Source organism: Actinoplanes italicus (assembly GCF_003001815.1).
Lineage (GTDB): Bacteria > Actinomycetota > Actinomycetes > Mycobacteriales > Micromonosporaceae > Actinoplanes > Actinoplanes italicus.
On sequence record NZ_PVMZ01000007.1, the window covers coordinates 286065 to 399846 of the forward strand.

The window sequence follows — 113782 nt, forward strand, 5'->3', positions numbered from 1 at the left end:
GGTGACCGCGGCGGTCGAAGGGCTGGAGGCGGCCGACTTCGTCCTCAACGACGGCAGGGTGCGCGTGGTGTCGAGCGACGACGGCATCAACGGCGCCGGCGGCACGAGCACCGCCACCACCGACCAGGGCGGGACCCAGGACGCCACTCAAGGCGGCGCCCAGGGCGGGCCCGCTGCCGGTGGCGGCTTCCCGGACGGCGGCGGTGACACCGCCGGTGGCGGCTTCCCAGGCGGCGGTCCCGGTGGTGGCGGTGAGAACGTCGGTGACTTCTCGGTCGTGGTCAACGGCGGCACCCTGGTGATCGACTCGGAGGGTGACGGTCTCGACTCCAACGGCACCGCCTCGATCACCGGCGGCACGGTCGTGGTGAACGGGCCGGAGGGCAACGGCAACGGGGCGCTGGACGTCAACGGGACGTTCACGATCAGCGGTGGCACGCTGCTCGCCGCGGGCAGCGCCGGCATGGTGGTCACGCCGGGTGCCGACTCGGCGCAGGGCTGGATCTCGGCGACACTGGACAGCGCGGTCGCGGCCGGTACGACGGTGCAGATCGCCGACGGCGACGGCACGCTCGTCGGCACGTACGTGACCGGCAAGACGGTGCAGAACATCACGTACTCCTCGCCGAGGATCAAGACCGGTCAGTCGTACACGATCTCGACCGGAGGCACCGCGAGCGGCACGAGCACCGGCGGCCTGGCCGCGTCCGGCAGGCTCGGCTCCGCCGCGAAGATCGCCACCGTGACCGCCGGCCAGGCACCGTCCGGCGGCGGCCAGCGCCGGGGCCGCTGACCCCTCACCCCGGACCGGCTGTGCCGTACTGCTGCCTCAGCCCCGCCGAGACAGCAGTACGAGCCAGCCGCAAAGATCTGGCTGTGCCCTGCCGCTGTCCCTGCCCCGCCGAGACAGCGGCAGGGCACAGCTCGTGATTAGGTTGTGACTAAAGCGTCGCTCTTCGAGTTGACCTCGACGTCCGCCAAGCGCCTAGGCATGAGTATGCTGAGGCCGATCCCCAGCGGAGCATCCACACAGGACTGTCGAAGAGGTCCACGTGTCCGACGAAGTGACCGACAACGACGACAACGGCGTCAGCCATAACAGTGGTGCCACGGTCCGCCGGCTTCAGCTCGGCGGCCATTTGCGTGCCCTTCGCCGGGCCAAGGGGCTCACCCGCGACCAGGCCGGTTACACGATCCGGGCCAGCGAGTCGAAGATCAGCCGGATGGAGCTGGGCCGCGTCAGCTTCAAGGAACGCGACGTCACCGACCTGCTGAAACTCTACGGCGTCGAGGATCCGGCCGAGCACCGCCGGGTGCTGGCCATGATGCGCGAGGCCAACGCGCCGAGCTGCTGGCAGGCCTACGGCGACGTCCTCGACACGTGGTTCCAGAACTATCTCGACCTGGAGCAGGCGGCCGAGCTGATCCGCACCTACGAGATCCAGTTCGTGCCCGGCCTGCTGCAGACCGACGCGTATGCGCGCGCCGTGATCAAACTCGGCCACGACGACGACGGACCCGAGGAGATCAACCGGCGGGCGCAGCTGCGGATGGCGCGCAAGCAGGTGCTGGACCGGCCCGACGCGCCCCGGCTGTGGGCGGTCCTCGACGAGGCCGTGCTGCGCCGGCCGATCGGCGGGCGTGAGGTGCTGCGCGAGCAGATCAGCTATCTGCTCGAGGTCTGCGAGTCGCCGCGGGTCCGGCTGCAGGTGATGCCGTTCAGCAAGGGCGGCCACGCGGCTGCCGGGCAGGCGTTCAGCATTCTGCGGTTCCCGCACGCGAAACTGCCCGACGTCGTCTACATCGAGCACCTCACGAGCGGCCTCTACCTGGAGCGCCGTGAGGAGGTCGACAAGTACGCGGCGGCGATCGGCCGCCTGTTCATCGAGGCCGAGCTGCCGGGCCGGACCCCCGAGATCCTGCGCGGCTTCCTGGCCGAGCTCGACGCCGGCAAGTAAGCCGGGTCAAGCCGGTGATCAAGCCGGTCGCGACGCCGGCGAGTAAGCGGGCCTCGACGCCGGCGAGTAATCAGGGCCCTCTCGTAAGCGGACCACAGGGGACCCACAAGATCCGCCGGTTGACTGCGATGCGTGACGACGAACCCCTCACCTCACCAGCCCCGCCGGATCGGCCGCCGCGGATTCCTCGCCGGCGGATTGGGCCTGCTCGCCGCGGCCGGTGGCGGTAGCGCCTGGGCACTCGACCGCTACGTCCTCGACCACGTCGAGGTGAGCGGCGCCTCGCAGCTCGCTGCACAGAACGTGGTCGCGGCGGAGCCGGACGGCACCGGCACGGCGACCGCGGCCGGTTACTCCAGCGACACCGCGAAGATCTCCATCGAGACGGTGACGACCGGGTCCGGTGACGACCGGGTCACCTACTTCGTGGCGGACGTGCGGGTGACCGACGCGACGATCGTGAAGTCGGCGTTCGCCGAGGACCAGTTCGGCGAGAACATCATCGCCTACCCCTCGGAGATCGCGGCGTCGGCGAACGCGGTGCTCGCGATCAACGGCGACTACTACGGTTTCCGCGACACCGGCATCGTGATCCGCAACGGCGTGAAATTTCGTGACAAAGGGGCACGACAAGGTCTCGCGCTGTACGCCGACGGGTCGATGAAGCTCTACGACGAGACCGCCACCAGTGCCGACGAGCTGATCAGTGACGGGGTGTGGAACACGCTGTCGTTCGGGCCCGGACTCGTCGACGACGGCACGGTGATCAGCGGCATCGACCGGATCGAGGTCGACACCAACTTCGGCAACCACTCCGTCCAGGGACAGCAGCCGCGCACCGGCATCGGCCTGGTCGGCAACAACCACCTGCTGTTCGTCGTCGCCGACGGGCGCAGCAGCGGATACAGCCGCGGCGTCACGATGCCGGAGTTCGCGCGGATCTTCGCCGACCGGGGCGCGCGGACCGCCTACAACCTCGACGGAGGCGGCTCCTCGGCGATGATCTTCCGGGGCGGTCTGGTGAACAATCCTCTCGGCAAGGGAAGAGAACGAGGCACCAGCGACATCCTGTACGTGGCGGGCTAAGCCGTGATCGTGCTGATTCCCGCCTACCAGCCCGACCACCGTCTCGCGCACCTGGTCGAACGCCTGAACCGCCATCAGGTCCTCGTCGTCGACGACGGCAGCGGTCCCCCGTACGCCCAAGCCTTCGAAGAAGCCCGCCGCGCCGGCGCCGAAGTGATCACCCTGCCCACCAACCGCGGCAAGGGTTTCGCCCTGAAGACCGGTTTCGCCCATGTGGCCGCCCGTTATCCGGGCGAGGACGTGATCTGCGCCGACAGCGACGGCCAGCACCGGGCCGACGACATCGAGGCCGTCGCCGAGCGGTTGCGCACCACCCCGGCCGCCATGGTGCTCGGCGTGCGCCGGTTCACCGGACCGGTCCCGGCCCGCAGCCGGTACGGCAACGCCGCCACCCGCGTCCTGTTCCGGATGATCACCGGATTGGCGGTGACCGACACCCAGACCGGGCTGCGCGGCTACCCGGCACGGATGCTCGGCCGGCTCGGCGGCGTGCCCGGCGACCGTTTCGAGTACGAGCTGCGGCTGCTGCTGCGCGCCGCCCGGGAACGCCTGCCGGTCGAGGAGGTCGGGATCGCCACCGTCTACCTGGAGGGCAACCGGTCGTCGCACTTCCGGCCGGTCATCGACTCGGCCCGGATCTACGGCCCGCTGCTCGCCTTCGCCGGCTCGTCGCTGCTCGCGTTCGCCGTCGACGCCGCCCTGCTGGCCGGCATGGTGGCGCTCACCGGTCAGCTGGCCACCTCCGCGGTCGCCGCCCGGCTGGTCAGCGCCACCCTCAACTACTCGGTCAACCGGTCGGCCGTCTTCGGTGGCGGCGAGCGGGTGCCGCACCGGCGGGCGCTGCCCCGCTACGCCGCCCTCGCCGTCGTCTCGCTCACCGCGAACGTGCTGCTCCTGCGGTTCCTGACGTCGGCGACCGGCTCGCTCGCGATCGGCAAGGTGATCACCGAGGCGGCGCTCTTCCTGGCCGGGTTCGCCGTCCAGCGGATGTTCGTCTTCCACCGCCGGTCGTCCGCCACCGGCACCCCGATCGCAACCGCACGACAGCCGGCCGGCACCCGGCGGTGATCACGCTTGCGGAATGACCGACGACCTCGGCAAGTCCCCCCGTCGTGTCGCGGCCTGGCATCTGTGTCTCGCCGCGATCCCGATCGTCATCGGCGCGTACTTCGCGATGGTCCAGGCCGGCGTGTGGCCCGCCGGGCAGGTCGCGCTCTACGTCAGTGCGAACGTGACCTTCGCGGTCGCGGCCCTGGTCGTGTCGCGGCGGCTGCCGGCGATGCGGACGATCCTGATCTTCCTGGCCGGTTCCGCGGCGGCCGGCGCGACCGGTGACGTGCTGTTCTACGTGGACGCCCTGATCCACGGTGAACCGCCCTATCCCGGCGTCCCGGACCTGTTCTACCTGATCGCCTACCCTTTGATGGCGGTCGGCCTGATCCTGGTCGTCCGGCGGCGGACCCCCGGCTGGGACAGCGCCAGCGTGATCGACGCGGCGATCGTCGCGATCGGCGCCGGCTACCTGGTCTTCCTGTTCCTCGTGGTGCCGCTGGTCGACTTCGGGGACAAGGTCACCTCGCTCGTCTCGATCGCCTACCCGATCGGTGACCTGATGCTGATCGTGGTCGGCGCCCGCCTCATGCTCGGCGCCGGGCCGCGTACCACCGCGCTGCGTTTCATCGGCGCCTACCTGGGTCTCGTCCTGATCGCCGACGCGATCTACGGCTTCCAGACCCAGGCCGGGACGTACGTGGCCGGCAACTTCCTCGACGCGTTCTGGATGACGGCGAGCTTCTGCATGGCGGCCGGAGTGCTGCACCCGTCGGCGCCCAAGCTCGTCGCCGTGTCCAACACCGCCACCCCCGACGCCACCCCCGGCCGCCTGGCCATCCTGGCGATCGCCGCGATCACCGCGCCCACCTCGATGGTGATCCAGCACCTCCGCGACGAGGAGGAGCACCTGGTCGCCGCGGCGGTCATCTGCAACCTGCTGTTCCTGCTGGTCATGGTCCGGATGGCGCTGCTCGTCCAGGCGCAGCGGCACGCCGCGGTCACCGACGGGCTCACCGGTCTGCGCAGCCGCCGGTTCTTCGAGCAGGCGCTCGGCAACCAGGGTGAGCGGTCGGCCAAGTCCGGTGTGCCGGTCAGCGTCCTGCTGCTCGACATCGACCATTTCAAGAGCGTCAACGACACGTACGGCCACAACGGCGGCGACCGCGTCCTCGTCGAGGTGACGCACCGCCTGCGCGAACTGGTCCGCCCCGGCGACGTGGTCGCCCGCTACGGCGGTGAGGAGTTCGCGGTGCTGCTGCCCGACACGACCACCGCCCAGGCCGTCGAGGTCGCCGAGCGGATCCGGCGCGGGGTCAGCGCGGCACCGATCGCGGTCGGCGACTCCCGCCTGCTCACCGTGACCGTCTCGGGCGGCATCGCCGGCATGCCGGCCGCCGGTACGACCGAGGAGCTGGTGCTGGCCGCGGACCGGGCGCTGTACGCGGCCAAGCACGCGGGCCGCAACCGGGTAGCCTCCGCCGACGACCAGGCGATCGAGGAGCCCGTCGCCGTCTGACCCGGCCGGGCTCTCACCGGCTGGGCGGGACGCGGCAGAATCGTCGGCATGCGGTTCGGCATCCTGGGTCCCGTCCGGGCGGAGCGACCGGACGGGACACCGGTCCCGCTCGGTGGCCTCCGTCTGCGGGCGCTGCTCGCGATGCTGCTGCTCGACGCCGATCGGCCGATTCCGATCGACCGGCTGATCGACGGCCTCTACGGTGAGGATCCGCCGGCCGGCGCGGGCAACGCGCTGCAGTCCCAGGTGTCCCGGCTGCGGCAGTCGCTGCCGGTCGAGCTCGACTCCGCCGGTTACCGGCTGGCGATCCCCCGCGGCGAGGTCGACGCCCACCGGTTCGCCGCGCTCGCCGCCGACGGTCATCAGGCCCTCGCCTCCGGCGAGACGGAGCGTGCGGTCACCCTGCTGCGGCAGGCGACGGGTCTCTGGCGGGGAGAACCCCTCGTGGACGTACGCGACGCGCCGTTCGCGGCGACCCAGATCCCCCGGCTCACCGAGCAGCGGCTGACCGCTCTCGAGGACTGCTTCGCGGCCGAGATCGGCCTGGGGCCACTGGCGCCCGCGTCGATCACCGAACTCCGCGACCTGATCGCCGGCCACCCCCTCCGCGAGCGTCCCCGGGCCCTGCTGATGCGCGCCCTGACCGCGGCCGGCCGCCCGGCCGAGGCGCTGACCGCCTACGAGGACGCCCGCCGCACCCTCGCCGACGAACTCGGCGCCGATCCCTCGCCCGAACTGACCGCCCTCCATCGCGACCTGCTCCGCGGGCCGGCCAGCCCCTCCGCCGCGCCTGCCCCGGCCCTCCCCGGCGCGGCCTCACCGGCCCGCGCCCGGGTGCGGCACGGGGTGCCGGGGCAGCTCACCAGCTTCGTCGGCCGGGACGACGAGCTGTCGCGGGTGGCGGCCGTGTTGCGTACCCGCCGGCTGGTGACCCTGCACGGACCGGGAGGCGCGGGAAAGACCCGTCTCGCCGCGGAGGCCGCGAGCCGGTACGACGGTGATGTCTGGTTCGTCGAACTCGCCGACGCCGGGCCTGACGACGTCCCGCACGCCGTGCAGGCCGCGCTCGGCCTCCGCGACGTCCTGGTCAACTCGCCCACCGGTCACCCGCCGCCGTGGCCGGGACCCGCCGGCGACGATCCGGCGGCCCCGGGCGTGACGGACCGGCTCGTCGCCGCCCTCGCCGACCGTCACCTGCTGCTGGTCCTCGACAACTGCGAGCACGTCATCGCCGCGGCGGCCGGGCTCACCGCCCGGATGCTGGCCGGTGCTCCCGGTCTGCGCGTCCTCGCCACCAGCCGGGAACCGCTCAGGATCACCGGCGAGGCGCTGCTCCCGATCGGCGGTCTCGGTGTTCCGCCGGCCGCCGATCCGGTCGCCGAGCTCACCGCCTTCCCCGCGGTACGGCTCTTCGCCGACCGCGCCGCCGACGTGGTGCCCGGTTTCACCGTCACCGCGGCGAACGCCGACGCGGTCCGGCGGCTCTGCCGCACCCTCGACGGACTGCCACTGGCCGTCGAGATCGCGGCGGCCCGCCTGCACGCGCTGCCGGTCGCCGAGATCGCCGCCCGGATCGGCGACCGGTTCCGGCTGCTGTCCGGCGGCAGCCGCACCGCCGAGGTCCGGCACCGGACGTTGCAGGCGGTCGTGGCCTGGAGCTGGGATCTGCTGACCGAACCGGAACGCACCCTGGCCCGCCGATTCACGGTCTTCGCCGGCGGCGCCGACCTGAACGCCGTCGAACGCGTCTGCGGACCGGGGACGGGGATCGTCGACGTGCTGGCCGGGCTGGTCGGGAAGTCGCTGATCGAGCGGGACGGGGACCGCTACCGGATGCTGGAGACGATCCGGGCCTACTGCGCGGAGCGCCTCGACGAGTCCGGCGAGCGGGATCGGCTGCACCGGGCTCACGCCGAGCACTTCCTGGCGTTCGCGGCGCGCGCTGACCCGTACCTCCGTGGCTCTGATCAGATCGCCTGGCTGGACCGCCTCGACTCCGACCGGGACAACCTGCATGCAGCCTTGCGGCGCAGCATCGCGCACGGCGCGCCGGAGACCGCGCTGCGGCTGGTCTCGGCGTTGTCCTTCTACTGGTGGTTACGGGGGTTGCGGGCCGAGGCCGCGGCGCTGGCCGGGCTCGCCCTGCGCGCGGCGGGCCCGGAGCCGCCGCCCGGTCAGGACGAGGACTACGCGGTCAGCGTCTTCACCGCAGCGCTGCGCAGCGACGTGGCGGAACGGCCGGACGAACGCTGGTCCGCGTACATGCGTGCCCTGACGGCGCCGCCCGCGCAGCCGTTCCTGCTCTATCTGTCGGCGATGGCGGTCGGGCCGCCGGACGGCGACCCGGCCGGTGTCGTCGAGATGAACCGGCAACTGCGCGCCCAGATCGACGGCGACCCGTGGAGCCGGGCCCTCGGCGGTATCGGCGCCGGATGGATGGTCCTGTTCTCCGGCCTGGACCCGGCCCTGGCCGAACCGGAGTTCGCCGGTTCGCTCGCCGGATTCCGGCAGATCGGCGACCGGTGGGGCGCGATGCTGGCGCTGTCCGGGCTGGCCGAGCTGGCATCGTGGCGGGGCGATCCGGCGGCGGCCATCGCACCGACCGCCGAGGCGCTGGAACTGGCCGGGGAACTGGGGTCCACCGTGGATGTCGCCGACCTGCTGCGCGGCCGGGCGCAGGCCAGGATGGACACCGGCGACACGGCGGGTGCGGCCGCCGACTTCGCCCGGGTCGCCGAGCTCGCTCGCGAGTGCGGCGCCCCTGAACTGATCGCGGCGGCCCTGCTCGGGCTGGGTTCGATCGCGCTGTCACGGGCGTACGCCGGCACCCCAGACGCCTCCGGCTCCCCCGACGCCTCCGGCACCCCGGATCGGGAGGCGCTGGCCGAGTCGTTGCGGTACTGCTCGGAGGCGCTGGCCGCATGCCCGGCCGGCTGGTACAGCGCCGACGGCACCCGGATGACGATCCTGGTGGTGCTGGGCCGGATCGCCGAGGCCGCCGGCGACCCGGTGACCGCCGAGGCCCGCTACCGTGAGGTGTTCAGGATCCGCGGCGGCATGATCGGTTTCCAGGTCATGGCCGAGGCGTACGACCGGCTCGCCGCCCTGGCCGTGACCAGCGGCGATGCGGAGCGGGCGGCCCGGCTGCTGGGTGCGGTGCGCGCGCTCAACCTGCGCGCCGACGCTGAGGGCTCGGAACCTGCCGCGCTGGCGGCAGCTGCGGCACGTCGAGCCTTGGGGCCGGACCGTTTCACGGCTGCGGTTGCGGTCGGTGCCGCACTCACGGCGGAGGAGGCCATCGCCCTGCCGCTGGCCGGTGTGTGACCGTTCACTGCATCCGCGATGACGTTCAGTCACTGAGGTCGCCGATGCGGCGGACGACGACGGCGACGACGTTGGTGATCGGGATGAACCCGAGGTGCCGTGAGTCGAGGCTCTGTGCCGGGTTGTCGCCGAGCACGGCGATGTGGCCGGAGGGCACGGCCGGGCGGGCAAGGCCGTCCGGGGCGGGCTCGGCCGGGCCGGCGGCCACCCGTTTGATCAGCAGCGGGCCCTCCGACGAACCGGCTACGCCGTGCGGGCGCGGGTTGCGGAACACCACGACGTCGCCGCGCCGGGGTACGGCCCGGCGGCGCCGCGCGAGCAGCCGGTCGCCGTCGTCATAGGTGGGGCGCATGCTGGGTCCGCGTACCACGGCGATGAGCACGGTGGCCCGGATCCAGACGGCACCGGCCGCGATCAGGAGCAGCAGGGCGGTGATCAGCATCGTGGCCGGCTTTCTGGGCGGTCCTGCCGCCGGGCGGGCCCCCGGCGGCAGGACCTCGGTGTCAGGCGGAGCAGCTGTACGTCACCCGGTCGGCGCAGTTGTCGTAGATGTACGTGTAGCGGTAGCGAGGGATGCGGTCGCCCATCGAACCGCCGGCGCACCAGCCGACCTGGGTCGTCACCTTCCGGAGAAAGATGCAGGCGGCGTCGACCTCCGCGGCCGGGGCCATCTTCTCCAGCAGGCGATCGGCGAGCTTGCCGAACATGCTCATGGTTCCTCCCTGGTTGCGCCGGCCGGTGGGTGACCAGCCGGTTCTTCTCACCCGCCGGTCGACGGGTGAAGTTCATCCGCGTATCCGGCCGCCTGCAGCGTGAACAGGCCGGCGTAGGCGCCACCGGCGGCCAGCAGCGCGGTGTGGTCGCCGAGCTCGCTGACCACACCCTCGGACAGCACCGCGATGGTGTCGGCGTCGCGGACGGTGCTCAGCCGGTGCGAGATGAGGACGCTGGTGGAGCCGTGACGCAGGGTCCGCAGCCGGGTGTGGACCTCGTGCTCGGCGGCGGCGTCCAGGCCGGCGCTCGGCTCGTCGAGGATGAGCAGGTCACGATCGGCGCGCATGAAGGCGCGGGCGAGCGCGAGCCGCTGCCACTGCCCGCCGGACAACTGCACACCACCGGCGTCGTCGGGCTCGTCCGGTGCGAAGAACCTGGTCAGCAAGGTGTCGTAGCCGCTCGGCAGGTTCTCGACGGCGGTGTGGGCGCCGGCCCTTTCGGCGGCTGCCCGGATCGCCGTCCGGTCGTCGAGGCGCGCTACGTCACCGAGTCCGACGTTCTCGGCCGCGCTCAGGTCGTACGACATGAAGTCCTGGAAAACCGCCCCGAGCCGCCTGCGCAGATCGTGAACCGCGAATCGACGCACGTCGACGCCGTCCCAGAGAACCGTTCCGCGCGCCGGGTCGTAGAACCGGCACAGCAGTTTCACGATCGTGCTCTTGCCGGCGCCGTTGAGCCCGACGAGAGCGGTGGCCTGACCTGCGCGGATGGTCAGGTTGACGCCCTTGAGGATCCACGGCAGCGACGGGCCGTAGCGGAACCACACGTCCCGCAGCTCGATCGCGTCGCGCAGCGGCGGCACCGGCAGGACCGGCAGTCCGGCGGGCGGCACCAGGTCGGGCGGGGCGAGGACCACACGGCGGAAATGCCTGAAGATCAAGAGCGCTTGGTGGGTACGTCCGAAGTGGCCGATGATCGACGACAACAGATTCTGGACGCCCCCGGTCGCCGCGGCGAACACCACGATGTCACCGACGCCGAGCCGGCCCGCGCGCGCGGAGAGCGCCGCCCACACCAGTCCCCCGCCCGCGACCACCGCGCCGAGCCCGGTGAGCAGCGCCTGCATCCGCAGCTCCCGCACGTCCAGGTCGCGCATCCCGCGGTTGATCCTGCGGAGTTCGGTCGTCATCCGGGCGGCGAACAGGTTGCCGAGCCCGTAGAGGCGGACCTCCTTGGCGGCGGTGACCGACGAGATCAGGTCGGCGTAGAACAGTTCCCGCCGGTTGGCGTGCCCGAGCCGCAGCATCATGGCGGCGCGCGCCCTGGCCAGGGTGAGTTCGGCCCGGATCGTGGGGATCGCGGCGAGCGCCACCACCACCGTCATCCACGGGGCCATGCTCGCCAGCGCCACCGCGAAGCCCGCGATGGTGACCGTGGACTGAGCGATGGCCAGCCCGTTCGCGGTGACCTGCGCGGGGGTGGCCGGGCCGTCGGCGACGGCAAGCTGCAGCCGGTCCTGGAAGTCCGGGTCCTCGAAGCGGCCCAGGCCGCCGAACCCGCCGATCGCCCGGTAGAGCTCCACGCGCCCGGCGAGCTGGGTGCGCCGGATCAGTTCGGCGTCGGCGAAGTCGCCGAGCGCCGGCAGCAGCGCGGCGGCCAGCCCGGTGGCGGCCAGGCCGAGGACCACGGTCAGCACCTCGGACGCCGGAACGCCGGCGACGAGACGATCGAGCAGCAGTTTCGTCAGCCAGGCGAGCACGACTGGGACGAGTCCTCCGGCCAGCGCGATCGCGGCACGGATGACGAGCAGCCATCGTGACGCCCGCCAGGCCATGCCGAAAGCCGCTCGTAACAGCTCGATCATGGGGCGCAGGGCAGCACGATTCGGGCATAGCGATATGCCACTTGTTTCCCCTTAAATACGGCCATTTACCGGGATCACCGGCCGCTGCTGTACGTTACTGGATCGTCACCCGATTTGCCATCATCGATCTGCGTGGACCGTCAGCGCGCGGTGCGCGAGCCGTCAGCGCCCCCCGCGACCCTGGTGTCATGACATCGATGATCGTGGCCGAAGAGCTGCGCAAACGATATCGGGGCGGGCAAGGGACCATCGCACTCGACGGGTTCCGCCTCGACGTGCCGGGCGGCATCGTGCACGGACTCCTCGGGCCCAACGGCGCCGGCAAGACCACCGCCGTGCGGGTGCTGTCGACCCTGCTCGGCTTCGACTCCGGCCGTGCGGAGGTGGCCGGCGCCGACGTGGTGCGCCAGCCCGGCCTGGTCCGCGAACGGATCGCGCTGACCGGTCAGTACGCGGCCGTCGACGAGCTCCTCAGCGGACGGCAGAACCTCGTGCTGTTCGGCCGTCTGCACCACCTGCGGCCCCGCGACGCCCGGCGCCGGGCCGACGAGCTGCTCGAACGGTTCGGGCTGACCGACGCGGCCGGACGGTCGGCGAAGGACTACTCGGGCGGCATGCGCCGGCGCCTCGATCTCGCCGCCAGTCTGATCCGGCGACCGCAGGTGCTGTTCCTCGACGAACCCACCACCGGACTCGACCCGCGCAGCCGCAACCAGGTCTGGGACGCCGTCCGCGGGCTCGTCACCGAGGGCACCACGGTCCTGCTCACCACGCAGTATCTGGAGGAGGCCGACCAGCTCGCCGGGCGGATCTCGGTCGTGGACGCCGGCCGGATCGTCGCCGAGGGCACCCCCGACGAGCTCAAGTCGGCGCTCGGGGCGGACCGGCTCGAGGTCGTGATCCGCGAGAGCGACCGGCTCGGCGACGCGGCGGCCGTCGTCGCCCGGATCGCGGGCGGGCGGCCGGACACCGACCTTGATCGGCGCGCGGTGCGCGTACCGCTGATGGGAGATCGGGTGGAGACGCTGACCGTGACCCTGCAGGCATTGCGGGAGGCCGGGATCACCGTGGCCAACGTCGGCATCCACCAGCCCACCCTGGATGAGGCGTTCCTGCACCTCACCGGCCGCCGGGCGGCCATGCCGGCCGATCCCGCCCCGCCTCCCGCGGCCCCTCCGCCCTCCTCCCCCGCGGCCTCTTCCTCCGCGGCCCCCGCGCGGGCCTCGGCGTCCTCGGAGGTGACGGCATGAGTACGGCGATCGCGGACGGACGGGTGATGGCCGGGCGGTACCTGCGGCACGTCGTGCGGGCACCCGAGGAGATCGTCATCTATTTCTCGCTGCCGATCATGTTCGTGCTGGTGTTCGGGTACGTGTTCGGCAGCGGCATGTCGGTGCCGGGCGGTGGCGGCTACCGCGAGTTCCTGATCCCCGGCGTCTTCGTGATGACCATGTTGTACGGGATCGGCGCGACCGCCACCGGCATCGCGGTCGATGCCGGGCGCGGGGTGGTCGACCGGTTCCGGTCCATGCCGATGGCGCGGTCCGCGCTGATCAGCGGCCGGGTCATCGCCGACCTGGCTCGCGCCCTGCTGGAGACCGCCGTGCTGGTGGTGTGCGGGCTGCTCGTCGGCTGGCGCTGGCACCTCGGCCTCGGCAACGTGCTCGCGGCGATCGGGCTGCTCCTGCTGCTGCGGCTGGCGCTGAGCTGCGCCGGGGTGGCGCTCGGGCTTGCCGCGCCGAACCCGGACACGGTCGCGACCATCGTGTTCCCACTGGCCTTCCCACTGAGCGCGCTCTCCAACGTGTTCGTCGCGCCGGAGATGATGCCCGGGTGGCTGGGCACGATCTCGGAGTGGAACCCGATCTCGGCCACGACCACCGCGCTACGGGAGCTGTTCGGCAATCCGGGTCTCGGCTCGGACTCGTGGCCCGCCGAGCACGCGATGCTGCTGGCGGTCGCCTGGCCGGTGTTGTTGATCGCGATCTTCGGGCCGGTGTCGGTGCGTCTCTACCGGCGGCTCGGGCAGTAGATGTTCTGATCTTCACGGCGCTGCGGCCTGCTCTTCGACGGCGCTGCGGCTTGCTTTTCACGGCGCTGCGGCCTGTTCTTCGACGGCGCTGCGGCTTGCTTTTCACGGCGCTGCGGGCGGGCGGTCGCGGCAACGCACCGGCCGCCCGCAGCGCCGCACCGGGAAGCTCGGGTGGGAGCGTCCCGGGGACCGCGCTCCGGCCAGGCGGTCCGGTCGGCCATTCTCAGGGCGGTGAGAATGGCCACGCCTTTGCCTGCGAAGTCTGCAAGATGCTTGTTACGGTTGGCGACTCTTGGTTCACGCTGCGTGCCACACCAGACAAAACAACCAAAACTGCCTTTTAATAGCCTTTATGCTGAGAAGATCAACTCCGTTGAAGTGATCTACAGCGGGGGTGGGCAGTGCGCAATGAGGAGAGCCGGAGCACACCGGTCATCAACAGGCCGGTGCCAAGGCCCGTGACCCGGGGGCCGCAGCCGGCCACGCTGCCGATGGCCGAACCCGGAAACACCGCTCCCCTGCCCCTGGAGCTGGTCCGTCGTGACATCGCCGGCGACCGCCCCGGAGTACCGCTCATGCTGCGCATCCGGGTCCTCGACGCCGTGCACGGCACCGCGGTCAGCGCCGCAGTGGTCGACATCCGGCACCGCGACGCCACCACCGACGACGAAGTGCGCGGCGCTCAGGTCACCGACACCGACGGGTACGCCGAGTTCCGTACCGTCCATCCCGGCCGCGAACCCGGACAGCACGCCCACATCATCGCCTCCGTCCACGTCGGCGGTTACCTGGCCGGTGGCCGGACCGTCACCTACACCGGCCCGCTCTACATTCCCGAGCAGATCGCCGGCCAGGTGGTCGGGGGCCTGTCCCCCACCGACGACCCGCAACCCGGCATCGGCGGCATGCTGACCGTGGTCCCCCGGGACCGTTTCGACCTGACCGCGGGCCTGCTGGCCACCGTCATCACCACGGTTGGCCCCTGAGAGTCCCCGCCCCCGTCTGTGGCCTGCCGGTGCTCAGATAGTGCGGGGTACCGCCGATCACCTTCGCGTGCCTACCCGAACGCGCGGATCGGTCAGCGGCCCGCTTCTGGCCGCACTGATCGAGTGGCTCGCCCGGCAACCGTCCCGGCGGCTCACCCTGACCGGTCTGGTCCTGCTGGCCGTGATCGCCGTCGCCGACCGGGAGACCGGCGAGCACGTGTCGATCACGGTCGGCTACCTGCTCCCGGTCTTCCTGGCCGCCGCGAACGGACGCCGGTCCAGCATCGTCCTCGCCGGGATCTCCGCCGTCGCGTGGACGGTGCTCGAGGCGGAATCGATCGGCTACCACTACGAGAACCCGATCATCCCGGCGTGGAACGTACTGGCCCGCTTCACGGTCCTGTGGCTGTTCGGCGCCCTGGTCGGCCACCTGTCGTCCCGGCTGGCCGAGGAGACCGGCCTGTCCCGGACCGATGCGCTGACCGGCCTGCCGAACGCCCGCGCGTTCCGGGAGGCCACCGACGAGGAGATCGACCTCATGCGGGCGTCGGGCGGGTCGCTGACCGCCGCATACGTGGACGTGGACGGCTTCAAGGCCGTCAACGACACCCTCGGCCACGCGGCCGGCGACTCGGTGCTGGCCGCCGCCGGCCGGGTCCTCGGCGCCGCGCTCCCGCCCGGCAGCCGGGTTGCCCGCCTCGGTGGTGACGAGTTCGCCGTACTGCTGCCCCGAACCGGTCTGGACGAGGCCCTGACGCTTCTCGCCACCCTCCGGGACGAGCTGCTGCGCGCCACCGCCGCCTGGTCACCGCGGGTGGGCTTCAGCGTGGGCGCGGTGACCTTCGACAGCCCACCGGCTTCTGCCGCGGACCTCCTCGAACAGGCGGACCAGGTGATGTACGGCGCCAAGCGCCACGGCCGCAACACGGTCCGGGGCGTCAACGCCGACACCGACATCGACGCCGACCGCTCGGCGGCCTAGCGTCCCGGGCGTTCCGTCTCCGCCCGATTCCCGGCCGCAGTCCCTTCCGGCCGGCCTCTTCCGCTGCCCCTTCGACGGATCAGCGTCGGTGCTCGTCGAGCAGTGCGATGAGCGCCCGGGCGAACTGCGCCGGCCGCTCGACCGGTCCGAGGTGGCCGCCGGGCATCTCGGTCAGCGGCAGGCCGAGCCGTGCGGCGAGTGCTGCCGCGGCCCGATAGGGCAGCCGACCGCGGGAGTCGATGCCGGCGACCGGGACGAGACGCTCCGGCACGGTCAGGTCGATCTCCCTGGTCGTGAAGGGCACCAGCATGTGCTCGAGGAACAACGGCTGAAGCCCGGCGAGCCGGGTGAACAGGTCCAGAAGTTCCGGGGTCGGCGGTTCGGGCCGCGTATCGGCGTAACCGTCGATCCAGTCACCCGCGTGACGTACCGCCATCGACGCGGCTCCGTCCGCCGGTGTGGTCCCGCCTTCCGATCTGGCACCGCTATCCGGCCCGGCCCCACCATCCGGCCCGGCCCCACCTTCCGGCCCGGCCCCACCTTCCGGTGTGGTCATGGCGGCGGTCATGAGCTTCGCCGCGGCGGCCGGGTCCGTACGAGCGGTCACCCGGACCGCCTCGAGCGCACTCCGGTGTCGAGCGGCGTCCGGCAGGAGGGTGATCACCGGCGGCTCGTGGACGACCGCGAGTCGCACCCGCTCGGGGTGACGGGCCAGGAGTTCGAGCGCGGTGATGGCCCCGGCACTGAACCCGAACACGATCGGCGGCTCGTCGAAGAGCTTCTCGATCAGGGCGAGAGTGTCCTCGGCGTGCACCCGCGGGTCCTGTTCCACGTCGACGGTGTCGAGCCGCACCGCGGAGGCGACACGACTGGACATCGCGACGACACGATAGGACCCGGCCAGCTGTACGACGAGCCGGTCGAGGACTCCGGCGTGCCCCGATCCACCGGGCACGAGCAGCAACGGTGGCCCGGAACCGTGTTCGTGGCAGTTGATGCTGATGCCGTTGAGGTGGAGCGTCGAGGCAGACACAGCGTTGCTCCCGTCTAGATTTCGGACCAGTGCGTCAGGGTGTGGTGCAGCGCGTCGACCGCTCGCCACCACGAGGCGTCGAGGCTGCGATCAGCGGTGAATCCGCCGGTGGCCTCCAGGTCGCTGAAGCCGTGCAGGGTGCTGCGCAGCAGGCGGACGGCGTCGGTGGCCTCCGGCTCGGACAGCGCATAGCCACGCAGCAGCGCATAGCAGACGCCGATGATGCGGGCAGCGCTGTCCGATCCGGCGAGCCGCTCGGGTGAAACCGGAAACCGGGTCGCGGCGTACCGGCCGGGATGCCCGGTGGCCAGCGTCCGATAAGCGTCGGCGAAGGCCCGGAGCGCCTCCTGCCCCGATCGTCCGGCGATGGCCGCGCCGAGCGCGTCGGCCCACTCGCCGAGAGCCAGCATGGCCACGCGTTCCTGCAGGTCGGCGAGCCCTCGAATGTGCGTGTACAGGCTGGCGTCCCGCACACCGAACCGCTTGGCGACAGCCGCCAGCGTCAGATGCTCGAACCCGATCTCGTCGGCGAGATCAGCAGCCGCCGACACCAGGGCGTCGGGGGTGATTCTCTCCCGCGGCATATTTCCTAACCTTCCTAGGTAGAGCCCTATGGTACCTAGGAAAGTGCATCACAGAGCAACCACACCCAGCGGGAATCTCGATCGCACGCCCAGGGAAAATCTCAGATCTCCCACCCCGGCCGAAGCCATCAGAGGCCTGCAACCAACCACAATGGGTGAGCACCCGCCGTTTTAAGGACCGGCCATGCGACGGAGGCGGGCCGCCACGGATCAGGCAGGCCAGGCCGGCAAGGCGTCGCCGGTGCGGCATGGCCCGGCCGTTCGACCAGCCCGCCGTGGCCAGCCCGACATGGCCGACGACGCATGGCCTGCGACGACGCGTCAGCCTCGCAGGAAGGCCAGAACAGCGCGGACCCGGCGGTGGTCGTCGCAGTCCGGTGGCAGGTCGAGCTTGGCGAGCAGACTGTTGATGTGCTTGGCGACCATCGCCTCGGTGACCACCAGGTGCCGGGCGATCGCCACGTTCGACCGGCCCTCAGCCATCAGTGCCAGAACCTCGCGTTCCCGGACGGTCAGCCGGTGCAGCGGATCACGGCGGCGCCCGAGCAACTGGCGGACAACTTCCGGATCCACCACGGTGCTGCCGCCCGCCACCGCTTCGAGCGCGTCGACGAACTCGGTGACCTCGCCGATGCGGTCCTTGAGCAGATAGCCCACACCCGCGCCATGATCGGAGTCGATCAGCTCGGCGGCGTAGGTCTGCTCGACATACTGGCTCAGAACCAGGACGGGCAATTTCGGATCGACGGCCCGCATCTCGATCGCGGCCTGCAACCCCTCGTCGCTGAAGGTCGGTGGCATCCGGACATCGGTGACCACCACGTCGGGCCGGTGCTCCCGGACCGCCTCGCGCAACTCGACCGCGTCACCGACAGCGGCGACCACCTCGTGCCCGAAGCGGCGCAGCATGCCGGCCACGCCCTCGCGCACGATCACCCCGTCCTCGGCGATGACCACCCTCATGCGCTTTCCTCCCGCAACGGGATCTCCAACCGCAGCAGCGTAGGACCGCCTGCAGGGCTGGACACGGTCACCGTGCCGTCGAGCACGGCGACACGGTCGGCGAGCCCGATCAACCCGGATCCGTTCGCCGGATCGGCGCCGCCGCAGCCGTCGTCGCCAACTTCGACGACCAACCGGCCGCGGCTGAGCAGGGCCGTTACCGAGGCCCGCTCGGCCCCGGCGTGCTTGGCGACATTGGTGAGGCCCTCGGACACCACGAAGTAGGCGGTCACCTCGACCGCCGCCGGCAGGCGCCCCGGCAGCCGCAGGTCCAGATCGACCGGCAGCGGCGCGATCGACGCCGCCTCCCCCACCGCCGCGGCCAGGCCGCGGTCTGTCAGGACCTTCGGGTGTACGCCGCGAATCAGCTCCCGCAGGTCGGTGAGCGCCTGCTTGGCCAGCTCATGAGCGGCGGCGAGCGGCTCGGCGCCGGGCGAACCGGCCGGCACCTCGAGGCGGGCCAGGCCGAGCTGCATGCTGAGGGCGACGAGCCTCTGCTGGGCTCCGTCGTGCAGGTCACGCTCGATGCGGCGGCGCTCCACCTCGAAGGCGTCCACGAGCCGCGCGCGTGACCGGGTCACCTCGACCAGCCGCGCGTTGTCGCGTGGCGTGAGCATGGCCCGGGCCATGGCCGCCCTGGCACCCGCCCAGGCGATGACCGGGTAGCCGAGGATCGGACCCAGCAGCAACCCGGCGAAAGTCGCGGGCAGGGTCGACGACAGCGGTTCGTCAGCGATCGTCCACGGCGCGCCGATCGAGATGGCCAGCGTGTACGCGACACCGGCGAGCACCAGGAGATCCATCCAGCACAGCATCGCGGCGGACAGGGCCGCATAGAACAACTCCCGCCACGTCACCTCCTCCCGCAGCCGCAGCGAGACCCAGGCCCGCAGGCCGGCCCGTGGCGGCGGCAGATGGGGGTCGGGCAGCTCGTCGTCGTCGACGAGACGCAGTCGTCTGCGCTCCAGCCGGGCGACCACGATGCCGGACAGCAGGCAGGCCACATAGCCGGCGAAGCCGACGACCACCACCGCCAGGAGGGTCCCCACCGTCAGGAGAGCCGCCACCGCGCCGATCGTGGCGGCGCCCAGCAGCCCGCCGGTCAGCAGGTAGGCCAGCGAGCGCCACGGCCAGGACGATCGCAACAGGGCGACCGGCGGCAGCGTGAGCGCTTCGAGGGCGGTGCGGGGCTGCATGGAGGGCACGCTACCGGCCGGTCGCGGCGGTGTCGGTAGTGCTGGGGTTACCTTCGAATGTGGACCCCGCGTGACTGTGCCGGAGGCTTGCGCCCGGTTGGCTGAACGGCATGACGAACAACGCGACACCAGCGGTCGAGCTGCGGGCGGCGACCAGGACATATGGGACGGGCGAGCGCGCGGTCACGGCATTGGACCGGGTGGACGCCCGGTTCGAGCCGGGCACGTTCACCGCGGTCATGGGTCCGTCGGGTTCCGGCAAATCCACCCTGCTGCACTGCGGGGCGGGGCTGGACCGGCTCACCGGCGGAGAGGTGATCATCGACGGCGTTCCGGTCGGCGGCCTGAGCGAACGCGCTCTGACCCGGCTGCGCCGCAGCCGGGTGGGCTTCGTCTTTCAGGCCTTCAATCTGGTGCCGGCCCTGACCGCCGCTCAGAACGTGGCGTTGCCGCTGCGCCTGGCCGGTCGGCGGCCGCAGCCCGGTGCGGTGGCCGGGATGCTGGCCGAGGTGGGGCTGACCGGCCGTGAGGGGCACCGACCATCGGAGCTGTCCGGCGGCCAGCAGCAGCGGGTTGCCATAGCCCGGGCTCTGGTGTCCCGGCCCGCGGTGCTCTTCGCTGACGAGCCGACCGGTTCGCTGGACGCGGCCTCGGGCGCAGCGGTGCTGAGTCTGCTCAGGGCCGCGGTTGACCGTCACCGGCAGACGATCGTGATGGTGACCCACGACCCGGTCGCCGCCGCTACGGCGGACCGGGTGCTGTTCCTGGCCGACGGCCGCGTGGTCGGTGAGCTGCCGGGCAGTGTCGGAGCCGAGCGGATCGCTCTGCACACCGCCCGTCTCGAGGGCGCCACGGCGGTGGCCCGATGAGCGCGGCCTGGGCGATGGTCCGGCACCGGTTCGCGAGCTTCGCCGGCACGTTCGTCGCGGTCTTCCTGGGCGTTGCCGTCGTGTCCGGCTCCGCGACGCTCTATCTGAGTTCGCAGCCGCAGGCCCCCGCACGTTACGACCAGGCTCCGGTCCTGGTGACGCCCCCGAACGCGGAGACCGGAGACACCCGCGACCAGCAGGCCTGGACGGCCGCGGAGGCCTCCGCACTCGCCGCCCGGCTGGGCAGCCTGCCAGGAGTCATGGCGGCTGTCCCCGACCCGTGGTTCTACGTGCAGCGACTTGAGGCGGGTCGCGCGACCGGCGACGACCAGGCCGCTCTGATCGACGGCCACCCCTGGTCGGCGGCGACCCTCGGCGCTTATCGGCTGACCGACGGCCGCGCCCCCAAGGCAAAGGGCGAGGTCGTGATCGGTACGGACGTCTCAGCAACAGCGACGGCGAGGGGCGGCACCGCTCCGGCCGCGGCGGCTGCCGGCACAACAGCGAGCGTAGCGGCCGGCTCCGGCCCGCGTGGTTCCGCGGTGACTGCGGGGACCACGGTCGAGGTGCTCACGGCGACCGGGCCGGAAACCTGGCAGGTCACGGGCACCGTGGATGGTCCGGGGTTCTACGTGACGGACGGCGAGGCGGCGAGGCGGGCTTCCGGCGTGCGCGTGATCGGTCTCACTGTGACCGGGGACGTCCAGAAAGTGGTCGACGCGGCGGCCGCCGAGGTGGGGTCCTCGGGGGTCGTCCGGTCCGGCGCCGAGCGCGACGCCCTGGAGCCGGGCAGCATCACACGTGTCCGCTGGATCGGTGCACAGCTGCTGATCGCCCTGGTGTCGCTGGGAGCGTTCGCCACCGTGTTCGTGGTCTCGTCGACGTGTGCTCTGAGCGCCGCGCAGCGACGCCGGGAGCTGGGCCTGCTGCGCGCGGTGGGCGCGACGCCCGGCCAGGTGCGCCGCATGATGTATGCCGAGACCAGCCTGGTCGCGTTGCTCGCCGGGCTGATCGGTGCGCCCGCCGGTGCGGCCGCCGCCCCGCTGCTGGGCGACGCCATGGTCGGGATCGGGCTCGAACCGGCCGGGTTCACCGTCACCTGGCAGCCCACGGCCTTGATCGGATCGGTTCTGCTCGGGCTGTTCGTGGCACTGGCCGGGGTGACCGCGGCGACTCGCCGGGCGAGCCGGATCCCCCCGCTCGACGCACTCCGGGAGGCAGCCGCCGACCCGCGGGCGATGACCCCGGCACGCTGGGTCATGGGCCCGCTGTGCGCGATCGCCGGTGGAGCCCTGCTGGCCGGGATGCCGACGTTCCCGCTGGAGATGCGGAGCTCCGCCGGCCTCGGTGCGGCGATGTTCCTGCTGTGCGCGGCCGCGCTGCTGTCGCCGGTGCTGATCGTGCCGCTGGTGCGCACGGTGGCCAGACCGTGGCGTGGCACCGCCACCGGCATGCTGGTCCGCGAGGGCACGCTGACCGGGGTGCGCCGGGTCGCGTCGACCGCCGCGCCCGTGCTGGCGACCGTCGGGTTGACGGTCCTGCTCGCCGGCACGGTCGCGACGATCGAGGTGGCCGCCGGCATCGACGAGACCGCGAAGTACCCGGCGGCCGATGTACTGGTCCCGGACGGAACGCCAGGCCTGTCCGCCGCCGCGGTCGCCGCGCAGGGTGCCGAGCCGGCCCTGACGACACGGCTTCTGATCACCCACGGGGACACTACGACCGGCGGCTATGCCACCGGCCGGGGTGATGGGCTGGTTCTCGACCAGTTCACCGCCTCCGAGCTCGGCAGCAAGGCCGGCGACGTGGTGACGGTCCGGTTCGCCGACGGGGCGCGGGCGGAGCTACCGGTCGACGCCGTCGAGGAGGAGGCGAGCATTCCGCAGGACCTCGTCCGCAGGCACGATCCCGATGCACTGACCAGCATGATCGTCCTCAAGGACACGGCCGTGCCGACACCGGGGGCGCGTTCGGTCCCGATCCGGGACTTCGTCATGGAGGAGATCGAGGAAGAGGGACGGCTGGTCGATCTGTTCCTGCTGGCGCTGATCGGGCTCACCGCCGGGTACACCGCCATCGCGGTCGGGAACACGCTGCTGATGGCCACGACGGCACGGCGGGTTGAGTTCCAGGCGCTCCGGCTTGCCGGGGCCGGCACCGGACAGGTACTCAGGGTCGTCTCCGGTGAGGCACTGCTCGCGGTGTCGGTCGGCGCGGCCCTCGGCGGACTGGTGGCGGTCATCTCACTGGCCGGGGTACGTGCCGCGGTCGAGGACGAGATCGGCCGCGACATCGACCTGGTCATCCCCTGGGGCTCGACCGCCGCGGTGACGGCCCTCTGCGCCGCGCTCGCCCTCACCGCGGCCGCCTTCCCGGTACTCAGGGCCGCACGAGGCCGGTCATAACCCGCAATGGCCCTGACGAATCCGAAGCTACTTCCCGGTCCGGCCCTGGACCGCGGCGCGGGCCGGGAAGATCTGAGCTGACACTGATGGAAAAGCAGGAGGTCGGCGCGATGCGGGACGAACCTGGGCCGGCGGACGAGCGGGAGCGCGCGGGTCCTCGGTGGCGGGTTCTGCGGAGGCTCGTGGCGGTTCAGGCAGTCGTTCTGGGTCCGATGATCTATCTCTGGCTCGGGCCGGCCAGCGAGACGGCCGCCGCGAACCCGGGGCCGGATCTCGGTGCGGGGCTGGTCGGGCTTGTGCTGATGGTGCTCGGGCTGCCGTGGTCGGTCTTCGTCTGCCTGTTCGACAACCGGTATGGGATGTTCGACAGCGGGTGGCGTGACCTGTTCGTCATCGGGCCCGCCGTGGTCAATTTCGGCCTGGCAGCGCTGAGCCTGTGGTGGACCGCCCGCCATCCCGTCGACGACGCGGAGTGGCAGGTCGTCCAGGCCGACGACCTTGAGGAATCGGAGACTTAGCAGGCCGACCACCGCAACCGGATCGCGACGGCTGGGCGGCAGGGTTCAGTCCCGGCGGACCAGAACGGGACACCGGGGAGCGACCGAGTCCAGACCCGCGGACCAGAACAGGACACCGGGGAGCGACCGAGTCCAGACCCGCGGACCAGAACAGGACAGCGGGATCAGGCCGGACGGGCGGCCGGGCCCCGGCGGCGCTTCGCCGAGCCCGGGGAGAAGCGGTGGGCCGCGGTGAGCGTCCGGGTGGACCAGCGCATCGCGTCGAGGGAGAGGTCGGCCAGGTTGTCGGCGTTCCACTCGCCGTTCTCGTAGGCGCGTACCGCTTTCAGTACGTCGCCCAGCCGGCCGCTGCCGACGGTCAACGCGTCCGCCACCTCGGCGGTCAGGGGCAGCTGCTCGGCCATCGCGGCCGGGGTCATCGCCATCAGGCCGGCCATGCCGGTGACCAGGCCCGCCACGAAGGCGGCACCGGGGTCGGCGCCGAACCGCGGGGCCAGGTTCTCGCAGAGCCGGGCCTGGGTGAGAGCGGTCAGCAGCTGCTCCTCGGGAGCCTCGGCCACGTCGTCGACCACCATCAGGGTCGCCCAGCGGCGGATCCGGGTCAGGCCGACCATCATGACGGCCTGCCGGACCGAGGAGATGCGGCTGACCACGCCGGCGGCCACCGAGTTGCTGACCCTGAGCACGCGCAGGGCCAGCGCCGGGTCGCTGACGATGATCGAGGTGATCTTGTCGAGCGGCACGTCGGGGGACATCAGGGCGGCGACGAGTTCGAGGCGGCGCAGCCGGGACGGCGACAGGCTGGGGGTGCTGAGCACCTGGGGACGGCTCAGGGCGTACCCCTGCCGTAGTTCCATGCCGTAATGGTCGGCGATGGCCACCTGTGTCTCGGTCTCCAGCCGCTCGGCGACCAGTTCGAGGCCGGGGTACTCGCGGCAGGCGGCGACGATCTCGTCGAGCCTGCTCAGGTCACCGTCGAGGAGGTCGAGTTTCACGTACGACGCCAGGCCGAGCAGCTGCTCGTGCCCGGAGCCCCAGACGAAGTCGTCCAGGGCGATCTTGTAACCGGCCTCGGACAGCGCGGTCAGCCCGGCGATCACCTCGTCGTCGACGTGGACCGTCTCCAGCACCTCGAGCACCACCTGTTCGGGGCCGAACGGCAACGGGAGCCGCCCGGTCACGAACTCACGGGTGAGGTTGATGAAGCACGGCCGGTTGCCGGCCACCTCGGCAATGCCGAATTCGGTGAACGCGTTCACCATCACGGCGCTGGTGGCGTATGTGTCCTGCCGCCCCGAAGCGACGTCGTCCATACGGCCGCGGAAGAGCAGCTCGTAAGCCACGACGACGCCTGCAGCGTCGAAGATCGGCTGACGGCCGACGTGTACCGCGTCCAACACCGGGATTCCCACGCCGGAGCCATCGGCATCCCGAAGCCGGAGTTGATGAATCGGACGCCGAAACATTGGCTTCACAAACACTTCCACGGTGCCCGGCCGCCGTGTTGGTATGAGACGGCCGTCACAAATCGCGGATGCGATCACTACTTCACGGGCAAGAAGGGTTCCACCACATGCTCAACCTCTCCGTTCTCCTGGAGGACAGCGCCCGCCAATATCCGGAGCGCGCCGCTGTGGTGCTCGGCCCGCAGCGACTGACCTACGCGCAGGTGAACGCGGCCGCCAACCAGGTCGCCGGACTGCTCCGCTCGCGTGGCATCCAGCCCGGCGACAAGGTGGCACTCACCTGTCCCAACCTTCCGTACTTCCCGATCGTCTACTACGGCATCCTCAAGGCCGGCGCCGTCGTCGTACCGCTGAATGTGCTCCTCAAAGGCCGTGAGATCGCCTACCACCTGCGTGACTCCGGCGCCAAGGCGTACTTCTGCTTCCAGGGCACACCGGAGCTCCCGATGGGCGCGGAGGGCTTTGCCGGCTTCAACGAGGTCGACGCCGCCGAGCACTTCTTCCTGATCACCGCGGACCCGGCCGCGGCCTCGCCGATCGAGGGCGCCGAGACGATGGGCTCCGGCCTGGCGGGGCAGTCGCCGATCTTCGAGACGGTGCTGCGCGACGAGACCGACGCCGCGGTGATCCTCTACACCAGCGGCACGACCGGTCAGGCCAAGGGTGCCGAGCTGTCGCACTCGAACCTGGTGCTGAACGCGCTCACCTGCAACCGGCTGTTCGGCACCCAGCCCGCCACCGACACGCATCTGCTGGTGCTGCCGCTGTTCCACTCGTTCGGCTCGACGGTCAACATGAACGCCGGTTTCTCCACGGCGTCGACGCTCGTGCTGCTCCCGCGCTTCGACCCGGATGCGGCGGTGCAGCTGCTCCAGAGCGAGAACGTCACGTTCTTCGCCGGCGTACCCACCATGTATTGGGGTTTGTTGAATGCCCTGAAAGAGGGCGTGGACGTGGAGCGGATCGCCTCGAACATGCGGGTCGCCGTCTCCGGCGGCTCCAGCCTGCCGGTGGAGATCATCAAGGCGGTCAAGGAGCGGTTCGGCGTCACCATCCTCGAGGGGTACGGCCTGTCCGAGACCTCCCCGGTGGCGACGTTCAGCGCCCCGGGCAGCGAGCCCCGCCCCGGCTCGATCGGCATCCCGATCTGGGGTGTCGAGGTGAAGCTGATCGACTCCGACTGGAACAGCATCGACAATCCGGACGAGATCGGCGAGATCGCGATCCGGGGCCACAACATCTTCCGCGGCTACATCGGCCGGCCGGAGGCGACCGCCGAGGTGATGCGAAACGGCTGGTTCCGGACCGGTGACCTGGCGCGCCGGGACAAGGACGGCTGGTACTACATCGTCGACCGGGCCAAGGACATGATCATCCGTGGTGGCTTCAACGTCTACCCGCGGGAGATCGAGGAGGTCCTGCTCACCCATGAGGCGATCTCGCTGGCCGCGGTGATCGGCGTGCCGCACGAGAGCCACGGCGAGGAGATCAAGGCGTTCGTGATCCTCAAGCCGGGAGCGTCGGCAGGAGAGGAGGAGATCGTCGCCTGGAGCAAGGAGCAGATGGCCTCCTACAAGTACCCCCGGATCGTCAAGATCGTCGAGTCGCTGCCCATGACGGCGACCGGCAAGCTCCTCAAGCGTGAACTCAGCTGACCGTCGCTCGGAAGCAGGCGCCCGGCGGTTTCCGCCGGGCGCCTCGCGTTCGTAGGATCCTCTCGATCACTTGCGCCGATAACGCACAGTGGACGTGCGATCCCACAGCGAGAGGCCACCAGAGTGACAGCAGTTCAGACGGCACCACGGGCGGCGCTGACCCGCCTCTCCGGGATGCGGCACACCTCCCCCGGCCGTCTGCAGCTGCTGCTCGCCATCCTGCTCGTGCTCGCCGGTCTGACCGGCCTGACCGCCGGGCTGGCCGCCCGCTCCGCCACCGTCGGCACCTCCGACCTGCGCGACCGGGCCCAGCCGCTGCTCGCCGAGGCGGAGATCATCTACTCCTCCCTGGCCGACGCCGACACCACCGCCGCGCAGGCGTTCATCACCGGCGGCCTGGAGCCGCCCGAGCTGACCCGGCGTTACGACGAGAAGATCGCCGCGACCGCCACCGCTCTCACCTCCGCGGCCCGCCGGGTCCCCGCCGAGGGCCGGGCGGCCGAGGCGATCCGGTCCATCTCGACCGGCCTGGGGGACTACACGGCTCTGGTGGCGACGGCGCGGGCGATGAACCGGCAGGGCAGACCCGTCGGCTCCTCCTATCTGGCGACCGCCTCCGCGCTCAACCGCGACACCCTTCAGCCGCAGGCCGAGATCCTGTTCGACGAGGCCCGCAGCGAGGCGCAGAACACCTACGACGACGCCCGCAGCACCGGGTGGCTGATGTCGGTGCTGACACTGGTGGTGGTTCTCGGCGCCGTCCTGGTGTGGGCCCAGGCCTACCTCAGCCGCACCACTCGCCGCACCTTCAACGTGCCGCTGCTCATCGCGACCGGCCTGACCGTGCTCATGGCGCTGATCGGCACCGGGGTGTTCGCGCATCAGTGGACCCGGCTGGCCGACGCCGACCGGGAGGGGTCGGCGGCGCTGGAGGAGCTCGCCCAGCGACGGATCCTGGTGCTGCGCGAACGAGCCGACGAGGCGCTCACCCTGGCCGCCCGGTCGGGCCACGGCCCGCTCGAGGAGGACTTCAAGAAACTTCAGGAGCGGGTCAGCTTCTCCGGGAAGGACCTCGACGCGGTCGGCGCGCTGATGGGGACCGCGCGGCAGCGGCACGACGAATACCTCGACCTGCACCGGCGGATCCGGGAACTGGACGACGGCGGGAAGTACGAGGACGCCGTGAAACTCGCCGTCAGCGAGGAGTCGGCACGGACGTTCGACGGGCTCACCGCGGTTCTGGACGAGGCGATGGCCGACCGGCGTGCGGCGTTCGACGACCGGATCCGCTCGGCCGGGCGTGGACTGGGCCTGCTCACGGTGCTGGGTCCGCTGCTCGCTCTGGCGGTCGGGGTGTTCGCGGCGAGCGGGCTGCGCGCCCGGCTGGAGGAGTACCGCTGATGCGTACCAGAATCGGTCTCGTCATGTCCGTGCTGCTGGTGACCGGGCTGACCGCCTGCACCGACGCATCGCCCGAGACGCCCCGGGCGGCTCCCTCTAACGCCCCCGCGACCACCGCTCCGGCCTCTGCCGCACCGCAGACCTGTGACCCTCGGACCAGCTTCCGGCCCCAGGGCGCGCAGCCCGCCGCCGGGAAGATGCCGGCCGGGTCGCACATGAAGACGATCCTCGACCGGGGCCGGCTGATCCTCGGCACCAACCAGGGAACCCTGCTGTTCAGCTCGCGTGACCCGTTCACCGGGCGGATCGAGGGTTTCGACGTGGACATGGGTCGCGAGATCGCGCGGGCGATCTTCGGTGACCCGAACAGGCTGGAGATCCGGGTGATCCCGAACGCCCAGCGGATGGACAGGGTCGAGGACGGGACGGTCGACCTGGTCATCAGCACCATGACCACCAACTGCGCCCGCTGGGAGCGGGTCGACTTCTCCACCGTCTACTACGAGGCCGGGCAGCGCCTGCTCGTCGGCAAGGACTCCAAGGCCCAGCGGATCGAGGACATGGGCGGGCGGCCGGTCTGCTCGGTCAACGGGTCCACCTCCCTGGACAACCTGGCGAAGGTGGAGCCGAAGCCGGTGCTGGTGACCCGGGCCGACTACGGTCTGTGCCTGGTCGCGTTCCAGCTGGGCGAGGCCGAGGCCATCTCCACCGACGACACCATCCTGGCCGGGATGGCGGCGCAGGACCCGTACGCCAAGGTGGTCGGCCCGAAGTTCACCGAGGAGCCGTACGCGATCGCGATCGACAAGAGCCACCCGGAGTTCACCCGGTTCGTCAACGGGGTGCTGGAGCGGGTGCGCGCCGACGGCACCTGGAAGTCGATCCACGAACGCTGGCTGGGCGCGTCCGGCCCGGCTCCGCAGCCACCCCCGGCACGGTACCGATGACGGGCCCGATGCTCGCCGCCGACACCGAACTGGCCCGCCTAGAGAAGGCGGTCGCCGCGATCGCCGCCAACCTGGTGGAACTGGACCAGAACCCGGACCGTCAGGAGCTGGGCCGCATCAGGCTGACCGGCCGGACCGCGACGTTGTGGGCCGACGCCGGGGACGCCCTGGCCCGGCTCTGGCAGGGTCACCGCCAGCTGGGCGAGGTGATCGCGCGCGCGAGGGTGCTGCGCGGCCAGCGCCGGATGAACGACGCCGACCGGGCCGCCTTCCAGCACGAGGTGCTCGGTAGTTCGATCACCCTGTCCACGGCGACCGTGCCGCTGGCGCAGCGCGGGTTGCTCGGTTCCGGGCAGGTCGTCTCCACCTGCAGCCCGGCGGAGCTGCTGGCGGCCATGGAGTCGGCGTTCAACACGGCGGTCGCGGTGGTCACCGGGGCCGGCGAGGCCTGGCGCCGTGCCACGCCGGCCGCCGCCGAGGCTGCCGACGCGCTGCTGCGGGTACGTGACCTCACGCGGCAGGCGGGTGCGGGAGGGCTGGCCGCCGAGGCGAACCGGTTGCTCGACGAAGCCGACCGGCTGCTCGGCGACCTGACCGGAACGCTGCTGTCGGATCCGCTGGGCGCCGACCTCTCCGGGCTGGACCGGGTGCGGACGCTGATCTCCCGGGCGGACGCGGAGCGGACCTCGGCGGCCGAGCTGCGCGCCTCGCTGAGTCAGCGGCTGCGCGACGCCCGGTCGACGGTCGCCGAGATCGAGGCGGCCCAGCAGGCCGCCGACGCGGCACGTGACGCGGTCGCCGGGCGTTTTCCGGATCAAACCATCGTCACGGTACGGGGAAACGACCCCCGCCCCGAGCTGGCCGCGATCGAGGCCCTGGCCGCCGCCGGGCATTGGGCGCTGATCAGTCCCCGTCTGTCGGCGTGGAACCGGCAGGCCCGGGAGCGCCTGGAGACGCTGCGGTCGGCGCAGGCACGCAACGCCGGGCTGCTCGCCGAGCGCAACGAGCTGCGCGGCCGGTTCGACGCGTTCCGGGCCAAGGCGCTGAGCCGCGGCCTCGGCGAGGACACCCGGCTCGACCCGCTCGCACAGACCGCACGGGACGCCCTTCACCAGGCGCCCTGTGATCTCGCGGTGGCACGTGCCGCCGTCGACGCATACCAGGACGCGCTCTCCGCCACCATCGCCGCCCGGGAGGCCCGATGACCCGCTGCAAGCGCAGCAACTGTTCCGGCACGATCGAGGACGGCTACTGCGACACCTGCGGCCTGGCGCCCGTCGCCGCGCCCGCCCGGGTACCGGCGGTGCCGGCCGCCGCTTCCGGCAGGTGCGGCCGCAACGGCTGCGACGGGGCCATCGAGGACGGCTACTGCAACGAGTGCGGGCTGGCAGCGAGCCCGGTACCGGCGCCCCGATCGGGGACCGCCTCGTCGACGCGCGGCAGCAGCAGCGCGTTCTCCTCCCGTACCCGCGGAAGTGGCCGCACCTCCGGAAGCTCCCGGACCGGGTCGGCCCGCCGCTTCGGCGGCGGCCTGGTGGAGATCGCGCCGGTCCGGACCGCGGACCCGGCGACCGCGGTCATGGCGGTGGCCGAGGTGCCCGAGTCCAAGCGGTACTGCGCGAAGTGCGGCAACGCGGTCGGCCGGTCCCGTGGTGACCGGCCCGCACGGACCTCCGGCTTCTGCCCCAGCTGTGGTGAGGCGTTCGACTTCACCCCCAAGCTGACCAAGGGCGACCTGGTCGCCGGGCAGTACGAGATCGTCGGCGCGCTGGCGCACGGCGGCCTGGGCTGGGTCTACCTGGCCATCGACAAGAACGTGTCGGACCGGTGGGTGGTGCTCAAGGGCCTGCTCAACTCCGGTGACGAGGACGCGCTGGCCGCCGCGGTGGCCGAGCAGCGCTTCCTGGCCGAGGTCGAGCACCCGAACATCGTCAAGATCTACAACTTCGTCGAGTACGACGGCGCCGGCTACATCGTCATGGAGTACGTCGGCGGCAAATCGCTCAAGGATCTGCTCAAGGAGCGCCGCGGCGCCGGGGCGGTGGACCCGCTGCCGGTGGACCAGGCGCTCGCCTTCGTGCTGGAGATCATGCCGGCGTTCGGCTACCTGCACGACCGCGGCCTGATCTTCTGCGACTTCAAGCCGGACAACGTGATCCAGTCCGGTGACCAGATGAGGCTGATCGACCTGGGCGGCGTGGTGCACGTCGACGACCAGGAGGCGGCGATCTACGGCACGGTCGGCTACCAGGCGCCGGAGATGGCCACCGCCGGGCCGTCGCCGCAGTCCGACCTCTACACCATCGGCCGTACGCTGGCGGTGCTCACCACCGACTTCCGCGGCTACCAGTCGACCTTCGCGGCCAGCCTGCCGGACCGCAACGAGTTCGACGTCTACCGCGAGCACGAGTCGTTCTACCGGCTCCTGACCCGATCCACGCACACCGACCCGGACGAGCGGTTCGCCGACGCCGCCGAGATGTCCGAGCAGATGCTGGGCGTGCTGCGGCAGGTCCTCGCCACCGGCGGCACCCCGCACCCGGCGGTCTCCCGGCACTTCTCCGGCGAACTGCGCACCGACCTGCGCGACGACCGCGTCCGCTGGCAGGACCTTCCGACCCCCCTGGTCGATCTGAGCGACCCGGCCGCCGGCGTGATCGCCTCGATCACCGCGGCCGACCCGAAGACCGTTCTCGCCCAGCTGGCCTCGGCCCCGCAGGACTCGGTGGAGGTGCGGCTGCGGCAACTGCGTGCCGCCATCGAGATGGGCGACGAGCAGATGGCCGGGCGGCTGCGCGACGGCCTCGCCGACGAGGGCGGGGACTGGCGGACCGACTGGTACGACGGGATCCTGGCCCTGTCCACCGGTGATCACACCCGCGCCCGGCAGCGGTTCGACGCGGTCTGGTCGGCGCTGCCCGGCGAGCTGGCGCCGCAGCTGGCCCTCGGGTTCACCGCGGAGCTGGCCGGCGACGCGGCGACCGCGTGCGGCTACTACGACGTGGTGAGCCGCACCGACCCGTCGTACACCACGGCCGCGGCCGGGCTGGCGCGCTGCCGGCTCGAGACCGGCGACCGGGCGGGTGCGGTCGAGGCCTACAACCGGGTTCCGGGTACGTCCTCGGCGTACCCCATCTCGCAGATCGGCGCGATCCGGGCGCTGGTCCGCTCGCACCGGTCGGCGACGGTCGACATGGACTCGCTGAAGACCGCGGCCGGGCTCATCTCCCGCCTCGAGGTCGAGGCCGCCCAGCTGGCCACCCTGCGGGCGGAACTGCTCGAGCAGGTACTGCGTACTCTCGGCGGCGGCGCCTCGATGAGCGGGGACGTGCTGGCCTCGGTCATCGGCGCCGAGCCGGCCGAGAAACAGCCGGAACGGGATGTGCGGTTCGCGCTCGAGTCGGCGTACCGGGAGATGGCCCGGGCGTCGCAGGGTGTGGAGAAGATCCGCCTGGTGGACCTGGCGAACGCGGTACGCCCGCGGACGCGTACGTGAGAGGGGCGGAACCGCGCCGATGACCTTGACGACCGACTGCGAATCGTGTGAGGACGAGCTCGCCTCCGGCGCTACCTTCTGCGAGGTCTGCGGGCGTAGGCTCGCCGAACCGCCCGTACCCGACGCCGCCCCGGTGGAGCCCGCCGCGGCGGGACGCAAGGACTGCGCGCGGTGCGGAGCGGAGAGTTCCGTGGGCGACGACGGGTACTGCGAGGAGTGCGGCATGATGGCCGGCCGATCCCGCGATCATCTGGAGGCGGACGGCGGTGCGGCCGGAGCGGCGGTCAGCGACCGCGGCCGCCGTCACCACCGCAACGAGGACGCCATGTGGCTGGCCGTCGGCGCCGACGCCGCCGACGTGGTCGTCTCCGACGGCGTCTCGGCCTCGTTCGACCCGGACGCGGCCTCGGACATCGCCGTCCGCGCGGCCGGGGAGCTGCTCGCCGGCGCCCGCCACCCGGACCAGCCGGTCGACACCGCGAACCCGGACGAGACCGTCGACCTGGAGAACCTGGAACGCCCGGCCGGCGCGGTCGGGCTGGCGGGTGCGGTCGCGCACGCCATCACCGGCGCCGCCGCCGCGGTCGCCTCGCTGGCGCACACCGGCGACCCGCGCCGGGCCGCCGCCAACCCGGCCTGCACGATCGTGGCCGCCGCGGTCCGGGGCCCGCACGTCGGCTACGGCTGGGTCGGCGACAGCCGGGTCTACTGGCTCGGCCCGGACGGTCCGGCGGAGCAGCTCACCGAGGACGACTCGTGGGCCACCCACGTGATCGCGATGGGCGCCGACCCGGTGGCGGCGATGAACGATCCGAAGGCGCACGCCATCACGGCGTGGCTCGGCGCGGACGCGGGGCCGGTCCGGCCGCGGGTCCGGTCGTTCACCGCGACCGAACCCGGTCACCTGATCCTCTGCAGCGACGGACTGTGGAACTACCTGCTCGACCCGGCCGAGTTCGGCGACCTGGTGCGTGACTGCCTCGGCGCCGCGAACAACCTGCTGGGGGCGGTGCGGGCGCTGGCCGCCTACGCCAATGCCGCCGGAGGCGCCGACAACATCACCGTCGCCGTGATCCCGGTCCGGCCGGCAGCGGCCGCGACGGAGCCCGAGACCACCGACCTGTCCACCACCAAGGCGTAAGGAGTCCCGAGAGTGTCGTACACCGCCGAGGCCTTCCAGAACGAATACCTCGCCCTGGGTGCGAGCGAAGTCAACGCGATCGTGACCGTCACGTCCAGTGGGGGCGACGGCGGCCGCCGCACCGGAGGCGCCACCGAGATCATCATCGTGGACGCGTCCGGGTCCATGCAGGCCGAGGGCCGGATCGGCGCCGCCCGCCAGGCCGCCAAAGCCGCCGTGGAGTGCATCGACGACGGTGTCCACTTCGCCATCATCGCCGGTGTCAGCACCGCCCAGCAGCTCTTCCCCGAGCCGGGCCGGCTGGCCGTCGCGTCACCGCAGACCCGGGCCGCGGCCTCGCACGCCATCGACCGCCTGCAGGCCAACGGCGGCACCGCGATGGGCGCCTGGCTGCTGCTGGCCGCGCAGCTGTTCGGGCAGCGCCCGGGCGACATCAAGCACGCGATCCTGCTGACCGACGGTGACAACGGCGAGCGGCACGGCTACCTGGACAGCGTCCTGGAACAGATCAAGGAGCAGTTCATCTGCGACTGCCGGGGCGTCGGCGCGAACTGGAAGGTCGCCGAGCTGCGCAAGATCGCCGACAAGATGCTCGGCACCGTGGACATCGTGGCCAAGCCGATGGAGCTGACCGCGTCATTCCAGCAGATGATCACGGCGGCGATGGGCAAGACCGCCGCCGACGTGCAGCTCAAGGTCTGGACGCCGGTCAACGCCTCGGTCCGGTTCGTCAAGCAGGTCGAGCCGCAGGTCGCCGACCTGACCGGCAAGCGGGTCGAGGACGGGCCACGGGCCGGCCGGTACCCGCTCGGCTCGTGGGGTCAGGAGAGCCGTGACTACCACATCTGCGTCGACGTGCCGGCCGGCTCGTCCGGCGACGAGATGCTGGCCGCCCGGGTGCACATCATGGAGGGCGACAACGAGCACGCCCGCGCCCTGGTCCGGGCCGTGTGGACCGACGACACGGCGCTGTCGACCCGGATCAACCGGCAGGTGGCCCATTACACCGGGCAGGCTGAACTGGCCGACGTGATCCAGGCCGGTCTGGCGGCGCGGGAGGCCGGCGACGACCGGACCGCCACCATCAAGTTCGGCCGGGCCGCGCAGCTCGCGCACGCCAGCGGCAACACGGCGACCGAGGAGCTGCTGGCCAAGGTCGTGGAGATCGAGGACGCGGTGACCGGCACGGTCCGGCTGCGGCGCAAGGTCGCGGCCGAGGACGAGATGGCGCTGGACACCCGCTCGACGAAGACGGTCCGTGTGGGGCGCGGCCAGTGACGACGTCCCTCTGCCCGAAGGGCCACATCTCGGCGGAGAGCGACTTCTGCGACACGTGCGGGACCCGGATCGAGGGCGCCTCCCCGCCCACGTTGCCGCTGGTCACCGCGCCGGCCGACCAGCCGCCCGCCCCGGTCAAGGAGAAGTGCCCGAACTGCGGCTATCCGCGCAGCGGGCCGTTCCGGTTCTGCGAGGACTGCGGGTACGACCACAGCACCGGCCGGGTCCCGACGATCGACCCGCTGCCGGTTGCGGCCCCGTCCGGGCCGTGGACGGCCACGATCGACGCCGACGCGGCGTACTTCGCGCTCAACGACATCGAGGGCGTGACGTTCCCGGCAGGTGTCCTGCCGCAGACGATCGAGCTGACGCCGCCGCAGGTACGGATAGGGCGGCGCAGCGTGTCCAAGGGCACCATGCCCGAGATCGACCTGGCCGCCGAGCCCGCCGACCCGGGCGTCTCGCACAACCACGCGCTGCTGACGTTCAGCATCGACGGGGTCTGGCTCGTCTCGGATGTGGGCTCGTCGAACGGCACCTGGATCAACGACGAGGACCAGCCGCTCACCGCGGGTCAGTCCCGGGCCCTGAAGGACGGCGACCAGGTGCACGTCGGCGCCTGGACGACGATCACCATCCGCGCCCCCTACTAGCCTCTCAGAACGGCCAGGGCGGCGTCGCCCAGTCGCGCACTGCGGCTGTACAGCGACGCGCCCGGGCCGGGGTCGGTGCGCCCGTCGAGCCCACGGTAGTCGCCGCCGGCCTCGGTGACGATCAGCGAAGTCGCAGCGAAGTCCCAGATCTGGCCGCTGGTCTGCACCGCCACGTCGAGATCGCCGCGTGCCACCAGCAGGGCCGGCTGGAGAGCCCAGTCACGTTCGCCGGCGGCGTCGATCAGCGCCGTGACCTGCGGGCGGCCCCAGTCGGGGACGACACCGAGACGGCTCTCGGCGAGCTCCGGGGAGTCACCGGCGGCGACGTGGATGCGCCGCTCCCCGGCGATCCGGCCGTCGAGCACCTCGGCCTCCCAGGCGCCCGCGCCGCGTACCGCCCAAAAGATCTTGTTCTGGGCCGGAACGGCCGCGACGCCGACGGTGACCTCGCCGTGGTCCTCCAGCGCGATCAGCACGAGCCAGCGGTCGTCACCCTCGACGAACAGCAGGGTGCCGTCGATCGGGTCGATGATCCAGCGGCGCCCCTCGTTCCCCCGGGTCTCGCCGTGCTCCTCGCCGAGGATCGCGTCGCCGGGCCGGGAGCCGCTCAGGACCTCCCGGATCCGGTCCTCGACGGCCCGGTCGGCGGCGGTCACCACCGAGCCGTCCGCCTTGAGCTCGCGCGACAACCCGGCGAGCGCCGCGAAGTGCCGGAGGCCCTCGGCCGCGCCGGCGAGCGCGGCTTCCAGGGCGATCTTGAGGTCATCGGGGCGGGTGAAGTCGTCGGCCACGCCCCCATCCTGCCCGGACAGACCGGCCGAGGTCTGCGGTAGTCGTGAGAAGTTCACGACTGTTTCAGCGGTCGCTATTGGACAGATTTCCCGCCTAGGGTGTGATCATGCATCGCAGCCGCCTCTTCGGGCTCTTCATCGACACCCCGTCCGCCGAGACTCCCGCCGCGGCTACGTTCTGGGCGGGCGCGTTCGGCACCACCGCCACGCCTGTTCCCGGCGAGGAGGAGTTCATCGCGCTGCGCGACGCGTTCCCCGGTCTGGCCGTGGACGTGCAGTCGGTCGACGACGCGCCCCGCTACCACCTGGACATCGAGACCGACGACGTGCCGGCCGAGACGGACCGGCTGCTGGCGCTGGGCGCGACGATCGTGGCCGACCACGGGGGCCACAAGACGCTGCGCGCCCCGGGTGGTCACCTGCTCTGCGTGGTCCCGGTGCAGAGTGACCAGCGCCTCTTCGAATCGACAGCGCGCAGCTGGACATAGATCGACTAGGATCACCGCCGCTGAAGATCACCGGGGGATCCACATGAAGTCGTACCGTCCTGTTCTGGTCGTCGCCGCCGGTCTGCTCACCGCCGGCTGCACGACCCCGTCCGCACCCGTCCCAGCCGCCGGGACCGGGGCGCCACCGTCCGCCGCGGCCGCGCCGTCCGAGGCCGCGGCGTCGCCGAGCCCCGCCGGCCCGGACGCCCGCGAGCAGCTGATGGCCGCTCTGGAGAAGACGAAGGCCGGCACGTACAAGTTCGTCGTCAGCGGTGACGTGCCGGACTCCAAGAAGGTCGCGGGCTCCGGCGCCTACGACCCGAAGGGCAAGCGGATCTCGGTCAAGTACAAGATCACCGGCGGCGGTGAGAAGGCCACCGCGGCGCAGCGGATCGTGGTCGGCACCGACCTGTACTCACGTCAGAAGGACGGCGAGACCTGGGTCCACCTCGACCTCAAGAGGGTCAAGAAGGACTCGCTGCACTACTACGACATGACCGACCCGACCGGCATGGCACGGTTCGTCTCGTCGGTCGACACGGTCAGCAGCACCGGCCCCAACACGTTCACCGGCACGCTCGACCTCAAGGGCGACAGCTTCAACGAAGGCTTCCTGCCGGTCGGCACCCCGGCCATCTCGGTGCTGTTCGGCGGTGAGGCGACCTTCAGCGCCACCACCGACGCCGCCGGCTGGGTGACCACCATCGGCGTGCAGATGCGCGACAGCGACAGCTCACTGAAGATGATCACCAAGCTGAGCGGCCACGGGAAGTCGTCGGGCGTCAAGAAACCTTCGAACTTCGGTGAGGCATGGGACTTCTACTACGACAAGTGAGGGCCGTTCTGCCGGTCCTCGCCCTGATGCTCGGCGCCGGCTGCGTCAGCCTTCCCGACCGAGGTTCCACGGCGCCGCCGAGCTCGCGGCCGTCGTACCCGGTCGTCGTCGACGAGTTCCGGACGATCCTCGACCGGACCCGGGCGGCGTCGTTCTCGTACACCGTCGAGGCCGACCTGCCGGGCGAGTCGCCGCTGACCGCCTCCGGCGACTACGACCCGACGGGCACCGACCTGACCGGCCTCGACCGGTTCGCCGAGGCGATCAAGGACGTACGCCTCGCCGGGCCGAACCTCTACTGGGTGTACATCCAGACCGACAAACCGTCGGCGGGCGGGGAGTCCTTCATGCCGATCGGGGCGCCCGGCAAGGTGCACGTGTTCTCCCCGTACGGCGGCGCGGTCCGGGTCGACGTGACGACCGACGACGCCGGGTGGGTCACCTCGTTCGTGGTGGAGGCGACCACGGGCAGCTCGGGGATGCGGCTCGCCACGACGCTGACCGCGCACGGCAAGCCGGTCGCCACCGGCTGAGGGCCACCGGGTCTCACACGCCGTCGAACAGGTCGGCGGCCCGGGTGGCCCGCAGCAGCCAGCGCAGATGCGGCTGCGGGTCGTGCAGGTGACAGGTGGCCTGGCGGGACTCGGCCACCCGGCGGGCAGCGACCAGCATGCGCAGGCCGGCCGCGTCGCAGAAGTCCACCCCGGCCACGTCGATGTGGATCTGCCGGACCGGTGCGCTGATGCCGATCAGGTCGTGCACCCGGGTCAGGTCGAACAGCTGGCTCTGCAACGCGTCCACCGACATGGCGTCCAGGCTGCCGCGCAGCGTGATCAGCAGACGGTCACCGTCACGTGAGCCGTCGATCCGGGTACCGGTCACCAGGGCGCCTCCTCAGGCCGGGAACGGACGATGGCCCACACCAGCTTGCCGCCGTGGGCGGGCAACGCACCCCACGACGAGGCCGCCGCGCCCACGATCCGCAGGCCGAGCCCGCGGTCGGACAGCGACGGTCCGAGCGGCCCGGACACCGGGTCGCGCACGCGGGGCAGCGCCGCCTCGCCGTCGTAGACCGCCAGGTGCACGGCGGCCGCGGTTCCGGCGCCGCGCGAGGACACGAACACTTCGATATCGGTACCCGCGTGCTCGGCCGCGTTCACCACCAGCTCGGAGATGACCAGGCGTGCCCGTTCACGCAGATGGTCGAGACCCCACCCGGCGCACGCCTCGGTCACCAGGGTGCGGGCCTGCAGCGCCGCCGCCGGGTCCGGGGGCAGTGCCAGGTGCATCCGGTCCGGCAGCGGGCGGCGCCCGGTCAGCACGGCGCGCGCCTGCGGGACGGTCGCGTACAGCACCAGCCAGTCGCGGGCGCCGAGACGTCGCAGCCGGCGGGCCAGCGGCATCCGGGCCGACACGCAGACCGCGATCGCTATCGGCGGCTGCATCGCCGCACCCTGCGCGCAGACGGTCAGCCACAGCGGGGCGCTGACGGCGTGCGGGTCGCTCAGGTGGTGCAGGTCGACGATCACCCCCGCCGGGTGCTCGGCCAGGCACTTGTCCAGCACCGTCCGGGCCTGCGCGGAGAGGCGACGGTCCCAGCCGCCCCACACCGAGATCTCGATGACCGTGGTGTCGGCGTCGATGACCGCCAGAACCGAGTCCGCCACCTCGTCACCGGACCAGCCGATCAGATGCGGCGATCCCGCGCCCATGCCCCCTACTTCCGGACTTCCGGTGTCTCGCGGTGCCGTCCGGCCGCGATGAATGAATCTCCGCAATTCTTGATTTCTGCGAGCGAAACCGTCAACGGAGATTCACCATCCGCGATGATCAGAGCGCGCTTTGCAGGGCGAGCACCCCCCGATTGACCGCGGTGATGGCCTTCCGGGCGGTCTCCTTCACGCTCGGCGAGGTGGCCGACGCCTCCCTGACCTGGCCGAGAAGGTCGAGGACCTGCCGGGCCCAGCGGACGAAGTCACCGGCCGGCATGTCGTCGTTCTGCCCGCTGGACAGAACCCGGGCCAGCGGCTCGCCGCGGGCCCACCGATACATCGGCCAGACGAAACCGGGGTCGGGCTCACGGGTCAGTGACAGCCCGTGCTCGCTCTCGTCGGCGGCGATCTCGCCCCACAGCTTGGCGCAGGCGTCGACCGCCGCGCTGACCGGGCCCTTGGGCACGGACCCGCGGTCCTCGCCCTCACGACGCGACTCATACAGCACCATCGACACGGCGGCGGCCAGCTCCTCGGGAGCCAGCCCGTCCCAGACTCCCTGCCGCAGGCACTCGGCGACGAGCAGGTCGGCCTCGGACCAGATGCGGCCCAGCATGCGGCCCGCCTCGGTGACCTCGCCGTCGCCGGAGAGGTAGCCGCGGGTGGTCAGCACCGCGCACACCTGGTCGAACGTGCGGGCCAGCGAGCCGGTCCGCCCGGCGACCTTGTCGCGCAGCGCGTCGGTGTCACGCAGCAGCCGGTGCCGGCGCTCGGCCCAGCGGGCGTGATCCTCGCGTTCCGGGCAGGCGTGGCAGGGGTGCTGCCGCAGCTGAACCTTGAGCAGGGCGACCTCGGCGTCCTCGCCCGGGTTGGCCCGGCTGCGGCCACTGCGGCGGCGATCCGGGTGACGGTCCAGACCGGTGGCGCTGACCTGGGCGGCCAGGTCGCGGCGAGCGCCGGGCGAGCGGTGGTTGAAGTTGCGGGGCACCCGCACCCGGGCCAGCACCTCGACATCGCCGGCGAAGTCGCCCGGGCTGACCCGGCCGGACCACCGATCCTGGGTGAGCACCAGCGGACGCGGCTCGCCGAACCCGACAGCGGCCGGCTCCAGAACCACGGCCAGACCGGCCCGGCGGCCCTGCGGCACCCGGATCACGTCCCCGATACGCAGTTTCTCCAGCGAGGAGACGGCGGCCGACCGTCGCTGCTGCACGCCCTGGCGGGCCAGCGACTTCTCCCGGTCGGCGATGGCGACCCGCAGCCCGAAGTACTCGTCGAAGTCGCCGTGATGGCAGGTGGCATCGGCGTCGTACGACTGCATGGTCTCGACGTTGCGCTGCACCTGGCGGGCCAGGCCGACCACCGAGCGGTCCGCCTGGAACTGGGCGAAGGAGGACTCCAGCAGCTCACGCGACTTCTCCGCGCCGACGCTGCCGACCAGGTTGACCGCCATGTTGTAGGACGGCCGGAACGAGGAACGCAGCGGGTAGGTGCGGGTGGAGGCGAGCCCGGCCACGTGCCGCGGGTCGATGTCGGGGCTCCACAGCACCACGGCGTGGCCCTCGACGTCGATGCCGCGGCGGCCGGCCCGGCCGGTGAGCTGGGTGTACTCCCCCGGAGTCAGGTCGACGTGCGCCTCCCCGTTGAATTTGACCAGCCGCTCCAGCACCACGCAGCGGGCCGGCATGTTGATGCCCAGCGCCAGGGTCTCGGTGGCGAAGACCGCCTTGACCAGGCCCTTGACGAAACACTCCTCGACCGCCTCCTTGAAGGCGGGCAGCATGCCGGCGTGGTGGGCGGCGACGCCGCGCTCCAGCCCGTCGAGCCACTCCCAGTAGCCCAGGACGGACAGGTCGTCGGAGGGCAGGTGGGCCACCTTGGCCGAGACGATCCGCCGGATCTCGGCCCGCTCGTCGGGGTCGGTGAGGCGCAGCCCCGCGGCCAGGCACTGCTGGACGGCCGCGTCACAGCCGGCCCGGCTGAAGATGAACAGGATGGCCGGGAGCAGGCCGGCCCGCTCGAGGCGGTCGACGACCTCGGCGCGCGGCGGTGGCTGCCAGCGCTTGCCGCGCCCGCCTTTCCACCCGGTGGCCGCCCGGTCGGTGAAATCGAGCCGCCGGTCCATCTCGCGGGTGTAACGCAGCAGCTCGGGGTGGACGTCGTGTTTCCTGGCCGCGTCGGCGTCGTGGAACAGGTCGAACATGCGCCGCCCGACCAGCATGTGCTGCCAGAGCGGGACCGGCCGGTGCTCGCTGACCACCACCTCGGTCTCGCCGCGGACGGTGACCAGCCAGTCGGCGAACTCCTCGTAGTTGCTGACGGTCGCCGACAGCGAGACCAGCGTGACCGAGGCGGGCAGGTGGATGATCACCTCTTCCCAGACCGCGCCACGGAACCGGTCGGCGAGGTAGTGCACCTCGTCCATCACCACGTAGGCCAGGTTGCGCAGCTGGTCGGAGCCCGAATACAGCATGTTGCGCAGCACCTCGGTGGTCATCACCACCACCGGAGCGTCGCCGTTGATCGCGTTGTCACCGGTGAGGAGACCGACCTTGTCGGCGCCGTGGCGGGCCACCAGATCGTGGTACTTCTGGTTGGACAGCGCCTTGATGGGGGTGGTGTAGAAGCACTTGCGCTCGCCGGAGCGCAGCGCCAGGTGCACCGCGAACTCACCGACGACCGTCTTGCCGGCGCCGGTCGGGGCGCAGACCAGCACGCCGTTGCCCCGCTCCACGACCTCGCACGCCTCGCGCTGGAAGTCGTCGAGGTCGAAGCCCACGTCGAGCATGAAATCGTCGAGGGCCGGGTAGGTGGCGACCCGCGCCGCCCGCCGCTTGGATGCCGCATATTTCTCGGCGGGACTCGTCATGAGCACAAGGCTAGTTCGTGGGTATGACAAAACGCAGCACGGTTATGGGGCCGTCGGGAGCGGTGCGACGGGTCGGTAAGGTGCACCACGTGCCGCATGCCTCGAATCCCCCTCCCCATCCGGTGCGCCCCATCGAGGCCGTGCTGTTCGACTTCCACGGCACGCTGGCTCAGGTGGAGGATCCGCTGACCTGGGTGCAGGCTGCGGCGGCGGCCTGCGGCGCCGAGCTGGACCGGGGCAAGGCGACGATTCTGGCCGACCGGCTGATGACCGCGGGCCGGGCCGGTGGTCCGACGCCGCACCGGGTTCCACCGCATCTGGCCGAGCACTGGGCCGACCGCGACCTCTACGCGCACAGCCACCGGGCCGCCTACACCGGACTGGCCGCGACCGTGCCGACGGATGTTGCGGGTCTGGCCGACGCCCTCTACGAGCGCCTGCTGATCCCGGACGGCTGGCTCCCCTACCCGGACACCGAGCCGACGCTGCGCAAACTCCACGAGGCGGGAGTGAAGGTGGCGGTGGTCAGCAACATCGCCTTCGACATCAGGCCGCTGTTCGGCTCGTGGGGCCTGGACGGCCTGGTCGACGCGTTCGTGCTCAGCTACGAGATCGGGCGGATCAAACCCGACCCGGCGATCTTCTACCGGGCGTGCGGCCTGCTCGGGGTGGACCCGGAGCACGCGATCATGGTCGGTGACACCCCGGCCGACGCGGGCGCCGTCAAGGCCGGTTGTGCCGCCCTGGTGCTCCCGGCCGCCGATCCGGGCAAGCCCAACGGACTGGGGGCCGTGCTGTCACTGGCCCTGCCCCATCAGGCGTAACGGTCCAGGACGGTCCCGCGGCGGCCCTTGCGGGCGGCGGCCTCGGCGACCGCGGCCGGCGACTCGGCCGACGGGTTGACGGCGGCTTCGGCCATCGCCTTGAACGCCTGCTTGGCGCTGCCGAAAACCGAGTTCGCGAGGCCGGCGACGGACGAGACGTTGGTGCTGATCGAGTTCGTCATGCCTCTCCGTTCGGCCGCTCCGGCGGAATCTGACCGCCGGCTCACCGGAGCAACCGGACCGCACCCGGCGCACAGCTCACCTCGACCGGCAGCGGGCCGAGCCGCTCGCCGTCGGCGTACGAGACGATGCCCTCCGCTTGGATCCGCACCTCACGCCCCCGCAGCACGGTGACCCTCGGATCACGGACGTGCGTGCCCTGCCGCAGCCGCGGCTTGAGCCGGGCGATGCCGATCCGCCCCAGCGGCGCCGCGAGGATCACGTCGAGCAGGCCGTCGGCGGGATCGGCGTCGGGCAGGATCCGCATCCCGCCGCCATAGCTCGCACAGTTACCCACGGCGACGATCTCCGAGGTGAAGGAGTACTCCGTCCCGTCCACCGACACCGTGTAACCGCGCGCCCGGAGCCGGGCCAGCTCCAGCATGATCGCGAGGTCATAACGGCGTGGCCCGCGCGGCCGGCGCATCCGGTTGGCCCGCTCGTTGACGAGCGCGTCGAATCCCGCGGCAAGGACCGCACAGAACCACCGTCGCTCACCGTGAGCATCGAGAGTCCGGGCCAGATCAAACCGGTGGGCACGCCCATCCCGCAGCGCCGCGCTTATCCCCTCCGCCGCCTTCAACGGATCATGCGGTACGCCCACCGCGTTCGCGAAGTCGTTCCCGGTACCGGCCGGCACCACCCCGAAGCCGACCGGCTGCCCGGCGACCGACTGCAGGGCACGATGCACCGTGCCGTCCCCACCGACCGCGACGACGGCCACCGCCCCCTCAGCGACCGCGTCATGGCAGGCCCGCTCCGCTTCCAGGCCGCTGCCGGCCACCAGCGGCCGCACCGGATGCCCGGCCGCACCGAGGGCCTGCAGAACCCCCGGCAGCAGACCGCGGTGCCGGCCACGCCCCGCCGAGGGGTTGGCCAGCACCGCGATGAAGTCACTCGTCACAGCCGCAGACGGTACCGCGTGCCGGCCGTCGAACCCCCGGCTGTGGCTAGGACGCCAGCCGGGGCCGCAGATAACGTTCGGCCGGCCGCTCGACGGCGACGAACAGCAGATGTGCGGCGCACACCGAGCCGGCCAGCAGCCCGACCGCGAGCGCTGACCGGGCGGCATCGCCGAGGTCCCGGCCGGCCACACCAGCGTCGACGGCTTTGATCAACGGCACGTGGATCAGGTACAGCGCGAACGAGCGGTCACCCAGCGCGACCAGCGACGGCGCCCGCAACGGCGTCCGATCGCCCCTGAGGTCGGCGCTCGCCGCGGCCGCGATGACGGCGAGGAAGAAGGGCAGCAGCACCGAGTCGGTGAGGATTCTCGGGATCTCGCCCTCGCTGTCGTGCGGGGCGAACAGCACCAGTGCCAGGTAGGCGCCGACGCCGCCGGCGGCCGGGATCCAGGTCGGCCACGGCGCCCGCCAGCCTCGCCGGATCGCACACGCGAGCAGGATGCCGAGCCCGAACTCGCCGAGCCGGTACAGCGGATTGAGGTAGAGCAGGAAGCCCCAGGTGGTGTCGGGCGCGACCGCGACGACGGCGAGCGCGGCCACCACCATGAGCGTAACCGTGAAAGCGGCGAGAACGCGCAGGCGCTCCTGCCACCGGCGGGCCACCCGGATCAGGACGGGGAACACGGCGTAGAAGAAGGCCTCCGCCGCGAGCGACCAGGACGGCCCGTTGAAGGCGTAGTGCCACGCCGGGCTCGGAATCCAGACGTGTGTACAGGTCAGCACGAAGGTAAGGGCACCCCAGACCGGTTCGGCCCCGGCCAGGTAGATCACCGGAATGGTGAGGACGGTGACGACGGCGTGCGCGGGCCAGATCCGGGCGAACCGGCGGCCGTAGAAGCGGCGGGCGGTGTCGCCGGGCCGGGCCGTCCAGGCCAGCACGAAGCCGGACAGGGTGAAGAAGAAGGCGACGCCGGCGTATCCCAGGCCGACCGCCTCGTCGATCAGGTGCGGCAGATCGAGTTCGGCGCTGAGATGGACCAGCACGACGACCGCCGCGGCGAAGAACCGGAGACTGGTCAGCGAGTTCAGGCGAGCCGCCGGGACCCCGCTGTCGGGCGTTGGCATCGGGTCCTTCCTGCCGGACCGAGCCGCCGGACGTGGCATGGCCGCCATCTGATGCTAGGCAGCGACACCTCCGGTTTCTCCCGATTCGGTGGACCCGTCCGCGGGAAACAGCGCAGCCCTGGGAACCAAGGTCCCAGGGCTGCGGCCGTGCACGTTGAATCTCTCAGGTCATGTCGTCGTATCTACGCTCGATCGGCCTCGGCTCCTGCACCGGGGTCGGGGCGTCGATCGCGGTGGCCGGCTCGATCCGGTCGGACACACCCACCGGAACCTTCTCCTCCTCGAGCGGCGATGTCTCGTCGTCGTCGAGGTCGGAGTAGATCTCCTTGCCCCGGCCCTTGCGCCTGTCGTTGAGCACCGCGACACCGCACGCGATGAAGTAGAGCAGCGACATGCAGGCCGCGAGCAGCGTCATCCCGAACGGTCCGGGGTCGGGGGTGGCGATCGCGGCGAACGCGAACGACACGAAGATCATGGTCCGCCACCAGCTGAGCAGCCTGCGGCCGGTCACCACGCCGGTGAAGTTCAGCATCAGCAGCACGAGTGGGAACTCGAACGCCACACCGAACAGCAGGATCATCATGGTGACGAACTCGATGTAGGCCGTCACCTCGAGCTGCTGCGACTCCTGGAGCACGCCGTATTCCATGACGAACTCGAGGCTGTGCTGCACCACGAAGTAGGCAAGCACCGCACCGCCGGCGAACAGCGGGGCGGCGATCGCGACGAACACGTACGCCCATTTGCGCTCGTGCCGGTGCAGACCCGGGGCGATGAACGCCCACAGCTGATAGAGCCAGACCGGGCCACCGATGATCAGACCGAGCCACAGGGCGATCTTCAACCGGAGGATCACCGTGTCGACGGGGCCCAGGGTGATGAACTTGCACTCCGACAGGCCCGCGGCGTTCAGCACCCAGGACGTGTCCAGAGAGCAATACGGCCCCTTGAGCACGTCGAACGCCCACTTCGACAGGAGCAGGCCGACGATCAACCCGACCACGATGCCGATCGACGCGAAGAACAGCCGGTTCCGCAGCTCGCGGACGTGCTCGATCAGCGTCATGGAGCCGTCGGCGGCCTGCTGGAACTTCGTCGGTCCCTTTTTCTTACGCAGGCTCAGTGCCATCGGCCCGGGTCAGCGGTCGTTGGTGCGGTTCTGCACCGCGGGGTCGACATACGGCTGGGCCGGCGGCTGCTGGTAGCCCGGCTGGGGCTGCTGCTGGTAACCGGCGGGCGGCGGCTGCTGCTGGTAGCCCGGCTGCTGGTAGGGCTGCTGAACGTCACCCTGCAGAGGCTGGCGGCTGTACTGCGGCTCGGCCTTCTCCGCGACGTCGTTGTTGTCGTCGACGAGGCCCTTGGTCTCCGCTTTGATGATCCGCAGCGAGCGCCCGAGGGACCGCGCCGCGTCCGGCAGCCGCTTCGCGCCGAAGAGCAGCACGAGCACGATGACGAGGACGATGATGTGCCAGGTCTGAAAGGCACCCATGGGAGACTCCAGTCGGTCGGATCAGGTTGCGGGGTCCATCGTACGTGTGGATCCGGGTGATGTTGCCCTGCGGATGCCTCGGGTTTCTTATGATCTTGGTAAGGCTGGACAACAGGTCGGTAACCTCCCGGTCACCGGCCGCGGGCCGCCTGAATCTCGGCGATCTTGTCCTGGGCGCGCTCGGCCCGCTCCTGCACACCGAGCACCGTCTCCTGCAGCCGCTCGGCACCGGCCTGCAGCAGCATCGCCTCCTCCTGGCGCCGCTGCAGCCGCGTCGCGGCCCGGCGCAGACCGGAGAGACGCCCGGCAACCCTCGACGCGGCGAAGATCAGGACGAACAGCGCGACCACCACCACGGCGATCCAGACCCACATCAGCACGCGCTAAACCCTAGCGGCCCGCGCCGGAGTCCGCCCCGAGGGCGTGCGGCGCGGCGTACTGGTCGAGAGCCGTCGCCGCCTGCGCCCGGATCCGGTCCAGCAGCTCCGGCGGGCCGATCACGGTCACGTCGCGGCCCTGACCGGCCAGGAACCGCTGCGCCCAGCCGAGGTCGGTCACCCGCATGGTGACCAGCCACTCCGGGCTGTCCTTGAGCACCTGTTCGACCGGGTAGTACTCGGTGATCCACCGGCCGCCGCGGCCCACCCGCAGGGTGACCAGCGGCAGTTCCGGGCCGGGGTGGAAGACGCCGCCGCTCACGTCGTGCGGCACCGCCCCGACCGGCGGCGCGGACGGCTCGGTCAGCTCGGTGAAGCCGTCGATCCGGTCGATCCGGAACAACCGGGTCGCCTCGGCCCGGCGGCACCACGCCTCGAGGTAGTTGAAGCCGCCGACCATGAGCATCCGCATCGGGTCGACCACCCGGTCGGTCGTCTCGTCCCGGGCCGAGGTGTAGTAGGTGAGCCGCAGCGCGTGCCCCGAGTCCACCGCCGCGCGGATCGCGGCGAGTTTCTTCTGGTTGGCCGGCAGCCGGACCGCGACCGGGGCGTCGGCCAGGTCACCGGCCGCGTTCTCGATCTTGGCGAGCGCCCGCTCGATCCCGTCGCGGGTGCCGATGCCGGGCGTCTCGGCCAGCATCCGCAACGCCACCACCAGGGCGAGCGCCTCGTCCGGGTTCAGCCGCAGCGGCTTGTCCATCCCGGCGTCGTGGCTGATCGTCACGTGGTCGCCGTCGATCGCCATGTCGATCAGGTCACCGGGTCCGTAGCCGGGCAGGCCGCACACCCAGAGCAGCTCCAGGTCCTCGCGCAGCTGCTTGTCGGTGACCCCCAGGTCGGCGGCCGCCTCGGAGATCAGGATGCCGGGCCGGGCCAGGAGGTACGGAACCAGGTTGAGCAACCGGCCGAGCCGGTCCGCCGACGGCGTCCGCTGCGTGCTCATGCCGTCACCGCCGGGGTCTCGTGCCGGGCGATCAGCTCTTTCAGGTGCTGGATCACGGCCTCACGCAACTCCGGCGGGCCGTCGGCACGGACGTCCGGGCCGTACCCGGCGATCCGTGAGGCGAGCCAGTCCACATCGCCGAAGTTGATGGTGAGCCGGTCCCCGTCCGGTCCCGGCACCACCGAGGCGGCCAGCCGGCGCAGCCCGGCGGCCCGGCCCGGCCGGACGGTGACGACGGCCCGGCCGTTGCGCGCGATCGGACCCGACGACCTGGCCACATGACTGATCAGGTCGGCACCGACCGGCGGCTCGAACGCGTCCGGCCGTCCGGTGGCGCGCACGTCGCCGACGATCCGGGACAGCCGGAAGCAGCGGGTCGCGGCCCGGTCGCGGTCGTGGCCGACCACGTACCACCGGCCGCGCCAGCAGACCACGCCCCACGGCTCGAGCCTGCGGGTGCTCGGCTCGTCGACCTCGGGCACCCGGTACTTGAAGGTCACCGCCCGGCGGTCGCGGGCGGCCGAGGTGAGCGGGCCGAACGACGGGTCGACCGTCACCACCGGCTCCACCCCGAGGGTGGCCTGCGGATCCACCTCGACGCCGGCGGCGCGTAGTTTCGCCAGGCCGGACGACGCGGCGGCGGCCAGCCCGGCGTGTTGCCAGAGGCGGGCCGCGATGCCGACGGCGGCGGCCTCGTCCGGCTCCAGCAGGATGTCCGGCAGCGCGTACTCGCGCTGGGCGATCCGGTAGCCCGGCTCCTGGTCGAAGATGCTGGCCGTACCGGTCTCCAGCGGGACGCCCAGCTCACGCAACTCCGCCTTGTCGCGCTCGAACTTGCGCTGGAACGCCTCGTGATCGCGTGGGTCCGACGGGTCGTGCTCGTAACCGGGCACGGTCGCGGCGATCTGCGCGGCGGTGAGGAACCGTCGCGTGGACAGGAGGCAGATGACCAGGTTTACCAGGCGCTCGGTGCGAGTGCGCGACACGGCCGCAACGCTAGCAGGCGGCGCGGGGCGACGGTTATCCGTCACTGTGCCGGGGAAGACCGCATTCGTGACCTCCACTGGAACCTCGGTAACCGCGCCCGCGGAACCGCCCACGGAATCGGAGAGCGTCGGCACCGTCCTGGTCGCCGGCGCAGCCAATCTGGCCATCTCGGTGGCGAAACTGGTCGCCGGGCTGCTGTCCGGGTCGGCCGCGATGCTCTCCGAGGCGGCCCACTCGCTCGCCGACACCGTCACCGAGGTGTTCCTCTACGTCGCGTTGCGGCGCGGCACCAGACCGGCCGACGAACAACACCCGTTCGGGTACGGCAAGGAGAGCTGGGTCTGGGCGTTCATCGCGGCGATCTTCACCTTCGTCGCGGGCGCCGGATTCTCGATCTACCACGGCATCGTGACGATCGTCGAGGGTGAGCACACCGGGGACTACCTGGTGTCGTACATCGTCCTGGCCGTGGCGTTCGCGGCCGAAAGCGTCTCGTTCGCCAAGGCGCTCAAGCAGGTACGCGGCGCGGCCCGCAAGTGGGACACCACGCCGGGCCGGTACCTGCGGCACACGTCGGACACCACCGTGAAAGCGGTCTTCTTCGAGGATCTCGCGGCGCTCGCCGGTCTGGTGCTGGCCGCGGCGGGACTCGGCCTGGCCCAGGTCACCGGCTCGGAGACGTGGGACGGCATCGCCTCGATCCTGATCGGCCTGCTCCTGCTCGTGGTCGCGGCGGTTCTCGCGCACAGCAACGCGTCGCTGCTGGTCGGGCAGGCCGTACCGCAGCGGATTCACGACCGGATCGCCGCGGACCTGGCCGGTATCGCCGTGGTGACCGCGGTGCCGACGCTGTTCACCATGCGGATCGGGCCCGGCGAGATCCTGGTGGCGGCGAAGGTCGACTTCGCCGACGACGTCCCGGCGGGGGAGATCGAGATCGCCTGCGACGAGGCCGAACGCCGCCTGCGGGACACCTTCCCGGGGATCCGGTACGTGTTCCTGGACCCGACCAGGGGCCGCGACGCCCACAGCGGATAGGGTCGCGGCCATGGTGCGATGGCGGTCCGGGACGGTCCAGGCGGTACGACGCGGCTGGCACGGGGCCGTCGAACTGGACGTCACCACCGGCGACGGACCGGTGCGCGCCCTGGCCTATCCCGAGCTGGTCGGCTCGCCCGAACCCGGCGACCGGGTGCTGCTCAACGTCGGTGCGCTGGTGATGGGGCTGGGCACCGGCGGGTACGCGCTGGTCGTCGCCCTCCCCGACCGGCTGCCCGCAGACCCGGACGGCGACGGTGACACCCGCGACGGCGGTCACCTGGTCAAGGCCCGCTACACCCCGCTGCAGCCGATCCGGCTCGGCGTCGACGAGGAGGCGTCCCCGCACCGGGCCGTGATGGCGGCCGCCGAGTCGATCGACGGCATGCCGGTGATCACGGCCGACCTGCATTCGGCCCTGCCCGCGATCCTGGCCGGGATCCACGCCGACCGCCCCGGCGCGGCCGTCGCCTACGTGATGACCGACGGCGGGGCGCTGCCGGCCTGGTTCTCCCGCACCCTCGACGGGCTGCGCGGGCACCTGGCCGGGACGATCACCACAGGGCAGTCGTTCGGTGGCGACCTCGAGGCGAGCACCGTGCACACCGGGCTGCTGGCGGCGCGGCATGTGCTGCACGCCGACGTGACGATCGTCGCCCAGGGGCCGGGCAATCTCGGCACCGGCACCACGTGGGGGTTCTCCGGGGTGGCACTCGGCGAGGCGGTCAACGCGGTGGCGGTGCTCGGCGGACGGCCGGTCGGCTCACTCCGGATCTCCGACGGCGACGGCCGTGACCGGCACCGCGGCATTTCCCATCACAGCCTCACGGCGTACGGAAAGGTCGCCCTCACCCCCGCCGACCTGCCGGTGCCGGACCGCCTCGAGCCGGCCCTCGCCGCCCTGGTCGACGCCGCGCTCGCCCCGCTTAGCGGACGGCACCGCATCGTCCGCGTCGCCTCCGACGGGCTGGACGCCGCACTCCGCGCCTGTCCCGTGCCGCTGTCCACGATGGGCCGCAAACTGGACCAGGACCACGGCTACTTCCTGTCCGCCGCCGCGGCCGGCCGTCACGCCGCCGCCCTGCTGGACTGACCCGGCTCCCGCGACCGGCCGTCAGGCCGCCGCCCTGCTGGACCGGCCGGCGACCGCGATCCGGTTCCGGCCCGCCCCCTTGGCCGCGTAGAGCGCCGTGTCGGCCCGTCCGAGCAGCTCCTCGGACGTCTCCACGCCGTCCCAGACGGCCAGCCCGGCAGAGAACGTCTGTCCCAGCGGTGTCGCGGTCAGCGCCCGGACCATCGCCCGATGGCCCTCCTCGACGGCAGCGGCGGGCAGCAGCACCACGAACTCCTCGCCGCCGTAGCGGGCGATCACGTCGACGTCACGCAACGCCGAGTGCCACGCCGCGCTCGCCGCCTTGAGCAGCTGGTCGCCGGCCGGATGCCCGTAGGTGTCGTTGTACCGCTTGAAGTGGTCCAGATCCAGGATGGCCACCGAGACCGGCTCACCGTTACGCCGGGCCCGCTCCAGAGCTCGGGGCAGCTCGTCGTTCCAGGCACGGCGGTTCGGCAGCCCGGTGAGCTCGTCCGAGCGGGCCAGTTCGCGGACCTGGCGGGCCTGCCGTTCGACGTGCCGGATGAGCAGCGCCATCCGGGCGACCACCAGCAGGAACAGCACTGCCGAGCAGGCCGCGATGCTCCAGCCGTCGGCCACCCGCCCGGTGGCGGTCTCCGCGGCCAGCACGGCCGGGGCGATCAGCGAGGCCCCGGCCAGCAGCGCGAGCAGGCCCTTGCCGAGCCCGGCCTGGCGGGCGTCGGCGGGCGCCGCCACCTCACGGGCTCCGCCATGCAGACAAGCGACACCGAACAGCACGAACGCCACCAGGAACACCGACTCGAGGCCGCTGTAGAACCACGGGATGCCGATCAGCGCCTCGCCGGTCTCGCCCATGTTGTCCAGGACCACCCAGGCGCTGTCACCGATCAGGAACGCGGACAACGAGCCGGTGATCCACCAGAACGGGGCGCCGCGGCTGCCTCCACTACGCAGCAGGCGGGTGGTCATCGCGATAAGAAGAAGATCACCGATCGGGTACGCCACCTGCGTCGCGTGTGCAAGCCGGTCCATCGGATCGCCCAGATCCACCGGCGCGATCACGTACACCCAGGCCAACAGCCCGAACCCGGTGGTGATGGTGGCCGCGTCGATCAGCGCCGCCCAGTCGGACCGGCGGTCGCGGCGACGGATCAGGACGGTCAGAGCGGCCGCGCAGGCCGGGTAGAGGCCGAGGAAGAACGGGTCGGCCGGTGTCGGCAGGTCGACCAGGCCGTACCAGGACTCCGCGATGTTGCCGACCGCGATGCCGGTGGAGTTGCTGAACACCCCGAGCGCGAACAGCCACCACGGCAGCCGTTCCGGGCGGGGCAGCCGGTGGGCGCCGATCAGCAGCGCGGCGACACCGGCCCAGCCGATCCCGACCTGCCAGCCGGTACGCAACCACAGGTGGTCCGGAAGAAACTGGTATGCGGCGATGGCGAGAGCCGCCATCGCCGCGAAGACCGTCGCGGGCCGTCCGGCCCGCACGCGCTGTTCCGACACGCCCTCAGGAGACCGCACAGCGGGGACATCCCGGGTGACCGGACGGGAGCGGGCCGGTTGTCAGCTCCGCCGGCGGACCAGCGTCACACCGTCGCGGACCGGCAGCATCACCGAGTCCACCCGGTCGTCGGTCACGATGTGGTCGTTGAGGCCGGCCACCGCCCGGTCGGCGGCATCCCGCGGCTCCAGCACCCGGCCGCCGCGCAGCACGTTGTCCAGCACCAGCAGACCGCCGGGCCGCAGGCGGGGCACCAGCTCGGCGTAGTAGTCCGGGTAGCCGGTCTTGTCGGCGTCCACGAACGCGAAGTCGATCACCGGGTCCGGGGCGAGGGCCCGCAGCGTCTCGATCGCCGGCGCGATCCGCAGCTCGATCCGGTCGGTCAGCCCGGCCCGCCCCCAGTAGTCGCGGGCCACCCCTGTCCACTCCTCCGACACGTCGCAGGCCAGCAGGCGGCCGCCCGGGCGCAGGCCACGGGCGATACAGATCGACGAGTATCCGGTGAAGGTGCCCACCTCGACCGCGTACTCGGCGCCGGTCATCCGGACCAGCATGGTGAGCAGAGCGCCCTCGTCGTGCGAGATCTGCATGCCGGCGTTGCCGGGCAGCTTCGCCCAGGTCTCCGCGGCGAGGTCGCGCAGCACCTGGTCGGCGGGCGTGCAGTGGGTCAGCAGGTAGTCGCCGACGGCGGGATCGATGATGTCAGCCATACCGGACAGCTTTTCGCAAACCCGGCGGCGCCGTCAGCCCCGGATGGTGTGGCGTCAGCCCCAGATCAGACGCGGCGTCAGCCCCAGATCAAATATGCCCAGCCCGCCACGAACAGGACCAGGATCAGCGCCAGCACCCACGTGGGGACCTTGTGGTCGCCCTCCCGGTCGCGCTGGATCTCACGGCGGATCTTCTCGCGGCGGCGGTCGAACCGGTTCAGCCGTACCTCGCGCTCGGAGGTCTCGGGCGGTTCGGGAAGGTCAGGCTGGCCAGGTGTCGTCATAGCCCGGCCAGCCTAACCTGCTCTCACATACTGGCGATCAGGCGCTCCACCCGCTCGTCGTAGGCGCGGAACGGGTCCTTGCACAGGACCGTGCGCTGCGCCTGGTCGTTGAGCTTCAGGTGCACCCAGTCGACGGTGAAGTCGCGCCGCTTCTCCTGCGCGTGCTTGATGAACTCGCCGCGCAGCCGGGCCCGGGTGGTCTGCGGCGGCGTCTCCTTGGCCTCGAAGATCTGCAGGTCGTTGGCGATCCGGTCGACCGTCTTGCGCTTCTCCATGAGGGCGTAGAGACCGCGGCCCCGACGCACGTCGTGGTAGGCCAGGTCGAGCTGCGCGATCCGCGGATGCGACATCGGGATCTCGTGCTTGGCCTGGTAGCGCTCGATCAGCTTGTATTTCGACACCCAGTCGATCTCGCGTGCGACCGGGTCGAGGTTCTCGCTCTCGATCGCGTTGAGCACCCGCCCCCACAGCTCGACGACCCGCTTGGCGACCGGGTCGCCGCCGCGCCGCTCGACGAACTCGGTGGCCTTCGCGAGGTACTCCTGCTGGATCTCCAGCGCGGAGACCTCCTTGTTGTTCGCCAGGCGGATCTTGCGGCGCCCGGTGACGTCGTGGCTGACCTCGCGGATGGCCCGGATCGGGTTCTCCAGGGTCAGGTCACGCATCACCACACCGGCCTCGATCATGCGGAGCACGATGTCGGCGCTGCCCACCTTGAGCAGGGTGGTGACCTCGTTCATGTTGGAGTCGCCGACGATCACGTGAAGGCGGCGGTAGCGCTCGGCGTCGGCGTGCGGCTCGTCGCGGGTGTTGATGATCGGCCGCGACCGGGTGGTCGCGCTGGAGACGCCCTCCCAGATGTGCTCGGCACGCTGCGACAGGCAGAACACCGCGCCGCGCGGCGTCTGCAGCACCTTGCCGGCCCCACAGATCAGCTGGCGGGTGACCAGGAACGGGATGAGGACGTCGGCGAGACGGCCGAACTCGCCGTGCCTGCTCACGAGGTAGTTCTCGTGGCAGCCGTAGGAGTTGCCGGCCGAGTCGGTGTTGTTCTTGAAGAGGTAGATCTCCCCCGCGATGCCCTCGTCGTGCAGACGCTTCTCCGCGTCGACGAGAAGGCCCTCCAGGATCCGCTCGCCGGCCCGGTCGTGGGCGACCAGGTCGGTGACGGAGTCGCACTCGGGGGTCGCGTACTCAGGGTGGGAACCGACATCGAGGTAGAGGCGGGCGCCGTTGCGGAGGAAAACGTTGCTGCTGCGTCCCCAGGACACCACTCGGCGGAACAGGTAGCGGGCCACCTCGTCGGGCGACAGCCGCCGCTGTCCCCGATAGGTGCACGTGACTCCGTACTCGGTCTCGAGGCCGAAAATTCGCCGTTCCATGTCAGAACACTACCGGCAGAAACCGGTTCAGCGGCACCCACAACCGGCCCTTTCCATGATTGCGGGGCGTGGTCGCAGTGACCACGCCCCGCAATCATGCACACGGCTTACTTCTCGGTGCCCTCCGCGGTCTCCGACGCCGCCGACTCGGTCGGTTTGCCCTCGGACGGCGCGGGCGGTGCCGCGTCGACCTCGCCCAGATCCGCGTCCGACACCGACTCGTGCCCGAGCAGGGTGGTCAGCGCCGCCCCGGTCAGCCGCCGGAACGCCCGGCCCGGACGCCGCCGGTCCAGCACGGCCACCTCGAGCTGCTTGTCGGTGAGCTGGCGGGCCTGCCCGTTCTCACCGCCGACACTGCCCAGCGCCTCGGACGCCAGGGCCAGCGCCACCGTCAGCTCAGCCGTCGCGTCGTGCCGGTCACGCAGCACCGTCGCGATCGCCTCGGCCTGTCCGCCCATGGCCATGAAGCCCGGCTCGTCCATGACCGAACCGTCGTAGGTGATCCGGTACAGCTCGTCGGCCTCGGGGGTCGCGCCGACCTGCGCGACGCAGATCTCCACCTCGTACGGCTTCTGCGTCTCCGAGAAGATCGCACCGAGTGTCTGGGTGTAGGTGTTGGCCAGCGCCCGGGCCGTCACGTCACGCCGGTCGTAGCTGAGACCGACCATGTCGGCCATCCGCACGCCGCCGCGCCGCAGCGCCTCGAACTCGTTGTACCGCCCGACGGCCGCGAACGCGATCTTGTCGTAGATCTCGCTGATCTTGCGCAGGGTGGTGATGTTCTCGGCGACCAGCAGGATGCCGCCCTCGTAGGTGAGCACCACGGCCGACCGGCCACGGGCGATGCCCTTGCGGGCGTACTCCGAGCGGTCCCTCTGGACCTGCTCGGGTGATGCGTAGAACTGCATGGCCACAGGTGGCTACCTCTCTTCCTCGAAGTGCGGGTCAGCCGCCCGGGTTCTCGTGACGCCCCGCGACGACGCGTTCGGCCACCGTGGTGATCTCTTCGTCGCTGAGCCGGTGCGTGCCGTTCGCCGTAGCGGTCATCACCACCGGGTAGATCTTGCGGATGACGTCCGGCCCGCCGGTGGCGGTGTCGTCGTCGGCCGCGTCGTAGAGCGCCTCGACCGCCAGGTTGATCGCGTCCTCGGTGCTCACCCCGGCCCGGTAGCGCTTCTTCAGCGCCGACTTCGCGAACAGCGAACCCGAGCCGATCGCCTCGTAGCCGGTCTCCTCGTACAGGCCGCCGGCCACGTCGAAGCTCCAGATCCGGCCCGGGCCCACGCCCTCGGCCGGCGCCAGGTCGAAACCGGCGAACAGCGGCACCACGGCCAGGCCCTGCATGGCCGCGCCCAGGTTGCCACGCACCATCGCGGCCAGGCGGTTCGCCTTACCGTCGAGGGAGAGCATGGCGCCCTCGATCTTCTCGTAGTGCTCGAGCTCGACCTGGAACAGGCGGATCAGCTCGATGCCGATGCCCGCCGTGCCGGCGATGCCGATCAACGAGTACGCGTCGGCCGGGTGCACCTTCTTGATGTCCCGGCTGGCGATGAGGTTGCCCATGGTCGCCCGGCGGTCACCGGCCATCACCACACCGTCGGCCGTCGCGATGGCGACGATCGTGGTGCCGTGCGGTGCGATGTCCGCGGACAGGCCCGGTGGTAGCGGCCGCCGGCCCGGCAGCAGCTCCGGTGCGGCCTGGCTCAGGAACTGCGTGAAGGAGGACGTCCCCGTGCTGGTGAAGAAATCCGGTAGACGCCCGGATGGATCAAAGCCCGTCGCCACGTGGTTCCTTTCGAGTACGTGCAGTTGACGCACAATATCCCGCCAGAGCGTGCGGGTGCGATCAACATCATCGACATGTCTTGGAGGAAATGGCGGGCGCCGCCGAAACGGCGGCGCCCGATCACCTAGAAACGGACAAAACGCTCACTGACCGCCTTTTTGCACGTACCCACGCACAAATTCTTCGGCGTTCTCCTCCAGGACGGAGTCGATCTCGTCCAGGAGGTCGTCGACGTCCTCGGTGATCTCCGCGTGCCGTTCCGCTACCTCGGGATTGGCCTCGACGGTGACGTCCTCGATCTCCTGGTCGCTGCGGCCCTTGCCACTCTGCGACTGACCACCTGTGTCTCGGGTTGCCATGGATGTCCCCCTTCAGAAGCCACCCGAAGTCCTGCAACATCGGGATGGGAAAAACCTACCTCGCACCTGTGACGAAACGGCCCGCCGGAACGGGTGTTTTATTACCGGCTCGTGATCACCTCGAGCAGATCCTTGGCGGTGTCGCACTTGTCGAACAGCGCCCCGACATGCTTCTTGGTGCCACGCTCGGGCTCCATCATCGGCACCCGGACCAGCGACTCCCGGCCCACATCGAAGATCACCGAGTCCCAGCTGGCGGCGACCACCTCGGACGCGTACTGCGCCAGGCAGCGGCCACGGAAGTAGGCCCGGGTGTCCTCCGGCGGCTCGTACATCGCGCGCTGGGTGGCGTCCGGGTCGAGCAGGGTCTTCATCGATCCACGGGCCACCAGGCGGTGGTAGAGGCCCTTCTCCGGGCGTACGTCGGAGTACTGCAGATCGACGAGCTGGAGTTTCGGCGAGGACCAGCCCAGGTTCTCGCGCTCCCGGTAACCCTCCAGCAGCCGCAGCTTGGCTACCCAGTCGAGGCTGTCGGACAGCACCATCGGGTCGCCGCCGAGCTTCTCCAGGACGTCCTCCCAGCGGTCCAGCACGTCGGAGGTCTGCTCGTCGATGTCGGTGCCGTAGCGGTCGTCGCAGAACTGGCGGGCCCGCTCGTAGTAGGCCCACTGCAGGTCCAGGGCGGTGAGTCGGCGGCCGTCGCGCAGACGCATCAGGTGCGCCAGCGTCGGGTCGTGGCTGACCGCCTTGAGCTCCGAGACCGGGTCGGCGATGCCCAGCTCGCCGGTGAACACCTTCTCCTCGATCATGTTGAGGATCAGGGCGGTGGTGCCCACCTTGAGGTAGGTGGAGATCTCCGACAGGTTGGCGTCACCGATGATGACGTGCAGGCGGCGGTACTTGTCGGCGTCGGAGTGCGGCTCGTCGCGGGTGTTGATGATCGGCCGCTTGAGGGTCGTCTCCAACCCGACCTCGACCTCGAAGAAGTCGGCGCGCGAAGAGATCTGAAAACCGGCGCCGCTGCCGTCCTGGCCGATACCGACACGACCGGCCCCGCAGAAGATCTGCCGCGTCACGAAGAACGGCGTGAGGTGGGCGACGATGTCGGCGAACGCGGTCTGACGCCGCATCAGATAATTCTCGTGTGCGCCGTACGACGCACCCTTGTTGTCGGTGTTGTTCTTGTAGAGCTGGATGCGGTGCGTGCCGGGGATCGTGGCGGCCCGGCGCGACGCCTCGGCCATCACCCGCTCGCCGGCCTTGTCCCACTTGACGATGTCGAGGGGGTTGGTCACCTCGGGCGTGCTGTACTCCGGGTGGGCGTGGTCGACGTAGAGGCGGGCTCCGTTGGTCAGTATCACGTTGGCCAGGCCGAGGTCCTCGTCGGCGAGGGCTTCGGCCGGGTCGTAGGCGGCCCCGGAGTAGGTGAATCCGCGGGCGTCGCGCAGTGGCGACTCCTCCTCGTAGTCCCAGCGGGCGCGGCCTTTGCTGCTGAGCTCGGGGCGGGCGCCGTAGGCGTTGACCACCTGGGAGGACGTGACCATCGGATTGGCACCGGGCTGACCGGGAACCGAAATGCCGTACTCGACCTCGGTCCCCATAATCCGTCGAACGCTCATGCGACCACCCTGTCCGCCACGAAGCTGCGCCTGCTCATGCATCGAGCCTAGACGCTCTGCCCGGCCTTTCCGAAACTCCCCGTGCCCGCGTCGGAACCTTCAGTCGCAGCCGGTGCCCGCAGCGGCTCCCCGGGACCGAGAACGATCCCGGGCGGGCGTTGCAGAGCACGTCCCAGCGCCTGCCCCGGCTGCTCCACGAACCGGTGGACGAACCCGGCGGCGAGCAGCGTGCCACCGGCGAACAGGAGCCCGAACAGGATCGGCCCGGCCTTCTCGACCGGCACGACCTGCTTGAGCAGCCCCAGGACCACCACGTGCAGCAGATAGATCGAGAAGCTGACCGCGCCGAGCCAGGTGAGCACGGCCGGCATGCGGCGTTCACGCAACGCGAAACCGAGCACGAAGGTGATCGTGACGGCCGTCGTGACACTGACCCAACGGACGAGTTCTTCCGGCTGGCCGGTGTGCAGCCGGTTGGCGAACACACAGCCGAGGAACACCACGGTGAGTGCGGCGACGGCCGTACGCCGCGGGATCTCGCCGTGCTGGAGCCGGTGGACGACCGTTCCCGCGAACATCACGCCCAGCATCAGCAGTGCCTGCCAGGAGGCGGTCGCCACGACCCAGCGGGTGGCGTGGCCGTTCACGGCCGGCAGCAGCACGAACGCGATCCCGGCCGCGCCGGCCGCCAGCACCAGCGGGCGCCGGCCGCTCAGATAGGCGCCCAGGCACCCGGCGACCAGCAGGATCAGCAACGCGGCCAGCAGGAGCCGGCGGCCGGGGGTGCCGCCGAGCAGCGCGTCCGGCAACATCGGGCCGCCCGTGACGGCGGCCAGGGTGAGTCCGGCCGCCCACCAGGCGCTGAGGCGGTGCAGGTTCCACGCGAAGAGCCCGGCGACGATCAGGTAGAAGGCCATCTCGAAGGAGAGCGTCCAGAACGGGGTGATCATCCCGCTGACGCCCACGAAATCCTGCAGCATCGTGACCTGGCCCAGAGCTCCGGCGACGGTCTCCTCGCGCAGGCCCGGGTGGAGATCGCCGAGCCCGGCCGCGACGAGGAGCACGACGACGGCGACGGTGAACAGGTAGGCCGGGTAGATCCGGGACAGACGACCGATCCAGAACCTGCGCAGCGAGCCGTGCCGCTCCAGCGACATCGGGATCACATAGCCACTGACCAGGAAGAACAGAAGCACACCGTACTTGCCCAGGTCGAAGTACTCATAGATCAGCAGATGGTTGCGGGTGCCGATGACGTACGGGCTCAGGTGGAAGAGCGCCACGACGACGGCCGCGAATCCGCGCATCGCGTCGAGCCAGGCCATGCGCTGGATCTTGGTCACGGGCCGCGACCATAACCGCTGTGCGGGGTACTCCGGTTAACACCTGCTTGCCGGCGGGTGGCGGGCTCACGACACGCCGGGCGAGAGCCTGGGCGGGCCGTTCGACCCAGCGGTGCCCGGCCCAGGCCGCGGCGAGCGAGCCGGCCGCGAACGCCACGGCCGTGACGAGCGGGTCGTCGGTGAGCCGGCGGACGACGGCCAGCACCGGGATGTGCAGCAGATAGAGCGAGTAGCTGATCACGCCGAGCCGGGTGAGCACGGCCGGGACGCGCCTGGTCCGCATCGCCCACGCGAGCGCGAAGGTCGCCGCGACAGCCACCGCGACGGACGGCCTGATCTGCACGGCCACACCCGCGGTGACGAGGACGAGGGCCGCCACCGCGGCGGGCGGGCGGATCTGCCGGTGCTGGAGACGGAAGAGGACCGTGCCGGCGAACATCACCGCGAGCATCTGCGCGGCCTGGGCCGACGACCGGCTGGTCACCTCATCGGTGGCATGACCGTTGAGGAGCGGCAATGCGGCGGTGCAGATTCCGGCGGCACCGGCGGCGAGGACGAGGGGCCTCCGGCTGATGAGGTACGCGCAAAGCCCGCCGGCCACCAGCACGAAGGCCAGCACCGCGGTGATCCGGCGGCCGTCGGCCGTCGCGCCGAGCAGGGCGTCCGGCGGACCCGCCGCCGCCAGGACGGTCAGCCCCGCCGCCCACCAGACGGTGCCGCGCCGCCCGCTCCATACGAAGAGACCGGCCACCAGCAGGTAGAAGATCATCTCGAAGGAGAGCGTCCAGAACGGGCGCACCACGCCACGGGTGCCGAGCAGGTCCTGCAGCATGGTGACGTGCCCGAGGACCGCGGTGGTGGTCTCGGAAGTGAGCTGGGCGGGCATGCGCATCATCCCGGCAGCGCCGAGGACCAGCGCGACCGCCACGGCCAGCAGGTAGGCCGGGTAGATCCGCAGCAGCCGCCCGACCCAGAAGCGCCGCAGGTCGCCGTGCCGTTCCAGCGACATCGGGATGACGTAACCGCTGACCAGGAAGAACAGCAGCACACCGTACTTGCCCAGGTCGATGACGCCGAAGATCCGCAGGTGGAGTGTGGTGCCGAGGACGAGCGGGCTGACGTGGAACGCCGCCACGATGATCGCGGCCCAGCCGCGGAGGGCGTCGAGCCATGCCAGGCGGCCTTGGGTCATACGGGGTTGAACGAGGGCGGGGCCGGAGGGAAACCCTCCAGCCCCGCACCGTAACGCGTCTTACAGGTACTGACCGGTGTTGGTCGCGGTCTCGATGGACCGGCCGGCCTCCGCGCCCTTGCCACCGGAGACGAGCGTACGGATGTAGACGATCCGCTCGCCCTTCTTGCCGGAGATGCGGGCCCAGTCGTCGGGGTTGGTGGTGTTCGGGAGGTCCTCGTTCTCGCGGAACTCGTCGACACAACTGTCGAGCAGGTGCTGCAGGCGCAGCCCCTTCTTGCCGGAGGTGAGGAACTCCTTGATCGCCATCTTCTTGCCGCGGTCGACGATGTTCTGGATCATCGCGCCGGAGTTGAAGTCCTTGAAGTACAGGACCTCCTTGTCACCGTTGGCATAGGTGACCTCCAGGAAGCGGTTCTCCTCCGTCTCCGTGTACATCCGCAGGACGACCGCCTCGATCATCGCGGCGACCGTGGCGTCCCGGTTGCCACCGTGCTCCGTCAGGTCGTCCGAGCTCAGCGGCAGGTCCGCCAGGATGTACTTGGCGAAGATGTCCTTCGCCGCCTCGGCGTCCGGGCGCTCGATCTTGATCTTCACGTCGAGTCGTCCGGGGCGCAGGATGGCCGGGTCGATCATGTCTTCCCGGTTGGAGGCGCCGATGACGATCACGTTCTCCAGGCCCTCGACACCGTCGATCTCGCTGAGCAGCTGGGGAACGATGGTGTTCTCCACGTCACTGGAGACACCCGAACCACGGGTCCGGAAGATCGAGTCCATCTCGTCGAAGAACACGATCACCGGGGTGCCCTCGCCGGCCTTCTCACGGGCCCGCTGGAAGACCAGGCGGATGTGCCGCTCGGTCTCACCCACGTACTTGTTGAGCAGCTCCGGGCCCTTGATGTTGAGGAAGTAGCTGGTGTGCTTCTCCTCGCCACGTCGCTCGGCGATCTTCTTGGCCAGCGAGTTGGCCACCGCCTTGGCGATCAGGGTCTTGCCACAGCCGGGCGGGCCGTAGAGCAGGATGCCCTTCGGCGGGCGCAGCTGGTGCTCCCGGAACAGGTCCGCATGCAGGAACGGAAGCTCGACGGCGTCGCGGATCTGCTCGATCTGCGAGTGCAGGCCACCGATGTCGCCGTAGTCGACGTCGGGCACCTCCTCCAGGACGAGTTCCTCGACCTCGCTCTTCGGAATCCGCTCGTAGGCGTACGCCGAACGCGGCTCGATCATGAGCGAGTCGCCGGCGCGCAGCTTGTCGATGTCGAGCGAGTCGGCGAGGAACACGATGCGTTCCTCGTCGGCGTGCGACATGACCAGCGCCCGGTCGCGGGGGCCGCCGGACGGGTTGTCCAGGACCTCCTTGAGCGAGACGACCTCGCCGGTGCGCTCGAACCCGAACGCGTCGACGACGTTGAGAGCGTCGTTCAGCAGGACTTCCTGTCCGCGCTGGAGCTCGTCGGCGGCGAGCGACGGCGAGACCGCCACCCGCAGCTTGCGGCCGCCGGTGAACACGTCCACCGTGCCGTCCTCGTGTGCCGCCAGGAATACGCCGTAGCCGCTCGGCGGCTGGGCGAGCCGGTCAATCTCTTCCTTGAGAGTGACGATCTGGGCTCTGGCTTCCTTGAGGGTCGCCACGAGCCTCTCGTTGTTTTCCGTCACTCGGGAGAGCTGCGCCTGCGTTGCCGCGAGCCGTTCCTCGAGCTGCCGGACGTGCCGGGGGCTCTCAGTCAACTTTCTCCGGACCAGAGCTAGTTCCTCTTGCAGGAACGCGACCTGGCTCGAGAGATCGTTGGCCTCCTTCTCCCATCGTGCGGCGCGGGAGTTCTCATCGTCGCTACGTGCCACGTCCCACCTCCCCGGGGGGCTTGAACGTCTTGGGTTAACACTAGCCGTTGCGAAGCGGTTTTCGACCCATGCAACACCCTCGTCACCGACTCTTGATCGATTGGTCCGAAGGTGGCTGAGCCGGTCGGACATAGTTCGGGTACCGTCGGCCCCCACGGGTTGCAGGAGGTAGATGTGGCGTCGGACACTGGTGAGCTGCGGGTCTGGATCGATCAGGATCTCTGTACTGGTGACGGACTCTGTGTCCAGTACGCCCCGGAAGTGTTCGAACTCGACATCGACGGCCTCGCCTACGTGAAAAACGGCACGGGCGAGTTGCTCCAGGCACCCGGGATTCGCGCGGACGTACCGCGTCAGTTGTTGCTCGAGGTCATCGACTCCGCGAAGGAGTGCCCCGGCGACTGCATCCACGTGGTGCGGGCGGCCGACGACGTCGAGGTCGCCGGCCCGGACGCCGCCTGAGGCTCAGAGCGTGGGGCGCCCGACCAGGGACGCGACCACCCGGGAGAACTCCTCCAGGCGGGCGATCTGACCGGCGCCGCCGTCGTCGAGTGTCTTGCCGAACCGCAGCGCGTCGTGCCGCAGCGGCGCCCGGCCCTCGTCCTCGCCGACACCGGGCGGCGGCACCGCGTCATCCACCGAGCTGAGCAGCAGGTAGACGTCGATGCTGTCGACCCGGGCCTGCCCGTTCGGGGTGCGGGTGAGGCGCCGACGGCAGCCCACCTCGGTCACCGTCGACAGCGGCACCACGCGCAGCGACGACGTCATCGCGCCGACCGGGCCGTCGCCGGGCGCCACGTCCTCGCCGTGCCAGAGCACCAGGCGGCTGCCGTCACAGACGACCACCTCCTGCCACACCCCGTTCACCTCGTTGACGAAGCGCTCGAGTGTGAAACACAGCACCTGCGCGCCGCGCAGCACCCCGAAGAGTGCCTCCAAGGCCACCTCGGGGTCACGCAGATAGGCGCGCGCCGCCGAGTCCAGGTCCGGGTAGGGCGACCAGTCGGGGAAAACCGCCGGCATCTCGTTGCTGCCGCCGAATGGCGGAGAGCTCATGGCGCCAACTCCTGTCCTCCCGAGGCCGAACCCCCACGGAACCTACCGGACGAAAGCTACGACGGTCACTCCCCCGCGGCTTCCATGGCGGTCACCTGACCCGCGGCTTCCGCGGCGGTCACCCGCTGCGGCCTCCCGCGGCGGTCACTCCCCCGCGGCTTCCATGGCGGTCACCTGACCCGCGGCTTCCGCGGCGGTCACCCGCTGCGGCCTCCCGCGGTGGTCACTCCCCCGCGGCCTCGACGGCCTGCGCGGCCAGCGCCGCCTGGGTGGCCTTGCGAATCGCGTACGCCTCCGCGCCCTTGCTGGGCTTGCGCCGCCGCGGCGGCGCCGTCACGCCGGGCGCGAGCTTACGCGCCGACACCAGGAACGCGGTGTGCGCGATCATCCGGTGATCCGGCCGGACCGCGAGGCCGTCGGCGTGCCAGTCGCGCACCAGCGACTCCCAGGCCCGCGGCTCGGTCCAGCCGCCACGCTCGCGCAGCGCCTCGACCAGCTCGGAAAGCTGCGGGGTGGTCGCCACGTAGCCGATGAACACGCCGCCCGGGATGAGCGCCTTCTCGACCATGTCGAGAGCCTCCCACGGGGTCAGCATGTCCAGGATGATCCGGTCGAAACCGGTGATGTCGTTGCCGGCCACGTCACCGTTGTGCAGGTGCCACGCCGGGTGCGGGCCGCCGAAGAACGCCTCCACGTTCTTACGGGCGATCGCCGCGAAGTCGTCGCGCAGCTCGTAGCTGTGCACCTCGCCGGAACTGCCGACGGCCCGCAGCAGAGAGCAGGTCAGCGCACCCGAACCGGCACCCGCCTCGAGGACCTTGGCGCCCGGGAAGACGTCGCCCATCGCGACGATCTGCGCCGCGTCCTTCGGGTAGATCACCTGCGCGCCGCGCGGCATCGACAGCACGTAGTCCGACAGCAGCGGGCGTAGCGCCAGGTAGGCGGTGCCGCTGGTCGCGGTGATGACACTGCCGTCCGGCAGACCGATCAGCTCGTCGTGCTGCAGAGCGCCGCGGTGGGTGTGGAACGCCTTGCCGGGTTCCAGCACGATCGTGTGCATCCGCCCTTTCGGGTCGGTGAGCTGAACGCGGTCGCCCTCCCGGAACGGCCCGCGGTGCGCGGGAACGTCGTCGACGACGGTGGCTGAGGTTGTGGTCACTGCTCTTCTCTCAGGGATCGCTGATTCCCGCCCGGCGCTTTCTCACCTGGCGCTTTCTCACCTGGCGCGCCGTGGTTCCAGCACGGCCGCCACGTCGGCGACCCGCAGGACGCCCACGACATCCTCGCCTGCGGTCACCAGGTACTGCGCGCCAGGGTGGGCCTGCAGCGCGCGGACCACCTGCTCACCGGTGAGCCCGAGCGGCAGCGTGGTCAGCGCGTCACGGGACCGGGCCACGCTCTCCACGCTCACCCAGGGCCGCCGGTCGACCGGAACCCGCTCGGCGGCGACCGGATCGACCAGTGCGGTGAGGCTACCCGCCGAGTCGGCGACGGCCAGCACCACGTCCGGTCTCGGGTCCTCTGCCCGGCGCCGCTGCGCCTCACCCAGCGGTGTGCCGGCCGGCACCGCCAGCACCGGCCGTACCAGCGAACCAAGGTCGACCAGCGGGAACCGGCCGGTCATCCGGCCCAGCCGGATCGACTGCCCGGCCCCCTGCCACAGCGTCAGCACCACCAGCAGCACGAAGACCAGACCCAGCAGAGTGACCAGACCCACCCGGTAGAGCACGATCGACACCGACGCGGTCACCAGCGCCAGCGCCCGGCCCGACCAGCCGGCCACCACGGTCGCCCGGTTGCGGTCCTTCAGCATCGCCCACAGCAGCGCCCGCAACGCCCGGCCGCCGTCCAGCGGCAGGCCCGGCAGCACGTTGAAGAACGCCACCAGCACGTTGCTCAGCGCCAGCTGGAAGGCGATCTCCCCGGCCAGTGTCCGGTCCGGCAGCACCAGCGCGGCCGCCGTGGCCACCCCGCCCAGCAGCAGCGACACCGCCGGCCCGGCCAGCGAGACGAGCGCGTCCACCCGCGGGGCCGGCGCGTCCCGGTCCATCTCGGTCCAGCCGCTGAGGAGTTCCAGAGTGATCCGGCGCACGCCGATGCCGAACCGGCGAGCCGTCAGCGCGTGCCCGAGTTCGTGCAGGAGAACCGAGCCGAGCAGACACACCACGAAACCCAGGCCGACGAGGTACGCCCAAGGCTGCGCGAGTCCCAGCTCGGCGCGGGCATAGTTGCCGTACACCACCGTGACCAGCACCGCGAGCAGCACCATCGACGCGTTCGCATGCACCGGGATGCCCGCCACATGCCCGACCGGCCGCCCGGCACCCGGCGGCGGGCCCGGCTGCGGACCCGGCCGCCCATCCGGCCGCCGGTCCGGCGACGGGTCGCGCGGTCCCTGGCTCTGCTCCACGCGATCGATGCTACGGACACGCCCGCACGGGACCCACCCCGCTTTTTTCGTCGTACCTCTGGCCTAGCCTCTGTGACATGACGGCGCTCTCTCCCATGGCGGCCCAGCCGGTCTCCCCGCCCCCGCAGCCCGGCGAGACCCCGGTGGCACCCGCCGCACGGTCCCGACGGCCGGAGACCCCGGCCGGGCCGTCGCTGTCGCCCTCCCGGGCGGCCGACTTCAAGACCTGCCCGCTTCTGTTCCGCTTCCGCACCGTCGACAAACTGCCCGAGACACCGTCGGCCGACCAGGTCCGGGGCACCCTGGTGCACGCCGTCCTGGAGCGCCTGTTCGACCTGCCCGCCGCCGACCGCACCCCGGAGGCCGCGGCCGCGCTGGTCGCCCCCGAGTGGGACAAGCTGGTCGCCCAGGAGCCCGAGCTGGCGTCCATCTTCGCCGCCGAGCCACCAGCCCGGGGTCGTCCGGCCCCTTCCACGGCCGCTGCCGTCTCCGGCTCCGGCTCCGGCCCTGCCTCCGGCCCCGCCCCGGCTTCCGGCCCCGTCCCGGCTTCCGGCCCCGTCCCGGCTTCCGGCCCCGTCCCGGCTTCCGGCCCCGTCCCAGGCTCCGGCTCCGGCTCCGGTGACGTCGACGCGCCGGTCCTCCCGGTGTCGCCGGTGCGTGATCCCGCAGCGGTCGAGGCCGAGATCGATGCGACCGGCCAGGCCGCGCTGATCGACATCCCCGGCAGCTCGGCCGAGGCGGCCCGGATCGCCGCGTTCCTGTCCGGCGCCCGCGACCTGCTGGCCGGCTACTTCGCGGTCGAGGACCCCCGCCGCCTGCAGCCGGCCGAACGCGAGACCTTGATCTCCACGATGATCGGCGACGAGCTGCTACTCCGCGGTTACATCGACCGCCTCGACGTCTCGCCCGCGGGCGACCTGCGGGTCGTCGACTACAAGACCGGCGGGGCACCGCGCGAGGCCTTCGAGGGCCGCGCGCTGTTCCAGCTGAAGTTCTACGCCCTGGTCCTGTGGCGCGCCCGGGGCACGGTTCCCCGGGCGCTGCGCCTGCTCTACCTGAAGGATGCCGAGGCCCTCGACTACAGCCCCGACGCAGGCGAGCTGGAGCGGTTCGAGCGCACCCTGATCGCCCTGTCCCAGGCCATCGAACGCGCCAAGCGCAGCCAGGACTTCCGCCCCAAGCCGAGCCGCCTGTGCGGCTGGTGCAGCCACCAGAGTCTGTGCCCCGAGTTCGGCGGCACCCCGCCGCCCTACCCGGTCACCGCCCCGGCCGGCGGCCCCACCGCCGACCAGGAACCCGACCGGGTCGGCGCCCTGCTCAGGGACGACCCCCTTGGCTGACCCGCCCGGCCCTCCGGCCGTACCGGCCAACCACCGCGGCCCCCGCAGCGGGGCCGGCCCGGCCGTGCCTCGCCATGGCCGGGGCAGGCCCGGCCCGGCCATGGCCCGCCATTGCCGAAGCAGTTCTGACCCGGCTGTGCGGGGACACGGCCGGCCGCGGGCCCTCCCCGACCGTGCCGGGTCGGCCACGCCGTCTCCGGAGGCCGGTCCAGTCATCCCGCCGGGGGAAAGCTCGGATGGTCTGTGCCCCGCACCAGACCGACACTCCCTACGAAACCGACAGCAGATGCCGCTGGGCGGTGGCTTCCAGCATGGCCTGCACCCCGTACGAGGCCGGCACCTCTCGCAGTTCCGGCGACGGATGCCGGTGGGCGGCGGACCTGCCGGTGCCGGCTCGGGAGGGTGGGTGGCCGGGCTGTGACCGGACCGCTGCGCGTTCTCCTCGCGGACGCCGCTCCCCTGCACCGGGCGGGCCTGCGGACGGTCCTCACCGCGGCCAACGAACCGGGTCGAGGCTATTCCGCTGCCGGGATACCGCCCGGCGGCCACTCCTCAACCGGAACACCGCCCGGCAGCAACTCCTCTGCCAGCGCGCCGTCCAGCAGCAACTCCTTCGCCGGGTCATCGTCCGGCAGCAACTCCTTCGCCGGGTTACCGTCCGGCAGCAACTCCTCTGCCAGCGCGCCGTCCGGCAGCAACTCCTTCGCCGGGTCATCGTCCGGCAGCAACTCCTTCGCCGGGTCACCGTCCGGCAGCAACTCCCCTGCCAGCGCGCCGTCCGGCAGCAACTCCCCTGCCAGCGCGCCGTCCGGCAGCAACTCCTTCGCCGGGATACCGTCCGGCGGTGACGCCTCGGACGCGGAGCGGATCGTCGGGGAGCGGGAGATCGTCGTCGCCGGGGAGGCCGGTGACGGGGTGGAGGCGGTCGATCTGGCCCGGCGTCTGCTGCCCGACGTGCTGATCTGCGACGTCACGCTGCCGCGGCTGGACGGCCTCGGTGTGGCCCGGTCGGTCACTGAGGCGCGGCTCGCGGTGCGGGTGCTGCTGCTGACCGACCGGGACTCCGACGACGAGGTGGTCGCCGCGATCGGCGCCGGTGCCGCGGGTTATCTGTGCAAGGACACCCCACGCGATGAGCTGATCGCCGCCGTGCGGGCCGTCTCGGCCGGTGGCGCGGTGATCGCCCCGCTGGTGCTCGCGCGGGTTCTGACCCGGATCGCCGCGGCGCTGCCCGCTGAGCCCGCCAGCAGCACCGCTGCCCGGCTGGCACCACTGACCGGCAGGGAACGCGAGGTCCTGGTGCACGTCGCCCGCGGGCGCAGCAACAGTGAGATCGCCGGCATCCTCGGCGTCAGCGAGACCACCGTGAAGACCCACGTCGGCCACGTGCTGGCCAAGCTCCGCCTGCGCGACCGCACCCAGGCGGTCGCCCTCGCCTACGAGACCGGCCTGGTCCGCCCGGGAACCTGACCGGCAGATCAAGGAACACGAGGCCGAAGCGGCAGGTAGGTCTGCGCCAAGTTCACGATCGTGCCGATTCCCCGGACGCGATGCCCACGCCCAACCGACCCGACCTGATCACCCAGCAGCACCCCACGCACCCATCCCCGGTCGACCTGATCGCCCAGCGGTGTCCCGCGCACCCATCCGACCCGACCTGATCACCCAGCAGCACCCCACGCACCCCTCCCAGGCCGACCCGATCACCCAGCGGTGTCCCACGCACCCAACCGACCCGACCCGATCACCCAGCAGCACCCCACGCACCCCTCCCAGGCCGACCCGATCGCCCAGCGGTGTCCCACGCACCCTTCCTGGGCCGGGAAGCAGCCATATCACGGGGCCGGCCTCCGAAAACAGCCCACGATGATCGTCCAGCACCGGGAAAAGGCGGTCATCCCCCACGCAAGCCGACGACCACGGCCACCCGACACCTGACGGCCCGCGAGCTGGCGTAGCCGAGTCACCTCAAGGGAGGGGAACCCCGGCCCGAGATACGGCTGACAGCCTCACACCCCGACTCGGAAGCGCGCCTACGAAACATGGCCGAGAGAGGTAGCCGATGTCGACGCCGATACCGGAGCGGCGGATCAGGCGGGCAAGCCGGCCAAAAAAGGCGACGCCCGGAACCGGAACGGCAGGTCAGACGAGCAGCCCGGCCAAAAGGCGACGCCCGGAACCGGAGCGCCGGATCAGACGAGCAGGCCGGCCAGAAAGGCGATGTCGACGCCGGTCAGCGTGGTCCGCAGGTGTACCCCGTCGACGGGAGCCAGTTCCAGTTCGGCCGGCACCGCCAGCACCGCCGCGCCCGCGGCGGACGCGCTGGCCACGCCGCTGGGCGAGTCCTCGATCGCCACGCAGGAGCCGATCGGCACGCCGAGCAGGGCGGCCGCGGTCCGGTACGGCTCCGGGTCGGGTTTCGGCCGCCCGACCTCGTCGCCGCAGACGATGACGTCGAAGTTCTCCCGTCCGAGGGTCTTGAGTGCCACCTCGACCAGCCGCCGCCCGGTGGAGGTGACCAGCGCGGTCGGCACCCCGGCCGCCCGGACGGCGAGCAGCAGCTCCATGGCGCCGGGCCGCCAGACGAGGCCTTCGGAGAACAGCTCCTCGACCCGGTTGCTCAGCCAGGCGACGTCCGGCGCCTCGGGGCGGCCGGGCTGGCCCAGGTCGTCGCGGAAGATCTGCATGCTGAGGGACATGCTGGTGCCGACCATGGCGAGGCGGGCGGCATCGGAGAGGACGCCGCCGGCATGCACGGCGAGCTCGGACAGGGCGATGCCCCAGACCCGCTCGCTGTCGACCAGCGTCCCGTCCATGTCGAAGAGCACGGCGGCAGGATTCACCGCACCATTCTCCGTTCGCCCCGCCCCGCTGCCGATCGATTGTGACCACGCCCTCAGAGCCCGCAGGGCTCCAGCGAGTCCTCGTATCCCTCGGCGAACGACCCGAAGCGCTGTGCGGGTGACCCGTGCGCTCCGGGCGCGAACCACGGCTGGTCCGGATCGTCGCCGACGGCTTCGAGTCCGTCGGCGAGCTCCTGGGTGTCGTCGGATTCCATGCTGAGGCTCTTGTCGCGGACCTTGTCACCGATGAACGCCCCGGCCATGCAGTCGGCCTGGAGTTCCTGCTGGATGGTGAACTCCTTGCGGATGCCGAGGCGGGCCTGGATGGCGTGCGCGTACTCGTGGCCGAGCAGGTAGTACACGAACGCGTCGCCGAGCTGCTGGAACGCCGCGAACGCCCAGTTGACGTCGTAGGCGATGAAGTCGCCGGCCGAGCAGTAGACCGCGTTGTTGCGCGGCAGCGGCTGCCCGGCACAGTCCAGTTCGCCGTCACGTTCGTACGGGATGATCTGCCTCACCGGCTCGAAGCCGGATCCGAGCCGCTGACTCCAGTAGACCTCGGCGACGTGCTGCGCCACCCGCATGTCCTGCTGGAACTCCTCGGGTGTGTCGGTGCCCTCGGGGCCGAGGTCGCCGGTGCCCGTGGCGCCGGGTGTCGCGGCGGGCCGCCCGGCGGGCGGCGGTTCCTGCACGGGCAGGCATCCGACGGTCAGCAGGGCGGCCGCGAGAGCCGCGAGAAGGGCCAGGAGCGGTGCCGGTCGAGCGCGCATGCGGTCCTCCAGGACGGGGGTTTCCACGTTAATCGGCATCGACCAAGATCGACCGGCTCAGGGGCTTCCCTGAGAGTCCCCTGGGTGCCACCCCCAGGGAAATCTCCGCGTCGGCCTACGCCGCCGGACGGACGCCGCGGGGCCGGGACGCCGAAACACTGAGCCGGACGGAATTCTGGAGACCACAGGGGGAGACACGGTGGCTGCGACGAATGCCGGCGGGCCGGTGGCGGCGCGCGCGGAGGAGATCTGGAAGGTGTACGGCTCGGGTGAGGCCCAGGTCGTGGCGCTGCGGGGGGTCAGTGCCGAGTTCGGGAGGGGCCGGTTCACGGCGATCATGGGGCCGTCCGGCAGCGGCAAGTCGACGCTCATGCACTGCCTGGCCGGCCTGGACACGGTCGACAAGGGCACGGTCCACATCGGTGGCACCGAGATCAGCACGCTGGGCGACAAGGCGCTGACCCGTCTGCGCCGGGATCGGATCGGCTTCATCTTCCAGCAGTTCAACCTGCTGCCGACGCTGAGCGCGGCGGAGAACATCACGCTTCCGCTGGACATCGCCGGCCGCAAGGCCGACCCGCAGTGGTGGGACACGGTGATCGGAACGGTCGGTCTCAAGGACCGCCTCAGGCACCGGCCCAGCCAGCTCTCCGGCGGTCAGCAGCAGCGGGTGGCGTGCGCGCGGGCCCTGATGGGGCGGCCGGACGTGATCTTCGCGGACGAGCCGACCGGCAACCTGGACTCCCGGTCCGGCGGCGAGGTGCTGTCGTTCCTGCGCCAGAGCGTGCGGGAGCACGGCCAGACCATCGTGATGGTCACCCACGACCCGGTGGCGGCGAGTTACGCCGACCGGGTGGTGTTCCTGGCCGACGGTTCGATCGTCGACGAGCTGGCGAACCCGACTGCCGAGACGGTGCTGGACACCATGAAGCGGCTGGACACGCCGAGCGACTCGGTGATGCTCTGATGTTCCGCGCCACCCTCAAGAGCCTGCTGGCCAGGAAGCTGCGGCTGGTCCTGTCCGGTCTCGCGGTGATCCTGGGCGTGATGTTCGTGTCGGGCGCGCTGGTGCTGACCGACACGCTGAACCGTACGTTCGACTCGATCTTCTCCGACGTCTACGCGGCGACCGACGTCTCGGTCACCGCGAAACCCAAGGTCGAGGTCTCCGAGATGGACGGTGAGGAGGTCTCCGCGCCGCTTCCGGCGTCCGCCGTGGAGACGATCAAGACCCAGGCGGGCGTACGGTCGGCGACCGGCCGTGTCGACGCCGACGGGGCCAGGGTGATCGCCACCGACGGCAAGGTGCTCACCTCGTTCGGCCCTCCACGGATCGGCTCGAACTGGACCGGCACCGACGAGATGATGGAGATCCGCTCCGGCCGCGGTCCCGAGGCGCCGGACGAGATCGCCCTGAACGCGACGACCGCGAAACTGGCCGGCTACGCCGTCGGCGACCGGGTGCCGGTCCTCACCCAGCAGCCGAAACGTGAGTTCACGCTGGTCGGCATCTGGGGTTACACGGGCGGACGGGACAGCATCAGCGGCGTGCAGGAGGTCGCGTTCACCACGCCGGTGGCGCAGGAGCTGATGCTCGGCGAGAAGGACGTGTTCACCTCGGTGACGGTGGCCGCCGCCGACGGGGTCACCCCGGACCAGCTGCGCGATCGCCTCGCTCCGGTGCTCGGCGCCGGATACGAGGTGAAGACGGGGGCGCAGCTTTCCGCGGAGGACTCGGCGAGCCTGAAGGAGGGCATGGGCTTCTTCAACCAGATCCTGCTCGGCTTCGCCGGGGTCGCGCTGTTCGTCGGCATCTTCCTGATCCTCAACACGTTCTCGATCGTGGTCGCCCAGCGCACCCGTGAGCTGGCGCTGCTGCGGGCGATCGGCGCGTCGCGCCGCCAGGTGATCAACTCGGTGCTGGTGGAGGCCGTGGTGGTCGGCATGATCGCCTCGGTCCTGGGCCTGCTGGCCGGGATCGGCGCGGGCGCCGGGCTGGGCGCCCTGTTCAGCGGCATGAGCGGCGGGATGGACCTGGCCCCGATCGGGGTGCCGCTGTCCGCGGTGATCAGCTCGTTCACGGTGGGCATCCTGGTCACCGTGGTCGCCGCGGTGATGCCGGCGCTGCGCGCGTCGCGGATCGCCCCGGTCGCCGCGATGCAGGACGTGGCCACCCCGGACCGCCCGCTCACGAAGCTGACGGTCGCCGGGACCGTGGTGACCGCGGCCGGCGCGGCGGCGCTGGGCACGGGCCTGTTCGTGGCGAGCGGCGACTCCGCGCTCTATCTGATCCTCGGCGGCGTGCTGGTCACGTTCATCGGGGTCGCGCTGCTCACGCCGTTGATCAGCCGTCCCGTGGTGTCGCTGCTGGGCAGGCTGTTCGCGTGGTCGGTGCCGGGCCGCCTGGGCCGGCTCAACTCGGGCCGCAACCCGCGCCGGACGGCGATCACGGCGGCCGCGCTGATGGTCGGCATCGCCCTGGTCACGGGCGTGACCGTGGTGATGGACTCGGCGAAGAGCAGCCTCAAGGCCGAGGCGGCACGGATCCTCAAGGCCCAGATCATGATCAGTGGCGATCAGGGTGGGCCGCGTCCGCCGACCTACGATCCGGCCGTCGTCGACCGGGCCGAGGCGATCCCGGGGGTGCGGGCGGCCGCGGGGCTCTACAACGACCTGGTGGCGATCGGGGGCGAACGGTCCTACATCGCCGCCACCGAGGACCTGTCGAGGCTGGCCGAGGCGTATGGGACGACGGCCGCGAAGCTCGGCGCGGACCAGATCGCGGTGAGCGCCCCGGAGGCTGCGGAGCGGAACTGGCAGGCCGGCTCACAGGTCTCGATCCAGACCTCACGCGGCGAGGCCCACACGTACACCGTGTCCCAGGTCTTCACCGAGGATACGCTGCCGGGCAGCATCATCCTGCCGGCCGAGGCGATCAAGGGCTTCGGCATCACGCAGCCGGTGCTCGGCTTCATCCGGCTCGACGACGGTGTCGCGGTGTCGGCGGTGCTGCCGCAGGTCAAGGCTCTGGTGGCGGACAGTCCCGAGGTGTCGGCCACCGACCAGCAGACGTTCGTCGACAGTCAGGCCGCGATCTTCGACCAGATCATCACGATGATCCAGATCCTGCTGGGCCTGGCCATCCTGATCGCGGTGCTCGGCGTCATCAACACGCTGGCGTTGTCGGTGCTGGAGCGTACCCGCGAATTGGGTCTTCTCCGGGCCGTAGGCCTCGGCCGTGCCCAGACGATGCGGATGATCACCGTCGAGGCCGTGGTGATCGCGGTCTTCGGCGCTCTGCTCGGTGTCGCGGTCGGCGCCGGCATGGGCAGCGCGGTGGCCCGTGCCCTGAAGGACGACGGCATCACACAGATCGTCCTGCCGTGGGACCGGATGGGCACCTACCTGGCCCTGGCCGCGCTGGTCGGCGTCATCGCCGCCGTCCTGCCGGCGATCCGGGCGGCGCGCCTGAACGTGCTGAACGCCATCGCGCACGACTGACCGCCACGACGCCGCGCACGACACAGAGGTGGCCCCGGCTCCGGCCGGGGCCACCTCTGCCGTGTCAGGCCAGGATCTTGTCGAGCTTGGTGAAGCTGGAGCCCCAGCCCTCGCGGGCGCCATCGGCCATCGCCTCGGGGAACGGGCTCTGCGTCACGACCAGCCGGGTCCGGCCGCCCTCCTCCTCGAAGAACTCGATGCGCAGCCGCAGCTTGTCGGCGCCGAAGTCGGGGATGTGGCTCACGTCCTCCTCGCCGACGATCAGCTCGTTCTCCACCACCTCGACGAACGTCGCGTTCACCGGCGACGCCATCGACGGATCGTCGTCGTTGACCATGGTGAAGACCTGCTTGCCCCCGGGGCGGACGTCCATGTCGATGGTGTCGCGGGGCACCGACCAGCCGACCGGGCCGAACCACGCGGCGAGCTGGTCGGGGTCGGCGAAGGCCCGGTACACCAGGTGGCGCGGGGCGTCGAAGATGCGGGTGATGACGAGGTCGGTCACTGGTCGTCCTCCTGAATGCGTTTGAGGTGGGCGTCGAGGCGGTCGAGGTTGTCGTCCCAGTAGCGGCGGTAACGCTCCATCCACGCGGTCGCCTCACGCAGCGGCGCCGCCTCGAGACGGCTGGAACGCCACTGCGCGGAACGGCTGCGGGAGATCAGTCCCGCGTTCTCCAGCACCTTCAGGTGCCGGGAGATCGCCGGGAGGCTGATGTCGAACGGCTCGGCGAGCTCGTTCACGGTCGCCTCACTGTCGGCGAGGCGGGCAAGGATGGCGCGGCGCGTGGGGTCGGCAAGCGCCGAGAAGATCACGCTCAGCCGATCCGGCACCGCACTCGCCCTCCAGTATTTAACGCCTCGGTTAATTAACGGGCAGGTTAAGAACCTAACGACGCCCGCGGCGCTTGTCAAACCTTGCTGGGGATGCGCCGGTGCAGCTCGGCGAGAAGGACCTCCGGTCCGGGGGACATCAAACCCACATCGATGATGTACGCGAACTCGCCGCCCCTGCGGCGCACGCGGGGTGCCCCGCCACTCCCCGCGAGCTCGGTCGCGTAGTCCTCACCGACCGGGATCATCACCAGCTCGGTGAACGGGCCACGCCCGTGCAGTGCCACGGAGGCGATGCCGGACCAGGGCAGATGGACCGGCCGGCGGCCGGTGGCGGCGAAGTCCAGCCCGTGCACCGAGGTGTGCAGCCACCCCAGCCGGCGCCAGACCAGCAGCATCAGCAGGGCCGCCACCACGGCGGGGACGATCAGGACGGCCTCGGCGAAGACCACGATGTCGGCGGCGCGCGGACGGTACCCGGCGGCCATCCGCACCAGCACCGTGATCAGCAACATCGGCAGCCACGCGGCGGCCAGCACCCACAGCGCGGTCACATAGAACATGCCGCGGGCCTGAAAGAAGCTCACGGTGTCGTCCGTGGGCCCGAGCACCTGATCCACATGGTCGGCCATATGCAGCATTATGCCCGTATAAATGCGACTTGGTGTGCGGTATCGACAGTGAGCATGATCGATACCGCAGGGGGTCCGGCGCGGCCATCGGGTACGTTCCCACACCCGCACGTAGGCTGTGTGCCATGACTGAGTTCGACGGCCTTCCGCTGCTCCGCTCCCCCGTGGCCATCGCCGCCTTCGAGGGGTGGAACGATGCTGCGGACGCTTCGACCGCGGCCGTGGAACACCTCGAGCAGGTCTGGGAGGCCCGCGAGGTCACCAGCATCGACCCCGAGGACTTCTACGACTTCCAGGTCAGCCGGCCCACCATCACCATGGCCGAGGGAGAGACCCGTAAGATCGAGTGGCCGACCACCCGTTTCACCGTGGCCAGCCCGCCCGGCGCCGACCGTGACGTGGTCCTGATCCGCGGCATCGAGCCGAGCATGCGGTGGCGCACCTTCTGCGAGAACGTGCTGGAGATCTGCCACAGCCTCGAGGTCACCCGGATCGTGCTGCTGGGCGCCCTGCTGGCCGACGTGCCCTACACCCGGCCGCTCCCGATCAGCGGCACCGCCAGCGACCGGGAGACCGCCGAGAAGTACAAGGTCGTGCCCACCCGCTACGACGGCCCGACCGGCATCGTCGGGGTGCTGCAGGAGGCCGCCACCCGTGCCGAGCTGGACGCGCTCTCCTTCTGGGTGCACGTCCCGCACTACGCCAACAACCCGCCCTGCCCCAAGGCCACCCTGTCCCTGCTCAGCCGGATCGAGGACGTCCTCGACCTGCCCGTGCCGATGGCCGACCTGGCCGAGCAGGCCGACGAGTGGGAGAAGCGCGTCCGGGCCGCCGCCGAGCAGGACGCCGAGCTCGGCGAGTACGTCCGCGAGCTGGAGGAACGGGTCGGTGACGCCGGAATACAGCCTCTCACCGGTGACGAGATCGCCAGCGAGTTCGAGAAGTACCTGCGCCGCCGCGGCGGCTCCGCGGGCCCGACCGCCGGCTCCTGGTGAAACGAAACGGGCGTCCCGGCGGGACGCCCGTTCTGGCGATTACGGCGGCTTCAGGAAGACTTCCCGATAGCCAGTACCTCATGCTGGAATCCGGCCCACTGCTCATAGGTGAAGACCAGAGCGGGCTGGCCGGGGTTCTTGGCATCACGCAGATGAACGGTCCCGTCGATCTGCGCCACTTCGATACACGCTCCGTGGGAGCAAAAGCTGCTGCGCTGCCACGCCGTTGTGGTTGGTTTCATCTCGGACCTCTCATGCGGGAAAGTCAGGACTCCATGCCCTGATCTTGGCTCACTTGGCGCGCGGCGCGAGGCAGCTTCGCGCTCTCGGCGCGGGCCAGCTTCGCCCGCAGCTCATACACACGCGCCAGAATCGTGGCCCGGCTGGCGTCCTCGTCGAACGCGCGCAGCCAGAACCGCTCGAAGACGTCCCGGTGATAACGCACCTGCGCCGGGTCCTCGACAACCTCGTCCTCGAGGTAGATCTCCCGGTACAGCACGGCGTCGTCGGGATCAGCACCGAGATCGAGCACGCTGAAGTAGCCGAAGGTGCCCATCATCATGCCGTCGTCCAGCGGCAGCACCCGGACGTGCACGTTGGGCCAGCGGGACACCGCGGCGAGTTCCTCGAACTGGTCGGCTGTCACCGCGAGGCCACCCACGGTCCGCCACAGCGCCGCCTCGTCCAGCAGCAGGCAGAACTCCGGCGGGTCCTCACGCTTGAGCACCTGGTCGCGGCGTGACAGGCGCACGTCGCGGCGGACCCTGCGCTGCTCCTCGCTCAGCGTCTGCTCGAACCAGGCCAGGGTCGCCTCGGCCACCGCCGGAGTCTGCAGATAGGCCGGGATGAGAGTCGAGTGGTACTCCCGGATCGCGGTCGCCGCCTGCTCGAACTGCAGCAGCTGAACCAGGCCGGGAGTCAGATGGTCGCGATACTCCTGGGTGGTCAGGTATCGCTCGCGACGGGCGGTGCGGGCCTCGGCGAGGAGAGCGGCGATGCTCCGCTCGTCGGCGACCTGGTAGATGTCGAGCGCGGCCCGCAGGTCCGTGGGCGAGATGGTGACCTCGCCCAACTCGATGCGCTGCACCTTGGACAGTGACCAGCCGAGCTTCTTGGCCACCTCGTTCTGGCTCAGGCCGGAACGCTCCCGAGCCGCGCGTAGCGCCAGTCGGACCCGCCGTCTCGCGACAGCGGGCAACTCGCCACGCGCAGCCGACATCCAGCCCCTCACCAAAGTCTAAAAGCCGCTAATCGCCCTTGATTGCGACATCGCACGTTGCCCTGTCGCCGAATCCGCAAGAGCTTACCGCAGTACCTCGAACGGGTTGGCGATCAGGCCTCCCCGTACTCCAGGGCACGAACCAGACCACGGCAGAACTCGGCGAACTCCCTCTCGTCGCGCGACGAGAAGATCTCGATGACGTCGCCGCGGTAACCGGCTCGCAGCTGCCACCAGCGACCCGCCCGGGGCCGCAGGCAGAACACCGCGCCGACACCGAGCGCCGACGACAGCACCACGGTCAGGAGCAGCGAGGCGGGCCCCACCAGGGGAACCGCCATCACGGCCGCGACCAGTGCGGACACCCCCGCCACGTACCGGCCGGCGTCGTCCGGCGCGGGGTCGAACCGGACAATGTGCAGATCGGCCATCTCCGTCACCACGAAGAGCCTGCGATGCTCCCTCGACACCTCGACGACCTGGTGCGTGATGACGGCTTTGGGACCTCGGTAGAAGACCGGCAACTCTCACCCCTCCCCTCGGCTTGCACGACGGAGGAGGGGTGCACGAGGATAGCGATGGACAAGGCTCTCCCCCTCCATGAGCGAGAGGCCTCGGCGGCGGCCAGCGGCTACTGGCCGCCGCCTCTTCAATTGATCCTCATCGCCCTTAACGTGAATTCAGTATGGGGCTAACCGACCGTGTCCGCTAGATGCCTGTCAGCCTTGTAGCTGATAGCCGAATTCACTCACGGAGTTTCACGCGTGTCGAGTCGCTGAGCTCGCCGTCCGTACCGCATCCTAGGAACCTAGCTGGAAGGAGACGGGCATGAGCATCAATCCGGGAGCGGCTGAGTTCCCGCATCGGCAGATCGCGTCCCAGCTGCGGGAACGCATCCGGCGCGGTGAGTGGCAGCCGGGCGAGAGGCTGCCGTCCATCCCCGCCATGGCGGAGATGTTCGGCGTCGCGAAACAGACCGTTCAGCGCACCGTCGACCAGCTGCGGGTCGAGGGCATCCTGATCACCAAACCCGGTTCGGGTACGTACGTCCGCGGCACCCGCCGGCGTCTGAACCGACTCTCGCGCGGCCGCTACGGCGCGCACCGCGGCTACCACGCCGACCTGGCCGCCAGATACCGCCAGCAGCTCACCGGCGTCGGCCGGGAGGCGGCGCCACCCGAGGTGGCCGACGCCTTCGGGGTGCGCGACGGCACGGAGATGCTGGTCAGGCGGCATGTGGTGCGCACCGACGACGCCACCGTCGAGCTCGGCGCCTCCTGGTTCCGGGTCACCGACGCCACCGGCACCCCACTGGAACGCCTGGAGGCGTTCGGCCGGCCGCTGTACCAGGAGGCGGAGGAGGTGCTGGGCCGCCGCTACACCTCGGCCACCGACACGATCAGCGCCCGGCAGCCGAGCCGCGAGGAGGCCGAGATCCTGCAGATCCGGCCGGACACCCCGGTGCTGCACCTGCTACATGTCGCCTTCGACGAGACCCGCAAGCCGATCGAGGTGGCGCAGGCGACCTGGCCGGGACCGATGACCACGCTGACCGAGGAGTACCGGATCCCGGCACCCGCCCCGGAACCCGACCCGGACCCGGGGATGGCACTGGCCTGACCCGTCCACCACCTCACGCCTCACCCCCGCAGCAGCTCGGCCAGCGTGGCGACGAACCGGTCCGGGTCCTCGGCCATCGGCCGGTGACCCGCCTCCGGGAAGGTGACCAGGCGCTTGTCCGGCGACCGCAGCGCCGCGTACCAGGACGTGAACTCCACGGCCAGGCCCCGCATCTCCCGGCCGCCCTGCACGAAGTACGCCGGGATCGACAGGGCGGGCACGTCCCGGTGCAGGTCGACGTCCTGCATGCGGGGGTAGAGGGCGTCCCAGGTGTCCAGCATCGTGGTCATGAAGTGGGCCTTGCGCATCAGGTCGTACTCGGAGACGGCCAGATCGATCGGCGGCTCGGGTAGTCCGTACGCCTGTGTGCCGTACAGCTGAAAGGTCTCGTAGTCGTAGGCGCGCGGCCACGGTGGCGGACCCTGCCGCTCCAGTTGCGACACCACGCCGTCGCGTCCCTCGGCCCGTGCCCAGGCCAGGATGTCGGTGTAGAAGATCTGGTCGCTGGCCCGCAGGTCGACGGCCTGGCCGGTACCGACGTACGCCCGGAACCGCTCCGGGTGCCGGTACGCGGTCAGGACCGCCGGGATCGACCCGCCGGAGTGGCCGGCCAGGACGATCCGGTCCTGCCCGAAGCGTCGCCGCAGGTGGTCGGTGACCGCCAGGATGTCGGCGACCTCGGTGTCCACGGTGACCGGCGCGTCCCGGCCGAGCCCGCGGGCGGACGCTCCCCCGCCGCGCCGGTCCAGGGTCGCGACCACGAAATGTTCCTCCAGCCCCGACACCCGCTCGCGCATCGTGCCGGTCTCCGAACCGCCCGGCGGGCCCGGCACGTACAGCAGCACCGGCAGCTCCGGGGACCGGCCGCGGATCATCACGCCCAGGTCACCGACCCGAGCCAGTTCGGCGACACCGCCGGGGATCGCCGGGGTACGGGCCGGGACGGCCACCGCCACGGCGACGACGAGCGTCACGGCCGCGGCCAATCCGGCGGTGATCCGGCCGGCGATCCGCCGGAAGCGGGTGCCGGCCGGGCGGCGGTGCCCGTAAGCCGCACCGGCCGCCATCGGCAGCAGGGCCAGCAGACCGTGCAGGCCACGACCGGTGAGCAGGACGAGGATCCCGAGCGGGGTCGCCCGCGGCAGATCCACGGAGGGGCCGGACACACTCAACCTGGTCAGTTCGAACGCCAGGGCGTACCCGATGGGGGTCGTCAGAATCGCCCACCGGGACCGCGCCGTCCGGCCGGCCAGCACGCCGACGCCGGCGCTGATCACGATGGACGCGAGCGCCTCCGAGGTGGTGAGCGGGCCGCGTGGGGTCCAGAGGCCGGCGGTGACGCCCCAGGCGGCCGCGAGCAGGAGAGCGCCGATGAGTGAGGTCATGCCCGGAAGCATCACGGCCGGGCGCGCCCGTCCACAGCGGCCGATGGAATCGATCAGGAACATACTTTGGTAGCTCCCGGAAGACTTTCGTCAGCCCTAGGGTTGCGGCATGTTCTTCGCGCTCCTGGTGCCCGACCCCGGCTCCGGCCGGTCCACGGCCCGGGACCGTGTCGCCGACGTCACGGCGATCGTCCTCGCGCTCTTCTACGGCTCGGTGATGATGCTGCTCGGCGACGCCACCAGCCCCGGTGCGGCACTGCCCTGGCAGGCCGACCTGGCGCTGGGGCTGCTCTGCGCCGCCGCCCTGACCGCCCGCCGGCGGCATCCGCTCGCGGTGGCCGTCGCGTTGCTGCCGTTCGGGGCGGTCTCGGTGACCGCCACCGGCCCGATCATCGTGGCCCTGTTCACCGTGGCGATCCGGCGGCGGCCATCACTCCTGCTGCTGCTCGGCGCGGTCAACGTCGGCACCGGGGTCGTCTACTTCCTCCTGCACGACCGGCCCTCCTCCGGGATCTGGATGGATCTCCTGGTGCGATCGGTGATCACCGCGGCGGCCGTGGGCTGGGGGCTGTTCGTGCAGGCCTACCGGCGCCTGACAACTTCGCTGCGTGAGCACGCGGCTCGGCTGGAGGCCGAACAGCAGCTGCGCGAGGAACAGGCCCGGCTCACCGAGCGCGCCCGCATCGCCCGCGAGATGCACGACGTCCTCGCCCACCGGATGTCCCTGATCAGCCTGCATGCGGGTGCCCTTGAGGTCCGGGCCGGAGTCTCCCCCGAGGAGCTGTCGATCGCGGCCGGGGCGATCCGCGGCAGCGCCCACGAGGCCCTGGAGGAGTTACGCTCGGTGATCGGCGTGCCGAGCGGGCGGCCGGAGCCACCCCAGCCCGGGCTCGCCGACATGTCGGGGCTGATCAGCAGCGCCCGCGAGGCCGGCATGACGGTCGACTACGACAACGGCGTGCCGGCCGACGGCCTGCCCGCGCAGCTCGGCCGCACGGCGTACCGGATCGTGCAGGAAGGCCTCACCAACGCCCGGCGGCACGGATCAGCGCCGGCCGCCTCCGTGGTCCTGGCCGGCGGGGCGGGCCGGGCGTTGCAGATCACCGTCATCAACCCCTGCGCCGGTACGAACTCCGCGCCCTCCGCCCACGGCGGCCAGGGCCTGCTCGGCATCGGCGAACGGGTGGCCCTCGCGGGCGGTCGTGTCACCCACCGCGCCGAGCGGGGCGAGTTCCGGCTGGAGGCCGAGCTGCCATGGCCTGCTTGAACCGGTCGGCCGGAGCCATCCCAGCCGCGCTGGCCAGGCCCAAGCCGCCCGGGCCGCCCCGCACCGAGCCGTCTCAGCTTTCCTGGGCCGATTCAGACCAGGCCAAGCCAAGCCGACCGAGCCAATCCAATCGGGGCCAGGCCGGGCCGGGCCGAGCCAGGCCAGGCCGGGCCGGGCCGAGCCGGGCTACTGGGCTACGACCTGGCATTGGAGAAGATCCGCGGCGGCTGCCCAAGGGCGACTTTTGGTCGGCGGCAGCTCCCGAAGCGGCGAATTAGTCGGCGACGTACGTCGCCGGGGGCAGCGCCTTCCGCACGGATCGCTCAGGATGGCGAAGCGCCTTCCGGCCTGGATGAAGAGGATGGCGTGTCTCAGGCCGGGATGACAGGAGACGGTGCGTGACAGGAGACGGTGCGTGACTGGTGAGCGGCCGATCCGGCTGGCGATCGTGGATGACGATCCGCTGGTCAGGGCCGGGTTGCGAATTCTGGTGGGTGGGTCGCCGGACATCGAGGTGGTCGCCGAGGCCGGGGACGGCGCGGAAGCGGTCACCGCTGCCGACGCTCACTGGCCGGACATCATCCTGATGGACATCCGTATGCCGCGGGTCGACGGTCTCGTGGCGACCCGCCGGATCCGCAGCCGGGAGGGCGCGCCGCAGGTGATCGTGCTGACCACGTTCGACGCGGACGAGTATGTCCTGGAGGCGCTGCGCGGCGGGGCCAGCGGATTCCTGCTCAAGGACACGCCACCGCGGGAGATTCTCGCGGCGGTCCGTTCGGTCGCGTCCGGCGCGGCGACACTCTCTCCCACGGTGATCCGCCGGTTGATCGACCACGTGGCCGATCCGGAGGCGGGCACCAGACGTGCGCGCGCCCGGGCTCGCCTGGCCGACCTGACCGAACGGGAACGCGAGGTCGCGATCCTCGTCGGCCAGGGACACTCCAACGCCGAGATCGCCGGTGAGCTGGGGATGAGCCTTCCGACGGTCAAAGGCCATGTGTCGCGTCTGCTGAGCAAACTCGATCTGAACAATCGCGTGCAAATCGCTCTGCTCGTCCACGACGCCGAACTGCTCTGATCGCCGGCGCTATTGAGAAAACGATCTATTCAGGGAAAGAAACACCGTGTTATGCAGCGAAAATAGTCACGCGTGGTGGTTTGGCTCGGCCGGAACCGGGTACGCCTGCCCAGGCGAGAATGACCTCTGGATGAACAGGCCACCGGCCCGGACACCGAGTGGCACCAAGACGCGTCCTCAGCCAATGAAAGACGCCGCGGCAACGCGCTGAAGAAATCCTGCGGCGACACGCCGTTGGGGCCGAGGACCAGCGCCGCAGCGAACCGGAGGCGTAGCCGCGAACGACGGCCGAGCAGTAGAACGACGGTCGACCTGGAACCGCGGCGACACAAAGGGCACTCCGCGATGAACAGGACCGGCCGTGGGCCGCCGGGCACAGGCGCCACATCAGGAGCCGGAACCTGAGCGGGGACTACGGCGACGCAAGAACCACACGAGATCGGGCTGGCGGCACGCGGGCACCACGCCACGCTGGACCTCGGACAAAGGTCGCGTAACAGCAGAAAAACCTGTCCGAACTGGGACTTCCGCCAGGTAGAACCGCCAGAGTCGGCACCGGTCCACCGGAAACGTCCGCTCGGTGGGCGGGATGTCCAGTGAGGTGGGAGGTCGCCGTCGCCGAAGAGTGTCGCCACGGGCGGGGCCGCGACTCGCCGCGCGGCCGGGCAGCCCAGCAGGGGAAGGTCGCGGCACGCGAACATCGCGGCCGGGCAGCGCAGCAGGGAAGGTCGCGGCACGCGAACATCGCGGCACGGACGAGGTCGCGGCACCGCCGGGCAGCGCGGGAACTTCGCGGCACGTGGAGGGTCGACGTCGCGGCGCGGGTCGGAGGCGGATCCGAGACGGGCCGGAGAGCCGCGGTGAAACCATCCGAAGCCGAAAACGACTGAGGCCCGGGGCGCCAGAAGGCGCCTCGGGCATCAGTCGTTCATGGTGTCAGGCCGTTGTCAGGCCTGCCCGTACGACTCGTCTCAGAAGATGCCGATCGGGCTGTCGATCAGGCCGACGTTGACGAGACCGTTCTGGTTGACGGCCTTGTACGAGTTGACCTCGTAGCCACCACCGTAGCCACCGCCGTAGCCGTAGCCACCGACCGGAACGACCGCGACGGGGGCGGCGGCGTAGCCGTAACCGTAGTCGGCACCGTAGCCGTAGTAGTTACCGACGGCGTAGTCCTTCTTGCACTTGCCGTCGGCGGCCTGGGCGGGAGCCGCCATGGCCAGCGTGGCGCCGGTGGCCAGGAAGAGACCGCCGAGGTACAGAGCCGTGCGACGCATGTTTTTTCCTTTCAAGCGGTTGGTTGCTTGGGGAAAATTCTGGACCCCGCAACACCGTTTCGCGGGGATTTGCCCGAATAAAACGCCATCTTTCATCATTTCGTGGTTTGGCAACCGAAATCGAGATAATCGGGCTAAGGTCGCGCGGGGCGCTGCACCGCAAAAGCAGAATCCCCCACCCTTCAATAGCGGCGGGGGATCTTCAAATAACCCTATAAACGCACTCCCAGCAGGGCATTCACGGTACGAGCCATCAGTTCGGGTGCTTCGGTGTCGTCCCCGGCGCCGGACAGGGCCGCCTCGGACCATGCGTCAACGAGGGCCAGCGCGCCCGGCGTGTCGAGGTCGGTGCCCAGTGCCTCACGTACCGCGCCGAGCAGACCCACGCCGGACGGGCCCGACGTGGCGGCCGCGGCCTCGCGCCAGCGCGCCAGGCGCTCCTGGCCGGCTTTGAGCACGTCATCGGTCCAGTCACGGTCGGTGCGGTAGTGGCCGGAGAGCAGGCCCAGGCGTACCGCCATCGGGTCCACGCCGTCGCCACGCAGCCGCGACACGAAGACCAGGTTGCCGCGGGACTTGGACATCTTCTCGCCGTCCAGACCGATCATCCCGGCGTGTACGTAGTGCTCCGCGAACGGCTCCGCGCCGGTCAGGACCTCGGCGTGCGCGGCGGAGCACTCGTGATGCGGGTAGAGCAGGTCGCTGCCGCCGCCCTGGACGCTGATCGTGTCGCCGAGCAGGTTCAGGGCGATGGTGGCGCACTCGATGTGCCAGCCGGGCCTGCCGGGGCCCAGGTCGGCGCCGTCCCACACGGGCTCGCCCTCGCGGGCGCCGCGCCACAGCAGGGGATCGAGCGGGTCACGCTTGCCGGCCCGGCCGGGGTCGCCGCCGCGCTCGGCGGACAGGACGAGCATCTCCTCGCGGGACAGGTGCGACTCGTAGCCGAACCGGGGCGCCGCCTCCAGCGAGAAGTACACGTCGCCGGTGCCGTCCTCGAGACGGTAGGCGGCACCCTTGGCCACCAGGTCCCGCACGTGGGTGACGATCGACGGGATGGACTCGACCGCGCCGACGTAGTGGGCCGGCGGGATGATCCGCAGCGCCTCCATGTCCTCACGGAACAGGGCCGTCTCGCGCATCGCCAGGACGATCCAGTCCTCGCCGTCGCGCTCCGCGCGCTCCAGCAGCGGGTCGTCGATGTCGGTCACGTTCTGCACGTACCGCACGTCCAGTCCCTGGTCGCGCCACAACCGGTTGACCAGGTCGAAAGTGATCATCGTGGCGGCGTGGCCGAGGTGGGTGGCGTCGTACGGCGTGATGCCGCAGACATACATCGAGGCGCTGCCCGAGGGCGTGCTGGGCTGCACCGACGCCCGCGCCGTGTCGTAGAGCCGCAGCGGGCCACGCCCCGGTGTGTCCGGCAGGGTGGGAACGTCGTGAGCGGTCCAAGCATCCATGCTCGGAGCCTAACCAGCACCCCGACCACTGACGCCGGTGCGTGAGCTAAACCTCAAGCTTCCCGAAGGCGCGGCGAGGAGAGAGCCGGGGGAATCCATACCTGCGGTACGGCCGGCGCGGTCCCGCCTCCCACGCTAGATCGGGGGCCAGGGGATGGCGGGCCAGTCCTGTGGGGGCTGCGGGAAGCGAGCGGCCCGCAGGAGACGTTTGATGCGGAGGCTGACGTGCTGGACCTCGGAGACGGTGAGGTGCTCCTCGAGGGCGGCGCCGAGCCGGCCGGTCAGCTGCTCGTGCAGGTGGGTCAGGACCTCACACGCGTCGTCGGGCAGGGGCCTGCCGGTCCAGCCCCAGAGGACCGTGCGCAGCTTGTTCTCCACGTGGAAGCTCACACCGTGGTCGACACCGTGCACGCCGCCGGTGGCCGGGTAGAGCACGTGGCCGCCCTTGCGATCGGCGTTGTTGATGACCGCGTCGAAAATCGCGAGGCGGGCCAGGCGCGGGTCGTCGGCGTGCGCCAGCGCGTACGCGTCGCCGTCGTCGTCGCGGGCCGCGGCCACCGGGAACCAGCCGTCGGGCACGTCGTAGGCCGGGACGAAACCGATCAGCGCGCCGGTCTCGTCGGGCTCGTCGATCCAGAGTTGCAGCGCGCCGGGCCCGAGCGGGCCGTCGCGCAGGATGGTCGGCGGCACCAGGTCCCAGCCGGTGGCCCGGGACACCAGGTAGGCGGAGACCTCACGGCCGGCCAGGGTGCCGTCGGGGAAGTCCCACAGGGGACGCTCGCCGCGCACCGGTTTGTAGACGCAGCGGCGGGTCAGTCCGTCCAGGGTGATCTCGGCGCGGAGAGTGGTGTTGGAGGCGTCGACCAGGCGGCCCTCGATCTCTATCCGCCCCCGTTCGAGCAGCGCGAGCGCATCGGCTTCAGCCAGCACGGACGTGGGCTCCGCCGTCACCGGTGGTAACCGTTGTGCCGGGGGCAGAGGTGGCCGGCCGGGTCGAGCGGCTGGCCGCAGAGCGGGCACGGCGGGCGGCCGGCGGCCACCACGCGACGGGCCCGGTCGATGAACGCGCGAGTCGCGTCGGGGGTCAGCCTCACCCGCAGCCGGTCGAGGTCGTCGTCGGGCTCGTCGTCCTCGTCGTCGTCGTCGTGATCCTCGTCGTCGTCATCGTCCTCGAGCGGGTCGCCCATGAGGTCGGGCTCCGGCTCACCGGCCTCGATGGCCTCGATCACGACGGTGCTGGTGTCGACGTCGAACGCCAGACCCAGGGTGCCGACCCGGAACTCCTCGTCGACCGGGGAGTCGAGCGGCTCGTTGTCGTGCATGGCCAGCAGGGACTCCTCCGGCAGCGCGACGCCGAACCGCTTGCTGGCCTCGAGCAGGAGCTCCTCGAGTTTCTCGGCGAGCAGTGACACCTGGACCTTCTCCAGCGCGACGCTGATCACCCGGCCGCCACCGCGGGCCTGGAGATAGAAAGTGCGGTCCCCCGGCTCGCCCACCGTCCCGGCGACGAATCGCTCGGGCGGCTCGAAGGCATGCACTTGGTGGGTCATGCCGACAACCCTAGCCATCCAAGCGGACGAGCGCGCGGGCCAAGGTGCCGGGTTCGCCGAGGGCGCAAAGGGGTGCACGCTGCGGCGATAGGGCGAGCACGGAGCGTTGTCAGACGCCGCCTCCGGCGCCACCGCCCACGGCCGCGTCACTGTCGGCTGCCTTCTCTCGCCCATCGGATTTCGGGGGTACGAGGGAGGCCAGCTCACCGGTCTCGTTGACGCGCACCACGAACGGCCGCCCCGGCGTGTACCGGATCACGGTGATCGACGCCGGATCGGCCACGATCCGCTGGAACTGGTCCAGATGCAGGCCCAGGGCGTCGGCGACAATGGCCTTGATCACATCGCCGTGGCTGCACGCGACCCAGATCGCCTCCGGACCGTGCTCGGCGGTCACCTTCTCGTCCCAGCGGCGGACCGCGGCCACCGCGCGGGCCGACATCGCGGCCATCGCCTCGCCGTTCGGGAAGACCACGGCGCTCGGGTGGTGCTGGACGACCGGCCAGAGCGGGTCCTTGGCCAGCTCCTTGAGCGGCTTGCCCTCCCAGTCGCCGTAACCGCACTCGATCAGCCCGTCCTCCAGCGCGGGCTCGGTGTCCGGCAGGGCGATCTCCAGTGTCTGCCGGCAGCGGATCAGCGGGCTGCTGACCACCGCGGCCAGCGGCAGTGCCCGCAGGCGCTCCCCGGCCCGGCCGGCCTGGACCCGGCCGGTGTCGTCGAGTTCGACCGGCTGGCGGCCGGCCAGGCCGCCGGACGCGTTCGCCGTGGTCCGGCCGTGCCGGAGCAGCAGGACGGTGGCCACTAGCTCGCCACGCCGGACTCTTGGTACGCCTCGGCGACGATCCGCAGCGTGTCGAGCCCGCTCTTCAGGTCGCCGACGTACGGGCTGATCGACAGCGTGCCGACACCCGCCGACGCGTACTCCCGGATGCGCCGGACCACCTGCTCACGCGTACCGATGATGGAGGTCCGCTCGATGAAGTCCCGGGGTACCGCGGCGGCCGCCTCACGGGGCTGCCGGCTCAGGTAGAGGTCCTGCACGACCTTCGCCTCGGCGGCGTAGCCCATCCGTACGGCCAGGGCGTTGTAGAAGTTCTGCTCGCGGCTGCCCATGCCGCCGACGTAGAGCGCCGCGTACGGCCGGATCACGTCGGCACACGCGTCCAGGTCGTCGCCGATCACCACGGGCACCGACGCGACCACGTCGAACCCGGTGAGGTCCTTGCCCGCCTTCGCGCGGCCGGCCTCGATGTGGGCCAGGTGGTCACCGGCCGCGTCGGGGGCGAAGAAGATGGCCAGCCAGCCGTCGGCGATCTCACCGGCGAGCTCCAGGTTCTTCGGGCCGACGGCGGCCAGATAGACCGGGATGTCCGAGCGCAGCGGGTGGAAGCCCAGCTTGAGCGCCTTGCCGGCACCGCCGGGCAGCGGCAGTTCGTAGTGTTCACCCTGGTAGGACACCGGCTGGCGGGCCAGAGCCAACCGCACCACGTCGACGTACTCACGCGTACGCCCGAGGGGTTTGGCGAATCGCACACCGTGCCAGCCCTCGGAGACCTGGGGCCCGGAGACGCCGAGGCCCAGCCGGAACCGGCCGCCGGAGAGCGTGTCGAGGGTGGCGGCGGTCATCGCCGTCATCGCCGGGGTGCGCGCCGGGATCTGCATGACGGCGGCGCCCAGGTCGATCCGCTCGGTCTGCCCGGCCATCCAGCCGAGCATGCTGACCGTGTCCGAGCCGTAGGCCTCGGCCGCCCAGAGCACGGAGTAACCGAGGCGGTCGGCCTCCCGCGCCATGGCCAGGTGGTCGGCCGGCGTGGTCCACGCCGTCTGGTACCCGAGGTTGAGTCCGAGCCGCACGAGCCTGTCCTCCCGCCGATCATGGATGTCACCAGCAAGCCTACTGATCGGCGTCTCCAGCGTTTCGGTCCGGTAACCGACCCACCCGGCTGAGGCGTGAGCATTTCGCTGAGCAGGGAGTCTGAATAAGGTTCACTCATGCATCAGCGACCGCTCGGCCGAAGCGGGCTAGCGGTTTCGCGGCTCGCGCTCGGCACCATGTCCTGGGGACGCGACACCGACCCCGACGACGCGGCGGATCAGCTGAAGATCTTCCTGGAGGCCGGCGGGACGATGATCGACACCGCCGACGTGTACGGCGACGGCGACGCCGAGGCCGTGATCGGTTCCCTGCTCGACCATCTCATCCCCCGCGACGAGATCGTCATCGCCACCAAGTCCGGCCTGACCCCGCACCGCTACCGCCCGCGCGACGCCTCCCGCGGCAACCTGCTGCGCTCGCTCGACGCGTCGCTGCGACGGCTCGGCACCGACTACGTCGACCTGTGGCAGGTGCACGGCTACGACGCGCAGACCCCGTTCGAGGAGACGCTGGCCGCTCTCGATCAGGCGGTGTCGAGCGGCCGGGTCCGTTACATCGGGGTGTCGAACTTCTCGGCCTGGCAGACCGCGCGGGCCGCCACCTGGCAGGCCGCCTATCCGGGGCGGGCCCCGATCGTGGCCGCCCAGATGGAGTACTCGCTGCTGGAGCGCGGCATCGAGCGGGAGATACTGCCGGCCGCCGCGGCGCTCGGCTTCGGGGTGCTGGCCTGGTCGCCGCTGGGCCGGGGCGTGCTGACCGGCAAGTACCGCAACGGCCGGCCGCTCGACTCGCGGGCCGCATCGGATCACATGGCGTCGTTCGTGCAGACCTATCTGGAGCCGCGCAGTTCCAGCATCGTCGAGGCGGTGGTGACGGCGGCCGCCGGGCTGGGCGTGTCGCCGCTCGAGGTGGCGCTCGCGTGGATACGCGACCGGCCGGGCATCTCCTCGGTGATCCTCGGCGCCCGCACCTCGGGGCAGCTGCAGGGGTCGCTGCGCAGTGAACAGCTCACCCTGCCCGCGGAGATCGCCTTCGCGCTCGACGACGTGTCGGCCATCGAGGTCGGCTATCCGGAGCGCGAGGGCGTCGGCCACCCGAACACCTACTTCGGCTGAGCGGCGTGCTGCGGGCCGTCTTTCTCCTGCTGGGTGGGGTGCTGCTTCTCCCGTACGCCCTCGGGGCCGGGGTTTTCACGCAGTTGATCGTGGAGGAGACCGGAAGTCGCGCCGGTGTCCTGGCCATCGCCGTGGTCGCGGTGGTGATCGCGCTGACGCCGCCGTTCCTCGGTGGCACCCGTGAGCTGGAGATCGCGGCGGCCCGCGCGCTGCTCGGCGTCGATCTGCCGGGGCACGACCGGACGCGGCCGCCCGCGCTGGAGACCCGGCTGCGGTCGGCTCTGTGGTTCGCGCTGCATCTGGCCAGCGGCGGGCTCGTCGGGGTGGCGCTGCTGATCGCCGTGCCGCTGGCGCTGCTCGCGTTCACCGAGCGGCTCGGGCTGACCGCCGGCGCGCTCGGCCCTCTCACCCCGGCCGGACGCTGGTGGTGGACGCTCGCCGGAGTGGGGCTGCTGGTGGTGACGGTGGCCGGGACCGCGGGGCTGGGCCGTCTGGCCGCCACCATGGCGCCGGTGCTGCTCGGCCCGTCACCGGCCGAGCGCCTGGCCGAACTGCAAGCCCGTGAGCTGCGGCTGGCCGAGCGCAACCGGCTGGCCCGGGAGCTGCACGACTCGGTCGGGCACGCGCTGACCGCGATGACGCTGCAGGCGGGCGCCGCGCGGGCGGTGTTCGACGCGGACCCGGGCTTCGCCCGGCAGGCCCTCGGCGCGATCGAGGAGACCGGGCGGTCGGCGGCCGAGGAGCTGGACGCGGTGCTCGGAATCCTGCGCGACGACGTCGCCGATCGTTCCCCCGCGCCCACCCTGGCCGATATCGATCGCCTGCTGACGTCCGCGGTGACGGCCGAGATCGGGACGATCGACGTGCCGCCGGTGGTGTCGCGTGAGGCGTTCCGCATCATCCAGGAATCGCTGACCAATGCGGCACGGCACGGCGACGGGCCCGCCACCCTGCGGGTCGGTCAGGAGGAGGAACTGATGATCGAAGTGGTGAACCGGCGTTCCGGCGGCGCGGCGCGTGGCGGCGGGCACGGCATCGAGGGCATGCGCGAGCGGGTACGCCTGCTCGGTGGCCGGATCGAGGCCGGTCCGGACGGCGACCTGTGGCGGATCGTCGCCCGGCTGCCGGTGGGACCGCGGTGATCAGCGTCCTGATCGCCGGACTCCCGGCGGGACAACGATGACCAGCGTCCTGATCGCCGGACTCCCGGCCGGACAACGATGACCAGCATCCTGATCGCCGACGACGACGCCCTGGTCCGGGCCGGGTTGCGGGCGATCCTGGCGGCCGAGGTGGACCTGACCGTGACCGGCGAGGTCGCCGACGGCACCGAGGTGCTGCCCGCCGCGCTGCGGCAGCGCCCCGACGTGGTGCTGATGGACGTGCGGATGCCCCGGATGGACGGCATCCAGGCGACCCGGCTGCTGCTCGAGAAGTTCGACGATCCGCCGAAGGTGCTGGTCGTGACGACGTTCGCCAACGACGAGTACGTCTACCAGGCACTCCAGGCCGGCGCCGCGGGGTTCCTCCTGAAACGGGCCCGTCCGGAACAGATCACCGAGGCGGTACGGGTCGTCGCGCGCGGCGACTCGCTGCTGTTCCCGGCAGCGGTGCGACGGCTCGCGGCCGCCTATGGTCCCCCGGACGGGCCGGCCGGATCCGGGCTGACCGCGCGGGAGGCCGAGGTGCTCACCCTGATGGCCGAGGGCCTGTCGAACGCGGAGATCGCCGCCCGGATGGTCCTCGGGGTGGAGACGGTGAAGAGTCACGTCGGCAGCATCCTGGCCAAGCTCGGGGTTCGCGACCGGACACAGGCGGTCGTGGTCGCGTACCGATCGGGCTTCGTCCCTCTCTGAACAGCGCTCAGGGTCCGCGATCGTGCCGAGTCCCACGCACCCTTCCCCGCCCGGGAAGCAGCCATATCGCGGGGCCGGCCTCCGAAAACGGCCCACGATGATCGTCCAGCACCGGGATACGGCGGTCATCCCACGCGCGAGCCGGCCGCGATGACCACGCGGCACCGGTGAGCGAACCGGGCGGTCCCGCGAGCCGGGGCCGAACCAGTCCATGGCCCAGGTGCGAACCAGTCCATGGCCCAGGTACCGGACCAGTCCATGGCCCGGGGCCGAACCAGTCCATGGCCCGGGGCCGAACCAGTCCATGGCCGAGGTATGGCTGCTCCCTCTCCGGAGGGAGGCGGTCCCCTCCCGGCGGGGATCCGCGCGCGGCTCCCGGCAACGAGTGTCGATGGCATGAGTGACACGAGAATCCGTGTGGCGGCCGGATGGGCCGCCGCCTACGGCACCCTCGCCCTGGCCTGGGCCGTCACCGGCCGCGGCTACCCCTTCGGCGGCAACGATCCGGCGCCGGACACGAGCGCCCTGCGCGCCCTCGATCCCGGCGTCGGCGCCCCGGTGTTCGCGGCGGTGCTGCTGACCGCCGCCGTGGCGCTGCTCGCGGTCCCCCACGGCGCGGTCCTCCGCAGCACGGTCCCCCACGGCACGGTCTCCCACGGCACGGTCCCTGGCAGCATGGTTCCCCGCGGCGCGGTCCGATTCCTGGTGCTCGGCTATCTCTGGCTCACCGCGGGCGCGCTGCTGCTCCTGGTCCCAGACGTGCGTCTGCTGGCCCTCGCCGGGTACCTGCCGATGCTGATCGCGGGACTGCCGTTCGGCTGGCCGGACATCGACTACGGCACCGTCTTCACCTGGACGCTCGGCAACCAGGTGCTCGCCCTGATCGGCGGGGTGCTGATCGCCCGCGCGGCGCTGGTCCGGCAACGGCGCACGGCGGGCGACTGTGAGGACTGCGGCCGCAGCGACGGCTGGACGTCTCCGGAAGCGGCCGCCCGGTGGGGCCGGGTCGCGGTGTGGATCGCCGCGGCCTGCCCGGCCGCGTACGCCGTGTCCCGCCTCTCCTGGGCGCTGGGGCATCCCGCTCGGCGTCGACGCCGGGCTGCTCCGCGAGCTGCGCAGCGACGGTGCCGCGGTCGCGCCCGCCGGACTGGGCCTGTTCGCGCTGGCCGGAGCGGTGCTGACATTGGGGCTCGCCCAGCGGTGGGGTGAGCGTTTCCCGCGCTGGATGCTCCCGCTCGCCGGCAGGCCGGTGCCGGTCCGCCTGGCGACGGTCCCGGCGACGATCGTGGCGATCCTGGTCGCCTCGGCTTCGATCTGGGTGCTGACCGGCGACCACGACACCAGCCTGTTCGACGGTGCCGTCGCGCCGGTGCTGCTGTGGCCGCTGTGGAGTGTGGCTCTGGGCGCCGCCACGTACGCCTACCACCTGCGGCGGCGTCCGCCGTGCCCGCGCTGCGGCCGTACCCGGACGCCGCTCGATCGGCCTGAACCGGCCAGGTAGAACCGGCGTGCGGTCTCGAGTCACCTGGGAGGCGAGGTGGGCCCGGCGGAGGCAGGACTGAACCTGCGGACGGCAGCGTCGGATTGCGGGATGTCGCCCGGAGCTCGGTGTACTCGGAAGGATTCCTGGCCGGCTTCGAACGGTACCGGCGGTGGAGGCCGGGCCGGATCCGGCGGAGGTGCGGCAGGGGGTCGAGGAGACGCGTGCCGCGATAGGTGACGACCGTCTCGGGGACTGAACGGGCTTCGCTGGTCAGAGTCTTGTCGGGTCCGCGACAGCGGGTGCACTCTAGACGCCATGGACTACGAATATGCGCCCTTGCGGTTGCCTTCGAATGTCGATCGTCTGACCGCGGCGGCGCAGCTCGCCATTCAGGCCGAATTCTCCGGGTGGGAGCTGGCCAGGGTCCAGCTCTTCGCCGACGGCACGCGGAAGGTGATGCTCCGCCGCCGCCGCCAGACCACTCCGCAGCCCGGCCTCAGTTACTGAGAGGGCCCGCCCGCTCAAGCGGACGGGCCCTCCGCGGTTCTCAGTGCCGGTGGTTGTGGCCCGCGTGGTCGTGGCCCTCGTGGTCGTGGCCCTCGTGGTCGTCCTCGTCGGGCAGGAACGGGTGCTCGTCGAGACGGCCGACCAGCAGGTCGGTCTCGACCGGCGCGAACGGGCCGTTGCCGTCGGCGTCGTCGAACGCCTCCAGGTCCAGCGGCTCGGCGACCTCGGTCACCGTGAGCAGGCCGTCCAGCGGCTCCAGCTCGGGCACGTCCAGCGAGGAGAGCGAGCCGTCGCCGGCCTGCAGCAGCTCCAGCACGGCCTCACCGACCGACTCGACCGGGCCGGCGTCCTCGTCCTCGGGCACGGCGCTGCGGCGGGCGGTCTCGGCGACGCGCAGCAGCGCGGACACGCTGGGGACCCGGTAGTCACGGCGCTGACGGACCGACACGACGTGCTCGTACGGGTCGGCGCCCCCGGCACCCGGCTCGGTGATCTGGCCGAAGCGGCGGTCCGCCTCGTCCGCGTCGATCGACTCGACGTCCCAGGGCGTCACTTCGCCGAAAGCGTCGAGCAGCTTCTCGTCGTACGCGAAAGAAGCGTTGTTGAGATCGACATACGCCTGCCAGACGTCGTCGTCGTCGATCCGCCCGGCGGCCGCCTTGACGGCCGCGAGGTGCGCCCGCGCCGCCTCGATCACCCGGTCGAGGGCGACGTCGAGATCGGCGTTCTGGTCAGTCATGGGATTGGGGGTCCTTCCGATTTCAGCTGTTTCGGAGCAAGCGGTCGAGCACACGCACGCCGAACTTTAGTCCCTCCACCGGAACTCGCTCGTCGATGCCGTGGAAGAGCGCACTGAAGTTGAGGTCCGGCGGGAGCCTCAGCGGGGCGAAGCCGAAGCACCGGATGCCCAGTGTGGAGAAGGCCTTGGCGTCGGTGCCACCCGACATCAGGTACGGCACGGTACGCGCACCCGGATCCTCGGCGCGCAGCGCGGCACCCATGGCGTCGACCAGGTCACCGTCGAACGACGTCTCCACGGCCGGCTGCTGGTGCACGTGCTCGATCTCCAGATCCGGGCCGATCACGTCACGCAGCTCGCGCAGAAACGCGTCGGCGTGCCCGGGCAGGGTGCGGCAGTCGATGGTGGCCGACGCCTTGCCGGGGATGACGTTGTCCTTGTAACCCGCTTCGAGGCGGGTCGGGTTGGCGGTGTTGCGCAGGGTGGCGCCGATCAGGTTGGCGATCGGGCCGAGCTTGGACACCGCGAGCTCCGGCTCGTCCGGGTCGAGCTCGATCGCGAGGGCGTCGCTGACCTGCTCCAGGAACGAGCGCACGGTCGGGGTGAGGACGGTCGGGAAGCGGTGCCGGCCGACACGGGCGACGGCCTCGGCCAGTGTGGTGACCGCGTTGTCGTCGTGGATGAAGGACCCGTGGCCCGGACGGCCGGTGGCGTGCAGCCGCAGCCAGTCGAGTCCCTTCTCGGCGGTCTGCACGAGATAAAGGCGAAGATCATCATTGACGGTGTACGAGTAACCGCCGACCTCGCCGATCGCCTCCGTGCACCCCTCGAACGCGCCCGGGTGGTTCTGCACCAGCCACTGGGAGCCGTACTCCATGCCGGCTTCCTCGTCGGCCGTGTAGGCCAGCACGATGTCGCGCGGCGGGACGTAGCCGGTGCGCTTCCACTCGCGCACGACGGCCAGCACCATGGCGTCGAAGTCCTTCATGTCGACGGCGCCGCGGCCCCACAGGTAGCCGTCCTTCTCCTCGCCGGCGAACGGGTGCACCGACCATTCGCTCGCGTCGGCCGGGACCACGTCGAGGTGGCCGTGCACGAGCAGCGCGCCGCGGGAGGAGTCCGCGCCGGGGATCCGGGCGATCAGGTTGGCCCGTTTCGGCGCCGACTCGAGCAGCTCCGACTCGACGCCGGCATCGGCCAGTTTCTCCGCGACGTATTCGGCGGCGGCCCGCTCCCCCACGGTGGTGCGCGGGTCGCCGGTGTTGGTGGTGTCGATGCGGAGCAGGTCGCGGCACAGGTCCACGACCTCGCCCTCGGCGGTCGTCGTCATCCAGCATTCTTACCAGCATTCGGTGAGGGGCTTCATTCCGATCTTCGGGTGGCCGGAGGGTCGGAAGTTTGATCGGAGAGTTCCCCTGGGTACCAGCGTGCCGTGTCTGACGTGAATCTTCCCCCGCTGCCGCCGACCGGCGGCGAGATACCCGGGCGCAGCATCGTTGATGTGGTCGCCGCCCAGCACCGTGAGCTGCTGGACCTGACCGAGCGCCTCACCGAGGGCCCGGACGACCCCAAGGTCAAGTCCGTGCTGGTCGCGACGCTGTCGCGGCACCTGTGCGCCGAGGAGCAGTACCTCTACCCGGCGGTCCGTACCGCGGTTCCCGGCGGTGAGCAGATCGCCGACCGCGAACTGGCCGAGGACCAGGCGATCCTGGAACGGCTGCGTGAGCTGGAGCGCACCGGAGACGGTCACGAGGTGCTCGTCGAGGCGGTCCGCCGGCACGTGGCCGCCGACGCCCAGGAGCTCCTGCCGCTGCTGGAGCAGATGGTGCCGTCGGAGGATCTGGTCCGGCTGGGCAACCGCTTCGAGACCGCCGAGGAGGCCGCGCCGACCCGGCCGCACCCCGCCACACCGTCGACTCCGCCGTGGAACAAGGTGGTCGATCCCCTCGTCGGAGTGGCCGACAAGGTTCGTGACGTGATCACCGCTCGCGCGACATACGTACGCGATCTGTAACTAAAGACAGGTTACGGCCGGTAAGCGACGAGTGTCCTGTTCGTTCATACGTTTGTCACAGGTTGCCGATCATTCCACGGCTCTTGGACTAGCGTTCGATCCCTTTCTAGTCCTAACGTCACGCTATGAACCTCGAGCTGCGGCATCTGAAGGTGGTCTGCGCCATCGCGGAGACCGGCAGCGTGACCAAGGCCGCGTCACAACTCGGCCTTGCCCAGCCTGCGCTCACCGCCCAACTTCAGCGGATAGAGCGCACTCTGGGTGGACCGCTGTTCGACCGTGACCGCCGGGGCGCACGCCCCACAGCCCTGGGAGAGCTGGTGCTGTCCCGCGCCAGAGTGCTGCTGCCCGCCATGAAGGGCCTCCAGGACGAGGCGGCCAGACTGGCCGCCGGCGGCGATCACGACACGATGACCAGGTACCGGATCGGCGCGATCGGCGGCCCCGTCGTCGCGCATCTGGTGCACCGCCTCTCCGGCGCCCAGCCGGAGGCACAGATCTCCACCCACGCCTCCTACTACATCTCCGAGCTGGCCGGCATGGTGCTGGCCGGCAAGCTGGACTACGCACAGGTCGGTGTCTGCGGCGACGCGCTACCGTCGGCGGAGTACGGCCTGGTCTGGCAGACCATCGGGGTGGACGCCGTCTGCGTGCTGATGCCCGACGACCACCCACAGGCCAAGAACCTGTCGGTCGATCTGGCCGAGCTCGCCGAGGAGCAGTGGGTGGCGAGCGCCGGTGACGGCTGTTTCGGCGACTGCTTCGCGGCGGCCTGCGCCCGGGCCGGCTTCGCCCCACGCCGGGTCCTGGAGTCGGACGTGCGCAACTGCGTCGACATGGTCGAGCTGGGCCTGGCCATCGGACTGTGCCAGCCCACGTTCCGCCCACCGGCGGGACTGACCAGCCGGCCACTGCGCGGCGCCCCGCTGCGCTGGCGCCTGGTGCTCGGCTGGCACCCGGAGTCCGTCGCCTCCCGCAGCGCACCCAAGCTGATGGAGCACGCGCAGGAGGCGTACCAGGAGATCCTGGCCCGCAACGAGCACTACACCCAGTGGGTGCAGAGCCAGACAATGGGCGGCAGCAACAGCCACCTCGCCGCGGCCTGACCTTTCGCGCGAAAGGGGCGCCGGATCGCGGCGCCCCTTCAGCGAACCTGACTGCCGGCCAATCTCAGTGCGCGGCGGCAGTCAGCTCCACGTCGAAGACCAGCTCACCGTCACGGGCGTCCACCCGGACCGTACGGCCCGGCGCCAGATCGGCGGCGAGCAGCATCTTCGACAGCCGGTTGTCCAGCTCGCGCTGAATCGTGCGCCGCAACGGCCGGGCCCCGAACTCCGGCTGGAAGCCACGCTCGGACAGCCAGTCCACCGCCTCCGCCGTGATCTCCATCCGCACCTCCTGGGCGTGCAGCCGCTGCCTCGTCTCACCCAGCATCATCTCGGTGATCCGATGCAGCTGGTCGCTCTCCAGCTGCCGGAAGACGACGATCTCGTCGATCCGGTTGATGAACTCGGGGCGCAGCTGCTCCTTGAGCCGGCGGTCCAGCCGGTCGCGCAGCTCGTCGTCCGCCGACCGGCCGTTCTCCGCGCCGGCGAACCCGACGCTGCGCTTCGAGCCGCTGATCAGATCCGAGCCCAGGTTGCTCGTCATGATCAGCACGGTGTTCTTGAAGCTGACCGTCCGGCCCTGACTGTCGGTGAGCCGGCCGTCGTCGAGCACCTGCAGCAGGATGTTGAAGACGTCCGGATGGGCCTTCTCGATCTCGTCGAGAAGCACCACGCTGTACGGCCGCCGCCGCACCGCCTCGGTCAGCTGCCCCGCCTCGTCGTAGCCGACGTATCCGGGCGGCGCGCCGACCAGCCGCGACACCGTGTGCCGCTCCTGGAACTCGCTCATGTCCAGCCTGATCAACCGGTCCTGCTCCCCGAAGAGCGCCTCGGCCAGCGAGCGGGCCAGCTCCGTCTTGCCCACGCCCGTCGGACCGAGGAACAGGAAGCTGCCGACCGGCCGGTCCGGGTCGCCGAGCCCGGCGCGCGAGCGGCGTACCGCCTCGGCCACCGCGTTCACCGCGTCCTCCTGGCCGATCACCTTCCCGTGCAGGTGCTCCTCGAGGCGCAGCAGACGGTCCCGCTCGGCCTCGGTCAGCTGGGCGACCGGGATGCCGGTGGCCCGCGACACCACCTCGGCGATCTCCTCCGGCGACACCTGCGGCACGCCGTCGGAGCCCCAGCCGGGCCGGGACAGCTGGGCCTTCAAGGAGTTGATCTTGTCGCGCAGCTCGGACGCCTGCTCGTAGTGCTCGGCCGCCACCGCCTGGTCACGGTCGCGCGACAGCTGCTCCAGACGCCGCTCACGCTCCCGGCGGCCGGCATCGGGTGTCTTCGTGCGCAGCCGGACACGTGCCCCCGCCTGGTCGATCAGGTCGATCGCCTTGTCCGGCAGGAACCGGTCGGTGATGTAGCGGTCGGAGAGGGCCGCCGCCGCGTCCAGGGCCGCGTCGGTTATCCGTACCTGATGATGGGCCTCGTAGTTGTCCCGGAGCCCGCGCAGGATCGCCACCGTGTCCTCGACACTGGGTTCTCCCACCAGGACCGGCTGGAAGCGCCGGGCCAGCGCGGCGTCCTTCTCGATGTGCTTGCGGTACTCGTCGAGCGTGGTCGCGCCGATCACCCGCAGCTGCCCGCGTGCCAGCGCCGGTTTGAGCATGTTCCCGGCGTCCATGCCGCCGCCCTCACCGCCACCGCCCGCGCCGACCAGCGTGTGGATCTCGTCGAGGAAGACGATCAGGTTGTCGCCGGACGCCTTGATCTCGTCGATCACCTTCTTGAGGCGCTCCTCGAAGTCACCGCGGTACTTGGTGCCCGCCACCAGCCCGGCCAGGTCGAGCTGGACCACCCTCATGTCCTGCAGCGTCATCGGCACCTCGCCCTCGACGATCCGCTGCGCCAGGCCCTCCACCACCGCGGTCTTGCCGACACCGGCCTCGCCGATCAGCACCGGGTTGTTCTTGGTACGCCGGGACAGGATCTCCACGGCCTGCTCGATCTCGTCGGCCCGGCCGATCACCGGGTCGATCTCGCCGCGCCGCGCCGACTCGGTCAGGTCTACGCCGAACTGCTCCAGCGTCGGCGTCGGCGCCCCGCTCGGCCGCTGCCCGCCGTGACTCGGGGCGTTCGGCTTCGGCAGCTCACTGTGGTGCGGGATGTTCCGCGGATCCACGATCCGACCGGCGAGCAGGCGCCCCGCCGCGGAGTCGGTGTTCATGCCGAGCGCCATCAGGATGTGCTCCGGCCCGATGTACGAGGCGCCGACCGCCCGGGAGATCTGCAGGCTGTCCAGCAGCGCCCGTTTCGCCGCGGGCGTCAGCGAGATGCTCTCCGGCAGCTCACCGGACCGCTCGGCCGGACGGCCCAGCTCGGTGAGCAGCCGGTCCGGGTCGGCGCCGGCCCGGCGCACGGTGTCCTTCATCGGATCCTGCTGCAGCAACGCCCACAGCAGGTGATCGGTGTCGAGGTCGGCGAGCGGCCGGTCGGCGGCGGCCAGCTCGGCGGCCCGGCGCGCCGCGTCGGCGAGCACCTGCCGGGCGTCGTTGCTCATGTAACGCGCGATGTCGAAACGCTGCGCCTGGCGGCGCGGCTCGGCCGCACCGAAGAAGCGCGCGAACAGGTCGTCCCACTGACCGGGCCCGGCAGGCCCGAACGGTCCGATGCTCATCAGTCTCTCTTCTCCTGTGTACCTCGGGCCGGTCGCCCCGCAGGGCTCCCCGGCCGCCCGGGCGGCAAACGCACACCGTCCACGTGTCAGTCCGGCCGGTCCCGGATCCGGTTGCGGCTGCCGGTCCGGCCGGGGTCTACAGCGCGTGGATCGCCCCGGAGATTCCCGGATCGCCGAGAAAGTTGATACGACTACACTCAACTTCATGGCCGTGCCGCAGGATCCGCCTTCCCTTCCGCCACCCTCCCGGGGATCGGACACCCCCGCGCCGCCTTCGCCTTCCTCCGCGCCGTCTTCCACCACGGCGTCCTCGTCAGCGGACGTGTCCCTCACGCCGCTCTTTCAGGAGCCTTCCCCGCCAGCGGCTCCGGTGCCTGCCGATTCCGGGATCCCGCTGGTGATCGTCGACGGCGCGAACGTGGTCGGCTCGGTTCCGGACGGCTGGTGGCGCGACCGGGCGGGCGCGGCCGTGCGGCTCCGCGACAGCCTGGCGACGGTTCCCGCCGCGGGGCTGCCCGACGTGCCGGCGCCGGTCGAGGTGCTCCTGGTGGTGGAGGGAAAGGCCCGGAACATCCCGCAAGGTCCGTCCGGCGTCCGCATCGAGCGCGCGTCCGGCTCGGGCGACGACAAGATCGTTGATCTGGTACGGGAGACGGCCGCGAACCGGCGCACCATCGTCGTCACCGCCGACCGGGGCCTGCGTGACCGGGTCACCGCGCTCGGCGCCGAGGTCCGCGGGCCGTCCGCGGTCCCGCGCTGACGCCGCGCCTCCCCGATGTGGCAGATCTTGTGAGGTTCGGGCGGCAGTGACGGCCGAACCTCACAAGATCTGCCAGGCGGTGGGCTCGCGCGGCGGCGCGCGGCGGCGCGCCGTGGGTTGCGGCGGTGACGGCGGGGGTTGACTCTGGGGACTGACCCTCTGGGGAGGGCGTGTCGGTGCCCGGGACGGTGACGCGGGGCGGGCACGCAGGGGGGCCTTGATCCACTGTGGATCGTCGTCGGATACGATCTCACCTGCGCGATCTTCGGCGTGTTCGGGGAAAACGGTGTCGTGCCGTGCCTGGCAGGCTCTGATAAAACGGGGCATGCGGGGACGGCCGGGCGGGAACCGGACGCTAGGCTGGAGCCGCAAGACGAACCCCCGTTCAGGAGGCTACCCGGGTGGCCAGTGTCGCCGAACTCAGAGCTGCCGTGGAGGCCGCGCTTCAGCAGGTCACCGAGGGGCAGCAGGCGATACAGGCGGCTCGGGAGAAGATCGGTGAGGCCCAGCAGAGCCTGGCCGCCGCTCTCGACGGCAGCGCCAACGACGCGGTCGGTGCCGCGCACGCCTCGCTGTCCCAGGCCGACCAGCAGCTCGAGGATTCGATGAGCGCTACGTTGGCGGCCGTGGAGCAGGCGCACACCTACACGGCGAACCTCTGACGGCATGTCGCTGCTGCAGGAACTCGGCGCCCAGCTCCGGGCCACCTCTGACGATCTTCCCACCGGGCTGGTCGCGGCCGCGATGGACAAGATCCGCAGCGCCACCGAGCTGCTCCGATGGGTGCAGGAGGAGTCCAGCAAGGACCTGGGTGTGCAGCGCCTGGGCCACGCCACCGAGCACGCCGAGACCGCCGCGGCGGCGCTGCGCGCTGTGCAGGACGCCGTCGAGGCGTACCTCGGCGCCCTCGGTCTCTCCGGGACTCCGGGTGCCGCGCCGGGCCAGGAGTGGCGCACCGCGCTGCGCCGCGAGGAGGACCGGGAGCAGAAACCGCGGTCCGGTGACGCGGAGCCGGCCGAGCCGGTGGAGAGCCTCGGCCCGTGGTGGCAGCAGCGGGTGGCGAAACTGACCGGTGAGGCGGCGCCCGCCGGGAAGGACGGGCCGGAGATGGGCAAGCCGGCCGACGCCTCCGAGCTGCTGCGCCGGATCGCCACAGGCGTGCGTTCCGGCGACCGGGGCCGCCTCGGGCGCGAGTTGCACGCGGTCAACGCCTCCACCGGGCTGGGGCTGTCGGCGATCACCCCGCAGGTGTTGCATCGGCTGGCCGGTGATCTGCTCGGTCACGATCCGCGGCCGGAGGACGTGCCGCGGCTGCGGACTGCCGCCGAGAACCGGGTGCGGGCGCTGCTTCCCGGCACCCCGCCGGGCGTGCTGGAGACGCTCCTGGACCGGATCTGCCGTGTCCCGCTCGATCAGCAGCAGCAGAAACGCGGTGACCAGCCGGCTCCACACCCGGCGGACAGCGCGGTCACCGCGAGCGTGCTCACCGGTGTGTTCCTGGCCCGGCTGGGCCGTGACGCCGCGGCGCTCGACCCGGACGCGCCCGAGCCGGCCCGCCCCGCGCCCGGCACCCCGGAGGAGAGCCGGTGACGCGGAACGAGAGACTGGACGCAGCCGCGGTGATGCGCCCGGCCGACGCGCCGGAGGGCGGCCGGTGACCCGGAACGGGAGATCGGATACGGGTCATGGCTGAATCCACCAAGAACCGGGTGATCGAGATCCGGGCGGGACTGTCCCAGGCGCTCGGCGCCGCGCAGGCCGCCCTGGAACGGGCGCTGGACGCGCGGAAGGCGGCCGAGGCACGCTACCGGCGGATCGTCGCGGCCGCGGCCGCCCGGCGGCGGAAGCTGGCGGCGGCCCGCGACGAGCGGATCCACGAGATCGAGTCGTGGCACGACACCGAGCTGTCGGCGCTGGCCGGCGCGGCGGCGGGCGCGGCCGACCGGGCGGCGCCCGGCGCGGCCGGCGAGCCGTGGCACAGCTGGGAGCCGACGCCCCTGGAACGGGCCGCCGAGCTGCGGGTCGGCCGGTTGATGCTGCCCGAGGCGCCGCTGCCGCCGCCGGTGCGCAACGAGCGGCCGGCAGCCGCCGACCGGCACACCGACGACGGCGAACACTGGACCGGCGGTGCCTGGGCGGGTGCGCCCGGCGAGGTCACCGACGCGTGGGCCGGGCCGGACAGTGAGCCGCCGGAGAGCGTTCCCGCGCCGGTGGCCGACGACTCGCCGCCGGTCACGCCGGCGCTGGTGCGGCTGCTCGACCACGGGCACATCGTGGTCGAGGGCGATCAGCGTCTCGGCGACGACGTGGTGGCGGGGCTGCTGCTGCGTGCGCTGGGCACCAGCACGGCGGGGCAGGTGCGGATCATCGGGTACGACCCCGAGCACCTCGGCGGCGGCCTGGCCGGGTTCGCGCCGCTGGCACCCGCGGGCGTGCTCACCTTCGTCGGCCCGGGCGGGCTGGACAAGCTGCTCGACGAGCTGGTCGGGCACGTCCGGCGGATCAACGAGACGGTGCTGGCCGGTGAGTACACCTCGTTGCGGGAGCTGCACGCGGCCACGAAACGGCGGCCGGAGCCGTGGCGGGTGGCGGTGCTGCTCGGCGGCGGGGATCTGTCCCGGCACGAGCGGTCCCAGCTGGACCGGCTGCTGCGTACCGGTGCGGCGTGCGGGGTGCACCTGGTGATCCGGGGGCAGGCCGTGGAGCCGGGTCCGGGGATCGAGTTCGTGGTGGCGGCGCCGGGTGACGACGCCCGCGTGGACAGTGCGGGTGCTCTGCCCGTACGACTGGATCATGGTCCTACGCCGACCCTCGTGACCGCGACGTGCCGTCAGATCGCCGAGGCGGTGGCCGCCGGGCCGGCGCCGGTGGCGCTGGACAGCCTCCTGCCGGAGGCGGGCGCGGAGTGGCGCGAGAGTTCCGCCACCGAGCTGACCGCGCCGCTCGGGGACAGTCCGCAGGGGCCGCGGGTGCACGTGACGCTGAGCGACTATCCGCCGCACGCGTTGATCGCCGGGCCGTCCGGGACCGGTAAGACGAACTTCATCTACGCCTGGATGGGCGCGCTCGCGGCCCGCTACTCCCCCGACGAGCTGGCGTTCTACCTGCTCGACTTCAAGGAGGGGGTGTCGTTCGCGCGGTTCGCGCCGGGCCGGCGGGATCCGAGCTGGCTGCCGCACGTCCGGCTGGTCGGGGTGAACGTCAACACCGACCGTGAGTTCGGGCTGGCGCTGCTGCGGTTCCTGAGCGGCGAGCTGAAGCGGCGCGCCGACGCCGCCAAGCAGTACGAGGTGACGAACCTGGCCGAGTTGCGGGCCGAGGATCCGGAGGGCTCGTGGCCCCGGATCCTGGCCGTGGTCGACGAGTTCCAGGTGCTGCTCTCCGGCCGGGACTCGGTATCCGCCGAGGCCGTCGATCTGCTCGAGGACCTCGCCCGGCGGGGCCGCTCGCAGGGCATCCACCTGATCCTGGCGAGCCAGGACGTGTCCGGCATCGAGGCGCTGTGGGGGCGGCCCGCGCTGGTCGCCCAGTTCAGTCTGCGGATCGCCCTGCCCCGGGCGCGGCGGGTGCTGGCCGAGACGAACGCGGCGGCCGACTCGCTCCCCCGGTATCACGCGGTGGTCAACGCCGACTCGGGCGCCACCGAGGCGAACCGGGTGGTACGGGTCCCGGCCGCCGGCGACCGCGAGCAGTGGAGCGCCCTGCAGCACCGGCTGTGGCGGCGCCGCCCGCCGGAGGTGGGGCCGCCACGGCTGTTCGACGGTGACGTGATCCCCAAGCTCGCCGACAGCCCCGACTTCCGCCAGCTGCGGGCCAGTGCGTCGCCGGCCGCGCCGATCGCGCTGCTCGGCGAGACCATCGACGTGGCGGCCCGCTCGGCGCGGACCGTGCTGCGCCGGGCGCCGGGCCGCAACCTGGCGGTGCTCGGCACCCGGGTGGACGAGGCGTGCGCGATCCTGGCGACGGCGGGCCGGTCACTGGCCGCGCAGTTCCCGCCGGACGGCGCCCGGTTCTCGGTGGTCTGCCTCGACCAGGACGCACGGGCCGCGGCGGAGGCGCTGCACGCCCGGATCCCGGACTGCGGGTGGTACGACATGGAGAACGTGGACTGGCTGCTGGAGGACGCCGCCGCGGAGGCGACCGCGGCGTGGCCGGCGGACCGGCCGCACTTCATCCTGATCTACGCGGCCGACGCGCTGCCCGGCGGCAAGGAGGCCGCCGAGCAGCTGCGGACCGTGCTGCGCCAGGGCCCGGAGCGGCGGCTGCACGTGCTCGGCTGGTGGCGCGGGGCCGGACTGCTGCGCGACTCGCTCGGCGGGCACGCGTCGCGGACCGATCCGATCGGCGCATGGGTGGCCCTGGACGTGCACGGCAGCGAACTGTCGCCGTACTACCCGGGCCAGGGCGCGCCGAACTGGTATCCGCGGCCGTGGCGGGCCCTGCATTTCGACCGCTCGGTGCATCGTGGCGCCGAGGTGATCATCCCTTACGGAACCTCATGAGCGAACTGCAACCGGCCGACTTCGAGCGCGCCGACTACCGGACCGTCCTGCGGCGGCTGACCAGCCTCGACGAGAAGGCGAGCGGCCTGCGGGCGGAGGCCCGGCGGTGGTACGCCGATCGCGCGGCCGCCGCCGACGCCGCAGTCGGAGAGGCCGCGGGACAGCTGGAGGCGGCCGAGCGGGCCGTCCGGGCCGCTCAGCGCGATCTGGAGCGGGTCGACGCCCGGGCCGCGGGCCTGTGGTCGGACTTCGTGCACCGGGTCGGGCCGCCGGCCGAGCGGTTCGGCCGCACCCTGCCTCCCGCCAGCATCCCCCGCCAGCGCGCCGACGAGGCGGACCGCGACGCCGAGGACTATCTGAAAGAGGTGGAGAACCGGGTCCGGTACACGCCACCGGCCCGGCCGATCACCCTCGGAACGAAGATCGTTTTCGGGCTGCTGGGGCTGGCCGGAGGGCTGCTCGGTGTGATCGGCAACCTGATGGTCCGGCGTACCGGCACGGCGGCCGGCGGTGACTGGCAGCAGGCCGCACCGGTGGTGGCGCTGCTGGTCCTGCTGCTGTTCCCGGTGCTGGCGGTGGTGGCGGCGAAACTCATCGCCGACCGCCGGGACGCGCCGCTGGACACGTCGGCGGTCGTGACGGTCCTCGGTACCGGCCTGGTGACGGCCGGGCTGCTGTTCGCCGCGGTGCTGACGGCCCAGCCGACCTGACGGCCCAGCCGACCTGACGGCTCAGCGCGGGTTGAGGTCGAGGTGCCGGCGGGCCTCCTCCTCGACGCCGGCCGGGACGTCCGGGCCCGAGTCGCCTCCGCCGTGCGCCTCGTCGTACTCGTAGTCGCCGCCGGAGGCCTCGTAGTCGCCGGAAGCGGAGTCCCGTTCATCGTCGCGGATGCTCTCTGGTGAATCGGTCATGGAACCGGTTGTACCCGGGAACGGCGACGGAATGCCGAGAATCGGCACATCGGGATGGCACGAGCGGACATCGGACGGGTTCCTGCCGGCCCGCCGCGACACTGCACGTGCGGCTGTCCGGTAACGCCGCTGTGGCGGACCGCCGGTTTCGGATACCCGCGACTGCACGAGGGCGCCGCGAAACCGTGGCCGCGATAGGGAACGGCGGCACTGCGGTCGTGGCTCGATCGCATGCGCGTACCGGAAATGTTCGTGTTCTTCAACAATGACCGCGGCGGCGCGGCGGTCAACGACGCCGGAGTGATGCCGGCGCCGGCCGGCCGTCGTGGCATGAACGCAGGGCCGGTCCCGCGGATTCGACCACGATGATTCCTCGCCGGCCGACAATTCTTCAGTAAAGCAAGTGGTGCCCGGCAATGCGCCGTGGCGTCGAATTGCGATTACCGGGCCCGCCCGGTCCGACGGGCCCGGACGACGTCAGCTGGCCCGCCGCTCACGCACCTGCTTGCAGTTCACGCACGTGGTCGCCGACGGGAACACCTCGAGCCGCTCCACCGGGATCGGGTTGGAACAGCCCTCGCAGTTGCCATAGGTTCCCTCGTCGAGCCGGTGCAGCGCGTGTTCCGCCTGGGTGCGCCGGTCCAGCAGCGTCCTCAGCAGCGAGGTCGCGGCGTCCCGCTCGGCCGTCTTGGATCCGCTGTCGGCCTGGTCGTCACCGGCGGCGTCGCCGATCTCGACCAGCCGCAGACGGGTGTTCTGAGCGACGGCCTCCTCGTACTCGCGGTCGAGATCCTCGAACCGGCTCTGCAGGAGCACCCGGATCTGCTCGATCTCATCGGCCGAGCGCCCCCTGGCCGTGCTCGCGCCCTTACCCGCAACAACCGCTCCGTTGACGAGCATGCAGTCCCCCTGCCCTTCACTCTGCCCCGACCGGTGGCCATCGCCGGGTCACCCTCGTCCCGGCCGGCTCGGCATGTGGAGCCGGACGATACCCACCGCCGGAGATCCCAAACGGGACCCCCGCAAAAAAGTAACCGGAGCATAACTGTCGGTGTTCGAATCCGCCACGGACTCGGCACGTGGGTCTTGTGCCGGGCGTCACCAGGTGGTCGTCACGAGCGCTGGGCGGCGGGGGTCGTCGAGACGAACGACCACGTCAGCGAAGGTTTCCGGGGCTACCTCGGCGGCGTAGCGGCCGTACGCCGGAAGTGTCCAGGCCAGCTCGGCCGGAGTCCGCCGGGCGAGTGCGGCCGGAGTCAGCTCAAGGTGGACGGAGAAGTCGAACGGCAGGCCCGAACCGAGCAGCAGAGGGCCGCTGACCAGCACGATCGCGCCCGGCGGCAGCTGCCTGTACGGAACTCGGGCGGCCCGGTCCACACCCGCGTCCCAGAGCCGCTCCAGGATGCGACCCGACCCGTCCGGGCCGGATGGGGAGAGAACCTCACGGATCAGGCCCGCCTCGTCGAACCAGCCGGTGTAGAAAGAGTCCGGATTGGTGCGCCCGAACTCCAGTCGCAGCGACGCGGGACGGAGGAAATCCCTGGTGTCCACACGGACCGCGGGCCGGCCACGGACGCGCAGCGGGTCGACCAGCGCGTCCGCCAGCCGGCCCGGGTCAGCCGCGTCGGAGCCGTCGACGGCCACTCGCAGGCGGCTGTCGGATTCCCGACTCGCCAGCCGTTCGGCGAGGTCGTCGACGAGAAGGGGAAAGGAGACGGGACGGACCTGCATACGTTCAATCGTGCGGCAGGATGCTGATCTGCGCGTCGTCGGCCAGGCGGTAGCCCACCCCGTAGACGGTGGTGATCAGCGGCAGGTGGTTGCCCAGCTTGAGCCGCAGGCGGCGCACGTGGACGTCCACGGTGCGCTCTCCGGCCCGCTCGTAACCCCAGACCGCGGCGAGCAGCTGCGCACGGGTGAAGACCCGGCGGGGACGCTCGGCCAGATATTGCAGGAGGTCGAACTCCAGGCGTGTCAGTGGCAGTGCGGCGCCGTCCAGCAGCGCCTGACGCGACGAGGTCAGCAGACGCACCTCGGGACCGTCGAAGGCGCCGTCGGCGGCCTCCACGGGCGTCTCCGGCTCACCCTCGGGCAGCGCCGGCGCCTGCTCGACGGTGACCGTCCCCTTGCTCAGCTCGACCAGCTCCCGAACCGCGGCGAGGAGACGGTGCGCCTGTGGGGAGACCACATCCCCGGTGAGCGGAATGGCGAGCGTCACGGTCAGCGCGGGCTCGGCGGCGCGGCGGGCGGCACCCCGGCCCGGTCCGGCGGAACGACGATCGGCACGCGGCGACAATGCGCTGACCGGCATTGATTCATCTCCCAGAATTTGCTGCGGCAAGCGAATATGTTTATTCACTCTGCGTAAATGCCCGAACGATATTTCCGGTCCGCCGGTGAGCGGGTCAAGTCGCCAACCACACTGTGGGAAAGACGTTCCATATTGGCGTGCGGCCCCGCGAATTCATCCCGGGAACGTTCTCTGTCAGCCTCATTAAACATTGCCGAACGTCATGGGCGGTAAGACAAGCGGGGGTGCCGCCGTCAAGGCGACACCCCCGGATTGAATCGAAATACTCTGTGACCTCAGCCGCCCGAGGTGAGACGACGCCCGACTGCCGCGATCAGACGGTCCAGTTCGGAACCGAACGGGTTGTCGTGCACCAGGTAGGTCCAGGTGGCGCTCGGGCGTACGATCTCGGCCCGGTCCGGCTCCCAGCCGTCGGCCAGGTCGACCTCTTCGAACGTCTCGATGGTCCGGGCCTCGACCTGGGTGAGCAGCTCCTGGAAGGCCGGGACGGCCGAGCGGTGGAACTCGTCGAGCGGGTCCAGCTTGCCCAGCGCGCGCAGGTGCACGCCCTCACGGACCTCCGACAGGTAGGCCAGGTGCTCGGCCCACAGACGGTCCAGGTGGAACAGCGCGATCGCCCGGGCCGCCTCGGACAGCACGTCCTCGTCGGTCTCCTTGGCCTTCTCCGCCGACTTCTCGAGCAGCATGATCGCGGCGACCTCGGAGGTCAGCAGCCGCTCGCGGCGCTCGGCCAGCAGCAGACGCTGCTGCTCGGTCACGACGCTGTACCGCCAGGTGTTCTTGTGGATCTCGTGGTTGACACCCTCGGCGACCCGCTGGGCGTGCTCCACGGCGTACTCGACCTGGGAGTCGTGCACGACGCCGTCGATGTCCATCCGCGGCGAGGCGGGCAGGATGTCACCGGCGTGCCGGAAGACCAGCTCGTCCTCGAGGCTCACGAAGAACACCGAGCGGCCCGGGTCGCCCTGCCGGCCGGCCCGGCCACGAAGCTGGTCGTCGACCCGGCGGCTGTCGTGCCGGCCGGAGCCGATGACGTAGAGCCCGCCCAGCTCGACGACCGCGTCGCGGTCCTTCTCGTCGCTGCCGCCCAGGCGGATGTCGACACCACGGCCCGCCATCTGGGTGGAGACGGTGACCGCGCCGAGCGCTCCCGCCTCCGCGATGATCGCGGCCTCCTCGGCGTCGTTCTTCGCGTTCAGGACGCTGCACGGGACACCGGCGTCGGCCAGCTGCTGGGCCAGGCGCTCGGACGCCTTCACGTCCAGCGTGCCGATCAGCACCGGGCGGCCCGACTCGTGCGCGATCTTGATCTCCTCGACCAGCGCCTCGTCGCGCATGTCGTGCGCCGAGTAGATCCGGTCGACGTCGTCCTCACGGATGTTCGGCGTGTTCGGCGGGATCACCGCGACCTCGAGCTTGAAGTACTCCCGGAGCTGCTCGCCGACGTGCACGGCGGTCGCCGTCATGCCGCAGGCCGTCTTGTACAGCGCGATGAACGCCTGGACGGTGATGGTGTTCAGCACCTCGCCCTCGGCGGTGGCGGACAGCCCCTCCTTGGCCTCCACGGCCGCCTGCAGGCCGTCCGGCCAGCGGCGGCGCTGGGCCACGCGGCCGCGCATCTCGTCGATCAGCTCGACACCGCCGTTGCGGACGATGTAGTCGACGTCGCGGCGCAGCAGGGCGTGCGCGTGCAGGGCCACGTTCACCGCGGACAGCTGCTCGACCTGGTCGTCGGCGTACAGGTCGACGCCGCCGAGCCGCTCCTCGACGTTCTTCAGGCCGTCCTCGGTGAAGGCCACCGACCGGCCGTCCTCGGCGACCTCGTAGTCCTTGCCCTTGCGCAGCTCACGGACCAGGGCGGCGGCCTCGTGCACCGGGTCGCTCTCGGCCGACGTGCTGCCGGCCAGGACCATCGGCACGCGGGCCTCGTCGATCAGGATCGAGTCGGCCTCGTCGACGATGCAGGTGGCCAGCTCACGCTGCACCCGGTCGGCCACGTCCGTGACCAGCTGGTCGCGCAGGTAGTCGAAGCCGGCCTCGCTCGTCGAGACATAGGTGACGTCGGCGGCGTACGCCTCCCGGCGCTCCTCCGGCGTCATCGACTCGGTCACCGACGCCACCGTGAGGCCGAGCAGCGTGTAGATCGGGCCCATCCACTCGGCGTCGCGCTTGGCGAGGTAGTCGTTGACGGTGAGGACGTGCACCGGGCCGTTGCCGAGACGGGTGTGGCCGTACGCCGCGACGGCGGCGGTGAGCGTCTTGCCCTCGCCGGTGGCCATCTCGGCGACCCGCTTGTCGAGCAGCGCCATGGCGCCGAGCAACTGGACGTCGTACGGCCGCTGGCTGATCGCGCGCCGCGCCGCCTCACGCCCGACGGCGCAGATCTCGACGTAGTCGGTAGCCTCGCGCGCGGCTTCGGTCAGCGCCGCGTCGTCCTTCTCCTGCAGAGCCTCCTCGCGGGCCTCGATGGCGGCGAGCCGCTTCGACAGCGGGGCGAGGTCCACCGTCGTGCCCGGACGCTGGAGAAACTTGCGGAACCGGCTCTTCAGCCGCTGCGACACACCCATGGCGCGCAACGGTACTGCATTTTGCCCGATCTCAGGCGACGGACTCCCACCGGACCGTCAGAACGTGATGACCGCCTGCAACTCACTCCGGCGGCGCTCGGCGAGATCGGTGAGAAGTGTGGGCGCCTCGTCGAACGGCACCATTGCGGTGACCAGGTGTTTCCGGATCGCGTCACCGTCGGTGTGGAGCAGGTCCAGAGTGGCGGCGGAGAGCCGTTCCCGGTCCCAGGCGTGTGCCAGCCCGCGCGGAACCCGGCCGATCTGGGCGCAGCGCACGCCGAGGCCGTTGTGGTGGAACTCCTCGCCGAGCCGGACCTCGTCAGCGCCGCCGGGGTAGAACGCCAGGTCGATCACGGTGCCCTGCGGGCGCAGGAGCCGCAGCGCCAGGTGCAGGGCGGCGGCCTGGCCACGGCACTGGAAGACGACGTCGGCGCCCCGGTCGCCGTCGGCGTGCCGCCAGCGGGTCTTGAGCGTGACCGCGGCGTCGCCGCTCTCCGGGTCGAGGGTGTCGAGGCCGAGAGCGCGGGCCACGTCGCGGCGTGCCGGGGTCGGGTCCACCACGACCACCGAGGCGGCGCCGTGCGCGCGGGCGAACAGAGCGGTGAGCAGGCCGACCACGCCGGCGCCGACCACCGCGACCCGGCAGCCGGCCACGCCGTCGGACAGCGAGCGGACCGCCGGGCCGAACCGGTCGGCGGCCGCGTGCAGCAGCCCGTTGGCGCAGATCGGCCCCATGTGCGCGACGTAGACGCCGAGCACCGGGTCGAGCCCGCCGGGCAGCGGGACGACCCGGTCGCGCAGCGGGTCGGCGAGGTAGCCGGTGCGGTGTCCGTACGTCATCGCCACGACCGTGCCGTCCGGGACGGCCGGGGTGCGGCTGCGCTCGACGCGGGCGACCTCCATGTAGCCGAGCCGGGTCACCGGGTACGCCCGCTCGGGCGGGGCGCCGAAGAGGCCGAGCACCGGGTCGAAGCCCGCGTGCAGGGCCGGGTTGGTGCCCTTCAGGAACGTCAGCTCGGTGCCGGCGGAGACCCCGCTGAACAGGGTGCGGGCGTGGAAGCCACCGTCCGGCACGTCGGCGTCGGGCACGTCGACGATCTCCACGCGGCCCTGCGCGGCGACGATCAGGTTGCGGTCAGGCACGGACGACTCCGGGGGTCACGGCACGGCCCTCGGCCGCGGATTGGGCGACGGCAAGGGCCAATTCGTGGGTACGGAGGGCCTCGGCGTACGGCACACGGATGTCGTCGTCCTCGCCCCG

At 71.2% G+C, this 113782-nt stretch carries 109 protein-coding genes (2 of these 109 only partly in view); 49 read left to right on the plus strand and 60 right to left on the minus strand.

What is annotated here, in order from left to right:
* The 6 genes from CLV67_RS19410 to CLV67_RS19435 all read left to right on the plus strand — a co-directional run.
* Nucleotides 1-793 carry the final stretch of a carbohydrate-binding domain-containing protein gene (locus CLV67_RS19410; RefSeq protein WP_106320289.1) on the plus strand. Its footprint begins 1088 nt before the window's first position, so the window shows 793 of its 1881 coding nt (coding positions 1089-1881); its start codon lies off the left edge, out of view; its stop codon occupies nucleotides 791-793.
* A gap of 259 nt (nucleotides 794-1052) precedes the next feature.
* Nucleotides 1053-1958 (plus strand): helix-turn-helix domain-containing protein, encoded by a 906-nt coding sequence (locus CLV67_RS19415; protein WP_239166410.1) that lies wholly within the window; start codon nucleotides 1053-1055, stop codon nucleotides 1956-1958.
* Nucleotides 1959-2090: 132 nt separating this feature from the next.
* The gene (locus tag CLV67_RS19420) at nucleotides 2091-3044 is read left to right on the plus strand and encodes a phosphodiester glycosidase family protein (protein WP_239166411.1); all 954 of its coding nucleotides are present in this window, start codon (nucleotides 2091-2093) and stop codon (nucleotides 3042-3044) included.
* Between the two features lie 9 nt (nucleotides 3045-3053).
* Complete coding sequence (locus CLV67_RS19425) at nucleotides 3054-4112, plus strand: bifunctional glycosyltransferase family 2/GtrA family protein (RefSeq protein ID WP_239166412.1); 1059 nt, start codon at nucleotides 3054-3056, stop codon at nucleotides 4110-4112.
* 13 nt (nucleotides 4113-4125) lie between these two features.
* Nucleotides 4126-5613 carry a GGDEF domain-containing protein gene (locus CLV67_RS19430; protein ID WP_106320293.1) on the plus strand — a complete coding sequence of 496 codons (1488 nt, stop codon included), beginning with the start codon at nucleotides 4126-4128 and terminating at the stop codon, nucleotides 5611-5613.
* A gap of 48 nt (nucleotides 5614-5661) precedes the next feature.
* Nucleotides 5662-8937, plus strand: coding sequence for an ATP-binding protein (locus tag CLV67_RS19435; RefSeq protein ID WP_106320295.1), 3276 nt, complete (start codon nucleotides 5662-5664; stop codon nucleotides 8935-8937).
* 25 nt (nucleotides 8938-8962) lie between these two features.
* Here CLV67_RS19435 and CLV67_RS19440 read toward each other — a convergent pair whose 3' ends face one another.
* The 3 genes from CLV67_RS19440 to CLV67_RS19450 all read right to left on the minus strand — a co-directional run bounded on the left by CLV67_RS19440 (nucleotide 8963) and on the right by CLV67_RS19450 (nucleotide 11515).
* The gene (locus CLV67_RS19440) at nucleotides 8963-9379 is read right to left on the minus strand and encodes a S26 family signal peptidase (RefSeq protein ID WP_106320297.1); all 417 of its coding nucleotides are present in this window, start codon (nucleotides 9377-9379) and stop codon (nucleotides 8963-8965) included.
* Nucleotides 9380-9440: 61 nt separating this feature from the next.
* On the minus strand, nucleotides 9441-9650 hold the full coding sequence (locus CLV67_RS19445; RefSeq protein WP_106320299.1) for a hypothetical protein: 210 nt from the start codon (nucleotides 9648-9650) through the stop codon (nucleotides 9441-9443).
* Between the two features lie 47 nt (nucleotides 9651-9697).
* Nucleotides 9698-11515: an ABC transporter ATP-binding protein gene (locus tag CLV67_RS19450; RefSeq protein ID WP_106320301.1), complete on the minus strand. Its 1818-nt coding sequence runs from the start codon at nucleotides 11513-11515 to the stop codon at nucleotides 9698-9700.
* A 188-nt stretch (nucleotides 11516-11703) separates the two neighbouring features.
* Here CLV67_RS19450 and CLV67_RS19455 point away from each other — a divergent pair, with 188 nt between their 5' ends.
* From CLV67_RS19455 to CLV67_RS19470, 4 genes are all read left to right on the plus strand, one after another.
* On the plus strand, nucleotides 11704-12765 hold the full coding sequence (locus CLV67_RS19455; RefSeq protein ID WP_106320303.1) for an ATP-binding cassette domain-containing protein: 1062 nt from the start codon (nucleotides 11704-11706) through the stop codon (nucleotides 12763-12765).
* Entirely contained in the window at nucleotides 12762-13547 is a 786-nt protein-coding gene (locus tag CLV67_RS19460; protein ID WP_106320305.1) for an ABC transporter permease, read from the plus strand. The genes CLV67_RS19455 and CLV67_RS19460 overlap by 4 nt, the downstream gene beginning before the upstream one ends.
* Before the next feature lie 446 nt (nucleotides 13548-13993).
* Complete coding sequence (locus CLV67_RS19465) at nucleotides 13994-14533, plus strand: peptidase associated/transthyretin-like domain-containing protein (protein ID WP_146169230.1); 540 nt, start codon at nucleotides 13994-13996, stop codon at nucleotides 14531-14533.
* Nucleotides 14534-14600: 67 nt separating this feature from the next.
* On the plus strand, nucleotides 14601-15515 hold the full coding sequence (locus tag CLV67_RS19470) for a GGDEF domain-containing protein (protein ID WP_170153927.1): 915 nt from the start codon (nucleotides 14601-14603) through the stop codon (nucleotides 15513-15515).
* Nucleotides 15516-15594: 79 nt separating this feature from the next.
* Here the strand turns inward: CLV67_RS19470 and CLV67_RS19475 are convergent, their stop codons facing one another.
* The 4 genes from CLV67_RS19475 to CLV67_RS19490 form a co-directional block, all read right to left on the minus strand.
* Entirely contained in the window at nucleotides 15595-16548 is a 954-nt protein-coding gene (locus CLV67_RS19475; RefSeq protein ID WP_106320311.1) for an alpha/beta fold hydrolase, read from the minus strand.
* 14 nt (nucleotides 16549-16562) lie between these two features.
* Nucleotides 16563-17132, minus strand: coding sequence for a TetR/AcrR family transcriptional regulator (locus CLV67_RS19480; protein WP_106320313.1), 570 nt, complete (start codon nucleotides 17130-17132; stop codon nucleotides 16563-16565).
* Nucleotides 17133-17453: 321 nt separating this feature from the next.
* Nucleotides 17454-18095 (minus strand): response regulator transcription factor, encoded by a 642-nt coding sequence (locus CLV67_RS19485; protein WP_106320315.1) that lies wholly within the window; start codon nucleotides 18093-18095, stop codon nucleotides 17454-17456.
* A complete protein-coding gene (locus tag CLV67_RS19490) occupies nucleotides 18092-19330 on the minus strand; it encodes a sensor histidine kinase (RefSeq protein ID WP_106320317.1) in 1239 nt (412 codons plus the stop codon). The genes CLV67_RS19485 and CLV67_RS19490 overlap by 4 nt, the downstream gene beginning before the upstream one ends.
* Nucleotides 19331-19440: 110 nt before the next feature.
* Here CLV67_RS19490 and CLV67_RS19495 point away from each other — a divergent pair, with 110 nt between their 5' ends.
* The 3 genes from CLV67_RS19495 to CLV67_RS19505 all read left to right on the plus strand — a co-directional run bounded on the left by CLV67_RS19495 (nucleotide 19441) and on the right by CLV67_RS19505 (nucleotide 23122).
* Complete coding sequence (locus CLV67_RS19495; protein ID WP_106320319.1) at nucleotides 19441-20199, plus strand: ABC transporter ATP-binding protein; 759 nt, start codon at nucleotides 19441-19443, stop codon at nucleotides 20197-20199.
* A complete protein-coding gene (locus tag CLV67_RS19500) occupies nucleotides 20196-22604 on the plus strand; it encodes an ABC transporter permease (protein WP_106320321.1) in 2409 nt (802 codons plus the stop codon). Before CLV67_RS19495 ends, CLV67_RS19500 begins: the two co-directional genes overlap by 4 nt.
* A gap of 86 nt (nucleotides 22605-22690) precedes the next feature.
* On the plus strand, nucleotides 22691-23122 hold the full coding sequence (locus tag CLV67_RS19505; RefSeq protein WP_106320324.1) for a hypothetical protein: 432 nt from the start codon (nucleotides 22691-22693) through the stop codon (nucleotides 23120-23122).
* A gap of 164 nt (nucleotides 23123-23286) precedes the next feature.
* On the opposite strand, the gene CLV67_RS19510 is transcribed toward CLV67_RS19505, so the two are convergent.
* Complete coding sequence (locus CLV67_RS19510; RefSeq protein WP_239166414.1) at nucleotides 23287-24522, minus strand: EAL and HDOD domain-containing protein; 1236 nt, start codon at nucleotides 24520-24522, stop codon at nucleotides 23287-23289.
* 173 nt (nucleotides 24523-24695) lie between these two features.
* Here CLV67_RS19510 and CLV67_RS19515 point away from each other — a divergent pair, with 173 nt between their 5' ends.
* The 8 genes from CLV67_RS19515 (at nucleotide 24696) to CLV67_RS19550 (ending at nucleotide 35159) form a co-directional block, all read left to right on the plus strand.
* A complete protein-coding gene (locus CLV67_RS19515; RefSeq protein ID WP_106320327.1) occupies nucleotides 24696-26243 on the plus strand; it encodes a long-chain-fatty-acid--CoA ligase in 1548 nt (515 codons plus the stop codon).
* A 123-nt stretch (nucleotides 26244-26366) separates the two neighbouring features.
* Entirely contained in the window at nucleotides 26367-27644 is a 1278-nt protein-coding gene (locus tag CLV67_RS19520; protein WP_239166415.1) for a hypothetical protein, read from the plus strand.
* On the plus strand, nucleotides 27644-28591 hold the full coding sequence (locus CLV67_RS19525; RefSeq protein ID WP_106320329.1) for a glutamate ABC transporter substrate-binding protein: 948 nt from the start codon (nucleotides 27644-27646) through the stop codon (nucleotides 28589-28591). Before CLV67_RS19520 ends, CLV67_RS19525 begins: the two co-directional genes overlap by 1 nt.
* Nucleotides 28588-29796, plus strand: coding sequence for a hypothetical protein (locus CLV67_RS19530; protein WP_106320331.1), 1209 nt, complete (start codon nucleotides 28588-28590; stop codon nucleotides 29794-29796). Before CLV67_RS19525 ends, CLV67_RS19530 begins: the two co-directional genes overlap by 4 nt.
* Entirely contained in the window at nucleotides 29793-32087 is a 2295-nt protein-coding gene (locus CLV67_RS19535) for a serine/threonine-protein kinase (RefSeq protein WP_106320333.1), read from the plus strand. Before CLV67_RS19530 ends, CLV67_RS19535 begins: the two co-directional genes overlap by 4 nt.
* Before the next feature lie 19 nt (nucleotides 32088-32106).
* Nucleotides 32107-33228: a PP2C family protein-serine/threonine phosphatase gene (locus tag CLV67_RS19540; RefSeq protein WP_106320335.1), complete on the plus strand. Its 1122-nt coding sequence runs from the start codon at nucleotides 32107-32109 to the stop codon at nucleotides 33226-33228.
* Nucleotides 33229-33240: 12 nt separating this feature from the next.
* Nucleotides 33241-34506 carry a vWA domain-containing protein gene (locus CLV67_RS19545; protein ID WP_106320337.1) on the plus strand — a complete coding sequence of 422 codons (1266 nt, stop codon included), beginning with the start codon at nucleotides 33241-33243 and terminating at the stop codon, nucleotides 34504-34506.
* Nucleotides 34503-35159, plus strand: coding sequence for a double zinc ribbon and FHA domain-containing protein (locus CLV67_RS19550; RefSeq protein ID WP_106320339.1), 657 nt, complete (start codon nucleotides 34503-34505; stop codon nucleotides 35157-35159). Before CLV67_RS19545 ends, CLV67_RS19550 begins: the two co-directional genes overlap by 4 nt.
* On the opposite strand, the gene CLV67_RS19555 is transcribed toward CLV67_RS19550, so the two are convergent.
* Nucleotides 35156-35950, minus strand: coding sequence for an inositol monophosphatase family protein (locus CLV67_RS19555; RefSeq protein WP_106320341.1), 795 nt, complete (start codon nucleotides 35948-35950; stop codon nucleotides 35156-35158). The two genes, CLV67_RS19550 and CLV67_RS19555, sit on opposite strands and share 4 nt — an antisense overlap.
* A gap of 107 nt (nucleotides 35951-36057) precedes the next feature.
* Between CLV67_RS19555 and CLV67_RS19560 the strand changes: the two genes are divergently transcribed.
* Genes CLV67_RS19560 through CLV67_RS19570 form a run of 3 tightly spaced genes read left to right on the plus strand, consistent with a single transcriptional unit; the run spans nucleotide 36058 to nucleotide 37806 of the window.
* Nucleotides 36058-36438, plus strand: coding sequence for a VOC family protein (locus tag CLV67_RS19560; protein WP_106320613.1), 381 nt, complete (start codon nucleotides 36058-36060; stop codon nucleotides 36436-36438).
* A gap of 43 nt (nucleotides 36439-36481) precedes the next feature.
* A complete protein-coding gene (locus CLV67_RS19565; RefSeq protein WP_106320343.1) occupies nucleotides 36482-37273 on the plus strand; it encodes a hypothetical protein in 792 nt (263 codons plus the stop codon).
* Nucleotides 37270-37806, plus strand: coding sequence for a hypothetical protein (locus CLV67_RS19570; RefSeq protein ID WP_106320345.1), 537 nt, complete (start codon nucleotides 37270-37272; stop codon nucleotides 37804-37806). The genes CLV67_RS19565 and CLV67_RS19570 overlap by 4 nt, the downstream gene beginning before the upstream one ends.
* 13 nt (nucleotides 37807-37819) lie before the next feature.
* On the opposite strand, the gene CLV67_RS19575 is transcribed toward CLV67_RS19570, so the two are convergent.
* From CLV67_RS19575 to CLV67_RS19585, 3 genes are all read right to left on the minus strand, one after another.
* The gene (locus tag CLV67_RS19575; protein ID WP_239166416.1) at nucleotides 37820-38155 is read right to left on the minus strand and encodes an STAS domain-containing protein; all 336 of its coding nucleotides are present in this window, start codon (nucleotides 38153-38155) and stop codon (nucleotides 37820-37822) included.
* A complete protein-coding gene (locus tag CLV67_RS19580) occupies nucleotides 38152-38985 on the minus strand; it encodes an ATP-binding protein (protein WP_106320349.1) in 834 nt (277 codons plus the stop codon). Before CLV67_RS19580 ends, CLV67_RS19575 begins: the two co-directional genes overlap by 4 nt.
* A 118-nt stretch (nucleotides 38986-39103) precedes the next feature.
* Nucleotides 39104-41854, minus strand: a complete 2751-nt coding sequence (locus tag CLV67_RS19585; RefSeq protein ID WP_106320351.1) for a DEAD/DEAH box helicase — start codon at nucleotides 41852-41854, stop codon at nucleotides 39104-39106.
* Nucleotides 41855-41934: 80 nt separating this feature from the next.
* Here CLV67_RS19585 and CLV67_RS19590 point away from each other — a divergent pair, with 80 nt between their 5' ends.
* Nucleotides 41935-42678: an HAD family hydrolase gene (locus CLV67_RS19590; RefSeq protein WP_373873162.1), complete on the plus strand. Its 744-nt coding sequence runs from the start codon at nucleotides 41935-41937 to the stop codon at nucleotides 42676-42678.
* Here CLV67_RS19590 and CLV67_RS19595 read toward each other — a convergent pair.
* From CLV67_RS19595 to CLV67_RS19630, 8 genes are all read right to left on the minus strand, one after another.
* Entirely contained in the window at nucleotides 42669-42860 is a 192-nt protein-coding gene (locus CLV67_RS19595) for a hypothetical protein (protein ID WP_106320355.1), read from the minus strand. The two genes, CLV67_RS19590 and CLV67_RS19595, sit on opposite strands and share 10 nt — an antisense overlap.
* 41 nt (nucleotides 42861-42901) lie before the next feature.
* Nucleotides 42902-43801 (minus strand): diacylglycerol/lipid kinase family protein, encoded by a 900-nt coding sequence (locus CLV67_RS19600; RefSeq protein ID WP_239166418.1) that lies wholly within the window; start codon nucleotides 43799-43801, stop codon nucleotides 42902-42904.
* Between the two features lie 46 nt (nucleotides 43802-43847).
* Nucleotides 43848-44927, minus strand: coding sequence for an acyltransferase family protein (locus tag CLV67_RS53425; protein ID WP_239166419.1), 1080 nt, complete (start codon nucleotides 44925-44927; stop codon nucleotides 43848-43850).
* Nucleotides 44928-45090: 163 nt separating this feature from the next.
* On the minus strand, nucleotides 45091-46056 hold the full coding sequence (gene tatC, locus CLV67_RS19610) for a twin-arginine translocase subunit TatC (RefSeq protein WP_106320359.1): 966 nt from the start codon (nucleotides 46054-46056) through the stop codon (nucleotides 45091-45093).
* 9 nt (nucleotides 46057-46065) lie between these two features.
* Entirely contained in the window at nucleotides 46066-46416 is a 351-nt protein-coding gene (tatA, locus tag CLV67_RS19615) for a Sec-independent protein translocase subunit TatA (RefSeq protein ID WP_106320361.1), read from the minus strand.
* 131 nt (nucleotides 46417-46547) lie between these two features.
* Nucleotides 46548-46790 carry a hypothetical protein gene (locus CLV67_RS19620; protein WP_170153934.1) on the minus strand — a complete coding sequence of 81 codons (243 nt, stop codon included), beginning with the start codon at nucleotides 46788-46790 and terminating at the stop codon, nucleotides 46548-46550.
* 16 nt (nucleotides 46791-46806) lie between these two features.
* On the minus strand, nucleotides 46807-47796 hold the full coding sequence (locus tag CLV67_RS19625) for a helix-turn-helix transcriptional regulator (RefSeq protein WP_106320365.1): 990 nt from the start codon (nucleotides 47794-47796) through the stop codon (nucleotides 46807-46809).
* Nucleotides 47793-48782, minus strand: a complete 990-nt coding sequence (locus CLV67_RS19630; protein ID WP_106320618.1) for a helix-turn-helix transcriptional regulator — start codon at nucleotides 48780-48782, stop codon at nucleotides 47793-47795. Before CLV67_RS19630 ends, CLV67_RS19625 begins: the two co-directional genes overlap by 4 nt.
* 67 nt (nucleotides 48783-48849) lie before the next feature.
* Between CLV67_RS19630 and CLV67_RS19635 the strand changes: the two genes are divergently transcribed.
* Nucleotides 48850-49821: a cation diffusion facilitator family transporter gene (locus CLV67_RS19635; RefSeq protein ID WP_239166420.1), complete on the plus strand. Its 972-nt coding sequence runs from the start codon at nucleotides 48850-48852 to the stop codon at nucleotides 49819-49821.
* Between the two features lie 10 nt (nucleotides 49822-49831).
* Nucleotides 49832-50914 carry a DUF3866 family protein gene (locus CLV67_RS19640; protein WP_106320369.1) on the plus strand — a complete coding sequence of 361 codons (1083 nt, stop codon included), beginning with the start codon at nucleotides 49832-49834 and terminating at the stop codon, nucleotides 50912-50914.
* A gap of 21 nt (nucleotides 50915-50935) precedes the next feature.
* On the opposite strand, the gene CLV67_RS19645 is transcribed toward CLV67_RS19640, so the two are convergent.
* The 11 genes from CLV67_RS19645 to arc all read right to left on the minus strand — a co-directional run bounded on the left by CLV67_RS19645 (nucleotide 50936) and on the right by arc (nucleotide 62932).
* Complete coding sequence (locus CLV67_RS19645; RefSeq protein ID WP_239166421.1) at nucleotides 50936-52417, minus strand: GGDEF domain-containing protein; 1482 nt, start codon at nucleotides 52415-52417, stop codon at nucleotides 50936-50938.
* A 60-nt stretch (nucleotides 52418-52477) separates the two neighbouring features.
* Complete coding sequence (locus tag CLV67_RS19650; RefSeq protein ID WP_106320371.1) at nucleotides 52478-53125, minus strand: O-methyltransferase; 648 nt, start codon at nucleotides 53123-53125, stop codon at nucleotides 52478-52480.
* Between the two features lie 77 nt (nucleotides 53126-53202).
* Complete coding sequence (locus CLV67_RS19655) at nucleotides 53203-53409, minus strand: hypothetical protein (RefSeq protein WP_106320373.1); 207 nt, start codon at nucleotides 53407-53409, stop codon at nucleotides 53203-53205.
* 23 nt (nucleotides 53410-53432) lie between these two features.
* Nucleotides 53433-54791, minus strand: coding sequence for a Pup--protein ligase (pafA, locus tag CLV67_RS19660; protein WP_106320375.1), 1359 nt, complete (start codon nucleotides 54789-54791; stop codon nucleotides 53433-53435).
* A gap of 107 nt (nucleotides 54792-54898) precedes the next feature.
* Nucleotides 54899-55705 (minus strand): proteasome subunit alpha, encoded by an 807-nt coding sequence (gene prcA, locus CLV67_RS19665; RefSeq protein ID WP_106320377.1) that lies wholly within the window; start codon nucleotides 55703-55705, stop codon nucleotides 54899-54901.
* A gap of 31 nt (nucleotides 55706-55736) precedes the next feature.
* On the minus strand, nucleotides 55737-56576 hold the full coding sequence (prcB, locus tag CLV67_RS19670) for a proteasome subunit beta (RefSeq protein WP_106320379.1): 840 nt from the start codon (nucleotides 56574-56576) through the stop codon (nucleotides 55737-55739).
* Between the two features lie 144 nt (nucleotides 56577-56720).
* Nucleotides 56721-56936 (minus strand): ubiquitin-like protein Pup, encoded by a 216-nt coding sequence (locus CLV67_RS19675; RefSeq protein WP_106320381.1) that lies wholly within the window; start codon nucleotides 56934-56936, stop codon nucleotides 56721-56723.
* A gap of 101 nt (nucleotides 56937-57037) precedes the next feature.
* Nucleotides 57038-58555 (minus strand): depupylase/deamidase Dop, encoded by a 1518-nt coding sequence (gene dop / locus CLV67_RS19680; RefSeq protein WP_106320383.1) that lies wholly within the window; start codon nucleotides 58553-58555, stop codon nucleotides 57038-57040.
* A 47-nt stretch (nucleotides 58556-58602) separates the two neighbouring features.
* The gene (locus CLV67_RS53430) at nucleotides 58603-59889 is read right to left on the minus strand and encodes an acyltransferase family protein (RefSeq protein ID WP_239166425.1); all 1287 of its coding nucleotides are present in this window, start codon (nucleotides 59887-59889) and stop codon (nucleotides 58603-58605) included.
* Nucleotides 59777-61090: an acyltransferase family protein gene (locus CLV67_RS19690; protein WP_106320387.1), complete on the minus strand. Its 1314-nt coding sequence runs from the start codon at nucleotides 61088-61090 to the stop codon at nucleotides 59777-59779. The genes CLV67_RS53430 and CLV67_RS19690 overlap by 113 nt, the downstream gene beginning before the upstream one ends.
* Nucleotides 61091-61150: 60 nt before the next feature.
* Nucleotides 61151-62932 (minus strand): proteasome ATPase, encoded by a 1782-nt coding sequence (gene arc, locus CLV67_RS19695; protein ID WP_106320389.1) that lies wholly within the window; start codon nucleotides 62930-62932, stop codon nucleotides 61151-61153.
* A 174-nt stretch (nucleotides 62933-63106) separates the two neighbouring features.
* Between arc and CLV67_RS19700 the strand changes: the two genes are divergently transcribed.
* Entirely contained in the window at nucleotides 63107-63394 is a 288-nt protein-coding gene (locus CLV67_RS19700; RefSeq protein ID WP_203737179.1) for a ferredoxin, read from the plus strand.
* A 3-nt stretch (nucleotides 63395-63397) separates the two neighbouring features.
* Here CLV67_RS19700 and CLV67_RS19705 read toward each other — a convergent pair whose 3' ends face one another.
* The 3 genes from CLV67_RS19705 to CLV67_RS19715 all read right to left on the minus strand — a co-directional run bounded on the left by CLV67_RS19705 (nucleotide 63398) and on the right by CLV67_RS19715 (nucleotide 66290).
* Nucleotides 63398-63988, minus strand: coding sequence for a hypothetical protein (locus CLV67_RS19705; RefSeq protein ID WP_093611934.1), 591 nt, complete (start codon nucleotides 63986-63988; stop codon nucleotides 63398-63400).
* Between the two features lie 223 nt (nucleotides 63989-64211).
* On the minus strand, nucleotides 64212-65147 hold the full coding sequence (locus CLV67_RS19710; protein ID WP_106320393.1) for a tRNA (adenine-N1)-methyltransferase: 936 nt from the start codon (nucleotides 65145-65147) through the stop codon (nucleotides 64212-64214).
* A gap of 57 nt (nucleotides 65148-65204) precedes the next feature.
* Entirely contained in the window at nucleotides 65205-66290 is a 1086-nt protein-coding gene (locus CLV67_RS19715) for a site-2 protease family protein (protein WP_106320395.1), read from the minus strand.
* A 251-nt stretch (nucleotides 66291-66541) separates the two neighbouring features.
* On the opposite strand from CLV67_RS19715, the gene CLV67_RS19720 reads away from it, so the two are divergent.
* Nucleotides 66542-67738, plus strand: coding sequence for a RecB family exonuclease (locus CLV67_RS19720; RefSeq protein ID WP_249037956.1), 1197 nt, complete (start codon nucleotides 66542-66544; stop codon nucleotides 67736-67738).
* A 515-nt stretch (nucleotides 67739-68253) separates the two neighbouring features.
* Here CLV67_RS19720 and CLV67_RS53435 read toward each other — a convergent pair.
* Nucleotides 68254-68712, minus strand: coding sequence for a hypothetical protein (locus CLV67_RS53435; RefSeq protein ID WP_239166429.1), 459 nt, complete (start codon nucleotides 68710-68712; stop codon nucleotides 68254-68256).
* Between CLV67_RS53435 and CLV67_RS19725 the strand changes: the two genes are divergently transcribed.
* Nucleotides 68606-69208: a LuxR C-terminal-related transcriptional regulator gene (locus CLV67_RS19725; protein WP_239166426.1), complete on the plus strand. Its 603-nt coding sequence runs from the start codon at nucleotides 68606-68608 to the stop codon at nucleotides 69206-69208. The genes CLV67_RS53435 and CLV67_RS19725 overlap by 107 nt on opposite strands.
* A gap of 722 nt (nucleotides 69209-69930) precedes the next feature.
* On the opposite strand, the gene CLV67_RS19730 is transcribed toward CLV67_RS19725, so the two are convergent.
* Complete coding sequence (locus tag CLV67_RS19730) at nucleotides 69931-70566, minus strand: HAD family hydrolase (protein ID WP_170153935.1); 636 nt, start codon at nucleotides 70564-70566, stop codon at nucleotides 69931-69933.
* A gap of 68 nt (nucleotides 70567-70634) precedes the next feature.
* A complete protein-coding gene (locus tag CLV67_RS19735) occupies nucleotides 70635-71351 on the minus strand; it encodes a neutral zinc metallopeptidase (protein WP_106320399.1) in 717 nt (238 codons plus the stop codon).
* A 199-nt stretch (nucleotides 71352-71550) separates the two neighbouring features.
* On the opposite strand from CLV67_RS19735, the gene CLV67_RS19740 reads away from it, so the two are divergent.
* Complete coding sequence (locus CLV67_RS19740; protein WP_106320401.1) at nucleotides 71551-72318, plus strand: ABC transporter ATP-binding protein; 768 nt, start codon at nucleotides 71551-71553, stop codon at nucleotides 72316-72318.
* The gene (locus CLV67_RS19745; protein ID WP_106320403.1) at nucleotides 72318-74852 is read left to right on the plus strand and encodes an ABC transporter permease; all 2535 of its coding nucleotides are present in this window, start codon (nucleotides 72318-72320) and stop codon (nucleotides 74850-74852) included. Before CLV67_RS19740 ends, CLV67_RS19745 begins: the two co-directional genes overlap by 1 nt.
* Before the next feature lie 64 nt (nucleotides 74853-74916).
* Here CLV67_RS19745 and CLV67_RS19750 read toward each other — a convergent pair whose 3' ends face one another.
* The 3 genes from CLV67_RS19750 to CLV67_RS19760 form a co-directional block, all read right to left on the minus strand.
* Nucleotides 74917-75357, minus strand: coding sequence for an SRPBCC family protein (locus CLV67_RS19750; protein WP_170153928.1), 441 nt, complete (start codon nucleotides 75355-75357; stop codon nucleotides 74917-74919).
* Nucleotides 75354-75683, minus strand: a complete 330-nt coding sequence (locus CLV67_RS19755) for an ArsR/SmtB family transcription factor (RefSeq protein WP_106320406.1) — start codon at nucleotides 75681-75683, stop codon at nucleotides 75354-75356. Before CLV67_RS19755 ends, CLV67_RS19750 begins: the two co-directional genes overlap by 4 nt.
* 77 nt (nucleotides 75684-75760) lie before the next feature.
* On the minus strand, nucleotides 75761-76315 hold the full coding sequence (locus CLV67_RS19760) for a hypothetical protein (protein ID WP_106320408.1): 555 nt from the start codon (nucleotides 76313-76315) through the stop codon (nucleotides 75761-75763).
* Between the two features lie 125 nt (nucleotides 76316-76440).
* Between CLV67_RS19760 and CLV67_RS19765 the strand changes: the two genes are divergently transcribed.
* Nucleotides 76441-77310 carry a PAC2 family protein gene (locus CLV67_RS19765; RefSeq protein WP_106320410.1) on the plus strand — a complete coding sequence of 290 codons (870 nt, stop codon included), beginning with the start codon at nucleotides 76441-76443 and terminating at the stop codon, nucleotides 77308-77310.
* Between the two features lie 50 nt (nucleotides 77311-77360).
* Here the strand turns inward: CLV67_RS19765 and CLV67_RS19770 are convergent, their stop codons facing one another.
* The 3 genes from CLV67_RS19770 to CLV67_RS19780 form a co-directional block, all read right to left on the minus strand.
* Complete coding sequence (locus CLV67_RS19770) at nucleotides 77361-77552, minus strand: DUF397 domain-containing protein (RefSeq protein ID WP_106320412.1); 192 nt, start codon at nucleotides 77550-77552, stop codon at nucleotides 77361-77363.
* Nucleotides 77553-77575: 23 nt separating this feature from the next.
* Complete coding sequence (locus tag CLV67_RS19775; RefSeq protein WP_106320414.1) at nucleotides 77576-78529, minus strand: helix-turn-helix domain-containing protein; 954 nt, start codon at nucleotides 78527-78529, stop codon at nucleotides 77576-77578.
* A 113-nt stretch (nucleotides 78530-78642) separates the two neighbouring features.
* On the minus strand, nucleotides 78643-79053 hold the full coding sequence (locus tag CLV67_RS19780) for a DUF6232 family protein (RefSeq protein WP_106320416.1): 411 nt from the start codon (nucleotides 79051-79053) through the stop codon (nucleotides 78643-78645).
* Nucleotides 79054-79357: 304 nt separating this feature from the next.
* Here CLV67_RS19780 and CLV67_RS19785 point away from each other — a divergent pair, with 304 nt between their 5' ends.
* Nucleotides 79358-80149, plus strand: a complete 792-nt coding sequence (locus tag CLV67_RS19785; protein ID WP_106320418.1) for a GntR family transcriptional regulator — start codon at nucleotides 79358-79360, stop codon at nucleotides 80147-80149.
* A 20-nt stretch (nucleotides 80150-80169) separates the two neighbouring features.
* Here the strand turns inward: CLV67_RS19785 and CLV67_RS19790 are convergent, their stop codons facing one another.
* Nucleotides 80170-81534, minus strand: a complete 1365-nt coding sequence (locus CLV67_RS19790; RefSeq protein ID WP_106320626.1) for an alpha/beta fold hydrolase — start codon at nucleotides 81532-81534, stop codon at nucleotides 80170-80172.
* A gap of 109 nt (nucleotides 81535-81643) precedes the next feature.
* Here CLV67_RS19790 and CLV67_RS19795 point away from each other — a divergent pair, with 109 nt between their 5' ends.
* Together CLV67_RS19795 and CLV67_RS19800 are read left to right on the plus strand one after the other, a co-directional pair.
* Nucleotides 81644-82801, plus strand: coding sequence for a sensor histidine kinase (locus tag CLV67_RS19795; RefSeq protein WP_106320420.1), 1158 nt, complete (start codon nucleotides 81644-81646; stop codon nucleotides 82799-82801).
* A 415-nt stretch (nucleotides 82802-83216) separates the two neighbouring features.
* Nucleotides 83217-83882 carry a response regulator gene (locus tag CLV67_RS19800; protein ID WP_106320422.1) on the plus strand — a complete coding sequence of 222 codons (666 nt, stop codon included), beginning with the start codon at nucleotides 83217-83219 and terminating at the stop codon, nucleotides 83880-83882.
* Between the two features lie 971 nt (nucleotides 83883-84853).
* On the opposite strand, the gene CLV67_RS19805 is transcribed toward CLV67_RS19800, so the two are convergent.
* The 6 genes from CLV67_RS19805 to CLV67_RS19830 all read right to left on the minus strand — a co-directional run bounded on the left by CLV67_RS19805 (nucleotide 84854) and on the right by CLV67_RS19830 (nucleotide 90020).
* The gene (locus CLV67_RS19805) at nucleotides 84854-85159 is read right to left on the minus strand and encodes a hypothetical protein (RefSeq protein ID WP_106320424.1); all 306 of its coding nucleotides are present in this window, start codon (nucleotides 85157-85159) and stop codon (nucleotides 84854-84856) included.
* A 212-nt stretch (nucleotides 85160-85371) separates the two neighbouring features.
* Nucleotides 85372-86616: a cysteine--1-D-myo-inosityl 2-amino-2-deoxy-alpha-D-glucopyranoside ligase gene (mshC, locus tag CLV67_RS19810; protein ID WP_106320426.1), complete on the minus strand. Its 1245-nt coding sequence runs from the start codon at nucleotides 86614-86616 to the stop codon at nucleotides 85372-85374.
* 135 nt (nucleotides 86617-86751) lie between these two features.
* Nucleotides 86752-87567: an SCO1664 family protein gene (locus tag CLV67_RS19815; protein ID WP_106320428.1), complete on the minus strand. Its 816-nt coding sequence runs from the start codon at nucleotides 87565-87567 to the stop codon at nucleotides 86752-86754.
* The gene (locus tag CLV67_RS19820) at nucleotides 87564-88166 is read right to left on the minus strand and encodes a DUF3090 domain-containing protein (RefSeq protein WP_106320430.1); all 603 of its coding nucleotides are present in this window, start codon (nucleotides 88164-88166) and stop codon (nucleotides 87564-87566) included. The genes CLV67_RS19815 and CLV67_RS19820 overlap by 4 nt, the downstream gene beginning before the upstream one ends.
* A 109-nt stretch (nucleotides 88167-88275) precedes the next feature.
* A complete protein-coding gene (locus CLV67_RS19825) occupies nucleotides 88276-88968 on the minus strand; it encodes an MSMEG_4193 family putative phosphomutase (RefSeq protein WP_106320432.1) in 693 nt (230 codons plus the stop codon).
* Nucleotides 88968-90020: an LLM class F420-dependent oxidoreductase gene (locus CLV67_RS19830; RefSeq protein ID WP_106320434.1), complete on the minus strand. Its 1053-nt coding sequence runs from the start codon at nucleotides 90018-90020 to the stop codon at nucleotides 88968-88970. The genes CLV67_RS19825 and CLV67_RS19830 overlap by 1 nt, the downstream gene beginning before the upstream one ends.
* A 138-nt stretch (nucleotides 90021-90158) precedes the next feature.
* Between CLV67_RS19830 and CLV67_RS19835 the strand changes: the two genes are divergently transcribed.
* The 6 genes from CLV67_RS19835 (at nucleotide 90159) to CLV67_RS19860 (ending at nucleotide 95003) form a co-directional block, all read left to right on the plus strand.
* Nucleotides 90159-91157 carry an aldo/keto reductase gene (locus CLV67_RS19835; protein ID WP_106320436.1) on the plus strand — a complete coding sequence of 333 codons (999 nt, stop codon included), beginning with the start codon at nucleotides 90159-90161 and terminating at the stop codon, nucleotides 91155-91157.
* 5 nt (nucleotides 91158-91162) lie between these two features.
* On the plus strand, nucleotides 91163-92299 hold the full coding sequence (locus tag CLV67_RS19840; protein ID WP_239166423.1) for a sensor histidine kinase: 1137 nt from the start codon (nucleotides 91163-91165) through the stop codon (nucleotides 92297-92299).
* A gap of 78 nt (nucleotides 92300-92377) precedes the next feature.
* Nucleotides 92378-93013 (plus strand): response regulator transcription factor, encoded by a 636-nt coding sequence (locus CLV67_RS19845; protein ID WP_106320440.1) that lies wholly within the window; start codon nucleotides 92378-92380, stop codon nucleotides 93011-93013.
* A 396-nt stretch (nucleotides 93014-93409) separates the two neighbouring features.
* Nucleotides 93410-94222, plus strand: coding sequence for a hypothetical protein (locus tag CLV67_RS19850; protein WP_146169232.1), 813 nt, complete (start codon nucleotides 93410-93412; stop codon nucleotides 94220-94222).
* Nucleotides 94197-94514, plus strand: a complete 318-nt coding sequence (locus CLV67_RS19855; RefSeq protein WP_146169233.1) for a hypothetical protein — start codon at nucleotides 94197-94199, stop codon at nucleotides 94512-94514. The genes CLV67_RS19850 and CLV67_RS19855 overlap by 26 nt, the downstream gene beginning before the upstream one ends.
* A 297-nt stretch (nucleotides 94515-94811) precedes the next feature.
* Entirely contained in the window at nucleotides 94812-95003 is a 192-nt protein-coding gene (locus tag CLV67_RS19860) for a DUF5703 family protein (RefSeq protein ID WP_106320446.1), read from the plus strand.
* Between the two features lie 40 nt (nucleotides 95004-95043).
* Here CLV67_RS19860 and CLV67_RS19865 read toward each other — a convergent pair whose 3' ends face one another.
* Both CLV67_RS19865 and CLV67_RS19870 read right to left on the minus strand, forming a co-directional pair.
* Nucleotides 95044-95742 (minus strand): hypothetical protein, encoded by a 699-nt coding sequence (locus tag CLV67_RS19865; RefSeq protein WP_106320448.1) that lies wholly within the window; start codon nucleotides 95740-95742, stop codon nucleotides 95044-95046.
* A gap of 22 nt (nucleotides 95743-95764) precedes the next feature.
* On the minus strand, nucleotides 95765-97072 hold the full coding sequence (locus CLV67_RS19870) for a M20/M25/M40 family metallo-hydrolase (RefSeq protein WP_106320450.1): 1308 nt from the start codon (nucleotides 97070-97072) through the stop codon (nucleotides 95765-95767).
* Nucleotides 97073-97183: 111 nt separating this feature from the next.
* On the opposite strand from CLV67_RS19870, the gene CLV67_RS19875 reads away from it, so the two are divergent.
* Together CLV67_RS19875 and CLV67_RS19880 are read left to right on the plus strand one after the other, a co-directional pair.
* Nucleotides 97184-97756, plus strand: coding sequence for a hemerythrin domain-containing protein (locus CLV67_RS19875; RefSeq protein WP_106320452.1), 573 nt, complete (start codon nucleotides 97184-97186; stop codon nucleotides 97754-97756).
* Between the two features lie 125 nt (nucleotides 97757-97881).
* The gene (locus CLV67_RS19880) at nucleotides 97882-98862 is read left to right on the plus strand and encodes a LysR family transcriptional regulator (RefSeq protein ID WP_106320454.1); all 981 of its coding nucleotides are present in this window, start codon (nucleotides 97882-97884) and stop codon (nucleotides 98860-98862) included.
* A 64-nt stretch (nucleotides 98863-98926) separates the two neighbouring features.
* Here CLV67_RS19880 and CLV67_RS19885 read toward each other — a convergent pair whose 3' ends face one another.
* Nucleotides 98927-101470 (minus strand): ATP-dependent Clp protease ATP-binding subunit, encoded by a 2544-nt coding sequence (locus tag CLV67_RS19885; protein ID WP_106320456.1) that lies wholly within the window; start codon nucleotides 101468-101470, stop codon nucleotides 98927-98929.
* A gap of 370 nt (nucleotides 101471-101840) precedes the next feature.
* Here CLV67_RS19885 and CLV67_RS19890 point away from each other — a divergent pair, with 370 nt between their 5' ends.
* The 5 genes from CLV67_RS19890 (at nucleotide 101841) to CLV67_RS19910 (ending at nucleotide 107442) form a co-directional block, all read left to right on the plus strand.
* On the plus strand, nucleotides 101841-102230 hold the full coding sequence (locus tag CLV67_RS19890; RefSeq protein ID WP_203737182.1) for a hypothetical protein: 390 nt from the start codon (nucleotides 101841-101843) through the stop codon (nucleotides 102228-102230).
* A gap of 401 nt (nucleotides 102231-102631) precedes the next feature.
* On the plus strand, nucleotides 102632-102892 hold the full coding sequence (locus tag CLV67_RS19895) for a hypothetical protein (protein ID WP_106320458.1): 261 nt from the start codon (nucleotides 102632-102634) through the stop codon (nucleotides 102890-102892).
* 4 nt (nucleotides 102893-102896) lie between these two features.
* Nucleotides 102897-103820, plus strand: coding sequence for a hypothetical protein (locus CLV67_RS19900; RefSeq protein ID WP_106320460.1), 924 nt, complete (start codon nucleotides 102897-102899; stop codon nucleotides 103818-103820).
* A 95-nt stretch (nucleotides 103821-103915) separates the two neighbouring features.
* The gene (locus tag CLV67_RS19905; RefSeq protein WP_106320462.1) at nucleotides 103916-106732 is read left to right on the plus strand and encodes an FtsK/SpoIIIE domain-containing protein; all 2817 of its coding nucleotides are present in this window, start codon (nucleotides 103916-103918) and stop codon (nucleotides 106730-106732) included.
* Nucleotides 106729-107442 (plus strand): hypothetical protein, encoded by a 714-nt coding sequence (locus tag CLV67_RS19910; protein WP_106320464.1) that lies wholly within the window; start codon nucleotides 106729-106731, stop codon nucleotides 107440-107442. The genes CLV67_RS19905 and CLV67_RS19910 overlap by 4 nt, the downstream gene beginning before the upstream one ends.
* A 21-nt stretch (nucleotides 107443-107463) precedes the next feature.
* On the opposite strand, the gene CLV67_RS19915 is transcribed toward CLV67_RS19910, so the two are convergent.
* From CLV67_RS19915 to CLV67_RS19945, 7 genes are all read right to left on the minus strand, one after another.
* Nucleotides 107464-107643 (minus strand): hypothetical protein, encoded by a 180-nt coding sequence (locus CLV67_RS19915; protein ID WP_106320466.1) that lies wholly within the window; start codon nucleotides 107641-107643, stop codon nucleotides 107464-107466.
* A gap of 477 nt (nucleotides 107644-108120) precedes the next feature.
* Nucleotides 108121-108543: a TraR/DksA family transcriptional regulator gene (locus CLV67_RS19920; RefSeq protein WP_106320468.1), complete on the minus strand. Its 423-nt coding sequence runs from the start codon at nucleotides 108541-108543 to the stop codon at nucleotides 108121-108123.
* A gap of 198 nt (nucleotides 108544-108741) precedes the next feature.
* The gene (locus CLV67_RS19925; RefSeq protein ID WP_106320470.1) at nucleotides 108742-109374 is read right to left on the minus strand and encodes a nucleoside/nucleotide kinase family protein; all 633 of its coding nucleotides are present in this window, start codon (nucleotides 109372-109374) and stop codon (nucleotides 108742-108744) included.
* A 4-nt stretch (nucleotides 109375-109378) separates the two neighbouring features.
* Nucleotides 109379-109954, minus strand: a complete 576-nt coding sequence (locus CLV67_RS54260) for a winged helix-turn-helix domain-containing protein (RefSeq protein ID WP_106320472.1) — start codon at nucleotides 109952-109954, stop codon at nucleotides 109379-109381.
* Nucleotides 109955-110229: 275 nt separating this feature from the next.
* Nucleotides 110230-112521, minus strand: coding sequence for an accessory Sec system translocase SecA2 (secA2, locus tag CLV67_RS19935; RefSeq protein ID WP_106320474.1), 2292 nt, complete (start codon nucleotides 112519-112521; stop codon nucleotides 110230-110232).
* A gap of 57 nt (nucleotides 112522-112578) precedes the next feature.
* Nucleotides 112579-113664, minus strand: coding sequence for a zinc-dependent alcohol dehydrogenase (locus CLV67_RS19940; RefSeq protein ID WP_106320476.1), 1086 nt, complete (start codon nucleotides 113662-113664; stop codon nucleotides 112579-112581).
* Nucleotides 113657-113782 carry the 3' end of a Gfo/Idh/MocA family protein gene (locus CLV67_RS19945; RefSeq protein ID WP_106320478.1) on the minus strand. The gene runs 849 nt beyond the window's last position, so only the last 126 of its 975 coding nucleotides appear in the window; its start codon lies off the right edge, out of view; its stop codon occupies nucleotides 113657-113659. The genes CLV67_RS19940 and CLV67_RS19945 overlap by 8 nt, the downstream gene beginning before the upstream one ends.

What these genes read in the sequence shown, in the direction of transcription:
- CLV67_RS19430 (WP_106320293.1), top strand. Translation starts at nt 4,126, where the DNA reads ATGACCGACGACCTCGGCAAGTCCCCCCGTCGTGTCGCGGCCTGGCAT.
- CLV67_RS19435 (WP_106320295.1), top strand. Translation starts at nt 5,662, where the DNA reads ATGCGGTTCGGCATCCTGGGTCCCGTCCGGGCGGAGCGACCGGACGGG.
- CLV67_RS19440 (WP_106320297.1), bottom strand. Translation starts at nt 9,379, where the DNA reads ATGCTGATCACCGCCCTGCTGCTCCTGATCGCGGCCGGTGCCGTCTGG.
- CLV67_RS19445 (WP_106320299.1), bottom strand. Translation starts at nt 9,650, where the DNA reads ATGAGCATGTTCGGCAAGCTCGCCGATCGCCTGCTGGAGAAGATGGCC.
- CLV67_RS19450 (WP_106320301.1), bottom strand. Translation starts at nt 11,515, where the DNA reads ATGATCGAGCTGTTACGAGCGGCTTTCGGCATGGCCTGGCGGGCGTCA.
- CLV67_RS19455 (WP_106320303.1), top strand. Translation starts at nt 11,704, where the DNA reads ATGACATCGATGATCGTGGCCGAAGAGCTGCGCAAACGATATCGGGGC.
- CLV67_RS19460 (WP_106320305.1), top strand. Translation starts at nt 12,762, where the DNA reads ATGAGTACGGCGATCGCGGACGGACGGGTGATGGCCGGGCGGTACCTG.
- CLV67_RS19480 (WP_106320313.1), bottom strand. Translation starts at nt 17,132, where the DNA reads ATGCCGCGGGAGAGAATCACCCCCGACGCCCTGGTGTCGGCGGCTGCT.
- CLV67_RS19485 (WP_106320315.1), bottom strand. Translation starts at nt 18,095, where the DNA reads ATGAGGGTGGTCATCGCCGAGGACGGGGTGATCGTGCGCGAGGGCGTG.
- CLV67_RS19490 (WP_106320317.1), bottom strand. Translation starts at nt 19,330, where the DNA reads ATGCAGCCCCGCACCGCCCTCGAAGCGCTCACGCTGCCGCCGGTCGCC.
- CLV67_RS19495 (WP_106320319.1), top strand. Translation starts at nt 19,441, where the DNA reads ATGACGAACAACGCGACACCAGCGGTCGAGCTGCGGGCGGCGACCAGG.
- CLV67_RS19500 (WP_106320321.1), top strand. Translation starts at nt 20,196, where the DNA reads ATGAGCGCGGCCTGGGCGATGGTCCGGCACCGGTTCGCGAGCTTCGCC.
- CLV67_RS19505 (WP_106320324.1), top strand. Translation starts at nt 22,691, where the DNA reads ATGGAAAAGCAGGAGGTCGGCGCGATGCGGGACGAACCTGGGCCGGCG.
- CLV67_RS19515 (WP_106320327.1), top strand. Translation starts at nt 24,696, where the DNA reads ATGCTCAACCTCTCCGTTCTCCTGGAGGACAGCGCCCGCCAATATCCG.
- CLV67_RS19525 (WP_106320329.1), top strand. Translation starts at nt 27,644, where the DNA reads ATGCGTACCAGAATCGGTCTCGTCATGTCCGTGCTGCTGGTGACCGGG.
- CLV67_RS19530 (WP_106320331.1), top strand. Translation starts at nt 28,588, where the DNA reads ATGACGGGCCCGATGCTCGCCGCCGACACCGAACTGGCCCGCCTAGAG.
- CLV67_RS19535 (WP_106320333.1), top strand. Translation starts at nt 29,793, where the DNA reads ATGACCCGCTGCAAGCGCAGCAACTGTTCCGGCACGATCGAGGACGGC.
- CLV67_RS19540 (WP_106320335.1), top strand. Translation starts at nt 32,107, where the DNA reads ATGACCTTGACGACCGACTGCGAATCGTGTGAGGACGAGCTCGCCTCC.
- CLV67_RS19560 (WP_106320613.1), top strand. Translation starts at nt 36,058, where the DNA reads ATGCATCGCAGCCGCCTCTTCGGGCTCTTCATCGACACCCCGTCCGCC.
- CLV67_RS19565 (WP_106320343.1), top strand. Translation starts at nt 36,482, where the DNA reads ATGAAGTCGTACCGTCCTGTTCTGGTCGTCGCCGCCGGTCTGCTCACC.
- CLV67_RS19580 (WP_106320349.1), bottom strand. Translation starts at nt 38,985, where the DNA reads ATGGGCGCGGGATCGCCGCATCTGATCGGCTGGTCCGGTGACGAGGTG.
- CLV67_RS19585 (WP_106320351.1), bottom strand. Translation starts at nt 41,854, where the DNA reads ATGACGAGTCCCGCCGAGAAATATGCGGCATCCAAGCGGCGGGCGGCG.
- CLV67_RS19595 (WP_106320355.1), bottom strand. Translation starts at nt 42,860, where the DNA reads ATGACGAACTCGATCAGCACCAACGTCTCGTCCGTCGCCGGCCTCGCG.
- CLV67_RS53425 (WP_239166419.1), bottom strand. Translation starts at nt 44,927, where the DNA reads ATGCCAACGCCCGACAGCGGGGTCCCGGCGGCTCGCCTGAACTCGCTG.
- tatC (WP_106320359.1), bottom strand. Translation starts at nt 46,056, where the DNA reads ATGGCACTGAGCCTGCGTAAGAAAAAGGGACCGACGAAGTTCCAGCAG.
- tatA (WP_106320361.1), bottom strand. Translation starts at nt 46,416, where the DNA reads ATGGGTGCCTTTCAGACCTGGCACATCATCGTCCTCGTCATCGTGCTC.
- CLV67_RS19620 (WP_170153934.1), bottom strand. Translation starts at nt 46,790, where the DNA reads ATGTGGGTCTGGATCGCCGTGGTGGTGGTCGCGCTGTTCGTCCTGATC.
- CLV67_RS19625 (WP_106320365.1), bottom strand. Translation starts at nt 47,796, where the DNA reads ATGAGCACGCAGCGGACGCCGTCGGCGGACCGGCTCGGCCGGTTGCTC.
- CLV67_RS19640 (WP_106320369.1), top strand. Translation starts at nt 49,832, where the DNA reads ATGGTGCGATGGCGGTCCGGGACGGTCCAGGCGGTACGACGCGGCTGG.
- CLV67_RS19650 (WP_106320371.1), bottom strand. Translation starts at nt 53,125, where the DNA reads ATGGCTGACATCATCGATCCCGCCGTCGGCGACTACCTGCTGACCCAC.
- CLV67_RS19655 (WP_106320373.1), bottom strand. Translation starts at nt 53,409, where the DNA reads ATGACGACACCTGGCCAGCCTGACCTTCCCGAACCGCCCGAGACCTCC.
- pafA (WP_106320375.1), bottom strand. Translation starts at nt 54,791, where the DNA reads ATGGAACGGCGAATTTTCGGCCTCGAGACCGAGTACGGAGTCACGTGC.
- CLV67_RS19675 (WP_106320381.1), bottom strand. Translation starts at nt 56,936, where the DNA reads ATGGCAACCCGAGACACAGGTGGTCAGTCGCAGAGTGGCAAGGGCCGC.
- dop (WP_106320383.1), bottom strand. Translation starts at nt 58,555, where the DNA reads ATGAGCGTTCGACGGATTATGGGGACCGAGGTCGAGTACGGCATTTCG.
- CLV67_RS19690 (WP_106320387.1), bottom strand. Translation starts at nt 61,090, where the DNA reads ATGACCCAAGGCCGCCTGGCATGGCTCGACGCCCTCCGCGGCTGGGCC.
- CLV67_RS19705 (WP_093611934.1), bottom strand. Translation starts at nt 63,988, where the DNA reads ATGAGCTCTCCGCCATTCGGCGGCAGCAACGAGATGCCGGCGGTTTTC.
- CLV67_RS19735 (WP_106320399.1), bottom strand. Translation starts at nt 71,351, where the DNA reads ATGCGCGCTCGACCGGCACCGCTCCTGGCCCTTCTCGCGGCTCTCGCG.
- CLV67_RS19745 (WP_106320403.1), top strand. Translation starts at nt 72,318, where the DNA reads ATGTTCCGCGCCACCCTCAAGAGCCTGCTGGCCAGGAAGCTGCGGCTG.
- CLV67_RS19760 (WP_106320408.1), bottom strand. Translation starts at nt 76,315, where the DNA reads ATGGCCGACCATGTGGATCAGGTGCTCGGGCCCACGGACGACACCGTG.
- CLV67_RS19765 (WP_106320410.1), top strand. Translation starts at nt 76,441, where the DNA reads ATGACTGAGTTCGACGGCCTTCCGCTGCTCCGCTCCCCCGTGGCCATC.
- CLV67_RS19770 (WP_106320412.1), bottom strand. Translation starts at nt 77,552, where the DNA reads ATGAAACCAACCACAACGGCGTGGCAGCGCAGCAGCTTTTGCTCCCAC.
- CLV67_RS19775 (WP_106320414.1), bottom strand. Translation starts at nt 78,529, where the DNA reads ATGTCGGCTGCGCGTGGCGAGTTGCCCGCTGTCGCGAGACGGCGGGTC.
- CLV67_RS19785 (WP_106320418.1), top strand. Translation starts at nt 79,358, where the DNA reads ATGAGCATCAATCCGGGAGCGGCTGAGTTCCCGCATCGGCAGATCGCG.
- CLV67_RS19790 (WP_106320626.1), bottom strand. Translation starts at nt 81,534, where the DNA reads ATGACCTCACTCATCGGCGCTCTCCTGCTCGCGGCCGCCTGGGGCGTC.
- CLV67_RS19795 (WP_106320420.1), top strand. Translation starts at nt 81,644, where the DNA reads ATGTTCTTCGCGCTCCTGGTGCCCGACCCCGGCTCCGGCCGGTCCACG.
- CLV67_RS19805 (WP_106320424.1), bottom strand. Translation starts at nt 85,159, where the DNA reads ATGCGTCGCACGGCTCTGTACCTCGGCGGTCTCTTCCTGGCCACCGGC.
- mshC (WP_106320426.1), bottom strand. Translation starts at nt 86,616, where the DNA reads ATGGATGCTTGGACCGCTCACGACGTTCCCACCCTGCCGGACACACCG.
- CLV67_RS19820 (WP_106320430.1), bottom strand. Translation starts at nt 88,166, where the DNA reads ATGACCCACCAAGTGCATGCCTTCGAGCCGCCCGAGCGATTCGTCGCC.
- CLV67_RS19835 (WP_106320436.1), top strand. Translation starts at nt 90,159, where the DNA reads ATGCATCAGCGACCGCTCGGCCGAAGCGGGCTAGCGGTTTCGCGGCTC.
- CLV67_RS19845 (WP_106320440.1), top strand. Translation starts at nt 92,378, where the DNA reads ATGACCAGCATCCTGATCGCCGACGACGACGCCCTGGTCCGGGCCGGG.
- CLV67_RS19850 (WP_146169232.1), top strand. Translation starts at nt 93,410, where the DNA reads ATGAGTGACACGAGAATCCGTGTGGCGGCCGGATGGGCCGCCGCCTAC.
- CLV67_RS19860 (WP_106320446.1), top strand. Translation starts at nt 94,812, where the DNA reads ATGGACTACGAATATGCGCCCTTGCGGTTGCCTTCGAATGTCGATCGT.
- CLV67_RS19865 (WP_106320448.1), bottom strand. Translation starts at nt 95,742, where the DNA reads ATGACTGACCAGAACGCCGATCTCGACGTCGCCCTCGACCGGGTGATC.
- CLV67_RS19870 (WP_106320450.1), bottom strand. Translation starts at nt 97,072, where the DNA reads ATGACGACGACCGCCGAGGGCGAGGTCGTGGACCTGTGCCGCGACCTG.
- CLV67_RS19880 (WP_106320454.1), top strand. Translation starts at nt 97,882, where the DNA reads ATGAACCTCGAGCTGCGGCATCTGAAGGTGGTCTGCGCCATCGCGGAG.
- CLV67_RS19885 (WP_106320456.1), bottom strand. Translation starts at nt 101,470, where the DNA reads ATGAGCATCGGACCGTTCGGGCCTGCCGGGCCCGGTCAGTGGGACGAC.
- CLV67_RS19900 (WP_106320460.1), top strand. Translation starts at nt 102,897, where the DNA reads ATGTCGCTGCTGCAGGAACTCGGCGCCCAGCTCCGGGCCACCTCTGAC.
- CLV67_RS19905 (WP_106320462.1), top strand. Translation starts at nt 103,916, where the DNA reads ATGGCTGAATCCACCAAGAACCGGGTGATCGAGATCCGGGCGGGACTG.
- CLV67_RS19910 (WP_106320464.1), top strand. Translation starts at nt 106,729, where the DNA reads ATGAGCGAACTGCAACCGGCCGACTTCGAGCGCGCCGACTACCGGACC.
- CLV67_RS19915 (WP_106320466.1), bottom strand. Translation starts at nt 107,643, where the DNA reads ATGACCGATTCACCAGAGAGCATCCGCGACGATGAACGGGACTCCGCT.
- CLV67_RS19920 (WP_106320468.1), bottom strand. Translation starts at nt 108,543, where the DNA reads ATGCTCGTCAACGGAGCGGTTGTTGCGGGTAAGGGCGCGAGCACGGCC.
- CLV67_RS19925 (WP_106320470.1), bottom strand. Translation starts at nt 109,374, where the DNA reads ATGCAGGTCCGTCCCGTCTCCTTTCCCCTTCTCGTCGACGACCTCGCC.
- CLV67_RS54260 (WP_106320472.1), bottom strand. Translation starts at nt 109,954, where the DNA reads ATGCCGGTCAGCGCATTGTCGCCGCGTGCCGATCGTCGTTCCGCCGGA.
- secA2 (WP_106320474.1), bottom strand. Translation starts at nt 112,521, where the DNA reads ATGGGTGTGTCGCAGCGGCTGAAGAGCCGGTTCCGCAAGTTTCTCCAG.